We start from the raw sequence: 114312 nt of genomic DNA, 5'->3' as shown, positions 1-114312 counted from the left end.
ACAAGGCCGCCACCTTCGGGTTGCGGCTTTTTTCATGCGCGGACGGTCTTGCAGATGAGTGCCCGGCCCCGTCCTCGCAAGCCCCACCCTGGCCAGTGCAATACTGGCCCAACCGGTTGCCGCCAATCAGCTATGATTGCGCCTTTCCACTGATGATGGCTCGCCATGACCGCTGTAACCGATACCTTGCTCACCGCCCTGCAAGCCTGCGACATGCTGGAGATCGACGGCCTCCACGCCTTCGATTTCAGCCTCGACGAGCAGGGGCTGCTGATCGAATGCATGGACGGCCGCGCCGCCAAGCGCTGGACCTTCAGCCTGGCCCAGGTGCAGGCCGCGAGCTTCGACCCGGCATTGCAAAGCTGGACCCTGGAAGGCGATTCCGGTGAGCACCGCCTGGTGTGCATGAGCGCTTTCAGTGCCCGCGATGAAGAGGAGAGTGAGCATGAAGATGCGTAATTTCTGGCCGCTGCTGATGGCCGGCAGCGTTGGCGCCATGGCGGTGCAGGCCGCGCCGGCGGACACCCATGAAATCCTCGTGGGTTCCTACACCCAGGGCCAGAGCCAGGGCCTGTACCGGTTGCACTTCAACGAGCGCACCGGGCAGATCGACCCCAAGCCGCTGCAGGTGGTGAAAAGCTCCAACCCGTCCTGGCTGACCCTGTCCAAGGACATGAAATTCGTCTTTGCGGTGAACGAGAACAGCCCGGGTCAGAGCGACCCTATCGGCCGCGTCAGCAGCTACAGCCTGGCGCCCAAGACCCACCAGTTGAGCCTGATCAACCAGGTGCAGAGCCTGGGCAACGAGCCGACCCATTCCAGCCTCAGCGCCGATGGCAGCTACCTGTTCGTCAGCAACTACTCGGTGGATGCCGAGCCTGGCGGCAGCCTGGCGGTGTTGCCGGTGAATGCCGACGGGCGCCTGGCGCCGGTGGTGCAGATCAGCAGCCACCCGGGCAGCGGGGCGGATGCCGAGCGGCAGAAATCGTCCCACGTGCATTCCTCGGTGTCGTCGCCGGACGGCCAGTTCCTGTTCGTCAACGACCTGGGGGCGGACAAGATCTTCGTCTACCGCTACGACCCCAAGGCCAGCCCGGAGCGTCCGCTGGTGCCGGCCGATCCAGCCTTCGTCCAGCTGCCGGCAGGTAGCGGCCCGCGCCACCTGCTGTTCAGCGCCGATGGCAAGCACGCCTACCTGACCCTGGAGATGACTGCCCAGGTAGCGGTCTTCGACTACCAGGACGGCAAGTTGACCCAGCGCCAGCTGCTGGACCTGGCGGCCAATGGCGCCAAGGAGAAGAAGGCCGCCGCCGCGCTGCACGCCTCCAAGGACGGCCAGTACCTCTATGTGAGCAACCGTGGCACCGCCAACCAGCTGCTGGTGTACGCCATCGACCCGAGCAATGGCCAGCTCAAGGAGATCCAGCGCCGTTCGGTGGAAGGCGATCACCCGCGGGAGTTCAGCCTGGACCCGAGCAACCGCTATGTGTTGATCGGCAACCAGAAGAGCAACGAGATCGTGGTGATCGAGCGTGACGCTAAGACCGGTTTCCTGGGCAAGACTGTGCAGAAACTGCCCTTCGATGCCCCCAGCGATATCAAGTTCCTGGTGCGTCAATAAGCCACAGGCCCCGTTGTTCGGGGCCTGAGTGGTTGTATTAATCAGGCTGATATTGGCTACTGGTGCAAAGCATTTTTGCCCGCCAACCCTCGGGAGTAAGTTTGCTTCAAGGCCCACACGGGCAAGCAAGCCAACTGAATCCGAGGGTTATACCGATGAACTTCAATCTCTTCTCCGTGATCGCCGCTTCCGCCATTTCCGCCAGTGTGGTACTGCCTGCCAGCGCCCAGGTGGAAATCAGCCAGAAGAAATCCGCCACCAACAGCTACACCGAGAAATACCTGCAGCAAAGCGCCCACTTCTATGCGGTGCTGGATCACAAGAGCCACGGTTGATTGGGTGGGTTTGCGCCTTGGCTGGCTAGCCAGCTGGCGTGTCCCGCGCAAAATCTGGGTTGCCCTTTAGCCACAGAAAGTTGCCCTTCTGTGGCGAGGGAGCTTGCTCCCGCTCGGGCGCGCAGCGGCCGCGAAACCTGAACCGGCAATCCACCTGACAGACCATGGATTCAGGCTTCGGGAAGGCGATGCCTTCCAGCGCGAGCAAGCTCGCTCGCCACTGGGTTTTTATGACCATTTGTGGCTGGCAGCGCTTACCTAGAGCTTTGCACGGTAAAAAGACTCTAGTAGCCTGCTGAACAAACTTCGCGCCTGGCCCTCAACATATGTTCCCTTCCGACATCGAAGAATGGCTCCAATCTAACTCTTCCTCTGGCTATAGAGCACATTTGCTAGCTCACCAAGCTGACGTCTCGTTTTACGTCACCACGTTGGAAATCGAGGGTACTGAGCTAGCCGATCTTTATTTTCGTCACGGCGCAATGCCTGTTCGGGGATGGTATGAGTTGATCGAAATAGATCAGGTTGAGCAGATGACTACCTACGCGATCAACGAGCTTGGAGTACCCGTTGGTTATCTGGCTCTTACCGGAGTAGTAGGGCAAGGCATCGTGCTCTACAACCGCTCATCCCAAGCTGTGTTTGATGTAGAGTTCGGTCAGTTCGACCTTCTTCAAAAGGGCGAATTAGCACCTATCGCAACTACCTTTAGTGGCTACCTCCTGTGGTGTCGTGACCGCGATCAGGACGGCTAAAGCAATGGGGAGCGGAAATAGTTTTTCGTCCGCTTCTGGCCGATAACAGCCACTTATAAAAGATCTATTCCCCTCCATATCCCGCCCCAATAAAACCCTCCGCGCCACCCAGCAGCGCGGAGCGCAAGGCGTCAGGCCTGCAGTCGCCAGCCCATCACACCCAGCAGGTCGCAACTGTCTCGCAACAGAATTGCCGCTACGTTGGAGATAGGTTGCAGGTCGGTATTGTTTGCATTCTTCAGCCCTGCGCGCGCGAGGCTTTCCAGCAGTTGGGTCACTGCCAGCAGCCGAGCGGCTAACCCGGCGTCCTGCCGGGTTAGCCACGGATCAATGCCTGCGTGCGGCCATCGTGGTTGGCGGGGCCTTGAAGATCAAAATCAAAAGCCAGAGCCAGAGCAAACTTTGGTCTGGCGGCCTCGTCCTCCGATGGCCGGGCGGCGTTCCGCTTGCCAGCGAAGGCGTCAGCCGGATCAATGCATGGCTTACGGGCCCCTTCGCTGGCAAGCCAGCTCCTACGCCCCCCGCACTATCAGCGGCGCCATCGATGACGCAAATGGGTGGGGTGTTTGCGACGCAATCCACACCCCAGGCAAATTTTGCTTGGTAGTGTCACATGGCCATGTGTTTAAATTTGACGCTGAATTATTGACTCTTTCCCGAGCAAGGATCGAAAGCATGCTGACGCGTCTGGCTGTGGTTCTGCTGTTGCTCTATTCCAGCCCCATCCTGTCTTCTGCGCCGCCGGTAGACGGCGAGCCGGAGACGTCCCGCGAGCGTCTGACCAGCCTGTTGCAGGACTGATCGACCAACGCCGGAAAGCGGCGGGCCCCATTATTGGGGCCCGCTTGCTTGCGTTCAGTCGCGGGTCGAGCGGCGCTTGACCAGCTTCATCACCACCACAAAGAATACCGGTACAAAGACCACCGCCAGGGTGGCGGTGATCATGCCACCGATCACCCCGGTGCCGATGGCTTGCTGGCTGGCGGAACTGGCGCCGGTGGCGATGGCCAGGGGTACCACGCCGAGGATGAAGGCCAGCGAGGTCATGACGATGGGCCGCAGGCGCAGGCGCGCGGCCTGGACGGTGGCGTCCAGCAGGTCGTGGCCCTCGTCGTACAGGCTCTTGGCGAACTCGATGATCAGGATCGCGTTCTTCGCCGACAGGCCGATGATGGTGATCAACCCCACCTTGAAGAACACGTCGTTGGGCATGCCCCGCAGGCTCACCGCCAGTACCGCACCCAATACCCCCAGCGGCACCACCAGCAGCACCGAGGTGGGAATCGACCAGCTCTCGTAGAGCGCCGCCAGGCACAGGAACACGATCAGCAGCGACAGCACCAGCAGCAGTGGCGCCTGGCTGCCGGACAGGCGTTCCTGCAGCGACAGGCCGGTCCATTCCAGGCCCAGCCCGGCTGGCAGTTGCGCCACCAGGCGTTCGATTTCCTGCATGGCCTCGCCGGTGCTGTGGCCCGGTGCCGGCTCGCCGGAAACCGCGATCGCCGGGTAACCGTTGTAGCGGGTCAGTTGCGCCGGCCCGAGCTTCCAGCTGGCGCGGACAAAGGCCGACAGCGGCACCATCTTGCCTTCGTGGTTGCGCAGGTGCAGGCGCAGCAGGTCCTCGACCTGGCTGCGCTGGCCGCCTTCGGCCTGGATCACCACGCGCTGCATCCGTCCCTGGTTGGGGAAGTCGTTGATATAGGCCGAGCCCAGGGAGGTGGACAGCAGGCTGCTGATATCGGCAAAGGACACGCCCAGGGCATTGGCCTGCTTGCGGTCGATTTCCAGCTGCACCTGCGGCGCTTCGGCCAGGGCGCTTTCCCGCACATTGGCCAGCACCGGGCTCTTTTCCGCGGCCGCAAGCAGCTCGGTGCGGGCTTGCATCAATGCCGCATGGCCGACCCCGCCACGGTCCTGCAGGCGGAATTCGAAACCGCTGGAGGTGCCCAGGCCGTCGATCGGCGGCGGCAGGATGGCGTACGCCACTGCATCCTTGATCGAGCCGAAGGCGCCGTTGGCGCGCTCGGCAATGGCCATGGCCGAGTCCTTGGCACTGCGTTGCGACCAGTCCTTGAGGGTGGTGAAGGCCAGTGCCGCGTTCTGCCCGCTGCCGGAGAAGCTGAAGCCGAGAATCACCGTGCTGTCGCCCACCCCCGGTTCGCTGGCGTTGTGCGCCTCGATCTGCTCCACCACCTTGATCGTGCGATTCTGGCTGGCGCCGGGCGGCAGCTGGATATCGGTGATGGTGTAGCCCTGGTCTTCCACTGGCAGGAAGGAGGAGGGCAGGCGGCTGAACAGCAGCCCCATGATCACCAGCAACGCGGCGTAGATCAGCAAGTAGCGACCACTGCGCTTCAGCGCATAGCTCACACCGTTCTGGTAGCGGTCGCTGAGGCGTTCGAAACGCCGGTTGAACCAGCCGAAGAAACCGCCGCGCTCGTGGTGCTCGCCCTTGGCGATGGGCTTGAGCAGGGTGGCGCACAGGGCCGGGGTCAGGGTCAGGGCAAGGAACGCCGAGAACAGGATCGAGGTGGCCATGGACAGCGAGAACTGCTGGTAGATCACCCCCACGGAGCCGGGCATGAAGGCCATGGGAATGAACACCGCCACCAGCACCAGGGTGATGCCGATGATCGCTCCGGTGATCTGCTGCATCGCCTTGCGCGTGGCTTCCTTGGGCGGCAGGCCTTCCTCGGCCATGATCCGCTCGACGTTCTCCACCACCACGATGGCGTCGTCCACCAGGATGCCGATGGCCAGCACCATGCCGAACATGGTCAGTACGTTGATCGAGAACCCCAGGGCCAGCATGGTGGCGAAGGTGCCCATCAGCGCCACCGGCACCACCAGGGTCGGAATCAGGGTGTAGCGGATGTTCTGCAGGAACAGGAACATCACCAGGAACACCAGCACCATGGCTTCGGCCAGGGTGTAGATCACCTTGGTGATCGACACCTTGACGAAGGGCGAGGTGTCGTAGGGGATCTTGTAGTCCACCCCCGCCGGGAAGTAGCGCGACAGCTCGTCCATCTTGGCGCGGATCAGGGTCGCGGTATTCAGCGCGTTGGCCCCGGGCGACAACTGCACACCCACCGCGGTGGACGGCTTGCCGTTGAGGCGGGTGCCGAACTGGTATTCCTGGCTGCCGACTTCCACCCGCGCCACATCGCCGATGCGCACGGTGGAGCCGTCGGGGTTGGCCCGCAGCACAATGTCGGCGAACTCTTCGGGGCTGCTCAGCTGGCCCTTGACCAGGATGGTCGCGGTGATTTCCTGGCTGCCCGGGTTGGGCAGGTCGCCGATGCTGCCGGCCGGCACCTGGACGTTCTGCGCCGCCACCGCGGCGTTCACATCGGCCGGGGTCAGGTTGAAACCGATCAGCTTCTGCGGGTCGAGCCAGATCCGCATGGCGCGCTCGGCACCATACAGCTGGGCCTTGCCGACGCCGTCCAGGCGGCGGATCTCGTTCATCACGTTGCGCGCCAGGTAGTCGCTCAGCGCCACTTCATTGAGCCGGCCATCGTTGGAGGTCAGGGTGATCAGCAAGAGGAAGCCGGCGGACACTTTCTCCACCTGCAGGCCCTGCTGGGTCACGGCCTGGGGCAGGCGCGGCTCCACCGCCTTGAGGCGGTTCTGCACATCCACCTGGGCCAGCTCCGGGTTGGTGCCCGGCTGGAAGGTGGCGGTGATGGTGGCGCTGCCCAGGCTGCTCTGGGATGAAAAGTACAGCAGGTGGTCGGCGCCGTTGAGCTCCTGCTCGATCAGGCTTACCACCGATTCATCCAGGGTTTGTGCCGAAGCGCCCGGGTACGCCGCGTAGATCTCGATCTGCGGCGGGGCGACGTTGGGGTACTGGGCCACCGGCAACTGGGGAATCGCCAGGGCGCCACCGAGCAGGATGAAGAACGCGACGACCCAGGCAAATACCGGGCGGTCGATAAAGAATTGCGGCATGGCGAACTACCTACTGGCCGGAATGCTGAGCGAGCGGAAGGGGGCTGGTGTCGATGGTCACCGGCTCGCCGGGACGGGCGTGCTGCACGCCTTCGACTATCACCCGATCACCGGGCTTGAGCCCATCGGTGACAATCCAGCGATCGTTTTGCGCCCCGCCCAGTTGTACCGGGTGCTGCACCACGCGGTTCTCGGCGTCCACCAGCAACACCTGGGCGATACCCGCGCCATCACGCTGGATGGCCCGCTGCGGCACGCTGATGCCCTGGCGATTGACCGCCTGCTCCAGGCGCACGCGGACGAAGCTGCCGGGCAGCAAATCGAGGTCGGGGTTGGGGAACTCGCTGCGCAGGATGATCTGCCCGGTGCTCGGGTCGACGCTGATATCGGTGAACAGCAGCTTGCCCGGCAAGGCGTAGGGGCTGCCGTCGTCCTGGATCAGGGTGGCCCGGGCCTGGTCCTTGCCCACCTGCTGCAATTGCCCGGCACGCAGGGCGCGGCGCAGTTCGTTGAGCTCGCGGGTGGACTGGGTGAGGTCGGCGTGGATCGGGTTCAACTGCTGGATCAGCGCCAGCGGCGTGCTTTCGTTCTGCCCCACCAGGGCGCCCTCGGTAACCAGGGCGCGGCCGACCCGGCCGGAAATCGGCGCGGTCACGGTGGCGTAGCCAAGGTTGAGGCGGGCGCGCTGCACCGCCGCCTGGTTGGCGGCCACTTCGGCATCGGCCTGGCGTGTGGCGGCGCGGGCGTTGTCGTACTCCTGGCCGCTGATGGCCTGGTCGGCGATCAGCTTGGCGTAGCGCTGCTCCTGCAGGCGCGCCTGGAAGGCACTGGCCTCGGCCTTGCGCAGGCTGGCCAGGGCGCTGTCCAGATCGGCCTTGAAGGGCGCCGGATCGATGCGGAACAGCACGTCGCCCTGCTTGACGTCGGAGCCTTCGCGGTAGGTGCGCTGCAGCACCACCCCGGCCACCCGCGCCCGCACTTCGGCGACCCGCGGCGCGGCGATGCGCCCGCTCAACTCGCTGGTGATGGACAGGGCCTGGGTCTGCACCGTCTCGATGCGTACCTGGGGGGCCGCGGGTGCCTGTTCGCCTTCGCTCTTGCTGCAGGCGCTCAGTGCCGCCGCCAGGATCGTCAGGCAGAGTGGCGCGAGGAGATTATTCAAAATGCTGATACCTCAATAATGACCCCGGCATGCTAAGGGCATGGTCCAGGGCTCGCTGTGAAGCTGTGTAGGCGCTGTGTGAAAAAGTGTGAAGCGGGCGCGCCGGCGTTGTCAGGGTTGTATATCCTTGGCGGCCTTGCCGGTGTCGACCCCTGTGGTGTTAATAACGCCGGCGCTGGCTATTTCTTCAATAAAGATTGCGTCCCATGCCCAATATTCTCCTTGTCGAAGACGACACCGCGCTTTCCGAGCTGATTGCCAGCTACCTGGAGCGCAACGGCTATCAGGTCAGCGTGATCAGTCGCGGCGACCAGGTGCGGGAGCGGGCCAAGGCCAGCCCGCCGGACCTGGTGATTCTCGACCTGATGCTGCCGGGCCTCGACGGCCTGCAAGTCTGCCGTTTGTTGCGTGCCGATTCGGCGAGTTTGCCGATCCTGATGCTGACCGCCCGCGATGATAGCCACGATCAGGTGCTGGGTCTGGAAATGGGCGCCGACGATTATGTGACAAAACCCTGCGAGCCGCGGGTACTGCTGGCCCGGGTGCGCACCCTGTTGCGCCGCAGCAGCCTCAGCGAACCGCAGAGCGCCAGCGACCAGATCCTCATGGGCAACCTGTGCATCGACCTGTCGGAGCGCACCGTGACCTGGCGCGAGCAGTTGGTGGAGCTCTCCAGTGGCGAATACAACCTGCTGGTGGTGCTGGCCCGGCATGCCGGCGAAGTGCTGAGCCGCGACCAGATCCTGCAGCGCCTGCGGGGCATTGAGTTCAACGGCACCGACCGCTCGGTGGACGTGGCCATCTCCAAGCTGCGGCGCAAGTTCGACGATCACGCCGGCGAGGCGCGCAAGATCAAGACCGTATGGGGCAAGGGCTACCTGTTCAGCCGTTCCGAGTGGGAATGCTGATGCCATGCTGCGGATTCTGCTACGGCTGTACCTGATCACCATCGTTGCCTTCAGCGCCGCGATCTACCTGATTCCGGACCTGGTGATCAAGGTCTTCCACGAGCGTTTCTTCAACTACAACCTGGAGCAGTCCCGAGGCTTGCAAAGCCTGCTGGTCAAGCAGTTCCACGGGGTGCCACAGGCGCAGTGGCCGGCCCTGGCCAAGGAGCTGGACGGTGAATTCCAACCCTTGCAGGTGGCCCTGGTGGCCATCGACGACGGCGAATTCAGCGACTATGAACGCGAGCGCCTGCAGCGCGGCGAGAAGGTGGTGCGGGTCGGCGACTGGGGCTGGCGCACCCTGGCGGTATCGCCGCTGAACCGGCAACTGGCGGTGAAGCTGGTGGTGCCCCCGGACCCGCTGGACGTCAACCTGCTGTACTGGAGCATCAACGTACTGATCGTGGCGGTGCTGCTGGCCTGCCTGCTGCTCTGGGTACGTCCGCACTGGCGTGATCTGGAACGCTTGAAAGGCACCGCCGAGCGCTTCGGCAAGGGCCACCTGGGGGAGCGTACGCAACTGCCTGCTCGTTCCAATATCGGCAGCCTGGCCCATGTCTTCGACACCATGGCCGGGGATATCGAGAAGCTCCTGAACCAGCAGCGCGACCTGCTCAATGCCGTGTCCCATGAATTACGCACGCCCCTGACCCGGCTCGACTTCGGCCTGGCCCTGGTGCTTTCCGACGACTTGCCGGCGGCCAGCCGCGAACGCCTGCAAGGCCTGGTGGCGCATATCCGCGAGCTCGACGAACTGGTGCTGGAGCTGCTGTCCTACAGCCGCCTGCAGAACCCCGCCAGCCTGCCGGAGCAGATCGAAGTGGCCCTGGACGAATTCATCGACAGCATCCTCGGCAGCCTCGATGACGAGCTGGAATCGGAGCTGGTGATCGATGTGCTGCTGCACGGCACCCTGGAGCGCTTCACCCTGGACCCACGGCTGACCGCGCGGGCCCTGCAGAACCTGCTGCGCAACGCCACTCGCTATTGCGAGAAACGCATTCAGGTGGGTGTGCTGGTCAGCGACCAGGGCTGCGAGATCTGGGTCGACGATGACGGCATCGGCATCCCCGACGATGAGCGCGAGCGGGTGTTCGAGCCGTTCTATCGCCTGGACCGCAGCCGCGACCGCGCCACCGGCGGCTTCGGCCTGGGCCTGGCCATCAGCCGTCGGGCCCTGCAAGCCCAGGGCGGCAGCCTGACGGTGGAAGCCTCGCCCCTGGGCGGTGCGCGCTTTCGCCTGAGCTTGCCGGCACCGGCCTGAGCCACCGCGCCTTCGCCCCGTAGGAGCCGGCTTGCCGGCGAAGAGGCCGGCAAACCCGGTACACAACCCTGGGCCCCATACCCTGGCAAACCGGCCCCTGCGGTGCGGTACCGGCCAGTCCCGTTTTTGGCCAATGCGCTGCCTTACGGCGCGGCGTCGGCGCTTGTTATAGTTCGGGCCTTATTTTTTCGCCCAGCCAAGGATCGTTGCCATGTCCGAATACCAAGCCTTTCGCGTCGAACTCGCCGACAACATCGCCCATGTGCAGATCAACCGTCCGGACAAGATCAATGCCATGAACGCCGCGTTCTGGAGCGAGATCGTCGAGATCTTTCGCTGGATCGATGACAACGACGCGGTGCGGGTGGTGGTGCTCAGCGGCGCCGGCAAGCATTTCTCCTCGGGCATCGACCTGATGCTGCTCGCCGGCGTGGCCAACGAACTGGGCAAGGACGTGGGCCGCAACGCGCGCCTGCTGCGACGCAAGATCCTCGAGCTACAAGCCTCGTTCAACGCCGTGGACAACTGCCGCAAGCCGGTGCTGGCGGCGATCCAGGGCTACTGCCTGGGCGGCGCCATCGACCTGATCAGCGCCTGCGACATGCGCTACGCCGCCGAGGACGCGCAATTCTCGATCAAGGAAATCGATATCGGCATGGCCGCGGATGTCGGCACACTGCAACGTTTGCCGCGTATCATCGGCGACGGCATCTTGCGCGAGCTGGCCTACACTGGGCGCACCTTCGGTGCCGAGGAAGCGCGCAGCATCGGCCTGGTCAATCGCACCTACAGCGATGCTTCCAGCCTGCTGGACGGGGTGATGGAGATTGCCCGGGAAATTGCCGCCAAGTCGCCGATCGCGGTCAGCGGTACCAAGGAAATGCTCAGCTACATGCGTGACCATCGGATCGACGATGGCCTGGAATACGTCGCCACCTGGAACGCCTCCATGCTGCAGTGCAACGACCTGCGCGTGGCCATCGCCGCCCACATGAGCAAACAGAAACCCCAATTCCTGGATTGAGTGAAGATGATTGCACGCTGGACCACCGCAGTACTGGATACCGAACTTGCCGGCGGCTGGGCCGTGGCCCGCGGCCCGGACGGTTTTCTCTATGACGACAATGGCGCGCTGTTTCCCCGGCACTGGCTCAAGGGCCAGGACCTGCCGCTGCTGGCCGAGCATGGCATTGGCCACCTCGATGGCGAGCCGGTGTACCTGCTGGAGCTGAGCGGCCGCGCCGAGGTGTCGGGCTGCGGCTGGAAAGGCCTGCGGGCCTTTATGCTGGAAGGCGATCACACCCTGTACAAGGTCCTGGGCTACGCCGCGCAGATCGGCACCTGGGCCCGGGAGCATCGTTTCTGCGGCAGTTGCGGCCGAGCCATGGCCCAGGTGCCGGGGGAACGCGCAATGTACTGCGAGCCCTGCGACCTGCGGGCCTATCCGCGCATCTCACCGAGCATGATCGTGTTGGTGACCCGCGGCGACGAGGTGCTCCTGGCCCGCTCGCCACGCTTTGTCAGCGGGGTCTACAGCACCCTGGCGGGCTTTGCCGAGCCCGGGGAGTCGGCGGAAGATTGCCTGATTCGCGAAGTGCGTGAAGAGGTGAGCATCGAGGTCGGCAATATCCAGTACGTGGGCAGCCAGTGCTGGCCGTTCCCCCATTCGATGATGCTGGGCTTCCACGCCGAGTACGTCGGCGGCGAGATCGTCCCCCAGGAGGACGAGATCGAGGATGCCCAGTGGTTCAACATCCATGCGCTGCCGCCGCTGCCGGCCTCGCGCTCGATCGCCCGTTACCTGATCGACCTCTATGTGGCGCGGCGCTTAGGCCACACTGAACCAGTGCTGCCAGGCTAGGCGCACGGTCAGCCCCAGCACCACGGTGATAAACACCGGGCGAATGAACTTGGCCCCACCGCTGATGGCGGTGCGGGCACCGAAAAAGGCCCCGACCATCACCGACAGGCCCATGCTCAGGCCGATGATCCAGTCCACCTGCCCGGAGAACACGAACACCGACAGCGCCGCGATATTGCTGACGAAGTTCATGCTGCGGGCCACGCCGCTGGCCTTCACCAGGTCGATGGGGTAGAGCAGCAGGCTGCTCACGGTCCAGAACGCCCCGGTGCCCGGCCCGGCCACGCCGTCGTAGAACCCCAGGCTGAAGCCCTGGGTCGATTGCCACTTCTTCTTGATCGGTGCGTCGCTGTCCAGCGGCGCCTTGGGCGTGCCGCCGAACAGCAGGTACAGGCCGCAGGCGAAGACGATCACCGGGAGCATCTTGTTCAGCCATTCCGCCGGCAGGTAATGGGCGACTATGGCGCCGGTCAGGGCCCCCACCAGGGTGCCGACAATGGCGTGCACCCACTGCCGCGGGTGGAACAGCTTGCGTCGGTAGAAGGTGAAGCTGGCGGTGGCCGAACCGAAGGTTGAGCTCAGCTTGTTGGTGCCCAGCACCAGGTGCGGTGGCAGCCCGGCAGTGAGCAGCGCCGGGGTGGTGAGCAGACCGCCACCGCCGGCAATGGCGTCGATGAATCCGGCGATAAAGGCCACGAGGGCGAGAATGGCGAGGGTGGTCAGGTCAACGCTGAGTTCGAAAGGCATGGATTCGGCTTATATCGGCGGGAGGCGAGAAGGGGGCTGCGCGAAAGACCGACATCTTAAAGCTGCAAGCCGCAAGCTCCAAGGGGTAGTGCGGGCGCTTTCGCTGGCAAGCCAGTTCCCAAGGGGCACGGGAGCGCAGATTGCGTAGGAGCCGGCTTGCCGGCGAAGAGGCCCGCAAGCCTTGCGCGGGACTTGCGCACGCCTTCGCTGGCAAGCGGAACGCCGCCCGGCCAGCTCCTACAGGGGCTTACAGGCCCAGATCGCTGAGGCTCGGGTGATCATCCGGGCGGCGGCCCAGGGGCCAATGGAACTTGCGCTCGCTGGCCTGGATCGGCATGTCGTTGATGCAGGCGAAACGTCGGGCCATCAGGCCCTGCTCGTCGAACTCCCAGTTCTCGTTGCCGTAGGAGCGGAACCAGTTGCCCGAGTCGTCGTGCCATTCATAGGCGTAGCGCACGGCGATGCGATTGTCGGTAAAGGCCCAGAGTTCCTTGATCAGGCGGTACTCCAGCTCCCTGGCCCATTTGCGCGCCAGAAAGGCCTTGGCTTCCTGGCGGTTGTGGGCGAACTCGGCGCGGTTGCGCCATTGGGTGTCCAGGGTATAGGCCAGGGAGACCCGCTCCGGGTCCCGGGAGTTCCAGCCGTCTTCGGCCAGGCGGATTTTCTCGATCGCCGACTCACGGGTAAAAGGTGGAAGGGGCGGGCGCAGTTGGGCTTCAGATGACATGTTCTGTCTCCAATGAAAGTTGCTGTTTTAACAATCAAGTTGCGCTTGTTTAAAACAATCAGAGGTCCAATAACTTCCGCGCCATGCATTGCGCATTATCAGCAGCACTGTGATCGCCCATGACAAGGGCAACGGTGATGGCGCCATCGATCAGGATCAGCAGTTGCGCTGCCAATGCCTTCGGGTGTTGCACGCCATGTTCCTGGCAAAGCTCGCACAGGTAGTCGAGCAGTTGCTGTTTATGGTATTTCGCCAGCAGGCGCACCGGGTCTTGCGGGTCGCCGGTTTCGCCGCTGGTGTTGATAAAGGCGCAGCCACGAAAGCCCTCGGAGGCAAACCAGCCCTTGAGCACGCTGAATACCGCCAGCAAGCGCTGGGCCGGGTCGGGGGCGCGGTTCACCTCGCTCTTGAACCAGTGCATCCAGCGCTGGTCGCGGCGTTCCAGGGCCGCCACCACCAACTCGTCCTTGTTATTGAAATAGCGATAGACGCTCTTTCTCGAGACCCCGGCGGTTTTCACCAACAGATCCATGCCGGTGGCGGCAATGCCACTTCGATAGATCAGTTTCTCGGTGACGTCGAGGATGATGTCGCGGGTTTCTGAGTTCATGTTTTCGTTCATGTGGCAAAGAGTAGAACGATCGTTCTCCTTGGTCAAATAAAATCTTCTCTTGGTGGCTTGGCCGACGGTAGGGGGGGATGCCGGGGCGTTATCGGCAGTCGGCTCCTGTGGATTGGCCAGCCGTGACCTTATATACGCCAGACAGGGGACTCGGGCCGGTGCTTGGTGTAAGCTCTTGCGCTCTTTGGATCTGAGCCACCGCGAGCCCTATGCCGTTGCTTTTCAAACGCTCCCTGCTGCCCAAGCTGCGCAGCTTCCCCCTGGCCGCCGAGGCCTTCACCACCCTGTGTGGCGCCGCGCAATTTCGGCGCACCCTGCTGGAGCAGATCGCCCAGGCCACACGGCGCATCTATATCGTTGCGCTGTACCTGCAACAGGATGAAGCCGGCCAGGAAATCCTCGATGCCCTGCATGCCGCCAAGGCCGCGCGCCCGGAGCTGGAAATCGTCGTGGTGGTGGACTGGCTGCGGGCCCAGCGTGGCCTGATTGGCGCCGGCAAGCAGCCGGGCAACTCGGCCTGGTACCAGGCCATGACCCGCAGCCACGCCACCCAGGTGCCGATCTATGGCGTGCCGGTGCAGACCCGGGAGCTGTTCGGGGTGCTGCACCTCAAGGGTTTCATCATCGACGATTGCGTGCTCTACAGCGGCGCCAGCCTGAACAACGTGTACCTGCACAAGTTCGACAAGTACCGCTTCGATCGCTACCACCTGCTGCACAACCGGGCCCTGGCCGACTCCATGCATCACCTGGTGCAACATGGCCTGGTGGAGTCGCGGGCGGTGCACCGCCTGGACCTGCCGAACCTGCCCCGCACCCGCAGCTTGCGCAACGATATCGGCGACCTGCGCAGCCGCCTCAAGCACGCCACCTACGACACCACCGCCGGCAGCCTGGACAAGAGCGGGCTGTCGGTGAGCCCGTTGCTCGGAGTGGGCAAGGGCAACCCACTGAACCGGGTGATCTGCGAGCTGATTGCCGGTGCCCAGCGGCAACTGACCATTTGCACCCCGTATTTCAACCTGCCGCTGGCGGTGACCCGGGAGGTCAACCGGGCCCTGGAGCGCGGGGTGAAGATCGATATCATCGTCGGCGACAAGACCGCCAACGACTTCTATATCCCGCCCAGTGAGCCGTTCAAGGTCATCGCGGCCCTGCCTTACCTGTACGAGATCAGCCTGCGGCGCTTTGCCAAGCGCCATCAGGCGCAGATCGACCGTGGCCTGTTGAACCTGCACCTGTGGCGCGACGGCGACAACAGCTACCACCTCAAGGGCCTGTGGATCGACGAGCGCTACACCTTGCTCACCGGCAACAACCTCAACCCGCGGGCCTTCCGCCTGGACCTGGAGAACGCCCTGTTGCTGGACGATCCCAAGGGCGAGTTGCTGGCGGCGCGAGAGGTCGAGCAGAGCGAGATCTACCGCCATACCCGGCGCATCGAGCACTTCCAGAACCTCGACAGCCTGGTGGACTACCCGGCGGCGGTGGGCAAGTTCCTGCGTCGGGTCAGCCGCGTGCGCATCGAGCGTTTGCTCTACCGCATTCTCTGACGTCGCCCAGCTGCCAGGCCCCAAGGCCTGGCACGGCGCAGGCGGGCTGGGGCTACAGGGCCCGGGGTTTGGGCCAGAGCCCCACCAGTACCAGCAGCAGCGCCGCCAGCACATAGGGCAGGCGCGGTTCCACGGCGTAGATCAGGGTGCTGGCCAGGGGGCCGACCACCACCCCCAGGGCCTGGGCCGCACCCAGGCTGCCTGCCGTGGCACCTTGCTCCGAGGCGTTTACGGCATTCGCCGCCAGGGCCGAGAAGGACGGAAACACCCCACCCATGCCCACCGCCGAGACAAAGTAGCCCAGCCACAGGCTCCAGGTGCTGTCGGCCAGCGCGGCGATGGCAAAGCCCAGGGCCGACAGCAGCGCGCCGTAGCGAATCATGCGCAACGGCGGCCATTCCAGGTGGCGCACCACCAACTGCGCAGCGATCAGCGCCACCCCGACCATGGCCAGGGCCACGCCGGCGGCCTGGGCGGCGTCGGCGCCATTGAGCTGCAGGCGGTCCAGGGCGAAGAAGCTCACGGTGATCTGCGCCAGCGATACGCAGAGCATGGCGACAAAGGCCACCACCATGGGCCGCAGCAAGCGTGGGTCGTCAAGGGCGACTCGGCTTGGGCTGTGGTTCAGGTGCAGTTCTTCCCGCGGCAGCTTATGACGCAGCACCAACAACGCCAGCAATGGCAGCAGCGCCATGGCGTAGAACGGCAGGCTCAGGCTGTAGCGCGCCAGCAGCGCCGCCAGCGCCGGCCCCACCACCAGGCCCACGGCATTGGCCGCGCCGAGGGTGGCCATGGCCCGGGCCCGGTGCTGCGGTTCGACATGGTCGGCGATCAGGGCCGAACCGCCTACCGGTATCGCGGCGTAGAAGGCGCCGATCAGCCCGCGACCCAGTAGCAGGCCGACAAAGGCCAGGGTGACGCTGGGCAGGGTCTGCAGTGACAGGTCGATAAACAAGCACAGGGCCCAGTAGGCCAGGGTGAAGCCGGCGGTGCCCAGCAGCAGGATGCGGCGCCGGCCGAAGCGGTCGCAGGCCCGGCCCCAGGGCCGCGCGAGAAACATCCAGACCACCCCGGACAGGGTCACCGCCACTCCGGCGTGCCAGGTTTCCAGGTGCAGCACCCGGGCAATCGGACCGATCAGTGAAACGAAGGTCATCATCGCCATGGTGCAGGCCACATAGGCGGCCATCAGCGGCAACAGCGAGAAGGGTTTGGCAGCCAGCGGCGTGGCGGCAGCAGTGGGGCGGGACATAAAGGGTCTTCCATGAAAGCGACTGGGCTGTGACGTGTTACCGGGATAACGGGTCACGGCCCAGCAATCGGCCGATCAGTTCAGGCCCAGCTTGCCGCGCAGGGTGGAGAGGTCTTCGGCCAGGGTGTTGACCGGGCCCACCAGGGCCTTGCGGTCGTTGTCCTTGACCTTGTCGTAGGTCACGAAGCCGCCGTCCGCGGTCTTGTACTTGGTGAGGATCTTGTTCACCGAGGCGAAGTTCTTGTCGACCTTGGCGACGAAGGCTTTGTCCTGCTTCTCGAGCTGCGTACGGAACAGGTCGACGATTTTCTTGGCGCCGTCGATATTGCCCTGGAAGTCATAGAGGTCGGTGTGGCTGTAGCGGTCTTCCTCGCCGGAGACCTTGGTCGCGGCCACTTCTTCCAGCAGCGCGGCGGCGCCCCCCACGACTTTTTCCGGGGGGAAGGTCAGGCCGGCAACCCGAGCCTGCAGGTCCTTGACGTCCTTGTTCAGGCCGTCGGCCAGCTCACCCAGGCCCTCGGTGCTGTTTTCCGAGAACAGCGAGTATTCCAGGCGGTGGAAACCGGTGAAGTCTTCGGCCTTGACGCCTTTCTCATGGTCGTTGACCCGTGAGTCGATGGAGGCGTCGAGGTCACTGAAGAGCTCGGCAATCGGCTCGATCGACTCGTAGTAGACCCGGGTCGGCGCGTAGAGCTGCTTGGCGGTGGCCAGGTCACCCTTTTTCACCGCGTCGGTGAACTGCTGGGTGTGGCTGGCCAATTCATCGAGCTGGCCGGTGACGTAGATCTTGTAGTCGGAGATCGGCCCCACCAGTTCCAGGGGCGCGGTGGCGGCCAAGGCCGACAGCGGAGCGTGGAGCAAGCCAAGGGTCAGCAACACAGCGAGAGGCGACTTTTTCATGGGACTTTTCCGTGGGGGTGGTTATGTCTTGGTGGTTAGGCAGTGGTTTTCGCTTGGGTGGCATCGAGCAGCGCGCGGCCGATGAAATCCTGGTCGCCGGTGACTCCCGGCAGGGTGAAGAAGTAACCGCCGCCGGTGGGCTTGAGGTACTCCTCCAGGGGTTCGCCGTTGAGGCGGGTCTGCACCGCGATAAAGCCTTGCTCCAGGTTCGCCTGGTAGCAGATGAACAGCAGGCCCATGTCCAGCTGGCCGTTCTTGTTGACCCCATTGGAGTAGTTGAACGGCCGACGCAGGATCAGGTTCTGCCGAGTCTCAGCAGTACGCGGGTTGGCCAGGCGTATATGCGCGTCTAGCTTGGTCAGCTTGCCGTGTGCGTCCTTGGCGTAGTCGGGCACCTGGGTTTCCTTTTGCCCGTCCATGGGGGCGCCGCTGCTCTTGACCCGGCCGATGATGCTTTCCTGTTCCTGCAGGGGCGTGCGGTCCCAGCGCTCGACGAAGTTGCGGATGATCCGCACCGCCTGGTAGCTGCCATGGGCGGCCCAGGCCGGTTCGTCGCTGCCGGGCTGCACCCAGACGATCTGCCGCATGGCCTGCGGGTCGGTGGAGTCGGGGTTGGCCGAGCCGTCGCGAAAACCCAGGAAGTTGCGCGCGCTCTGCGCCGGCTGGCCGGGCTTGAGCGGGGCCTGGGGCGGTACGCTGCCTTCCTGCTTCCAGCGCACCAGCAGCAGGTCGGGGAGGTTTTTCACGATGTCGCGCAGGGCGTGGATATTGGTGTCGGCGGTGTTGGAGCAGAACTGCAGGCTCAGGTCGCCATGGCAGCAGGCCGGGTCCAGGGCGTCATTGGGAAAGCCCAGCATGCGGATCAGGCGCTTGGGTTTGGCGGCTTCCAGGCCAAAGCGTTCGTCGAACAGCGAGGCCCCCACCGAGACCGTGATGGTCAGGTTGTCCGGGGTTACCACCGGGCCGAGGATGCCCGAATCCAGGGGCGGCAGCTTGGGGTCGACCTGGGCCACCGGGCCACCGCGCATCAGAAAGGCGATGCGCTGGTTCAGGGTGCGAAACAGGCGCTCCAGGTCGTCGCGGTCGCTGGCTAGCACATCGAAGGACACCAGCATGCCCGCGGCCGGGCGCGGGGTGACGATGCCGCTCTGGTGCTGGCCATGGAACTCGTGGTGGTCCTGGGTGCGGTCGCTGCTTGGTGCTTCGGTCACCTGGGCCTGGGCGGCCGCGGCCATTGCCGGGCAGCTCAGGCTGCTGCCGGCCAGGGCCATGCCGGCGGCGCCCATGCCCAGCAATACGCGGCGGCGCTGGGCGGAAAAGGACGGGTTGGACGGATCGGAATCGTTCATTGCAGGCTCGTCTGGTTACAGGCCGGAAAGGCCGAGTGCGGGGTCGATGGCGTCCAGGGCGTCGGCCAGGGCCTTGGCCTGGTCGGCGATGACTTTGCGTTGTGCGGCGCTGACCTGGTCATAGGCGACATAACCGAAGCCATCGCGGCGGTTGTCCAGGGCTGTGCCCAGGGCGCTGGCTGCGCCGTCCACCTGGGCCAGCAAGGGCGCCGCAGACTTGGCCAGTAGAGGGCGCAGCAGGTCGATGACCTTGCGCGTGGCCTCCAGATTGCCGGCAAAACCGTTGAGGTCGCTGTGGCTGTAGCGTTCCTCTTCGCCGCTGCTGGCCCGCAGCTCGGCCAGGCTGCGCATGTTGCGCGCCACCACGGCCACCAGTTGCTCGGGGGGCAGGGTCTGAGCCAGCAGCTGTTCTTTCAGGCGGGTCACATCCTCGGACAGGCGCTGGGCCACCGGGGCCAGGCCGGCCAGGTCGTGCTTCTGGAACAGGCCGTATTCCAGGCGGTGGAAGCCGCTGAAGCCCGGGTCCTGCTCGCGCTGTTCGAAGTAGTCGGCGCGGGCGTTGATCCCGTTGTCCAGTTCGGCCAGGCGCTGGGCCGCCGGGGCCAGGCGCTGGTAGGCGGCGCGGGCCGGCAGGTACAGGGCCTGGGCCTGTTTCAGGTCGCCGGCCTCGATGGCCTGCTGCAAGGCCGCCACGGCCTTGATCAGGGCACTGCCCTGGGTGCTCAGGTAAACCCGGAATTCCGACAGCGGGCCAATAAAGGCCACCAGTGAAGGGCGGGCCTTGGCCTGGGCCTCGGATTCGGCGGTGGGGGTCACGTGCAGCGTGCCGCGGGGGTTGCTCAGCAGCCCGCAGGTGATAGCGTAGTCGCCGGGGGCCAGGTTGGCGTTGATCACCTGACTCAGGCCCGGGGCGATATTTTCCCGTTCCTCGAGCACCAGCACGCCGTCGAGGATTTCCCACTCCACGGCGCGCTCGGAGCGGTTGACGATGCGAAAGCTCGAGCGCCCGGCCGGCACCGTCAGCGCATTGGGCTCACAGTTCTTGGGGTGGATGGTGACGATGATTTCGCCCTGATGGGCCTGGCGCTTGCTGGCGGCCAGTTGCGAGGCGTAGTAGAACAGCCCGCCGGCGGCGATCATCAGGATCACCGAGCCGGCCACCGCCCAGCGCAGTGCGCGGGGCGGGGTAGGGGTCAGGGGAGGGGCTTGCAGGGTCATGGGAAAGCCTTACTGACTGGAAGCGGAAGAGGATGAGGCGGGCGCCTTGGCGGGCGTCGGGCCGGGCAGGAAGAACAGCACCAGGGTCACCGCCAGGTACAGCACATAGGCGCCCAGGGTGCTGATGGTGGGGGCGTCCTGGTAGCCGAACATGCCGGCCAGCACCGAGCCCAGCGGGCTGTCCATGGGCAGGCTGGCGCTGAAATCGAAGAGCACGGTCTGCAGGTGGTTCCAGACCCCGGCCTCATGCAGGGCCTGCACCGAGCTTGCGAGAATGCCGGCGGCCACCACCAGGATGAACAGCCCGGTCCAGCGGAAGAAGGCCCCGAGGTTCAGGCGCATGCTGCCGCTGTAGATCAGGAAACCCACCACTATGGCGCTGATCAGCCCGAGCAGGGCGCCAATCGGCGCACCGGGGCCTTCGCTCTGCTGGAACACCGCCAGCAGGAAAAACACCGTTTCCAGGCCTTCGCGGGCCACGGCGAAGAACACCATGGCGATCAGGGCGATGACTTGGTGCCGAGAGCCGGCCAGGGCGTGGTCCAGGGACACCTGCAGGGAATGCTTGATCGAGCGCGCCACCTTGCGCATCCAGAACACCATGGAACTGAGAATGGCCACGGCCACCAGGCCGACGATGCCTTCGAAGAGTTCCTGCTGCTTCTGCGGGAATTCGGCGCTCATCAACTCCAGCCCGCCACCCACCAGCAGGGCCAGGGCCGCGGCGAGAAACACGCCGATCCAGACCGCCGGCATCCATTGGCCGCGGCCGGTCTGTTTCAGGTAGCTGGCGATGATGCCAACGATAAGCGCGGCTTCAATCCCTTCGCGCAGCATGATCAGAAATGGAACGAGCATTCGGCACCGCGGGGTCAGCAGGGGAGAGAATCAATTTGTAACATAATGATACTCATTGCCAAATGAAGATTATTGACATCTGCTGAACGGAAGCTGAACGAGATTTATTTGCTGACGCGCGCCCTGGGTTAAAGACGAAGCGGCCTGATGCAAGAGGCTGGAATTTCAAGCCGGGTGAACCGCTTTGGCTTAGGCGCCGGCTTGCCGGCGAAAAGGCCCCGGCCTCAGCCGCGGTTCTGTTCAGTCAGGCGCTGTACCGCCAGGCGCCGGTAATGGGAAGGGGTCATGCCCTTGAGTTGCTGGAAGCGCCGGTTGAAGTTGGAAATATTGTTGAAGCCCGACTCGAAGCACACCTCGGTCACCGGTTTGTCGCCGTCGGCCAGCAGCTCGCAGGACTTGCTGATGCGCAAGCGATTGACGAACTCGATGAAACAGCGCCCGGTGGCCTGCTTGAACACTCGGGAGAAGTAGTTGGGCTTCATGCCCAGGTAGTCGGCCACTTCCTCCAGCGGCAGCTCCCGGGCGTAGTGGGCAAAGATGTAGTCCACCGCGCGGTTGGTGCGATCGACGCTGTGCTCATCGGTCATTTGCACCCGGGTGGCGCCGGACAGCAATTGATAGTCGTCACAGGCCGCCAGCAGTTCCATCAGGATCAGGAAGTGGCCGAGGCGGGTGATGCCGCTGGCGTCGGCGATGCGCTGCATCAGCGGCAGGGCCTGGGCGATGGTCTGCGGGCAGCGGAACTCGATGCCGTACTGGGCCCGTTCCAGCAAGGGCGTGAGGTTCTTCAGCTCGGTGAACACCTGGCCGCCCTGTTCGAACAGCTCGTCGGTGAAGTTCACCAGCATGTCGCGCTTGTTCACCACCTCGTCCTCGGCCACCTGGCTGATCCAGTTGTGGGGCAGGTTGGGGCCGGTAAGAAACAGCGTGTGCGGGTGGAAGTTGCCGATGTAGTCGCCAATGAACACCTTGCCGGCGCTGGCGACTATCAGGTGCAGCTCGTACTCCTTGTGGAAGTGCCAGCGCACCAGGGGGCTGGGGAAGCCGTGCTGGCGATAGATGATGGACAGGCCATTGTGGTCGTCCATCAATTCATAGGAAGGGTCGCTGATCTTGCCGGATCGACTCATGGCGCGGGACTGTTCTTGTTGTTGGCCCGGCTGATAATGCCTGCTCAGCGGTTCCCGCAACAAGCACCGCTGGCGCCGCGAACGCCTTGGGTTTACGGGGCCAGGCGGTTCTTCGCTTCGATCCATTGCGCCATGTATTGGGTGCTCTTGTGGTGATGGTGGCGCAGCATGCTGCCGGTGAAATTGTCCCGGCGCAGCTGCTCCAGCTGGCGGCGGCAGTCTTGCAGGCGCTGGATCAGCGCCGGGCCATGCACCTGCTGCCGGTAGCGGGCCTTGAGCAATTGCGCGCCGGCGGCCTGGGCCTGCTGCCACTGCTCCTGGACCTGATACAGGCGCACCGCGGCCGTCGCCAGCTCTGTTGCCGATTCGGCCACCCGCCCCGGCCAGGGCAGGCCGGCCTCGCTCATGGATTCGCTGCCCACCGGGGTGGTGACGCTGGGGGTACCGCAAAGCATGGCGTCCAGCAGCTTGCCCTTGATCCCGGCGCCGAAGCGCAGCGGCGCCAGGCAGATGCGCGCCGCGCTCATCACCTGCAGGGCATCCTCGGCCCAGTTCATGATGTGAAAACCCTGGGCCGGGTTGTGCAGCGCCGCGGCCTTGGGCGGGGTGTAGGCGCCATACAGGTGCAACTGCGCGCCCGGCAGTTGCTGGCGGATCAGCGGCCAGACCTGGCTCTTCATCCACAGCACGGCGTCCCAGTTCGGCGCATGGCGGAAGTTGCCGATGCTGAGAAAGTGCGCGCGCTGCTCGAAGGCCGCAAAGGTCTCGGGCAACTGCTCGAGCATCAGCGGGCACCAGTGCAGCAGCGCCGGCGGCAGGTGGAACTGCTGCACCAGCAACTGGATTTCCACCTCGGAGATCATCAGGCTCAAGTCGCAGCGGTAGATGGCGGCGATCTCGCGCTTGGCCAGGTCGGTCTCGGCCATGTGCTGGAATTCCTCTGCCAGGGCCGGAGCGAACAGCGGGCTGAAGTCGTCTTCGTCACTCGCCTGCTTAAGGTGGGTCTTGAGCCGCTGGTGCCGTGCGTGGCGCAGGCATTGCAGGTCCGAGGTCTCCAGTACCCGCAGGGCATTCGGGCAGTGCTGCTCGACCCGCCAGCCAAATTGCTCCTCGATCATGAACTGGTCGAACAGCACGATGTCCGGCGCCAGCTCGGCGACAAAGCGGTCGAAGCTGCTGTTGTTGAGTTCGATGGGGCATTCGCGGATGCCCAACGCTGCCAGGTCCGCCTTGTGCTCGCCCTCATTGGCCGGGCTGCTGAAGGTCAGCTCCCAGCCCTGTTCGAGAAAGCTCTGGAGGATCTGCATCATGTGCCCGCCGGCGGCGGAAGAGCGGGGTTCGGGCCAGACGTAACCAATGATCAGGACTTTGGTTGCGGCGGTGGGACTCATGAGCGGGCATTCCTGGCGGGCAAGGGCAAAAAAAGGCCGCCATTAAACCACAGCGTGGCTGCCGCCGAGCGCTTCAGCCGAGGATGCTGCGCACCTTGTCGCGCAACTGGTCGATGGAGAACGGCTTGCCGATCACCGCCATGCCGCTGGGCACTTCCATGGCGTCGGCATAGCCGCTGGCGAACAGCACCGGCAATTGCGGGCGGTGCTGGCGGGCGCGTTGAGCCAGCTCCTGGCCATTCATGCCGGGCAGGCCGACATCGGTCATCAACAGGTCGATGGGTTGTTGCCCGTCCTCTAGCAGCTGCAGTGCGGCGTCACTGCCATCGGCCTCCAGGACACAGAATTCCAGCTCCTGGAGCACATCGACAATCAACATACGCACGATGGCATCGTCTTCTACGACTAGGATGGTGGAAGCGCTGGCGGGCATAAGGACACTCTCAAGAAGAAATTCGGCGGGGTGGCGCGACAGGCGGCCTTGTACATCAGTAAGTGCCGACTGCTCACAAGTTCCCGAAGCTGTACAAAAAAATGCAGTTGTACAAGTGCCGGCAAGAATACCCCTATCCATTGTCCCAGGGCAGGGTAAATCGTCCGCAACAGGTTTGTCGGTTATAAAAATATCGCTGTGACAACCGAATGTGGGGCAAACTTCGCCAATTTCACCAACGCTAAGGACCAGCCAATGACCCGTCCCGCCTCGGTTGATGAACAGAGTTTTCGCAAACTGTTGACCCGCAACATCAGCCTGCCCCTGGGCATGGGGGTGCTCAGCGCGGTGTTCTTCGTATCACTGATCACCTATCTGCTGTCGGTGATCCAGTGGGTGCAGCACACCGATCGGGTGATCAACAACTTCAATGAAGCGGCGCGCCTGACCATCGACCTGGAAACCGGCATGCGCGGCTTCCTGATCACCGGCGAAGAGCATTTCCTCGACCCCTATGAAGTGGCCAAGCCGCGCATCCTCAGCGAGCTGGCCAGCCTGCGCGAACTGGCGGTGGACAATCCGCAGCAGGTGGACCGGATCAAGCGCCTGGAAGCCCTGCAAGCGGAGTGGAACAAACATGCCCAGGGCATGATCGAGCTGCGCCGCCAGGGCGGCGACTACCGCGCTGCAGTGCAGGCCGGCCGTGGCAAGCGCCTGACCGACGAGATCCGCAAGGAATACGGCGACGCGGTGGAGATGGAGCAGCAACTGCGGGTGGAGCGCAACTCCAATGTCAGCCGCACCACCATCTATAGCGTGGCCCTCTACCTGCTGTTCGTGGTGGCCGTCAGCGGCCTGCTGGCCTACGTCGGCCGCCGTGACCTGCTGTCGCTGTCGCGCAGCTACAAGGACAACCTCGAGGCCCAGGCCCAGAGCGCCCGGCGCCTGGAACGCCAGGCCTGGCTGCGCAGTGGCCAGACCGAGCTGGCCGAGCAGATGCTCGGCCAACTGAGCCTGAACCTTTTGGGGCGCAATATCCTGCAGTTCTGTTCTCAATACCTGGGTACGCCGGTGGCGGCGCTGTACGTGCGTGAAGAGCACGGCGGCCTGCGGCGCGTGGCTGCCTATGGCTTCTCCCGCGAGCAGGAGCAGCAGGAACAGTCGCTGTACAGCGATGAAGGCCTGGTGGGCCAGGCCGCGCAACAGAAGCGCCTGATTCGCCTCGACGATGTGCCAGTGGACTATTTCAAGGTCAGCTCTGGCCTGGGGGAGGGCGCGCCGCGCAGTGTGCTGGTGGTGCCGACCCGCGACGATGATCGGATCAACGGGGTGATCGAACTGGGTTTCCTGCGGGCCCTGGACGAGCGCGATGTCGAGTTCCTGGAACTGATTGCCGGCAATATCGGCACCTCCATCGAGGCCGCGCGTTATCGCCAGCGCTTGCAGGAAGTGCTGGCCGAGACCCAGCAGCTCAACGAAGAGCTGCAAGTGCAGCAGGAAGAGCTGAAGACCGCCAACGAGGAACTGGAGGAGCAATCGCGGATTCTCAAGGAGTCCCAGGCGCACCTGGAAACCCAGCAAGTGGAGCTGGAGCAGACCAACGAGCAGTTGGCCGAGCAGGCCCAGGTGCTGGCCGAGCAGCGCGACGCCATGGACCGCAAGAACAATCAGCTCAACGACGCCCAGGTCGAGCTGGAACAGCGTGCCGACGAGTTGCAGCGCTCCAGCCGCTACAAATCCGAATTCCTCGCCAACATGTCCCACGAGCTGCGCACGCCGCTCAACAGCTCGCTGATCCTGGCCAAGCTGCTGGCGGAAAACGCCGAGGAAAACCTCACCGAGGAACAGGTCAAGTTCGCCGAATCGATCTACTCCGCCGGCAATGACCTGCTGAACCTGATCAACGACATCCTGGACATTTCCAAGGTCGAGGCGGGCAAGCTTGAAGTGCGCCCGGAAAATGCCAGCGTGCCGCGCCTGGTGGAGGGCCTGAGCAGCCTGTTCGAGCCGCTGACCGCGGACAAGGGCCTGGACTTCAAGGTGGAGCTGCAACCCGGCGTGCCGCAGAGCCTGTTCACCGACCGCCAGCGGGTCGAGCAGATTCTCAAGAACCTGCTGTCCAACGCGATCAAGTTCACCGAACGCGGCCAGGTCGGCCTGAGCGTCTCGGCCCAGGCCGGGGCGGGCATCGCCTTCGCCGTGCAGGATTCGGGCATCGGGATTGCCGCCGACCAGCATGAAAGCATCTTCGAAGCCTTCCGCCAGGCCGACGGCACCACCAACCGGCGCTATGGCGGAACCGGCCTGGGGCTGTCGATTTCCCGTGACCTGGCCACCCTGATGGGCGGCTCCATCAGCGTGGCCAGTGAGCCGGGGCGCGGCAGTGTGTTCACCCTGGTGCTGCCCGAGCACTACAGCGAAGGCGCGCTGCCGCTGCAGGCGCCGGTGCCGCCAGTGCCGATTGCCAGGTTGCCGCAGCCCAGCGCGCCGCAGCCACTGGCCGAGGTGCCGAAGGCGCCGCCAACGCCGAGTTTTGCCGATGACCGCGACAAGGCCCCGTTCAGCGGGCGCTGCATCCTGGTGGTGGAAGACGAGGTGAACTTCGCCCGCATCCTCTACGACCTGGCCCACGAGCTGGGTTATCAGTGCCTGGTGGCCCATGGCGCCGACGAGGGCTACAAGCTGGCCACCCAGTTCATCCCGGATGCCATCCTGCTGGACATGCGCCTGCCCGACCATTCCGGCCTGACCGTGCTGCAGCAGCTCAAGGAGCATGCCCAGACCCGGCACATACCGGTGCACGTGATCTCGGTCGAGGACCGGGTGGAAGCGGCCATGCACATGGGCGCCGTGGGCTATGCGGTTAAGCCCACCAGCCGCGAGGAACTCAAGGAAGTGTTCGCCCGACTCGAAGCCAAGCTGACGCAGAAGGTCAAGCGCGTGCTGCTGGTGGAGGACGACGACCTGCAGCGCGACAGCATCGCCCGGCTGATCGGCGACGACGATATCGAGATCACTGCCGTGGGCCTGGCCCAGGATGCCCTGGAACTGCTGCGCAACAATGTCTACGACTGCATGATCATCGACCTCAAGCTGCCGGACATGCTCGGCAACGACCTGCTCAAGCGCATGTCCAGCGAAGACATCTGCTCCTTTCCGCCAGTGATCGTCTACACCGGGCGCAACCTGACCCGGGACGAAGAGGCCGAGCTGCGCAAGTATTCACGCTCGATCATCATCAAGGGCGCGCGCTCGCCGGAGCGCCTGCTGGATGAAGTGACGCTGTTTCTGCACAAAGTCGAATCCCAGTTGTCCCATGAACGGCAGAAGATGCTCAAGACCGCCCGCAGCCGCGACAAGGTGTTCGAGGGGCGCAAGATCCTCCTGGTGGACGACGACGTGCGCAATATCTTCGCCCTGACCAGCGCCCTGGAACACAAGGGCGCGGTGGTGGTGATCGGCCGTAACGGCCTGGAGGCGATTGCCAAGCTCAACGAAGTGGAGGATATCGACCTGGTGCTGATGGACGTGATGATGCCCGAGATGGACGGTTTCGAAGCCACGGTGCAGATCCGCAAGGACCCGCGCTGGCGCAAGCTGCCGATCATCGCGGTCACCGCCAAGGCCATGAAGGACGATCAGGAGCGCTGCCTGCAAGCCGGCTCCAACGATTACCTGGCCAAGCCCATCGATCTCGACCGGCTGTTTTCCCTTATCCGTGTCTGGCTACCCAAGATGGAAAGAATTTAGTGGAGCGAAATACCGAGATCGAACTGCGTTTGCTGATCGAAGCGATCTATCTGAAATACAGCTATGACTTTCGCGACTACTCCGGCGCTTCGATCAAGCGCCGGGTCAGCCATGCCTTGCGCCAGTTCGAATGCAAGACCATTTCCGCGCTGCAGGAACGGGTGCTGCACGACCCCGCCGCCTTTATGCAGTTGCTGCAATTCCTGACCATTCCGGTGAGCGAGATGTTTCGCGACCCTTCGCACTTCCTGGCGATCCGCCAGGAGGTGGTGCCGCTGCTCAAGACCTATCCGTCGATCAAAATCTGGATCGCCGGCTGCAGCACTGGCGAGGAGGTGTATTCCATGGCCATCCTGCTGCGCGAGGAAGGGCTGCTGGAACGCACCATCATCTATGCCACCGACATCAACCCCAGCTCCCTGGAAAAGGCCAAGCAGGGCATCTTCTCCCTGGAGAACGTGCGCGCCTACACCCACAACTACCAGCAGGCCGGTGGCCAGCGCTCGTTCGCCGACTACTACACCGCGGCCTACGACTACGCGATCTTCGACAAGAGCCTGCGGGAGAACGTGACCTTCGCCGACCACAGCCTGGCGACCGATAGCGTATTCTCTGAAACTCAGTTGATTTCCTGTCGTAACGTATTGATTTACTTCAATAAAAAATTGCAGGATCGAGCCTTTGGGCTGTTCCATGAGTCGCTCTGCCACCGCGGTTTCCTGGTGCTGGGCAGCAAGGAAACCCTGGAGTTCTCCAGCTACGGCAAGCACTTCGAGCCACTGGTCAAACAAGAACGGATCTACCGCAAGACATGAGCCAGGAAATAGCCGGCCAGCACCCCTGGCCGCGGATCGAGGCGATAGTGATCGGGGCCTCCGCCGGTGGCGTGGAGGCGCTGTTGAACCTGTTCAGCGAGCTGCGCCGGGATTTTCGCCTGCCGCTGATCGTGGTGCTGCACATGCCCGACGAGCGCCGCAGCCAGTTGGCCGAGGTGTTCGCCCGGCGCCTGGCGCTGCGGGTCAAGGAGGCCGACGACAAGGAATTGATCGTCCCCGGCACGCTGTACTTCGCCGCCCCCGGCTATCACCTGTCGGTGGAAAAAGACCGCAGCCTGTCCCTGAGCCAGGAAGAGCGCTTGCATCATTCCCGTCCGGCCATCGACTTTCTGTTCGAGTCGGCCGCCGATGCCTATGGCGAACACCTGGCCGCGGTGCTGCTGACCGGGGCCAACCAGGACGGCGCCCGGGGCCTGGCCGAGGTCAAGCGCCAGGGCGGGCTGACCATAGTCCAGGACCCGCGCGACGCCCAGGTGGCGATCATGCCCGAGGCGGCGCTGGCCTTGCAGCAACCGGATTACATCCTTCCCTTGCGCGGCATCAGCCGTCTGCTTGCCGAGCTGGAACCCACCCCATGCTGAGACATATTCAAGCCAAGCTGCTGATCGTCGACGATCTGCCGGAGAACCTGCTGGCCCTGGCCGCGCTGATCAAGCGCCCGGACCTGCTGGTGTACCAGGCGCTGTCGGCCGACCAGGCCCTGTCGCTGTTGCTGCAGCACGAGTTCGCCATGGCCATCCTCGATGTGCAGATGCCGGGCATGAACGGTTTCGAGCTGGCGGAGCTGATGCGCGGCACGGAAAAGACCAAGAACATCCCCATCGTCTTTGTCAGCGCCGCCGGGCGTGAGCGCAACTACGCCTTCAAGGGCTACGAGAGCGGCGCGGTGGATTTCCTGCACAAGCCCCTGGACACCCACGCGGTGAAGAGCAAGGTCAATGTGTTCGTCGACCTGTATCGCCAGAGCAAGGCCATGAAGCAGCAGGTCGAAGCCCTGGAGCAGAGCCGGCGCGAGCAGGAAGCGCTGCTCGAGCAATTGCAGCTGGCGCAGAGCGAGTTGCAGCAGGCGGTGCGCATGCGTGACGACTTCATGTCGATCGTCGCCCACGAAGTGCGCACCCCGCTCAATGGCCTGATCCTCGAGACTCAACTGCGCAAGCTGCACCTGGCGCGGGACAACGCCGCGGCCTTCAGCCTGGACAAGATGCACGCCATGGTCGATCGCGACGAACGCCAGATCAACAGCCTGATCCGCCTGATCGAGGACATGCTGGACATCTCGCGGATTCGCACCGGCAAGCTGTCGATTCGCCCATCACGCTTCGACCTGGTGCAGTTGGTGCGGGGCCTGGTGGAGAACTTCGCGCCCCAGGTACAGGCCGCGCAGTCCTCGCTGACATTGCAGGCCGAGCAGCCGCTGGAGGGCTACTGGGATGAATTCCGCATCGAGCAGGTGGTCTCCAATCTATTGACCAACGCCCTGCGTTACGGCGCCAAGAGCCCGATCGAAGTGCGGGTGCTGGCGCAGGATGGCCAGGCCCGGGTCGAGGTGCGCGATCACGGAATCGGCATCAGCGAAGACAACCAGCAGCGGATTTTCCAGCAGTTCGAGCGGGTCAGCGCCAACCATGCGGTGGCAGGCCTGGGCCTGGGGCTGTTTATTTCCGAGCAGATCGTCAGCGCCCACGGCGGCTCGATCGAGGTCGAAAGCCGCCTCGGCGAAGGCGCGCTGTTTCGCGTATGCCTGCCCCTGGACCCGGCCGCCGCGCCGCGAAATGAGTAAAAGCGTCATGTACACGCAACCTCTGCGTGACCCAATGGTCGTAGAGTGGCTGTCGAGCCCAGCGTTCGTCGTCCAGGCTCCACAGCCCCACGCAGCAATTGACCGAGCAAAGGTTTTCCATGAGTGAAGATGCACAAGACGTGGTACTGATCGTCGAAGATGAACCGGTGATCCTGATGCTGTTGGCCGACTACCTGTCGGGCCTGGGCTACCGGGTGTTGCAGGCCGAGAATGGCGAGCAAGCCTTCGAGATCCTCGCCAGCAAGCCGCACCTGGACCTGATGGTCACCGACTACCGGCTGCCGGGCGGTATCACCGGGGTGATGATTGCCGAGCCGGCGGTGAAACTGCGCCCGGACCTCAAGGTGATTTTCATCAGCGGCTACCCCAACGAGATCCTCGAATGCGGCAGCCCCATCACCCGCAAGGCGCCGATCCTGGCCAAGCCCTTCGACCTCGACAGCCTGCATCAACAGATCCAGCAACTGCTGGCCTGAGCCACCCCTCAGTCGCCAATCATCTCTTGCACCTTGGCGGTGAGCAGGTCGAAGGTGAACGGTTTGGTGATCAGTTGCATGCCCGGCTCGAGAAAGCCGCCCCGGGCGGCTGCATGCTCGGCGTAGCCGGTGATGAACAGGACTTTCAGCCCCGGGCGGATCTGCCGGCCGATCTCCGCCAATTGCCGGCCGTTCATGCCCGGCAGGCCGACATCGCTGATCAGCAAGTCAATCCGCTGCCCTGAATCGAGAAGCGGCATGGCGCTGCGAGCGTCGGTGGCCTCCAGAAAGCTGTAGCCGAGCTCCTCGAGGACCGCGCCGACCAGCACCCGCACCGCCGGATCATCCTCGACGATCAATACCGTTTCGCCCTTTTTCGCGCTGGCCGAGCGCTGCTCCAGAGGCGGCGCGTCCGGCACCAGGTCGCCACGAAAACGCGGCAGGTAGAGGCTGGCTTCGGTGCCCCGGCCCGGGCTGCTGTTGAGGGTCACATGGCCCCGTGATTGCTTGCTGAAGCCATAGATCATCGACAGGCCGAGGCCCGTGCCTTGGCCGATGGGTTTGGTGGTGAAGAAGGGGTCGAACACCCGGTGGATGATGGCCTCGGACATGCCGCAGCCGTTGTCGCTGACCCGCAGCACCACGTAGTCACCGGGTTCGAGGTTGTCATGGGCGGCGCAGAAGTCCCGGTCCAGTGGCTGGTTGAGCGTCTCCACCAGCAACCGGCCGCCATTGGGCATGGCATCGCGGGCATTCAACACCAGGTTGAGCAGGGCGCTTTCCAGTTGGTTGGGGTCGGCTTCTGCCACCCACAGCTTCTGGCTCAGGCGCATCTGCAACTGGATGCTCTCGCTGAGGCTGCGTTGCAGCAGCTCGCCCATGGCGCTCACCAGGTCATTCATGCGCACCGGCTTGGGGTCCAGCGACTGGCGCCGAGAGAAGGCCAGTAGGCGGTGGGTCAGGCCGGCGGCGCGGTTGGCCGACGTCACCCCGAGGTCGATCAAGCTGTCCAGGTCTTCGGTGCGCCCCCGGGCCACGCGCCGCCGCAGCAACTCCAGGCTACCGATAATGCCGGTGAGCATATTGTTGAAGTCATGGGCGATGCCGCCGGTGAGCTGGCCCACGGCTTCCATCTTCTGCGATTGGCGCAGGGCTTCTTCGTTATGCCGCAATTGCGCGGTGCGTTCCTCCACCTGCTGCTCGAGGGTCTCCAGCGTGCGTTGCAGGCGCAGCTCGCTCTGGCTCAGGTCGATCAGGCGGTCCCGGGCTTCGTACTGTCGGCGCCGGCCGCGCAGGGCGGTGCTGACCAGGCTGATCAGGGTGGTGGGGTGAAACGGCCGCTCCAGAAAACTCACATTGCCCAGGGGGGTGCTCAGTCGAGCGCTTGGGTGGGGCTGTTTGGCGCCATGCAGGGTGAGCAGGATGATCGGCAGATCGGACCAGGCCGGTTGCCGCTCCAGATGGCGCAGCAGGGGTTCCGGGTCGATGCCGTGCAGGGCTTCGACCGCAATGATCAGCAGCCCGGCGCCCTGTTCCAGGGTCTCGCAGAGCGCCGCCAGATGGGGGCTGACCTGGCTGTTGAAACCGGCTTCTTCGAGCATCCGGGTGGCCAGTTGGCTGTCGCGTCCATGGGGCGCCAGTACCAGCGCCCGTTCGGAAAACTCCGTGGTGGGGGTCATGGGCCCTCGTCCAGGAGCAGCGGCTTGCTTTCGCCAAGGTAGTTGGGCACGCCGCGCAGCACGCCCTGAAAGGCTTCCAGGGGTTCGCCGATGGTCAGGCCGCGGGCGCTGATGCGGTATTCGCGGATCGTCGACTCGTGGCTGCCGGTGCGTTTCTTGATGACCGAGATGGCCCGGCGCACCTTGCCCAGGGCTTCGAAATAGCGCAGCAGGATCACCGTGTCGGCCAGGTAGGTGATGTCCACGGGAGCCTGCATGTCGCCCACCAGGCCGTGCTGGGCCACGGTCATGAAGGTCGCCGCGCCCTGGCGGTTGAGGTACAGCAGCAGCTCGTGCATGTGCAGCACCAGGGCGTTCTCCTCGGGCATGGCGGCCTGGTAGCCATTGATGCTGTCGATCACCACCGTCTTGATCTGTGCCTGATCGACACAACGACGCACGCGATGGGACAGCTCGCCCGGTGACAGTTCGGCGGCGTCCACCTGTTCGATTACCAGGTTGCCGCTGGCCTGCAAGGCTGCAAGGTCAATGCCCATGGCCAGCATGCGCTGGAACAGCAGCCCCAGTTCTTCGTCGAAGATGAACAGCGCGGCCTTTTCGCCCCGGGCCACGGCGGCGGCGGCGAACAGCAGGGCGATCAGCGATTTGCCGGTGCCGGCAGGGCCCAGGATCAGGGTGCTGGAGCCACTGGCGATGCCGCCGCCGAGCAAGGCGTCCATTTCACGGATGCCGCTGGTCAGGGTCTGGCGCTCGTGGCGATGGCGGTGCTCGGCCGCCACCAGGCGCGGGAATACCTGCACGCCGTCGCCCATGATGCTGAAGTCGTGGAAGCCGCCGCGGTATTTCTGGCCGCGGTACTTGACCACCCGGATGCGCCGGCGTTCGGCGCCGTAGTTGGGGGTCAACGCCTCCAGGCGCACCACCCCGTGAGCCACGCTGTGCACGGTCTTGTCCAGGGCCTCGGTGGTCAGGTCGTCGAGCAGCAGCACGGTGGCGGCATAGCGCACGAAGTAGTGCTTGATCGCCAGGATCTGCCGCCGGTAGCGCAGCGAACTCTGGGCCAGCAGGCGGATTTCCGAGAGGCTGTCGAGCACCACCCGGGTCGGTTTGAGCTGCTCCACCACGTTGAAGATCTGCCGCGTGGCCTCGCCCAGTTCCAGGTCCGAGGAATACAGCAGGCTTTGCTGGTGTTCTTCATTGAGCAGGCTTTCCGGAGGCGTCAGCTCGAAGACCTGGATGCTGTCGTCGAGCTCCCAACCGTGGGAGCGGGCACCCTGGCGCAGCTCATGCTCGGTTTCCGAGAGGGTGATATACAGCCCGCGTTCGCCGGCCATGGCGCCGGCGCGGAGAAAGTGCAGGGCCACGGTGGTTTTGCCGGTGCCGGGTTCGCCCTCCAGCAGGAATACGTGGTTGCGTGACAGCCCGCCGCCAAGAATGTCGTCCAGCCCGTCAACGCCGGTTTCGGCCTTTTCGCTGAGCAACGCAGTTGAGTTCGACAATTATTGCCCTCGCACAATGGGTCCAAGTGATTAGCGATGGCGCCAAGCGCCTGGTTATCGCCGATAAGTCACTTGACCGCTGCTGGCGGCGGCGGTTCAACCTTTTGTCATGGGCGCGCGAGGGCTGGGGGGCTCACAGGCCCTGTTGCAGGGCCGGGTCGTCGGGGTTCTGCTGTTCCAGCTGGGCCAGCAGTACCTGGACGTTCTGCAACTGGCCGCTTTCTTTCCAGTAGCCGATCAGCAACACCCGGGCCTTGCGGTTGTAGGGCTGGCGCTGGACGATTTCCTCCAACTGCTTCTGCGCGGCTGCCAGCTCCTGCTGGCTGTGCAGGGTGGTGGCCAGATCGTAGCGATAGGCGGCGTTATTGGGCTCCAGTTCCACCGCCCGGGACAGGCCCAGCAAGGCGAATTCACCCTGGTCGTGGTGCAGCAGCCAGAGCCCCAGGGCGTGTTGCAGGTAGGCCGAATCCTGTTGCGCCTGCAGTTGCTTGGCCAGCAGTTGACGCGCGGCTTCGCTCTGGCCTTGCTTGTCCAGCACCTCGATCTGCAGCACCACCGCCTGCAGATTGTCGGGGGCCAGGCGCAGCGCCTGTTCCAGGGTCTGCTGGGCCTTCACCAGGTCGGCGTTGTGCAGGTACAGGCGCGCCAGCTGGTACTGCGCTTCGACATTGTCGCCGCGGGTCTTGAGCACCTGGGTGTATTCATCGATCACCTGCTGCAAAGGCCCGAAGTACAGCCCCTGATCGTCCGGCGACAGGCCCAGCAGGGCATCCACCGCGGCAAAGCGCACGCTTTGCTCGGGGTCCTCGAGCAGGGGGCCCAGCAACAGGCTGCGCTGGCCGCTGGGCACCAGGCCGAGCACGGTCTTGATCGCCGCCTTGCGCACCTCGGCGGCCGGGTGGTGCAGGTCGGCGTCCGCCAGTTTCAGGGCCTGGGGGCTGGGGTAGTTGGGCAGTACCGCCAGCAGCTTGATGCGCTGCTGCTCGTCCAGATCGGGCCGGGCCAGTTGTTGGTAGAGCACCCGGGCGGCGCCCGGCTGGCCATTGCGGGCTTTCTCCAGGGCCTGGGTGTAACCGTGGCGGATGGCCTCGGGCACCACCGGCGGCGAGCTGCGCAGAAAACTCCAGGCCAGGGCCAGGAGAATGACGGTGAGCAGGCTGATCAGCAGGTAGCGACGGGGCTGGGTCATGCAGGAATCCGCAAACGGGCGACTTTTCGAAGGCGCAAGCTTCGGTCAGGAACCGGCCTGAGTCAAACCCGGGATCAGCTCAGCACGTATTCCTGCGGCTGCAGGGGCGGCGGCAGCGGCCGATGCCCCAGGGCCGCCAGCACTTCCCGTTCCAGCCCACGTAATAGAGCGCTGCACGGCAGGTCGTTGTCGTCGTAGCCGAAGGGGTCTTCGAGGTCGTCGCCAATCTCGTCGAGGCCGAGAAAGGTGTAGCTGACGATGGCGGTGAAAATCGGTGTCAGCCAGCCCAGGGGCTCGGCCATGGCGAACGGCAGAAGGATGCAGAACAAGTAGATGGTGCGGTGCAGCAGCAAGGTGTAGGGGAAGGGCAGCGGGGTGTTCTGGATACGTTCGCAGGCGGCCTGCACCAGGCTCAGGCTCACCAGCCGGGTTTCCAGCTGGGTGTAGCGCCATTCGCTGATCAGCCCCTGCTGGGCCCACTGCGAACAGCGCTGGCCAATGCGTTGCAGTTGGGCGTCGGTGAGGTTCGGGTGCTGCGGGTCGAGGGGCGCCTGGGCCCAGGGGTGCAGGGCGGCGGCTTCGTCTTCCTGGCGCAGGCGGGCGATCAGGCTGTGGGCGAAGCCGCACAGGTCACGCAGCATCCCCTCGCGCTCAGGGTGGCCGTCGATCACCAGGCTTTCGCGGATCAGCGAGCGCACTTCGATGATCAACTGCCCCAGCTGCTTGCGGCCCTCCCACCAGCGGTCGTAGCAGGCGTTGTTGCGAAAGCTCATGAAGATCGACAGCGACAGCCCCAGCAGGGTGAAGGGCGTGGCATTGACCTTGGAGAAGAAGCTGGGCTGCAGGGTTTCCACCAGCACTATGACCGAGGCCAGCAGGGTGATCAGGGCGCAGCGCAAGGCAATGCGCTTAGCGATCGAGCCCTTGAGGGCGAACAGGATGCTGATCAGGTTGGGCTTGGGGCGGACGATCATGGGGCGAAGGCCAGGGCGATTACGCGGCGAGTGAAGATTAGGAGCGCGCTGGCGGGCTGTCCAATCGCTATGGCCGACTGCATGATCGATGGGCTCTATCGCCGGCCGTGAGCCGTGTAGCGTTGTTGAGGACGCCTTCGCTTTCGTAGGAGCCGGCTTGCCGGCGAAGAGGCCCGGAAGGAAGACAAAAAAAGCCCCGCGACCGAATGATCCACGGGGCAAAAAATTGGTTGGTTGCGGCCAACCAAAGGAGCTCGTTGCAAATGCTTACTGGCTGGCCAGCGTCTCCGGCTGCCAGCCGCCACCCAGGGCCTTGTAGATGGCCACTATGCCGCGGTACTGGTCGACTTCGGCCTGGGCCTGGGCATCCTCGGCGGCCAGGCGTTCACGCTGGGCGTCCAGCAGCACCAGGAAATCCACGGTGCCTTCGCGGTAGCGGATCTCGGCCAGGTCCGCGGCCTTGCGGCTCGACTCGCTCTGGCGGATCAGCGACAGCAGGCGCTGCTGGCGCTTGCCGTAGTCGCTGAAGGCATTCTCCGATTCCTCCAGGGCCAGCAGCACCTGCTGCTCGTAGCTGGCCAGGGCGCCGTCGGCATTGGCGTCGGCCGCCCGCAGCCGGGCGCGTACGCTGCCCAGGTCGAAGGCCGCCCAGGTGATGCTCGGGCCCAGGGCCCAGGCATTGGCCGCCGAGGAGCCGATCTGCGAACCGCGCCCGGCAGTGAAGCCGAGGAAACCGCTGAGGCTGACCTTGGGAAACAGGTCGGCCTTGGCCACGCCGATTCGTGCCGTGGCCGCCGCCAGCTTGCGTTCGGCACTGAGAATGTCCGGGCGCCGTTGCAGCAGCGCACCGGGATCGCCAATGGCCAAAGCCTTGGCGATGGCCGGCAACTGCGCCGGCGCCAGGTCGATGCTCAGCTGTTCCGGACGCTGGCCCAGCAGGGTGGCGATGCGGTTGCGCTGGCGGTTCTGCTCGGCCTGCAGTTGCGGCACGCTGGCTTCCACCGACGCCAGGCGGGCGTCGGCGCGGACCACGTCGAGCTCGTCGCCGACACCGGCCTCGCGCAGGCTTTCGGTGATCTTGCGCGAGGCCTGCTGGTTATCGAGGTTGGCCAGGGCGATCTTTTCCCGCAGCTGCGCGCCGCGCAGTTGACCGTAGGCGTCCACCAGTTCGGCGATCAGGCTCACCTGCAGCTGGTAGAGGTCGGCTTCGGCGGCCTGCTGATCGGCCTCGGTGGCTTCCAGGTTGCGCTGGATGCGGCCGAACAGGTCCAGCTCCCAGGCCATGTCCAGGCCCAGGTCGTAGCGCTCGCTCTTGACCCGGCGGGTGGTCTGGCCAGGGATCTGGCCCTTGGCCTGGTCGCTGCTGGCGCGGCTGGTGATGGTGGGCATGGCGTCATTGCTGGCGTCATCGCGAATGGCCCGGGCGGCCCGCAGGCGGGCGAAGGCCACCCGCAGGTCACGGTTGCCCTGCAGCGACTGGCTCACCAGCTGGTTCAGGGTCGGGTCATCGAACTGCTGCCACCAGATGCCTTCGAAGCGTGCGCGGTCGAAGTTCTTCTGGCTCGTGCCGCCTTCGCTGGCGGCCTTGATCTGCGCCGCCTCGGTGGCTGGGGCCTGGTAGTCCGGGCCCACGGCGCAGGCGCCGAGGGCCAGCACCAGAAGGCTCGGCAGGAGTACTTTGGAACTCATTGTTGCGCCTCCAGTTGCAGAGTGCGGGCGGCCTTGCGGGCCTCGCTGCGCTCCACGTAATTGCGGATCAGGACATAGAACACCGGCGTCAGCAGCAGGCCGAAGAAGGTCACCCCGAGCATCCCGGCGAACACCGCCACACCCATGGCATGGCGCATTTCCGCACCGGCACCGCTGGAGATCACCAGGGGCACCACGCCCATGATGAAGGCGAAGGAGGTCATCAGGATCGGCCGCAGGCGCAGGCGGCAGGCTTCCAGTACTGCTGCCAGCGGGTCGAGGCCTTCCTCTTGCTTGTCCTTGGCGAACTCGACGATCAGGATCGCGTTCTTGCACGCCAGGCCCACCAGTACGATCAGGCCGATCTGGGTGAAGATGTTGTTGTCGCCACCGGAGATGATCACCCCGGTAATCGCCGACAGCAGGGTCATGGGCACAATCAGGATCACCGCCAGGGGCAGGCTCCAGCTCTCGTATTGCGCCGCCAGCACCAGGAACGCCAGCAGTACGCAGAGCGGGAAGACGAACAGTGCAGTGTTGCCGGCGAGGATCTGCTGGTAGGTCAGCTCGGTCCATTCATAGGTCATGCCGTTGGGCAATTCTTCCTTGAGCAGTTTCTCGATCGCCGCTTCTGCCTGCCCGGAGCTGTAGCCCGGGGCCGCTGCGCCGTTGATCTCGGCGGTGACGAAGCCGTTGTAGTGCATCACGCGGTCGGGGCCCGAGGTGTCGCTGACCTTGATAAAGGTCGCCAGGGGGATCATCTCGCCCTTGTTGTTGCGCACCTTGAGCTGGCCGATCTGCTCGGCTTCGAGACGGAACTGCTGCTCGGCCTGGACGTTGACCTGGTAGGTGCGGCCAAAGCGGTTGAAATCGTTGGCATACAGCGAGCCCAGGTAGATCTGCAGGGTGTCGAAGATGTCGGAGATCGCCACGCCGTGGGTCTTGGCCTTTTCCCGGTCGATGGCCGCGTCCACCTGGGGCACATTGACCTGGTAGCTGGTGAACAGCCCGGCCAGTTCCGGCACGCTGCGGCTCTTGGCAATGACGTTTTGCACCTCTTTATACAGCTCCTCGTAACCCAGGCCGCTGCGGTCCTCGACTTGCAGGCGGAAGCCGCCAATGGTGCCCAGGCCCTGTACCGGCGGCGGTGGGAAGATCGCCATGTAGGCGTCCTGGATATCCGCGTACTTCCCGTTCAGGGCACCGGCGATGGCGCCGGCGGACATGCTCGGGTCCTTGCGCTCGTCGAAGGGCTTCAAGGTAACGAAGACGATGCCGTTGTTCGGGCTGTTGGTGAAGCCGTTGATCGACAGGCCAGGGAAGGCCACCGCGCTTTCCACCCCCGGTTGCTTGAGGGCGATGTCGGACATGCGCTTGATCACGTCTTCGGTGCGGTCCAGGCTGGCGGCGTCCGGCAGTTGGGCGAAGGCCACCAGGTACTGCTTGTCCTGGGCCGGTACGAAGCCGGTGGGGGTGTGGGCGAAACCGAACCAGGTCAGCACCATCAGGCCGGCATAGAGGAACAGGGCGATGCCGCTGCCGCGGATGACCCGACGCACGGTGCCGACGTAACCATGGCTTGCACGATCGAAGAAGCGGTTGAACGGCTTGAACAGCCAGCCCCCCAGCAGCTTGTCGAGCACCTTGGAGAAACGGTCCTTGGGCGCATGGTGTTCCTTGAGCAGTACCGCGGCCAGGGCTGGCGACAGGGTCAGGGAGTTGAAGGCCGAGATCACGGTGGAAATGGCGATGGTCAGGGCGAACTGCTTGTAGAACTGCCCGGTCAGGCCGCTGATAAAGGCCGCCGGCACAAACACCGCGCACAGCACCAGGGCGGTGGCGATGATCGGTCCGGTCACTTCACGCATGGCGCGCTTGGTGGCCTCCACCGGATTCAGGCCCAGGCCGATATTACGTTCGACGTTCTCCACCACCACGATGGCGTCGTCCACCACGATACCGATGGCCAGCACCAGGCCGAACAGCGACAGGGCGTTGAGCGAGAAGCCGAACAGGTGCATCACCGCGAAGGTGCCGATCAGCGACACCGGTACCGCCACCAGCGGGATGATCGAGGCACGCCAGGTCTGCAGGAACAGGATCACCACCAGCACCACCAGCACCAGGGCTTCGAACAGGGTGTGCACCACCGCTTCGATGGAGCCACGGACGAAGATGGTCGGGTCGTAGACGATGCTGAAGTCCATGCCCTGGGGGAAGCTCTGCTTCAGTTCGGCCATCTTGGCCCGCACTTCATTGGAGATCTCGATGGCGTTGGAGCCCGGACGCTGGAAGATCGGGATGGCCACCGCCGGCTGGTTGTTGAGCAGGGAACGCAGGGCGTACTGGCTCGACCCCAGCTCGACCCGAGCGATGTCTTTCAGGCGGGTGATCTCACCGTCTTCGCCCGAGCGAATGATGATGTTCTCGAACTCTTCCTCGGTCACCAGGCGACCCTGGGTGTTCACCGACAGCTGGAAGCTGGTGGCGTTGGGGGCGGGCGGCGCGCCCAGGGCACCGGCGGCCACCTGGCGGTTCTGCTCGCGAATGGCGGTGACCACGTCGGTGGCGGTGAGGTTGCGCGAAGCGGTCTTGTTCGGGTCCAGCCATACACGCAGCGAGTAGTCGCCCATGCCGAACAGCTGCACATCGCCCACGCCGCCCAGGCGCGCCAGCTCATCCTTGATATTGAGCAGGGCGTAGTTGGACAGGTAGAGCATGTCGTAGCGTTTGTCCGGCGAGGTCAGGTGCACCACCATGGTCAGGTCGGGGGAGGCCTTGTCCACGGTGATACCGATGCGCGTCACTTCTTCCGGCAGCTTGGGCTGGGTGCGGGTCACGCGGTTCTGCACCTGCACCTGGGCGTTGTCCAGGTCGGTGCCCAGGGCGAAGGTGATGGTCAGGGTGATCTTGCCGTCAGCGGTGGATTGCGAGGACATGTAGAGCATGTTCTCGACCCCGGTGATCGCCTGTTCCAGGGGCGCGGCCACGGTCTCGCCGATGACTTTCGGGTTGGCCCCGGGGAAGTTGGCGCGCACCACCACGGTGGGCGGCACCACTTCCGGGTATTCGCTGATGGGCAGCTGGAACAGCGAGATGGCGCCGGCGATCAGGATCAGCAGCGACAGCACCGCGGCGAAGATCGGCCTGGATATGAAGAACTGGGAAAAATTCATCTTGAGAGTCGTCCCTTAACCGCGCGGTGTCGCAGCGGCGAGTTTCACACCGGGAGCCACCTTGGCAGGGCTGACCTGCGGCAGGTTGCTGGCTTCCAGCGCTTGGCGTTGTTGGGCCAGGGCGGCGAGGGTTTCCTTGCTGGCCATGGGGATCACTTCAGGCGCCACCGGTGCGCCCGGACGGGCCCGCTGCAAGCCCTTGACGATGATGGTGTCGTCCTTGCTCAGGCCATTGCGGACGATGCGCAGGCCTTCGATCTTCGGCCCCAGCTCCACGGCGCGGTAGGCCGGCTTGTTGTCGGCGTCCATCACCAGCACGAACTTCTTGCCCAGGTCGGTGCCCACGGCTTCGTCATTGATCAGCATCGCCGAATAGGTGCCGCTGCCCACCAGTTTCAGGCGCGCATAGAGGCCCGGGGTGTAGCTGCCGTCGCGGTTGTCGAACACCGCGCGGCCGCGGATGGTGCCGGTCTTGGGGTTGACCTGGTTGTCGACGAAGTTCATCTGCCCCAGGTGCGGGTGGCCGTCTTCATTGGACAGGCCCAGGTACACCGGGGTGCTCTGGCCGCGCTGACCCTGGCGGGCCAGTTGGCTGTACTTGAGGAACACTCGCTCGTCGGCGTCGAAGTAGGCGTAGACCTTGTCGGTGGACACCAGGCTGGTGAGCGCGGTGACATCGGCGGTCACCAAGTTGCCGGCGGTGATCTGCGCGCGGCTGACCCGGCCGCTGATGGGCGCCACCACCCGGGTGAAGCTCAGGTTGAGCTTGGCCAGGTCCAACTGGGCCTGGATCGCGTCGACCCCGGCGCGGGCTTCCTGGGCGGCGCTGGTGCGGGTGTCCGCCAGCTCGGCGGAGATCGCGTTGCTGGTCAGCAGGCGCTGGCCGCGCTGGGCTTCATTGGCGCTGCGGGTGGCGGTGGCGCGAGCCTGTTGCAGTTGGGCTTCGAGGCGACGGACTTCAGCCTGGAACGGGCGCGGGTCGATCTGGAACAGCAGGTCGCCTTTCTTCACCAGGGCGCCTTCGGTGAAGGCCACCTGGTCGATCTGGCCGGAAACCCGTGGCCGTACTTCCACGGTTTCCGGGGCTTCCAGGCGGCCGGTGAACTCGTCCCACTCGTTGACTGGCTGCTCCAGCACCTTGGCCACGCTGACTTTGGCGGCGGGGGGCGCGGAGGCGGTGTCCGGGGCTTTGCCGCAGGCGCTCATGACCAGCACGGCAAGGGCGGCTAAGGGGTAACGCAAGAGTTTGACTGACTGGTCCATGGTTCATCCGCCAAGGTAATTTGAGATGGGCGGATGATGCTCGGCAGGCTGGTATCTCACGAATCGAATGAAGCGAAGGTAACTATCATTCGGAATGATATAAGCCGCGAGCAAGCCCTCTAGCCTGCGCCTTTTGTTAGGGGGCTATCAATTCCCTGGCGCGCAAATACTTGTTGCGCCACACGCAATAGTGCCCAGGAACCAGAGTCGTCCCGCCCGGTGCCGGCAGCGAGGGTTTACTTGATTGGCATCAAGCAGGCCGGGCCGCCGCAGCGCTAGGCTGGAATCCATACCGGCCATTGATGAGGGGATGATGATCTATCCCGTGCTGCTGACCCTGCACCTGTTCGCCGCGCTGATCTTTATCGGCACGGTGTTCTTCGAGGTGCTGTTTCTGGAAAGTTTCCGCCGGCAGTTGCCGGCCAGGGTCATGCTGTTGCTCGAGCAGGCCATCGGCCGTCGCGCCCGGCAATTGATGCCCTGGGTCTTGCTGGTGCTGTTCGGTGCCGGCATTGGCATGCTCAAGCTGCGTTACTGGCCGTTGCTGGCGGCGCCGTTGCAGTCAGCGTTCGGCACCTTGCTGATGTTGAAGGTGCTGCTGGCCGCCAGCGTGCTGGTGCATTTTCTCGGCGCCATGCTGCTGTTTCGCACCCAGCGCATGACCGCCCGCTGGGTCAGCTTCATCCACAGCAGCGTATTCATCCACCTGGTGGTCATCGTGCTGTTGGCCAAGGCCATGTTCTATGTCAGTTGGTAGCCACTGCCGCTGAGCGCCACCCCGGTCGGGTTTGATGCAGGTCAAGGCCCCTGGGCGGATGCCGGTCGACACTGGTTTCTTTGCGGCCCGTATCGGAGCTTCTGCCATGTTCGATGTCATTCACTCTCGCAGCGGGCGGGGCTTACAGCCTGATCCAGGGGGGCTCGATGGCGATTGTCATGTCGAGGAAAGTCGGTTCCATGCCGGAGTCGGTTCCCTGGATGTGCTGCGGGCATTGCGCGCCAGCCGGCAGCAGCCCCGGCCCCTGGCGCTGAACCTGCAACTGCCCGCCCTGCTGGCGACCGCCGGCCAGCCGCTCGAGGCGTACCTCGCTGCCCTGTACCGAGAGATCCGCCTGGTGACCTGCCACCTGGGCAATGTGCCGCGGGTGGAGCAGTTCCACTTGGCCGGCGGCCATCTCGACCCCGATCACCTGCAACGCTTGATGAGCCTGTTGCGCAAACGCTTCAACTTCCTCGCTCACGACAGCGGCGACTACAGCGTCGATATCGACCTGCCAGGCGCCGACTGGGCGAGCATGGGGCGCCTGCGTGACCTGGGTTTCAATCATGTGAGCATCGGCGTGTCCGACAGCGGCTGCCAGGGTTTGTCGGCCTGTTATCAGGACCCGGGGCCTATCCAGTCGCTGCTCGACGCGGCGCGCACCTTCGGTTACCGCAAGGTCAGCGTCGACCTGGGTTATGGTCACGCCTGGCAGACCCCGGATAGCTTTGCCCAGAAGCTCTGCTCCCTGGTGGAACTCGAGCCCGATCGGCTGCAGGTGTTCGACTACGCCCTGCCGCCACGACGCTATGCCCAGGGGCCGCGGCAAGCCCCCAGCAGCCCCCGGGACAAGGCGCTGATGCGCCGCCTGTGCTTTGAACGCCTGCCCCAGGCTGGCTACCTGCACATTGGCCTGGGGCTGTTCGTGCGTGCCGATGACGACCTGGCCATGGCCCAGGAGCGCGGCAGCCTGAGTCGCAACTACCAGGGCTTCACCCGGCATGGCTACTGCGACCAGATCGGCCTGGGGCTGGGCGCGGTCAGCCGCTTCGATGGGCTGCATGCGCAGAACAGCCCGGTGCTGGAGGAGTACCTGGAGCAGCTGCAACAGGGCCAGCTGGCTACCTGGCGCGGCTGGCGCTGCGCTGCGGGGGCGCAGGTCCGCCAGCAGGTGGTGGAGCGCCTGGCCTGTGACCTGGAGCTGGATGTACGGGCCATCGAACGGCGCCACGGGCTGATCTTCCAGCAGTTTTTCCCGGGCGCCTGGCGTGGGCTCGAGGCCATGAGTCGCGCCGGGCTGGTGGAATTGCGCGAGGATTTCATCAGCATCCTGCCGGCCGGGCGCCTGGAGGTGGATGTCATCTGCCAGTTGTTCGAGCAACAGGCCCCGGCGCCGGCTTGCGCCCTCGACTGGCGGGACCACGATAGCCGCTGACGCCGGGCGGGGCCGGGTTTGTCGCAGCAGTGCAGGGCGCGCTTGATCGCGATCAAGTTTGCCCGCCGCGCTGCTTGCCGGGTTGCCGGCGGGGCTCTTAGCGTGAATGCCCACCCGTCGCTACCCAGGTATCCCATGGACCTTTCCCAACCCCGCTGTGAACCCTACTACCAGGCCCAGGGCAATGAGCCCGCGCTCTTCGAACAGGCCTGGCGCCACGGCATGCCGGTGCTGATCAAGGGCCCCACCGGCTGCGGCAAGACACGCTTGGTCCAGCACATGGCGCAGCGCCTGGGCCTGCCGCTGCACACCGTCGCCTGCCACGACGATTTGAGCGCCGCCGACCTGGTGGGGCGCCACCTGATAGGGGCCGAGGGCACCTGGTGGCAGGACGGGCCCCTGACCCGGGCGGTGCGCGAGGGCGGTATCTGCTACCTCGACGAAGTGCTGGAAGCGCGCCAGGACACCGTGGTGGTGCTGCACCCTCTGGCCGACGATCGCCGCGAACTGTTCCTGGAACGCACCGGCGAAGTGCTCAAGGCGCCGCCTTCGTTCATGCTGGTGGTGTCCTATAACCCCGGTTACCAGAACCTGCTCAAGGGCCTGAAGCCCAGCACTCGGCAGCGTTTCGTGGCCCTGCGCCTAGGCTACCCGGAGGCGGCGCAAGAGGAACTGATCGTGCGCCGCGAGGCCGGGGTCGATGGCGCCCTGGCCAGCCAGCTGGTCAAGCTCGGCCAGGCCCTGCGCCGGCTCGACCAGCAGGACCTGGAGGAGGTGGCCTCGACCCGCCTGCTGATCTTCGCCGCGCGCCTGATCGGCGCCGGCATGGACCCGCGGCAGGCCTGCCTGGCCTGTCTGGCCGAACCCTTGAGCGATGACCCGCTGACCGTCGCCGCGCTGATGGACCTGGTCGATGTGCATTTCCCCTGATGCGGGCGTGGCGCCCGCCAGCCAATACCCGAGTAAAACTATCGGTCTTTCTTGATCGCCATCAAGCGGTTTCCAGCCCCGCGCTTTCTATCATGGCCACGCCAAGCAACGAGGACGCGACCATGCCAGAGACCTTCACCAAGGGCATGGCCAGGAACATCTATTTCGGGGGGAGCGTGTTTTTCTTCCTGATTTTCCTGGCCTTGACCTATCACACCGAACAGACCTTTCCCAAACGCAGCAACCAGGCACTTTTGACCGAGGCGGTAGTGCGCGGCAAGACGGTCTGGGAGCAGAACAACTGCGTCGGCTGCCACACCCTGCTGGGCGAGGGCGCCTACTTCGCGCCGGAGCTGGGCAACGTGTTCAAGCGCCGTGGCGGCGAGGAGGGCTTCAAGCCCTTCATGCAGGCCTGGATGAAGATGCAGCCGTTGGGCGTGCCCGGGCGCCGGGCCATGCCGCAGTTCAACCTGAGCGAGCAAGAGGTCGACGACATCGCCGAATTCCTCAAGTGGAGCTCGAATATCGACACCAATGGCTGGCCGCCCAACAAGGAGGGCTGAGTGATGAGCAGTGCCAATCCCCATCTGAAATTCGCCTCGCAGGCCGTGGCCAAACCCTACTTCGTGTTTGCCCTGATGCTGTTCCTCGGCCAGGTGCTGTTCGGCCTGATCATGGGCCTGCAATACGTGGTCGGCGACTTCCTGTTCCCGACCATTCCGTTCAACGTGGCGCGCATGGTGCACACCAACCTGCTGATCGTCTGGCTGCTGTTCGGCTTCATGGGCGCGGCCTACTACCTGGTTCCGGAGGAGGCCGACCGCGAGCTGCACAGCCCGAAACTGGCGATCCTGCTGTTCTGGGTGTTCGCCGTGGCCGGGGTGTTGACCATCCTCGGCTACCTGCTGGTGCCCTATGCGGGCCTGGCCCGGCTGACCCACAACGAGCTGCTGCCCACCATGGGCCGCGAGTTCCTGGAACAGCCGACCATCACCAAGCTGGGCATTGTGCTGGTGTGCCTGGGGTTTCTCTACAACATCGGCATGACCCTGCTCAAGGGCCGCAAGACCACGGTCAGCATGGTGATGATGACTGGCCTGATCGGCCTGGCGGTGTTCTTCCTGTTCTCCTTCTACAACCCCGGCAACCTGGCCCGCGACAAGTTCTACTGGTGGTGGGTGGTGCATCTCTGGGTGGAAGGGGTGTGGGAGCTGATCATGGGCTCGATGCTGGCCTTCGTGCTGATCAAGATCACCGGCGTCGACCGTGAGGTGGTGGAGAAATGGCTGTATGTGATTGTCGCCATGGCGCTGATCAGCGGGATCATCGGCACCGGCCACCATTTCTTCTGGATTGGCGCGCCACAGGTCTGGCTGTGGCTCGGCTCGATCTTCTCGGTGCTGGAGCCGCTGCCGTTCCTGGCCATGGTGCTGTTTGCCTTCAGCATGGTGCGCAACCGCCGGCGCCAGCACCCCAACCGCGCGGCCACGCTGTGGGCCAAGGGCACCACGGTCACCGCATTCTTCGGCGCCGGGGTCTGGGGCTTCCTGCACACCCTGGCACCGGTGAACTACTACACCCACGGCACGCAACTCACCGCGGCCCATGGCCACCTGTCGTTCTACGGGGCCTACGCGATGATCGTCATGACCCTGATCAGCTACGCCATGCCACGCTTGCGCGGCCTGGGCGAGGCGCCCGATGAGCGGGCGCAGACCCTCGAGGTCTGGGGCTTCTGGCTGATGACCCTGTCGATGGTGATGATCACCCTGTTGCTCACCGCCGCCGGGGTGGTGCAGATCCTCCTGCAACGCTGGGCCGAGGACGGCAGCGCCTTGCCCTTTATGTCCACCGTCGAACACCTGCGCGGGTTGTTCTGGGCGCGCCTGGTCAGTGGCCTGGGCTTTATGGCTGGGCTGCTGTGCTACCTGGCGAGCTTCCGCCAGCGTGGCCGCGCGGCCCTGGGCGCACCGGCCAGGGTGGTGCCTTCCTGAACCTGTGGTGCTGACACAACGCGGCCCGGCGCTCACCGCGGGCCGCTTTCCGCGCGTTACTGGGGAGGCCTCCGAATGGCTTTTACGCTTGAACTGGAAGAGTGGGTCGGCAGCCTCTGGCATCGTTTCATCACCCGTCGCGCCAGCACTGATTTTCCCGCGGCGCGGGTCGAACTGGCGCCACGCCAGCGGGCCCTGGCGGTGCTGTATCGAGCCATGGGCGGTGCCGCCGGCAGCCTCGAGGCGGCCAGCGAGCGCGACCTGCTGCTGCGGCGCAACCTGCTGCAGCAAATCGCCGGCACTTGCCGGCACGCGCCGCTGGCCTGGTGCGACGCACAACACCTGCATTTGCCGGCGAGCCTGGCGGTGTTTGCCGAGCGGCAGTTGAACGAGGAACTCTATCGCTGGCTGGCGCTGCTGGCCGCCCGGGCCGGCCCGATGCGCCACTGGGGGCGGGACAACCAGCGCTGGACCCAGGCGCTGTTGCGCGATTATCCGGCGCTGGCCGGGCGCTACCGGCGCCTGGTGGATGCCCACCTGCAACTGCGCCCCGATCCGGCTTCGCTGAACCCGGCCGAGGCGGCCCTGGAGCGTGCTCTGCGCCAGGCCTTGCGGGAGCCGGGCAGTGTCCGCCAGTTTCCCCGCAGCGAGCGGGCTGCCTGGCCGTTGCCGCTGTGGCTGTACCCGCCGCAGCACCTGGCCAACCCGCAGGCGGCGGACCTGCAAGAGGCCGACGGCGAGCTGCTGGCCAGCAGCGGCGAACAGCAGGGTGGGCGCAAGCGCGCTACCCGCATCGACGACGCAGCGGCCAAGGGTGGCCTGCTGATCGTGCGCCTGGAAAACCTCTTCAGCTGGACCGAGCACGTCGAGCTCGACCGCTGGCAAGACCACAGCCAGGACCCGGACGCCGCCCGGGTGGCCGAGGACCTCGACCAACTGACCCTGTCCCGCACCCGCGTGCGCAAGGGCGGCGGCCTCAAGCTGCACCTCGACCTGCCGCCAGCGGACCTCGACGACTTGCCCCTGGGCGAGGGCATCAAGCTGCCGGAGTGGGACTATCGCCAGGGCCGCTTGCAGGACAATTTCGTCAACCTGCAGTTGTTCGAACCCAGGGATTGCCAGCCCCGACCCCTGCCGGAGCATCTGCAGGCTGCGGCACGCCGCCTGCGCCGGCAATTCGAGCAACTGCGCGACCAGCGCCAGTGGTTGCGCCGCCAGCCCCAGGGCAGCGAGCTGGACCTGCAAGCCTGGCTGGATTTCCAGGTCGAGCGCCAACAGGGCCGCAGCGTCGAGCGCGGTCTGTACCTGGAGCGACGCCCGACCCAGCGTGACCTGGCCTGCCTGTTGCTGGCGGATGTGTCGATGTCCACCGATGCGCACCTGAACGATGAACACCGGGTGATCGAGGTGATCCGCGACAGCCTGCTGCTGTTCGGCGAGAGCCTGTCGCTGCTCGGCGACGATTTCGCCTTGTACGGCTTTTCCTCGTTGCGTCGGCAGCAGGTGCGGATGACCGCGCTCAAGCGCTTCGAGCAGGCCTATGACGATCGTACCCGTGGCCAGATCCTCGGGCTCAAGCCCGGCTACTACACCCGCATGGGCGCGGCGATCCGCCACGCCACGCACTTGCTCAAGGGGCGCAAGCGGCGACGCAAGCTGCTGTTGCTGCTCACCGACGGCAAGCCCAACGACCTGGACCTGTACGAGGGCCGCTACGGGGTCGAGGACACCCGCGAGGCGCTGCGTGAAGCCCGGAGCCAGGGGCTGACGCCGTTCTGCATCACCATCGATCGCGAGGCCGGCGCCTACCTGCCGTACCTGTTCGGCAGCCACGGCTACAGCCTGATCCGCCAGCCCGAGCAATTGCCCCTGCGCCTGCCCCAACTGTATCGCCAGCTGACCCGGCCCTGAGGCCGGGCCAGTGGCGCCCGTCTAGCGTGGCAACCACAGCGCCATGGCCAGGCAGAACAGCGTCAGGCCGATGCAGAACCACAAGAAGCCTCGTTGCCGGCGGGCCCCGATCAGGGCCGTCGCGGTCGGCAGTGGCATGCCGCAGTGCCGGCAGTGGCCGGCCTGGGGCGAATTGTCCTGCTGGCAATACAGGCAGGGGCACCGGGCGCTCATTCGAATTGCTCCAGCCGGGGGCGATCGAGGATCACGATCAGCCGGCCATCCTGGCTGATGATCTTGTCGTCGATCAGGCGGCGGATGATCCGCGAGAAGGTTTCCGGCTGGATCGCCAGGTGCCCGGCGATCAGCTGCTTGGCCATCGGCAGCTCGAACTGGCGTTCCACCGGTTGCGCCTGCATCAACTGCGTGAGCAGGTAGCGCACCACCCGGTGGGTGGCGTTCTTCAGCGACAACGTCTCGATCTCGTTGACCCGCTGATGCAGGCGCATGCACAGCTTGCCCAGCAGGGCGAAGGTCAGGCGGCTGTTGCGTTGCAGCAGGCGCAGGTAGGTGGCGTTCGCCAGCCGGTAGAGCTGGGACGGGCCCACCGCTTCGGCCGAGGCCACGTAGTTGGGGGTGTCCATCAGCATCATGGCTTCGGCAAAGGTCTGCCGTGGGCCTATCACCTCGAAGACCTTTTCCTGGCCGTCCGGGGTCAGCCGGTAGATCTTCACCGCGCCGGCAATCACGAAATAGAAGGCCTCGGCCGGCTCTCCCTGGTGGAACAGCGGTTCGCCCTTATCGATGTTCAGCAGTTGGCTGCTGGTCAACAGTTCGTCGAGCTGCTCGTCGTCCAAGGGCTCGAACAGGTGATGGCTGCGCAGGATCTGGTGATGGACTCGGTGAAACACCATGGCTACTTGTCCTTGTGCGGGAAAGGGAAGGGCGCGAACTCAGATCAGGCTCAACGAGAGGCCGCTGGCGGTGGCCAGCAGGGCGCCGAGAATGCAGAACCAGGCCAGGGGCTGGATAAGGTTTTTCATGATGACTCCAGGAACGGTGGGCAAGGCTGCCGAGCAAGACCCGGACCAGACCGTGGCCTGCGCCATTCCTGGGGTGTGGCGATTGCAGGGTATAAATGACCCTGGCAATCAGGGTTGAAATAACCATTGATGGGTTGTTTTTACCCTGCGTCGCGTGTCGAGCCGCCCGCCGGCCGTTGCCCGGGACAGGGCACGACCCTTGCACAGCATGTTGCGACCGCCATGCCGGTGGTTGTCGCCGACGCGCTTATCCAGTGCTTGATTGATGTGCCGCAGCGACGGCCGCCGGCAAATGGCAGAAGGTAGCGCCGGGGGCCGTACAGGGCCCCGGCAACAAGGTAAGGAGTGGCTTCATGCAAGTACTTGATCGCCGTAAGGCCCTGGCCCTGGTGCCGTTGCTGCGCCTGGCGTTCCGTCCGCTGTTCCTCGCCGGCGTTGTCCTGGCGCTGCTGGCGGTGCCGCTGTGGCTGGCGGCGCTGCAGGGCTCGCTGGGCAGCTGGCAGCCGGCCGGCGGCTGGCTGGCCTGGCACCGGCATGAGCTGGTGTTCGGCTTTGGCTTGGCGATCATCGCCGGCTTCATGCTCACTGCCGTGCAGACCTGGACCGGCCAGCCTGGGCTGTCCGGCAAACCCTTGGCGGGGCTGGCGCTATTGTGGTTGGCGGCACGCCTGGCCTGGCTGGCGAACCTGCCCTGGCCGCTGCTGGCCGTCCTTGAGCTGGGCTTTCCGTTACTGGTGGCGGCTGTCATGGGTCGGACCCTGTGGCGGGTGCGCCAGCAACGCAATTACCCCCTGGTGGTGGTCTTGGTGCTGCTGACGGTGGTCGATGGCCTGGCGCTGTACGGCCTGGTACGAGGCGACGAAGGCTGGCAGCGCCAGGCGGTGCTTGCGGCCATCTGGTTGGTGGCGGCGATCATGGGCCTGATCGGTGGGCGGGTGATTCCCTTCTTCACCCAGCGCGGCCTGGGGCGCAGCGAGGCGGTGGCGCCCTGGCCGTGGCTCGACTGGCTGCTGCTGGTGGGCTCGGCGCTGGTGGCCCTGCTGTATGCCAGCGGCCTGGCGCTGACCCCGAGCCCCTGGCTGGGGCTGCTGTTCGCTGCCCTGGCGGGCGGGCACTTGCTGCGCCTGTGGCGCTGGCATGACCGCGGCCTGTGGCGGGTGCCGCTGCTGTGGTCGCTGCACCTGGCCTATGCCTGGCTGGCGCTGGCGTGCCTGGGCATGGCCCTGTGGCATGCCGGGGTGGCGTTGAACCCGAGCCTGGCGGTGCACTGCCTGACCATCGGCGCCATGGCCGGGTTGATCCTGGCGATGATCGCCCGGGTCAGCCTGGGCCATACCGGGCGGCCGTTGCAGCCGCCAGCGGGCATGACCCTGGCGTTTATCCTGATCAACCTGGCCGCGGTCTGCCGGGTGCTGCTGGTGCCCTGGCTGCCGTTGGCCGGGCTGTGGCTGGCGGGTCTGTGCTGGGCCCTGGCGTTCGCCCTGTACGCCTGGCGCTACGGGCCGATGCTGCTGCAACCACGGGTCGACGGCCACCCAGGTTAAAGGCCAGGAGGCCTGCCCATGTTCTATCCCTACCTGTTGCTGATTCACCTGCTGGCGGCCATTGCCTTTATCGGCACGCTGTTCTTCGAGCTGGCCATCTGGCCGGTGGTGCGCCGACAGATACCGGCCAGCGCCCAGGCCGGGGTCGACCAGGCCTTGTCGGTGCGTTCGCGCAAGGTCCTGCATGGGGTGGTGCTGCTGCTCTATGGCGCCGGGCTGGGCCTGGCCTGGCACCATCGTCTGGCCCTGGCGCAGCCCCTGGCCAGCTCTTTCGCCAGCCTGCTGGGGCTGAAGATCCTGCTGGCCCTGAGCATCATCGGCCATTACCTGCTGCTGGCGTACTGGCTGCTTGGCGGGCGCTTGAGCCCAGGCCGGGCGCTGGGCATTCGCCGCAGCATCCTGGGCCATATGCTGTTGATCGTGATCCTGGCCAAGGCCATGTTCTATTGGCACTGACCGATAAGGGCCGGCCCGATCGCCAAAGGCTCGGGCCAGTGTGGGAGGGTGGTTGCGGGGTTATTGCAGGGCTTGGGTGAACAGCACGTCGTTTTCCAGCTGGATATGTTCCAGCAGGTCGTCGCGAAACTCTTGCAGGCCGCTGTACAGGGTACGCCAGGTGTTGCACGCACCCGCCGGGGTAGTGATCTGGTCGGTGAGTTGCAGCAGTCGCTCCAGGGCGTCGCCGTGCTGGTCATGTTCCAGGCGCATCACCTGGATCGGTGCCGTGGCCTGGCGGCCCATGCCCCGCTGCAGCATGGGGAACAGCACCTGTTCCTCCTTGAGCATGTGTCCTTCCAGTTCCTGCTGCATGCCCTGCAAGTGATCGGCCAGGCCGCTGGGGCAGTGGCCATCGCCGGCATGCACCTGCTCCACCCGGCGCGCCAGCTGAATCAGCTCCGGCAACTGCTGGCGGTGGCGCTGGTGATAACGGGCGAGAATGTGCTCGATGAGTTCGCTCGGGGATGGGTTTGGGTTCATCAGGGAATTCCTGGTCTGTGGTAGGGATTTCCCGGGTGGTTGCATCAGCCATGCCAGCTTTGCTTGCGCGAAATCAAGGGCCGATTCACGGAGTATGGTGAAATCCACCCCGATACTTGCGGGTAGATATGACCACAGAGGGTGAGGACTACCATGTTGCGAGAAAGCCTGGCCGCCGACCTGATTGTCGAGTTGCCCAATGCCGTGCGGTTGCAACGCCTGGTGCAGACCCTGCGGGAATACTTCAATTGCGGCGCGGTCGGCCTGCTGCGCCTGGAAGGCGACAGCCTGCGGCCGCTGGCCACCGTGGGCCTGGTGCATGAAGCCCTCGGCCGGCGTTTCGTGATTGCCCAGCACCCGCGCCTGGCGGCGATCATGGCATCCCGCGAGCCCACCTGGTTCGAGCCCGACAGCCGTCTGCCGGACCCCTACGACGGCTTGCTCGACAGCGCCCTCAGCGAGCCGCTGGCGGTGCATGACTGCATGGGCGTGAGCCTGTATGTGGAGGGCCGCATCTGGGGTGCCATTACCCTGGATGCCTTGCAGCCCGGCACCTTCGACGCCGATGCCCGGGATGAACTCAAGCGCTGCACCCTGCAGATCGAGGCCGCGTTGCGGGTCACCCGCCTGGAGCAGGAGAACCGCAGCCTGCGCCTGTCCCGCAGCGAGCCTGCGGACATGCGCCGGCCCCAGGACGAGAGCGAGATCCTCGGCCAGAGCGATGTACTGCATCAGTTGCTCAATGAGCTGGATGTGCTGGCCGATTCCGAACTGCCGGTGTTGCTGCTGGGGGAAACCGGGGTGGGCAAGGAACTCTTCGCCCGGCGCCTGCATCGCCTGTCTCGGCGCAGCCACAAGCCGTTGGTCCAGGTCAATTGCGCGGCCCTGCCCGAGTCGCTGGCCGAGAGCGAGCTGTTCGGCCATGTCAGGGGCGCGTTTTCCGGCGCCACCAGCGATCGCGCCGGGCGTTTCGATGCGGCCAATGGCGGCACGCTGTTTCTCGACGAAGTGGGCGAACTGCCCCTGAGCGTCCAGGCCAAGCTGCTGCGCACCTTGCAGAATGGCGAGATCCAGCGGCTGGGGGCGGACCAGCCGCTGCACGTCAATGTACGGATCATCGCCGCCACCAACCGCCACTTGCCCGACAGCATCCGCGAGGGCCAGTTTCGCGCCGACCTCTACCACCGGTTATCGGTGTACCCGGTGCCGATCCCGCCGCTGCGCGAGCGCGGCAACGATGTGCTGATGATTGCCGGGCACTTTCTCGAACTCAATCGCAGCCGCCTGGGGCTGCGCGGCCTGCGCCTGTCGGCGGCGGCCGAGCGGGCGCTGCTGGGCTACCGCTGGCCGGGCAACGTGCGCGAGCTGGAGCATGTGATCGGCCGCGCCGCGCTCAAGCAGCTGAGTCGCGATGGCAGCCGCAGCCTGATCATCACCCTGGAACCGGAAGTGCTGGACCTGGACAGCACGGCGCTGTTGCCGGAGCAGCCGCAGCCAGCGGCCGACCCCGGGCTGGCCTTCAGCTCCCTGGTGGATGCGGTGGACGCCTGCCAACGCCAGTGCATCGTTCAAGCCTTGCGCCTGAGCGGCGACAACTGGGCCGCCGCTGCGCGCCTGCTGGCAGTGGACCCGAGCAACCTGCACAAGCTGGCCAGGCGCTTGCGGCTGAAATAGCTCAGGCGGCGTTGATGGCGGTCAAGGTGCGCAGGGGGCGGCCCTTACAGACTGCGGGTCAGTTTCCAGGAGATCACCGCCATGCCGCTGTCCCTTGCCCAGATGCGTCGTAACTACACCCTAGGTGGCCTGCACGAAGAGCAGGCGCCGGACGATCCGCTGCTGATGTTCGGCCAATGGCTGGAACAGGCGCGGCAAACCGAAAGCCCCCCGGTGGAGGCCAACAGCATGCACCTGGCGACCGTGGATGCCGAAGGCCAACCCCACTGCCGGGTGCTGCTGCTCAAGGGGGTGAGCCAGGAGGGTTTCACCTTCTTCGGCAATTACCAGAGCGCCAAGGGCCAGGAACTGGCCGTCAACCCCCGGGCCGCCATGACCTTCTTCTGGCCGGGGCTGGAACGCCAGGTGCGGGTGGAGGGCAGGGTGGTGCGCCTGGCGGCGCAGCTCTCTGATGCCTATTTCGACTCCCGGCCCCTGGCCAGCCGCCTGGGTGCCTGGGCCTCGCCACAGAGCCGGCCGCTGGCCGATCGCGAGGAACTCCAGGCTCTGCTGGCGCAGACCATCCGGCGGTTTGTCGACGAGCCCCTACGGCGTCCCGAGCACTGGGGCGGCTATTGCCTGGAGCCCGAACGCCTGGAGTTCTGGCAGGGGCGCGCCGACCGCCTGCACGACCGTCTCGACTACCGCCGCCAGAACGGCCAGTGGCGGCGCCAGCGCCTGGCGCCCTGAGTCGCACCCTGCGGAGGTACCTCCAAGGAGGGATGGGTTCGCCGGGATTTTGGGTCCAGGCTTGGGCCCATTCCCAACTCCCCCCGCTAGAGGAAACCCTGGCCATGGCCCATTTATCGCAACGCAGCTTCCAGCCCCTGAACATCGCGGTGCTGACCATCAGCGATACCCGCACCTTCGACACCGACAGTTCCGGCCAGACCCTGGTCGACCTGTTGCAGGCCGCCGGCCATGCGCTGGTGGACCGCGATCTGGTCAAGGACGACATCTACCAGATTCGCGCCACGCTCTCGCGCTGGATCGCCGACCCCCAAGTGCAGGTGGTGCTGACCACCGGCGGCACCGGCTTCACCGCCCGGGACAACACGCCGCAAGCGGTGCTGCCGCTGCTGGACAAGCATGTGGAGGGCTTCGGCGAACTGTTCCGCCAGGTGTCCCTGGCGGAGATCGGCATGTCGACCCTGCAGTCCCGGGCCCTGGCGGGTATCAGCAACGCGGTGCTGGTGTGCTGCGTACCCGGTTCGCCCGGGGCCTGCCGCACTGCCTGGACGCAAATCCTGCACAACCAGCTGGACAGCCGCACCGGCCCCTGCAACTTCGCCCCCCATCTCAAGCCCCAGCCCGGCGCGGCGCTCGAGGCCTGCGAGGCGCGGCCATGAGCGCAAGCCCTTGCAACAGCGGCAGCCTGATGCCGGTGGACCTGGCCATCGCGCATTTGCTTGAGCGTGCGCCCCCTCCGCCAGCGCTGCAGTGCCTGGCCCTGGATCAGGTCCTGGGCCGGGTCCTGGGGGCGGACATCCATGCGCCGCGCCATCTGCCGGGCTGGGACAACAGCGCCATGGACGGTTACGCCCTGCGCGCGGCCGACCTGCCGGCCAGCGGCGGCTGCCTGACCCTGGCCGGGCGCATCGCCGCGGGCCAGGCGCCGAGCAGCCCCTTGTTGCCCGGGCAGGCGCTGCGCATCTTTACCGGCGCGCCGCTGCCAGAGGGTGCCGACGCGGTGGTGCCCCAGGAGCTGTGCCGGGTCGAGGGCGGGCACGTCTGGCTGCCGCCGGTGCGCGTCGGCGAGCACGTGCGCAAGGCCGGCGAAGAGGTGCGCCAAGGGCATCTGCTGCTGCCGGCCGGCAAGCGTCTGCGGGCCCAGGAACTGGGTCTGCTGGCGGCCTGTGGGGTCAGTGGGGTCGAGGTCTACCGACCGCTGCGGGTTGGCCTGTTGAGCAGCGGCGACGAGTTGCGTGAGCCCGGTGAGCCCTTGGCCCCGGGGCAGATCTACAACAGCAACCGCTATTGCCTGGCAGCGCTGCTCCAGGGCTGGGGCGTCGAGGTGCACGACTACGGCGCCATGGCCGACGAACTGCAGGCCAGCCAGCAGGCGCTGCATCTGGCGGCGCAGGAATGCGACCTGCTGTTGACCTCAGGCGGGGTCTCGGTGGGCGAAGAGGATCATCTCAAGCAGGCGATCGAGGCGCTGGGCCAGGTGGACTTCTGGCGCCTGGCGATCCAGCCGGGCAAGCCCCTGGCCTTTGGCGAGGTGGCGGGCAAGCCCTGGTTCGGCCTGCCGGGCAATCCGGCGGCGGCACTGATCACCGCGCTGGTGGTGCTGCGCCCATTCCTCCTGCGCAGCCAGGGCCGGCGCGATGCAGTGCCGCAGCCGCTGGGCCTGCCGGCGGGTTTCGACTGGTTGCAAGCCAACCGCCGCCGGCAGTACCTGCGCGCCCGGCTGGTGCCTGATGGCGCCGGCGGGTGCAGTGTGCAACTGCACCCGCAGCAAAGCTCGGCGATGCTCAGCGCCGCCTGCTGGGCCGATGGCCTGGCGCTGGTGGAGTGCGAGCAGTTGGTGCACCGGCACGACAAGGTGCAGTTCCTGTCGTTTGCCGAACTGATGCAGTGAGCGCTGTTGATTATGGTCAAGGTTCCCCCGGGGGCCCTGGCTAGACTGGCAGCGCTTTCTCCAGCACGCCGGGCCTGCTCGCGCTCTGCAGCACAGGCGGGCGCAGCAGGTTCTTTGAAGAGGAATGCCCATGCAACTGGTCTGTCCGGCAGGCAACCTGCCTGCACTCAAGGCCGCGGTGCGCCAAGGCGCCGATGCGGTCTACGTCGGTTTTCGCGATGACACCAATGCCCGGCACTTCGCCGGGCTGAATATGGACGACAAGCAGTTCGACGCCGCCGTCGCCCATATTCGCCAGCACCAGCGCCAGCTCTATGTGGCGGTCAACACCTATCCCCAGCCCCAGGGTTGGGAGCGCTGGCAGCGGGCGGTGGACCGCGCCGCCGACCATGGCGTGGATGCGCTGATCGCCGCCGACCCCGGCGTGCTGGGGTATGCCACCCAGCGCCATCCGCACCTGAGCCTGCACCTGTCGGTGCAGGGCTCGGCGACCAACGCCAGCGCCCTGGCGTTCTACTCCCAGCACTACAACATTCGCCGCGCCGTGCTGCCGCGGGTGCTGTCCCTGGCCCAGGTGCGCCAGGTGGCGGTCAACAGCGCGGTGCCCATCGAGGTGTTCGCCTTCGGCAGCCTGTGCATCATGGCCGAGGGCCGTTGCCACCTGTCTTCCTATATCACCGGCGAGTCGCCGAACCTCTGTGGCGTCTGCTCGCCGGCCAAGGCGGTGCGCTGGAGCGAGGATGCCGAGGGCCTCAGCGCGCGCCTGAGCGAGGTGCTGATCGACCGCTACGGCGCCGACGAACCGGCGGGCTACCCGACCCTGTGCAAGGGCCGCTTCATGGTCGGTGGCAAGCGCTTCCATGCCCTGGAAGAACCCACCAGCCTGGACACCCTCGACCTGCTGCCGGAGCTGGCGGCGATGGGGGTGCAGGCGGTGAAGATCGAAGGGCGCCAACGCAGCCCGGCCTATGTCGAGCAAGTTACCCAGGTCTGGCGCGCGGCGCTGGATGCCCACCGCCTGGCGCCCGAGCGCTTCGCGGTCAAGGACCAGTGGCGGCGGGTGCTGGCCGGTCTTTCCGAAGGCAGCCAGACCACTCTGGGCGCCTATCACCGTTCATGGCAGTGAGGGATATGCAATGAAGCTCAGCCTGGGCCCCGTGCTCTTCTACTGGGACAAGCAACGACTGACCCAATTCTATGGCCAGATGGCCAGCCTGCCGCTGCAGGTGATCTACCTGGGGGAGACGGTGTGCTCCAAGCGCCGGACACTGAACCTGGATCAATGGCTGGGCCTGGGCCGCGAGCTGGCGCAGGCCAGTTCAGCGCAGATCGTGCTGTCGAGCCTGACCCTGATCGAGGCCGCCTCCGAGCTGTCGAGCCTGCGCCGCCTGTGCGACAACGGCCAGTGCCTGGTGGAGGCCAACGATATGGGCGCGGTGCAGTTCCTCGCCGAGCGCCAGCTGCCGTTCGTCGCTGGCCCGGCGCTGAACCTGTACAACGGCCATGCCCTGGCCAAGTTGCAAGACTGCGGGATGATCCGCTGGGTGCCCCCCGTGGAGTGTTCGGCGACGCTGATCCGCGCGGTGCTCGAGCAGTTTGCCGGGCTGGGCCGGACGCTGCCCGAAGTCGAGGTGTTCGCCTATGGCCACCTGCCGCTGGCCTATTCGGCGCGCTGCTTTACCGCCCGGGCGGAAAACCGCCCCAAGGACGATTGCCAGTTCTGCTGCATCAAGCACCCCGACGGCCTGGCCCTGAGCAGCCAGGAGGGCCAGGCGCTGTTCACCCTCAATGGCATCCAGACCCTGTCGGCCGAGGTCAGCAACCTGCTGGCCGACTACCCGGGGCTGGTGGCCTGCGGTGCCGACCTGTTGCGCCTGAGCCCCCGCGCCGAGGGCATGGGCGAGGTGGTCGAGGCCTTCGCCCGGGTCTGCCAGGGCGCCGCGCCGCCGTTGTACGTCGATGGCTGCAACGGCTACTGGCATGGCCAGGCGGGCATGCTGCGGGTAGAGGAGGCGGGGCTGTGCTGAAGCATCAACCTTTGCAGCATCAACCCTGGCTGCTGCAGGGCGCCGAGCGCCTGTTGCCATTGCTGCGCCGGGTGCCGTTCGGCGTGCAGCGCCTGGCCCTGGAACAGACGCTCAAGCGCTGCCTGGCCGAGCCCCTGGCAGACGGCGAGTTCGAGCTGTTGCGCGGACGCTGGCTGTGCCTGCGGATCGTCGACCTGGACTTGACCTGGTACCTGACCCGGCACCGCGACGGCCTGCAGATCGCCCAGCGGGCCAGGGCCGATGTCAGCATCCGCGGCAACTGGCGCGAGTTCCTGTTGCTGGCCAGCCGCCAGGAAGACCCGGACACCCTGTTCTTCCGTCGGCGCCTGGTGATCGAGGGCGATACCGAACTGGGGCTGGCCCTGAAGAACCTGATCGACAGCCTCGACTCCGAGGTACTGCCGGGGTGGTTGTGGCGCGCCCTGGAGCGCGCCGGCAAGGGCCTGGCCAGCGCACCCGGCGCCCAGCCCGGTTAGTCGCCCAGGGGTTTTGCTCGGGGCGCCGGGCAAGGGGCACCGTCAGGCGTTGTGGCGCAAATGCTCCATGGCCCAGACGGCGGCCTCGACCCGCGAGCGCAGGCCCAGCTTGTGCAGCAGGTTCTTCACATGCACCTTGACCGTGCCTTCGGTGATGCCCAGCTTGTGGCCGATGACCTTGTTGCTGTAGCCGCCGGCGATGCTGCGCAGCACCTGGCGTTCGCGCTCGGTGAGCTCGACCTCGTTCTGCCGTGGTGGCGAGCGCAGGGCCTGGGCCATGACCCGGGTCAGCCCCGGGCTGATCACCAGGGCACCGCCCAGGGCATCGCGCAGGTACTGGATCAGCAGTTCCGGCTCCATGTCCTTGAGCAGGTAGCCATCGGCGTCCAGGCGCAGGGCATCGCGAATGTCATCCTCGGCATCGGACACGGTGAACAGCAATACCTTGCCGGCAAACCCGCTGGCGCGCAGGTGGCGCAGGGTCTCGATGCCGTTCATCTGCGGCATGTTGTTGTCCAGCAGGATCAGCTCCGGTTGCAGCGACTGCACCAGCTCCAGGGCCTCGGCGCCATGGTTGGCTTCGCCGACTATGGCGAAATCCTCTTCCAGTTCGAGCATCTGGCGGATGCCGCGACGCATCATCGGGTGGTCGTCCACCAGCAAGATCCGGTGGCACGGGGAGGGGGTCATAGGGGATTACCTTCTGTCAGGCGCCCGAGGAACTCCGGGCGAAACTCCATCTTGACCAGGGTGCCCTGGGGCTCCCGGGAGAAAATCTGTAGCTGGCCGCGCAGGCTGCGGGCCCGCTCGTCCATGATGTTCAAACCGTGGTGCTCGCGCTGGTCGTGGCTGGCGGTGAAGCCCCGGCCATCGTCCTCGATCGACAGGCACAGCAGCTCGCCGTGCTGGCGCAACTGCAGCCAGGCGTTTTCCGCGTGGGCATGGCGCAGGCAGTTGGACAGCGCTTCGCGGGTGATCTGCAGGAGATGGATCTGCTCGCTGGCCGAGAGCTCGAAGGCCAGGCTGTCGATGTGCAAGTGCACCTGGAATTCGCCGCGGCGGGAGAACTCGCCGGCGGTGTCCTTGAGTTCCTGCACCAGCCCGGCGTCGTGGATGCGCAGGCGAAAGGTGGTGAGCAGTTCGCGCAACTGGCGGTAGGCGGTGTTCAGCCCTTCGCGCAGTTCGCTGGTGACGTTCTCCAGGGTCGCCACCGGCTCGCCGCGGCGCATCAGGGTCTGCATGCGGCTGACCTGCAGCTTCATGTAGGACAAGGCCTGGGCCAGGGAATCGTGCAGTTCCCGGGCGATGATCGCGCGCTCTTCCAGCAGCACCAGGCGGTGATCCTGCTCGCGCTGGCGCTTGAGCTGCAGGGCAGTGCCAATCAGGTTGGCCAGGGCCTGGATCAGTTCGATTTCCCAGGGCTGGGGCTTGAGGCCATTGCTGAAATGCGCCTTGAGCTCGCCGAAGCTGCCGCCCTGGTTGCTGATGTCGAAGGCCAGGCTGTCACTGCGCTGCTGGCAACCGGCGCAATCGCTGCTGGCGCAGATTTGCCGGCTGTCACTGCCATGCAACGCTAGCCGTTGCTGGGCCGGGGCCTGGCCTTGCAGGCACAGCGACAGGCTCAGGCCCGGCAGGCGTTCCTGGAAGCGCCGGATCAGTTCGTCCAGGCCCTCGGCGTTGGCCTGGCGCGTGGCCAGGCTGCGGCTGCTCTGGTACAGCAGCTGCAGGGCGGCATTGGCCTGCTGCAGGTGCAGGGTCTTCTGCCGCACCTGGATTTCCAGGGTGCGGTGGGACTGTTCGATGGTTTCCGCCATGGCATTGAAGCTGGTGGCCAGCTGGCCCAGTTCGTCCTCGGACTGGTGGTTGACCCGGGCCTGGAAGTCGCCGCAGCGAAAGCGCTGGGTGGCGTCCACCAGTTCCTTGAGGGGGCTGATCACGTTGGCTTGCAGCTCATACAAACCGAACAGCAGGATGATCATGGTGGTGAACAGGGCGATGCCCTGGATCAACTGCTGCCAGCCCTGTTTGCGCTCGTTTTCGTGCTGCAACAGGCTGACGAACTGGTTGAGCCGCTCGACGAAGGCCGGGGTGCTGGCCTGGAACGCCAAGGCGTCGCCGCGCTGCAGGGCCGGTTGCAGGATGAGCCGCCAATCGTCCTGCAACTGCCGGTAGCTGCTCTGCAACTGCGGGTTGTTGCCGTCTTCCAGCACGGCCTTGAGCGCCTGGCTGCCGAGGCGTTGCTGCAAGCTCTGGCTGATGCCCTCGAGCTCGGCGGCGTCGGCCCCGGCGGCCAGCTTCCAGCTCAGGTGGTAGGTCTCCATGCGCACTGAGCCGGCGGTATTGATCGCCGCGGCGTCGCCCTGGCTGAACCAGGCGATCAGCCCGGCGCTGAGGGAACTGGCCAGGGCCAGTACGCTGATCAGGATCACCGCCACGCCGGCGCGCGCCGGCAGCGAACTGCGCAGCCAGGCGATCATCGACGGCCGCCGCAGGCGAGAAGGAAAGAGGGGGGCATGCAGCGCTCCGGGATGGCTATAAGTCGTTTCGCAGCCGTTCCCTGGCGCTCTACCTCTAAAGAGTTGGTTCTTGCCGATTGCCGCGCAGGGTGCGTGGGGAAACCGGCAAGGCCCTTGTAAACAAGGACTTCAGAGGTTGTTCGGCGCTACCTCCTTGGAGGTAGGCGGCGCAAGCATAGACATTTCGGCACCTGGGCTTCTTTGATCGGAGTCAATTTTTCCTGGGGTTTGCCTCCCTAGTCTGCGGCCATGGATCAATGGCTGGAGACTTGAAGATGACTCAACCGCGAATACGCCAGGGCCTGGTGCTGGGCATGAGCACACTGGCCTTCACCGTCTGCTTTATGGTCTGGATGATGTTTGCCGTGCTCGGCGTGCCGATCAAGGAGCTGTTGCAACTCAACGAAACCCAGTTTGGCCTGCTGACCGCCACCCCGGTGCTCACCGGCTCCCTGGTACGCCTGCCACTGGGCATGCTCGCCGACCGCTTCGGCGGGCGCAGCGTGTTCTTCCTGCTGATGCTGGCCTGCGTGCTGCCGCTGTACCTGGTCAGCCACGCCACCGCCTATTGGCAGTTCCTGGTGCTGGGGTTGTTCGTGGGCCTGGCCGGGGGCTCGTTCTCGGTGGGCATCGCCTATGTCGCCAAGTGGTTCGACCAGGACAACCAGGGCCTGGCCATGGGCATCTTCGGCGCCGGCAACGCCGGTTCTGCGCTCACCAAGTTCCTCGCCCCGGCGCTGATTGCCGCCGGCAGCTGGCAACTGGTGCCCAAGGTGTTCAGCGCCATCCTGTTTATCACCGCGCTGCTGTTCTGGTTCTTCAGCGCCGACAACAAGGCCCATCGCCAAGTGTCGTCGGTCGGCCTGGGCGAGCAGCTCAAGGCCCTGGCCGAACCCGCCGTGTGGCGCTACTGCCAGTACTACTCGATCGTTTTCGGCGGCTACGTGGCCCTGGCCTTGTGGATGACCAAGTACTACGTGCAGGAGTACGGCTTCAACCTGCAGAGCGCTGCGCTGCTGGCCGCCTGTTTCTCCCTGCCGGGCGGGGTGCTGCGCGCCGTCGGTGGCTGGATGGCCGACCGCTGGGGCGCCCAGAGCGTGACCTGGTGGGTGCTGTGGGTCAGCTGGATCTGCCTGTTCCTGCTGTCGTACCCGCAAACCCAGTTGCAGGTGCAGACCGTCAACGGCCCCTTGGACTTGCACATCGGCCTGAGCCCGGCGCTGTTCACCGTGCTGCTGTTCGTCATGGGCATCGCCTTCGCCTTCGGCAAGGCCTCGGTGTTCAAGTACATCGCCAACGACTACCCACAGAACATGGGCGCGGTATCGGGCATCGTCGGCCTGGCCGGGGGCCTGGGCGGCTTCGTCCTGCCGATCCTGTTCGGCGCCCTGGTGGACCTCACCGGCGTGCGCTCTTCCTGCTTCATGTTGATGTACGGCGTGGTCTGGGTGTCGCTGATCTGGATGTACCTCAGCGAGATCCGCCAGCGCCCGCTGCTGGGCAAGCAGCCATCCGCCGTCCAGGCACCGTTTTCGAGCATTTCCCAAGGAGAAGAACATGTCGGTTCTTAATACCCCCGGCCGTGGCCCGGTGATTCATGACTGGCGCCCGGAGGACCCGTCCTTCTGGGGCCAGAGCGGCAAGCGCACGGCCACCCGCAACCTGTGGATCTCGATTCCCGCGCTGTTGCTGGCCTTTGCCGTATGGATGGTGTGGAGCACGGTGATCGTGCGCCTGAATGCCATCGGCTTCACGTTCAGCACCGACCAGCTGTTCTGGCTGGCGGCCTTGCCGGGGCTCTCGGGCGCGGCGTTGCGGGTGTTCTACTCGTTCATGGTGCCGATCTTCGGTGGTCGGCGCTGGACCGCCCTGAGCACCGCCTCGCTGTTGGCGCCGTCGCTGTGGATGGGCTTTGCCGTGCAAGACCCGGCCACGCCCTACAGCGTGTTCGTGCTGATTGCCCTGCTGTGCGGTTTTGGCGGTGGCAACTTCGCCTCCAGCATGTCCAACATCAGTTTCTTCTACCCTAAGTCGCAGCAGGGCACCGCCCTGGGCCTGAACGCCGGCCTGGGCAACCTCGGCGTGTCGGTGATGCAGTTCTGCGTGCCGCTGGTGATCACCTTCGGCCTGTTCGGGGTGCTGGGCGGTGAGCCCCAGGTGCTGGCCGACGGTGGCCGCTTGTGGCTGCAGAATGCCGGGTTCATCTGGGTGCCGTTCATTCTCCTGGTAACCCTGGCGGCCTGGTTCGGGATGAACGACCTGTCCAGCGCCCGGGCCTCGTTCCGCGAGCAGGCAGTGATTTTCAAGCGCAAGCACAACTGGCTGATGTGCTGGCTGTACCTGGCCACCTTCGGCTCGTTCATCGGCTTCTCGGCAGCCTTTCCACTGTTGATCAAGACCGCCTTTCCCCAGGTCAATGCCTTGACCTTCGCCTTTCTCGGCCCGCTGGTGGGGGCCCTGGTGCGGCCGCTGGGGGGCTGGCTGGCAGACAAGCTGGGTGGCGCGCGGGTGACCCTGTGGAACTTCGTGCTGATGATCCTGATGGTCTTCGGCGTGCTGGCGTTCATTCCCGAGCCTGGCCAGGGCGGCAATTTCTACGGCTTCCTCGGCCTGTTCATGCTGCTGTTCATCACCACCGGCATTGGCAACGGTTCGACCTTTCGCATGATCCCGGTGATTTTCCGCACCCTCCATGAACGGGCCGCCAGCGGCCAGGGCAGCGCCGCCCGGGAGCAGGCACTGAAGGACGCCGGCAAGGAGTCGGCGGCGGTGCTGGGCTTCAGCTCGGCCATGGGGGCCTTCGGCGCCTTCTTCATTCCCAAGACCTTCGGCACCTCGATGACCCTGACCGGCAGCCCGGCCCTGGCCTTCTACATGTTCGTGGTGTTCTACCTGAGCTGCATCGTCGTGACCTGGTGGTGGTACGCCCGCAAGGGCGCCGAGACCCCTTGCTGACACGCCCCCGAATTCAACCTTTGCCGAGTCGGGGCGCAGAACCCCACGGCACGCCCGAGAGGACAGCATCATGAGTCATCTGCTGGATCAACTGCGGTTTTTCAACCGCAAGCAAGGCGAGTTTTCCGCCGGTCACGGGGAAACGCGCAAGGAATCCCGCGACTGGGAGAACCTCTACCGTTCGCGCTGGCAGTACGACAAGATCGTGCGTTCCACCCATGGGGTGAACTGCACCGGTTCGTGCTCCTGGAAGATCTACGTGAAAAACGGCCTGATCACCTGGGAAACCCAGCAGACCGACTACCCGCGCACCCGCACCGACCTGCCCAACCACGAGCCCCGCGGTTGCCCTCGGGGCGCCAGCTACAGCTGGTACATCTACAGCGCCAACCGCCTGAAGTACCCCAAGGTGCGCAAGGCGCTGCTCAAGCTGTGGCGCGAGGCGCGCCAGAGCCTGGCGCCGGTGGAGGCCTGGGCCAGCATCGTCGAGGACCGGGCCAAGGCCGAGTCCTACAAGAGCAAGCGCGGCATGGGCGGTTTCATCCGTTCCAGCTGGGAGGAGGTGACCCAGATCATCGCCGCGGCCAACGTCTATACGGTGAAGCAGTACGGCCCCGACCGGGTGGTGGGTTTCTCGCCGATTCCCGCCATGTCGATGATCAGCTACGCCGCCGGCGCCCGTTACCTGTCGCTGATCGGCGGCACCTGCCTGAGCTTCTATGACTGGTACTGCGACCTGCCGCCGGCCTCGCCGATGGTCTGGGGCGAGCAGACCGACGTGCCGGAATCGGCCGACTGGTACAACTCCAACTACATCATCGCCTGGGGTTCCAACGTTCCGCAGACCCGCACCCCCGATGCGCATTTCTTCACCGAGGTGCGCTACAAGGGCACCAAGACCGTGGCCATCACCCCCGACTATTCGGAGGTGGCCAAGCTCACCGATCTGTGGCTCAACCCCAAGCAGGGCACCGACGCGGCCCTGGCCCAGGCGTTCAACCATGTGATCTTCAAGGAATTCCACCTGGAGCGGCCGAGCGCCTATTTCACCGAATACGCCAAGCGCTACACCGACCTGCCGGTGCTGGTGCTGCTCAAGCCCATGCTCGGCACCGCGCCGGGCGCCGGCTACCAGCCGGATCGCTTCCTGCGCGCCTCGGACCTTGCCGACAACCTGGGCCAGGACAACAACCCCGAGTGGAAGACCATCGCCCAGGACGCCGATGGCCAGCTGGTATCGCCCCAGGGTTCGATCGGCTATCGCTGGGGCGAGCAGGGCAAGTGGAACATCCTGCCTCGCGAAGGCGGCGCCGGGCGCGAGATCGACCTGAGCCTGAGCCTGATCGGTGGCGATGTCGCCGAAGTGGCCTTCCCCTATTTTGCCGGGGCCGGCCATGAACACTTCCAGCATGTGGCCGGCGCTGCCGTGCAGTTTCGCCGGGTGCCAGTGCGCAGACTGACCCTGGCCGACGGCAGCCAGGTCAAGGTGGCCACGGTGTTCGACCTGTCGGCGGCCAACCTGGCCATCGACCGTGGCCTGGGCGGCGCCAACGTGGCCCGTGACTACGACGACGCCAGCGTGCCCGGCACCCCGGCCTGGCAGGAGCAGATCACCGGCGTCAGCCGCGAGAAGGCGATCCAGATCGCCCGGGAGTTCGCCGACAACGCCGACAAGACCCGTGGGCGCTCGATGATCATCCTCGGCGCGGCGCTCAACCACTGGTACCACATGGACATGAGCTACCGCGGGCTGATCAACATGCTCATGCTCTGCGGCTGCATCGGCCAGAGCGGCGGCGGCTGGGCCCATTACGTGGGCCAGGAGAAGCTGCGCCCGCAATGCGGCTGGCTGCCGCTGGCCTTTGGCCTGGACTGGAGCCGGCCACCCCGGCAGATGAACGGCACCAGCTTCTTCTATGCCCACAGCTCCCAGTGGCGCCACGAGAAGATGAACATGCACGACGTGCTGTCGCCCCTGGCCGACAAGAGCCAGTTCCCCGAGCACGCCCTGGACTACAACATCCGCGCCGAACGCGCCGGCTGGTTGCCCAGCTCGCCGCAGTTCAGCGTCAACCCGCTGCACCTGTGCCGCGACGCCGCGGCGGCCGGCATGGCGCCCAAGGACTATGTGGTCAAGGGCTGGCAAGACGGCAGCCTGCGCTTTGCCTGCGAACAGCCGGACAACCCGGCCAACTTCCCGCGCAACATGTTCATCTGGCGTTCCAACCTGCTGGGCTCTTCCGGCAAGGGCCACGAGTACATGCTCAAGTACCTGCTGGGCACCCGCAACGGCGTGATGAACGAGGACATCGGCCACTCCGGCGAGTGCAAGCCCGGGGAAGCCGAATGGGTCGAGCAGGGGCCGGTGGGCAAGCTGGACCTGGTCACCACCCTGGATTTCCGCATGTCCTCCACCTGCGTCTATTCCGACATCGTCCTGCCGACCGCTACCTGGTACGAGAAGGACGATATGAACACCTCGGACATGCACCCCTTCATCCACCCGTTGTCGGCGGCCATCGACCCGGCCTGGGAGTCGCGCAGCGATTGGGAGATCTACAAGAGCATCGCCAAGGCCTTCTCGGAAATGAGCGAGGGGCACCTGGGGGTGGAGCAAGACCTGGTCAGCGTGCCGCTGCTGCATGACAGCGTTGGCGAACTGGCCCAGCCGTTCGGCGGCAGCGACTGGAAAACCGCCGGGGTGGCGCCGCAGCCAGGCAAGAACGCGCCGAACCTGCAAGTGGTGGAGCGCAACTACCCGAACATCTACAAGCAGTTCACTTCCCTGGGCCCATTGCTGGAAAAGCTCGGCAACGGCGGCAAGGGCATCAACTGGAACACCGAAGAGGAAGTGCAACTGCTGGGCGAGCTGAACCATTGCGAGCAGGACGCGGGCATCAGCCAGGGCCGGCCGAAGATCGACACGGCCATCGACGCCGCCGAAGTGGTGCTGTCCCTGGCTCCGGAAACCAACGGCCGGGTGGCGCTCAAGGCCTGGGAGGCGCTGTCGCGCTTCACCGGCATCGACCACAGCCACCTGGCGCAATCCAAGGCCCATGAAGCGATCCGCTTTCGCGACATCCAGGCCCAGCCGCGCAAGATCATTTCCAGCCCGACCTGGTCGGGGCTGGAAGACGACCATGTCAGCTACAACGCCGGCTACACCAACGTCCACGAGAACATCCCGTGGCGCACCATCACCGGGCGCCAGCAGTTCTACCAGGACCACCCGTGGATGCAGGCCTTCGGCGAGCAGCTGATGAACTACCGGCCACCGGTGGACACCCGGACCATCGAGGCGGTGAAGGGCAAGCGCGCCAACGGTAATACGGAAATCGTCCTCAACTGGATCACCCCGCACCAGAAATGGGGCATCCACAGCACCTACAGCGACAACCTGCTGATGCTCACCCTGAGTCGCGGCGGGCCGATTGTCTGGCTCTCGGAAATCGACGCCAAGCGTGCCGGGATCGAGGACAACGACTGGATCGAATGCTTCAACGCCAACGGTGCGGCGACCGCCCGGGCGGTGGTCAGCCAGCGGGTCAAGGAGGGCATGGTGATGATGTACCACGCCCAGGAACGGATAGTGAACGTGCCCGGTTCCGAGACCACCGGCACCCGTGGCGGCCACCACAACTCGGTGACCCGGGTGGTGCTCAAGCCCACCCATATGATCGGCGGCTATGCCCAGCAGGCCTACGGTTTCAACTATTACGGCACGGTCGGTTGCAACCGCGACGAGTTCGTCGTGGTGCGCAAGATGGCCGAGGTCGACTGGCTCGACGGCTCCCGTGGCGACGAACTGCCACGGCCGTTGCCCAGCGAGATGGAATAAGGAGTGCAGTGATGAAGATCCGTTCGCAAATCGGCATGGTCCTCAACCTGGACAAATGCATCGGCTGCCACACCTGCTCGGTCACCTGCAAGAACGTCTGGACCAGCCGCGAGGGCATGGAGTACGCCTGGTTCAACAACGTCGAGACCAAGCCCGGGATCGGCTACCCCAAGGAGTGGGAGAACCAGGAAAAATGGAAGGGCGGCTGGGTGCGCAATGCCAATGGCTCGATCAACCCGCGCATCGGCGGCAAGTTCCGGGTGCTGGCGAATATCTTCGCCAACCCCGAGCTGCCCGGCCTGGACGACTACTACGAGCCGTTCGACTTCGACTACCAGCACCTGCACACCGCTCCCTCGGGCGCGCACCAGCCCACCGCGCGGCCGCGCTCGCTGGTGTCGGGCAAGCGCATGGAGAAGATCGAGTGGGGGCCAAACTGGGAGGAGATCCTCGGCAGCGAGTTCGCCAAGCGGCGCAAGGACCAGAACTTCGAGCAGATCCAGGCGGACATCTACGGCGAGTACGAAAACACCTTCATGATGTACCTGCCGCGCCTGTGCGAGCACTGCCTGAACCCGGCGTGCGCGGCGTCCTGCCCGAGCGGGGCGATCTACAAGCGCGAGGAGGACGGGATCGTCCTGATCGACCAGGAAAAATGCCGCGGCTGGCGCATGTGCATCAGCGGCTGCCCGTACAAGAAGATCTATTTCAACTGGAAGAGCGGCAAGTCCGAGAAGTGCATCTTCTGCTACCCGCGGATCGAGGCCGGCATGCCCACCGTCTGCGCCGAGACCTGTGTCGGGCGTATCCGTTACCTCGGCGTGCTGCTGTACGACGCCGACCGCATCAGCGAAGTGGCCAGCACCGCCAATGAGCAGGACCTGTACCAGAAGCAGCTGGAGATCTTCCTCGACCCCCATGACCCGGCGGTGATCCGCCAGGCCCTGGCTGATGGCGTGGCGCAATCGGTGATCGATGCCGCGCAGCGTTCGCCGGTCTACAAGATGGCCGTGGACTGGCAGCTGGCGCTGCCCCTGCACCCGGAATACCGCACCTTGCCGATGGTCTGGTACGTGCCGCCGCTGTCGCCGATCCAGAACGCCGCGGCGGCGGGCACCCTGGGCATGAATGGGGTGATTCCGGATGTCGACAGCCTGCGCATTCCGCTGCGCTACCTGGCCAACCTGCTGACTGCCGGCGATGAGCAACCGGTTCGGCGCGCGCTCAAGCGCCTGCTGGCGATGCGTGCCTACAAGCGCTCGGAGCAGGTGGAGGGCAACCCGGATTTGCAGGTGCTGGCCGATGTCGGCCTCAGCGTGGCCCAGGTGGAGGAGATGTACCGCTACCTGGCCATCGCCAACTACGAGGACCGCTATGTGGTGCCCAGCGCCCACCGCGAGGAGGCCATGAGCGATGCCTTTGCCGAGCGCTCGGGCTGCGGCTTCAGCTTCGGCAGCGGTTGCAGCGGCAGTTCCGACACCAACCTGTTCGGCGCGAAAAAGGCCAACCGCCGCGACATCATCAAGACCGTACAGCTGTGGGAGGACTGAGCATGCGCATTCTCAAGGTGATTTCACTGTTGCTCGACTACCCGACCCAGGAACTGGTGGACGGCCGCGACGAACTGGAACAGGCGATCATCCAGGCCCGGGAAATCAGCCCGCGCCAGCGTGGCGCCCTGTTCGAGCTGCTGGAACTGATCAGCAACGACGACCTGATGGACCGCCAGGAGCACTACGGGGCGCTGTTCGGCCGCGGTCGCTCGCTGTCGCTGCTGCTGTTCGAGCATGTGCATGGCGAGTCTCGCGATCGTGGCCAGGCCATGGTCGACCTGCTGGCCCAGTACCAGGCGGCGGGCTTCGCCCTCGGCGTCAAGGAGCTGCCGGACTACATCCCGCTGTACCTGGAATACCTCTCGACCCGCGACGACCTGGAGGCCCGCGAGGGCCTGGCCGATGTCGCCCATCTGCTGGCGCTGCTGGCCGCCCGCCTGGCGGAGCGCGAAAGCCTCTATGCCGGCTGCTTCCGCGCGCTGTTGCAGATCGCCGGCGCCGAGCCGCACCAGGCCGTGGCCGACCTGCGCGAGCAGGTGGCGGCGGAGCACCGCGACGACTCCCTGGAGGCCCTGGACAAGATCTGGGAGGAAGAGGCGGTGGACTTTCTTCAGGCCGAACAGCAGGAGCGTTGCGCCGGGCAAGCCAGCGCCCAGGGTAAGCCCCGGGAGGAAAGCCCGGTGCCGCTGCACTGGGTGGATTTTCAGGATCAAGGGCCGGCGCGCACGCCGGCCGGGGAGGTGGACAATGTCTAAGTGGAATCTGTTGCTGTTCGGGGTGTACCCCTATGTGGCCCTGGCGATCTGCCTGGTGGGCAGTTGGGCGCGATTCGACCTGTCGCAGTACAGCTGGAAGGCCGGCTCCAGCCAGATGCTCTCCAGCCGTGGCATGCGCCTGGCGAGCAACCTGTTTCATATCGGCGTGCTGTTCGTCCTGGCCGGGCATTTCGTTGGCCTGCTGACCCCGGCCGCGATCTATCACCAGGTGATCAGCACCGAGCACAAGCAACTGCTGGCCATGGTGTCCGGCGGCTTCTTCGGCCTGCTGTGCCTGCTGGGCCTGGTGTTGCTGATCAAGCGCCGCCTGAGCGACCCGCGGGTGCGCGCCACTTCCAGCCCCTCGGACATCATGATCCTGCTGGTGCTGCTGGCCCAACTGCTGCTGGGCTTGCTGACCATAGTCGCCTCCACCGCGCATATGGACGGCTCGGTGATGGTTCGGCTGGCCGACTGGGCGCAGTACTGCGTGCTGCTGCGGCCCATGGACGCGGCGGCGGCGATCGCCCCGGTGAGCCTGGTGTACAAGCTGCATGTGCTGCTGGGCCTGACCCTGTTCGTGCTGTTCCCCTTCACCCGCCTGGTGCACATCGTCAGCGCGCCGGTGTGGTACCTGGGGCGGCGTTATCAAATCGTGCGGCAGAAAGGTTGAGGAGGTGAGCATGAGCGGTGGATGCGGATGTGGTGGCAAGGGTGGTGGCGGCGGCGGGTGTTCCTCGTCCGCGGTGCACCAGCATCAGGACCAGGCGTCGGAATTGGCGGTGGAGATAGCGCCGCAACTGATTGCCAGCAGCGAGCAGGAATGGCCTGTGGTGAGTGTCAATGGCATGCCGATCGAGCCCCAGGCCATGGCCCAGGAGCTGCAGTACCACCCGGCCGCCGATCGGCAGGAGGCGCTGTTCATGGCCACCCGGGCCCTGGTGATTCGCGAGCTGTTGCAACAACGGATCGCCGAGCTGGGGTTGCAGGCGCAACTGGGGGCCGGGGAAAACCAGGAGGAGGCGGCCACCCGCCTGCTGCTCGAACATGAGGTGCAGGTGCCCGAGTGCGACGAGGCCAGCTGCCTGCGTTACTACACCAGCAACCGTGGGCGCTTCCACAGCGCGCCGTTGCTGGCGGTGCGGCACATCCTGCTGGAGTGCGCCCCGGATGACGCCGAGGGGCGCAGCCAGGCCCTGACCCAGGGGCAGATCCTCTGCGAGCGCCTGGCGCAATTCCCCCAGCAGTTCGCCGAACTGGCGCGCAAGTACTCGGCCTGCCCGTCTCGCGAGCAGGGCGGGGAGCTGGGGCAGATCAGCAAGGGCCAGACCGTGCCCGAGCTGGAGCGCCAGTTGTTCACCCTGGCTCCGGGGCTGGCGCCCAAACCGCTGGAAAGCCGCTATGGCTGGCATGTGCTGCAGGTCGACCAGCGCATCGAGGGCCAGCCCTTGCCGTACGAGGCGGTGGCCACATCGATTCGCACCCAGCTGCAGCAGGGGGTGTGGCAGAAGGCGGTGGTGCAGTACCTGCAAACCCTGGTTGGCGCTGCGGATATCCGTGGCATCCGCCTGCAGGGTGCCGATTCGCCGCTGGTGCAGTAGGAGCAAGAACATGGGCAACCTGATGCAGGACGGCTTCGGGCGGCAGATCGATTATTTGCGCCTGTCGGTGACCGATCGCTGCGATTTCCGCTGTGTCTACTGCATGGCCAGCGATATGACATTCCTGCCGCGCCAGCAGGTGCTGACCCTGGAGGAGTTGCTGCGCCTGGCGAGGCTGTTCGTTGGCCAGGGCGTACGCAAGATTCGCCTCACCGGCGGCGAGCCGCTGGTGCGCCCGGGCATTGTCGGGCTGTGCCGGCAGATCGCCGCCTTGCCCGGGCTGCGGGAACTGGTGATGACCACCAACGGTTCGCAGTTGCAGCGCCTGGCCCGGCCCCTGGCCGATGCTGGGGTGCGGCGCTTGAACATCAGCCTGGACAGCCTCGATCCCCAGCGCTTTCGCGCGATCACCCGCAACGGCGACCTGCCGCAGGTGCTGCGGGGCATCGAGGCGGCGCGCCAGGCGGGGTTCGCCGGGATCAAGCTCAATTGCGTGGTGATGCAGGGGCGCAACTTCGACGAGGTGCCGGCGTTGCTGCAGTACGCCATCGACCAGGGCATCGATATCACCTTTATCGAGGAAATGCCCCTGGGGGAGGTGGGGCGCTCGCGGGGCGAGTCGTTCTGCTCCAGCGACCAGGTACGTGAAGTGATCGCCAGCCGCCATGCCTTGCTCGACAGTGCCGAGCACAGCGGCGGACCGGCACGCTACATGCGCCTGGCGGCGCATCCGCAGACCCGCATTGGTTTCATTTCACCCAACAGCCACAACTTCTGCGCCAGCTGCAACCGCCTGCGGCTGACCGTGGAAGGGCGCTTGCTGCTGTGCCTGGGCCAGGAGGACTCGGTGGACCTGCGCGGCCTGCTGCGGCGCTATCCGCTGGACGACGAGCCGTTGCTGGTGGCCTTGCAGCAAGCGTTGCGGCGCAAACCCCTGCGCCATGACTTCGACCCGGCGGGCCAGGTGCAGATCCTGCGGTTCATGAACCTGAGTGGCGGTTGAGCGCTGGCCGCTGGCTTGCGCAAACCTTGATATCAGTCAATTTTATCTCCGGCGTTTATCCGTAGCCTGTACTGCATATTGTGTTTTTATTGTTTTAAACATCTATATGTAGTGTTCGGAGGATGAATGCACAGCACCTTGATCGAAGTGGGGCACAACCGGCTGCACAAGCGCGATGGCAGCCAGGTGGCCTTTGATGCGGACAAGATCCGCCAGGCGCTGATCGCCGCGGGCAAGGCCACCGGCGAGTACGCCGAAGCCGAGAGCGAGGGCTTGCTGGCGGCGGTGCTGGCCCACCTGGAAGGCTGCCCGCAACTGCATGTGGAGCAGATCCAGGACCGGGTCGAACGGGTGCTGATGGATGCCGGGCACTTTCTGTCGCTGCGGGCCTATATCGTCTACCGCGAACAGCACGGGCGCCTGCGGCGTGACCGCAAGACCCTGGTGCAGGTGGCGGCGTCGATGAACGAATACCTCGATCGCCAGGACTGGCGGGTACAGGCCAATGCCAACCAGGGCTATTCCCTGGGGGGGCTGGTGCTCAATGTGTCCGGCAAGGTGACGGCCAACTACTGGCTTGACGAGGTCTACAGCGAAGCCATCGGCCGTGCCCATCGCGAGGCCGACCTGCATATCCACGACCTGGACATGCTCGCCGGCTACTGTGCCGGTTGGTCCCTGCGCACGCTGCTGCACGAGGGCCTCAATGGCGTGCCGGGGCGGGTCGAGGCCGGCCCGCCGAAGCACCTGGGCAGCGCCCTGGGGCAGATGGTCAACTTCCTCGGCACCCTGCAGAACGAATGGGCCGGGGCCCAGGCCTTCAGTTCCTTCGACACGTACCTGGCGCCCTATGTGCGCAAGGACCGCCTGGGTTTCGACGAGGTACGCCAGGCCATCCAGGAGTTCATCTACAACCTCAATGTGCCGTCGCGCTGGGGCACCCAGACGCCGTTCACCAACCTGACCTTCGACTGGGTATGCCCGCAGGACCTGCGCGAGCAGATCCCGGTGATCGGCGGCGAGGAAATGCCCTTCGCCTATGGCGAGCTGCAAGCGGAGATGGACCTGATCAACCGCGCCTATATCGAGGTGATGCAGGCCGGCGACGCCAAGGGCCGGGTGTTCACCTTCCCGATCCCCACCTACAACATCACCCATGATTTTCCCTGGGACAGCGACAACGCCGAGCGCCTGTTCCAGATGACCGCCCGCTATGGCCTGCCGTACTTCCAGAACTTCCTCAATTCGGACATGCAGCCCAACCAGGTGCGCTCCATGTGCTGCCGCCTGCAACTGGACGTGCGCGAGCTGCTCAAGCGCGGTGGCGGCCTGTTCGGCTCGGCGGAGCAGACCGGTTCCCTGGGGGTGGTGACCATCAACTGCACGCGCCTGGGCTACCGCTACAAGGGCAACGTGGGCGGCCTGCTGCAGCGCCTGGACGCGCTGATGGAGCTGGCGATGGAAAGCCTGGAGGTCAAGCGCAAGGTGATCCAGCACCATATGGACGCCGGCCTGTACCCCTACACCAAGCGTTACCTGGGCACTCTGCGCAATCATTTCTCGACCATCGGGGTCAACGGCCTGCACGAGATGCTGCGCAACTTCAGCGATGACCAGATGGGCCTGCACACCGCCGAGGGCCGGCGTTTCGCCCTCAACCTGCTGGACCATGTGCGGGCCACCCTGGTGCGTTTCCAGGAAGATACCGGGCACCTGTACAACCTCGAGGCCACGCCGGCGGAAGGCACCACCTACCGTTTCGCCAAGGAAGACCGCAAGCGCTTTCCCGGCATTCTCCAGGCCGGCTGCAACGAGGCGCCGTACTACACCAACTCCTCCCAGCTGCCGGTGGGTTATACCGATGACCCCTTCGAGGCCCTGGAGCTTCAGGACGAGCTGCAGTGCAAGTACACCGGCGGCACCGTGCTGCACCTGTACATGGCCGAGCGCATTTCCTCGGCCCAGGCCTGCAAGCAGCTGGTCCGCCGCGCCCTGGAACGCTTCCGCCTGCCGTACCTGACCGTGACCCCGACCTTCTCCATCTGCCCGGTGCACGGCTACCTGGATGGCGAGCATGAATTCTGCCCGAAATGCGACGAGGCCCTGTTGCAGGCCCAGCAGCAGGGCAGCCTGCACTGATCCTGTTTCCCTAAACCAAGGAGTTTTCCCATGACTGCACACGCCAATTTGCCCATTGCCCAACGCCAGCGCTGCGAGGTCTGGACCCGCGTGATGGGCTATCACCGCCCGGTCGCGGCATTCAACCCCGGTAAACAGTCCGAGCATCGCGAGCGCCTGCACTTCAACGAGCGCGTGGCCACGGCCGGGCATTCGTGAGCCGAGCCCTGCGGGTCGGGGGCCTGGTGCCCCTGACCACCCTCGACTACCCGGGACGGCTGGCCTGCGTGCTGTTCTGCCAGGGCTGCGCCTGGCGCTGCCGCTACTGCCACAACCCGCAGCTGATTGCGCCGCGGGGGGCCGGTGAGCGCTCCTGGGACGAAATCCTGGCGTTTCTCCAGCGGCGCCAGGGGCTGCTGGAAGCGGTGGTGTTCAGCGGCGGCGAACCGACCCTGCAGGAGAGCCTGCCGGCGGCCATGGCCCAGGTGCGGCAGATGGGCTTCAAGGTGGGCCTGCACTCCGCCGGGATCAAGCCCGAGGCCCTGGCCCGCGCCTTGCCCCAGGCCGATTGGGTGGGTTTCGACGTCAAGTCCCTGGCCGAGGATTGCCAGGCCATCACCGGGGTGCGGGGCAGCGGCGCGGCCAACTGGCGCAGCCTGGAATACCTGCTGGCCAGCGGTGTCGAGCATGAATGCCGGACCACGGTGCACTGGCACCTGATCGACCTGCCACGGCTGATGACCCTGGGCCGGCGCTTGCAGGCCCAGGGCGTACGGCGTTTCGTGGTGCAGCTGGTGCGCACTACGCAGATGCTCGATGCCGATTTACCGCTGGCCATGCCCCAGGCTGCGCTGGGGGAATTGTGGGCTGGCCTGGGGGCGTTGTTTGCCGATTTCGAGTTGCGCAGCTAGCCGGTGCTGAAGCGCTCGACCAGGGCGCAACCAGGCTTCAGGCCAGGGCCTGCAGGGATTCCGGGAGAATCTGCCCGCCATCGATGATCAGGCTCTGCCCGGTGATATAGCCGGCTTCGCGGGAGGCGAAGAACAGCGCGGCGCTGGCGATGTCCTCGACGCTGCCCAGGCGCCGCAGCGGCACCGAAGCGGCCATACTGGCGACGTATTCCTGGCCCATGCCCTGCAGGCCTTCGGTGAGGATATTGCCCGGCAGCACGGCGTTGATGGTGATGCCATCACGCGCCAGTTCGATGGCTGCGGTGCGCATGAAGCCCAGTTGCGCGGCCTTGCTGGCGCCGTAGTGGGCCCAGCCGGGAAAGCCGGTGACGGGACCGGTGATCGACGAGGTGAGGATCACCCGGCCGTATTCGGCCTGGCGCAGGTAGGGCAGGGCCGCCTGCACGCAGAGGAAGCTGCCCTTGGCGTTGGTAGCCAGTACCGCGTCCCAGTCGGCTTCGCTCATCTGTTCCAGGCTGGCTGAGGGAAATACCCCGGCATTGCAGCACAGCACGTCCAGGCCACCCTGGGCACCGGCAACGTCGGCCAGCAGTTGTCGCACCGCGGCGCCCTGGGCCACGTCGGCAACAAAGCCTTGGACCTGCAAGCCTTCATCGCGCATGCGCCGGGCCACGGCCTCGACCTTGTCGGCATGGCGCGCAGTGATGGCCACCTGGGCGCCCTGGCGGGCAAAGCCATAGGCGATACCCAGGCCGATACCGCTGGTGGCGCCGGTGACCAGAACGCTTTTGCCTTTAAGTGATGTGAGCATGGTTAAGTCCTTTTAGTGGGGGGGAAGGCCATCTGCGGCCGAGTATCCAGGGTTTTTGGGGGCCTTGCGGCGAGCTCCTACAACGGACAGGTAAGCCGCGCATCCTCGCGTAGGAGCCGGCTTGCCGGCGAAGAGGCCCTCGAGCCTTGCGCCGATCTTGGGGGTTGCGGATTGGCGTTTACCCTTTGTCCCGAGACTCCGGGGCCTTGTTGTCGGCTTGTTCTTCAAGCATCACCAGGGCGCCGACGATCAGCGCCTGCATGCCCTGCATCAGCTCGAGCTCCATCTCTTCTTCCTCCGCCGCGCGATCGGCCTCCAGCAGCGGCTCGCGGCCGGTCACCGAATACACGGTGTCGGCCACGGCGATGCCATGGAAGGCCACGGTGGCCAGCAGCCAGCGCGCCTGGTCCTTGGGGATGCCATAGGCCTGGGCGATATGGCTCTGGTGTTCGTCGATCTTGGCCAGCATCGGCTGGGTCGCCGCCAGGCGGCGGATGACGTAGGGCGTGAGCCCCGGATGGGCTTTGACGAACACCCGCACCGAGGTGGCGAACAGGGTCATGTATTCACGCAAGCCGTCACGCGGGTCGGCCTCGGCCCGGGGAATCTGCCAGCGGCTGAAAATTTCCTCGGCCACCAGGCTTTTCAGCGCCTCCAGGCTCGCCACGTGCTTGTACAGCGCCATATGGCTGACCCCCAGCGCGGCGGCGAGGCCAACGAAGGTGATGTTCGGCAAGCCGATCTCGATACCGGCATCGACGATGCGTTCCCGGGTGATGGTGCGAGGGCGCCCGCGGGTGGCGGGCTTGGCTGGCGATTGCATGACTGTTCCTTGAGCGGTGGTGACAGCCTTTTAGCTGTCTTGTCAGCATTTCGCAAATTAGTTTATAGTCATGCAACTAATTATGGTTCTTATTTGCAAAGACCTTCGGCGGGGCGGCGTCATGCACCTGCAACGGCTGCGCAGAAGGATCCATTCCGGCACCGCCAGGACGGCAGGCCGTTAGTGACTGCACCCGGCGCTGCCGCACCTCGGCAGGCTTTCGCCATCCACGCCGAGGCGAGCGCTGTTCCATTTCCTGAATGTTTGGATGCTCTGTTTCCATGGACCCTCAACACAAGGCTTCGGCCGAACCCCAGGCGTCCGGCCCGATCGGCCGGCTACTGAACCCTGTTCGTGGGCGGCTGCTGGTCGCTGCCTTGCTGGCTGCGGTTGGCGCCATGCTGACCCTGGTGCCACTGGCCGCCATCGCCCAGATCGCCCGGCTGGCCCTGGGCGCCGGTGGCATTGCCGCGCAACCGCTGTGGCAACTGGTGGCGCTCAGCCTGGCCAGCCTGTTTGTCGGGATGCTGCTGATTTCCGCCGGCGAATTGCTGGCGCACCTGGCCGACAATCGCATCACCCACCACTTGCGCCTGGCGCTGGTACGACGCTTGAGCCGGGTACCGCTGGGCTGGTTCAGCGAACGTGCCTCGGGGGAGGTGAAGCAGGCGCTGCAGGACGACATCAACACCCTGCATAACCTCACCGCGCATTTCTATACGACGGTGGGGCGTGCGGGCGGGGCCATCCTGATTTCACTGCTGTACCTGTTCTGGGTCGACTGGCGCCTGGCGATCATCGCGCTGCTGCCATTTCCCGGGTTCTTTTTGTTCTTCGCCCGGGCGATGCGCGCCAGCGGGGCGAACATGCAGGCCTTCGCGGCGAAGATGGCGGGCATCGACAGCGCCGTGGCGGAGTTCGTCAACGGCATCGCGGTGGTCAAGTCCTTTGGCACCAGTGGCCGGGCCCACAGCCGTTACCGCGAAGCCGTTGATGAATTCGCCGAGGCCTTTATCGGCTTCACCCGCCCGTTGGTGGCCTCGATGGCCAATGCCAATGCGCTGATCGCACCGGTGGCAGTGCTCGGGGTGGTGTTGCTGGCGGGCAGCCTGTTTGTCGCCCAGGGCTGGATCGCCGCTGCCGACCTGCTGCCGTTCGTGCTGGTGACCCCGGGGCTGTGCGGGCCCTTGCTGTTGCTGCACTACATCACCCACGACCTGAACCACGCCAGCGGCGCCGCCCAGCGGGTCCAGGCGCTGCTGGAAACCCCGGTGCTGGCGCCTGCGCCGGCGGGCCTGGAGCGGGTGCCCCAGGGCTGCGAGATTCGCTTCGAGGGCGTCGGCTATGCCTATGACGCTGAGCGCCAGGTGCTGGCGGATATCAGCTTTAACCTGGAACCGGGCACCACCACGGCGATTGTCGGCCGCTCCGGTGCCGGCAAGTCGACCCTGGCCCGGCTGCTGCTGCGCTTCTTCGACCCGAGCCAGGGGCGCATCACCCTGGGCGGCGTCGACCTGCGGCAGCTGGACAGCGCCAGCCTGTACCGGCACATCGGCTTTGTGTTGCAGGACGTGCGCCTGATCCACGCTACGGTGCGCGACAACATCGCCCTGGGCAGGCCCTCGGCCAGCCAGCAGCAGATCGAGGAGGCGGCGCGCACGGCGAATATTCACCAGCGGATTCTCGACCTGCCTCGCGGCTATGACTCGGTGGTGGGCGAGGATGGGCAGTTCTCCGGCGGGGAACAGCAGCAACTGAGCATCGCCCGCGCCGTGTTGCTGGACCCACCGGTGCTGGTGCTCGACGAAGCCACCGCGGCCGCCGATGCCGACCGCGAAGTGGCGATCCAGGATGCGCTGTCGCGCTTTGCCCAGGGCCGCACCTTGCTGGTGATCGCCCATCGGCTGGACACCGTGATGCAGGCCGAGCGGATCATCGTCATCGACAACGGGCGCATTGCCGAACAGGGCCGTCACGCCGAATTGCTGGCCCAGCGCGGGCTCTATGCGCGGCTATGGAATCAGGGCGGCTACGCCCACACCACGGAACAGGCGGTACCCGCATGCTGAAGTCCTTTATCCAACTGCTGGGCGCCGATGCCCCGGTGCTGCGTCGCTATCTTTGGCTGACCCTGGATTATGGCCTGCTCAGCGGCCTGACCCTGATCACCCTGGTGCCGGTGTTGAGCCGCCTGCTGGCGGCCGATGTGGGCGCTGCGTGGCCCTGGCTGCTGGCCACCCTGGGCGGCATGTTCGCTTGCTGGCTGGCCCGGCGGCGGGTGGAGCGGGCTGGCGTGGCGGTGGGCGTGGCGCTGCTGCGGGGCGCGCGGCAGCGTATCGGCGACCAGGTGGCGAGCCTGCCCCTGGGCTGGTTCAGCACAGACAACAGCAGCCGCCTTGGGCATGTGATCACCCAGGGCATGATGGCGCTGGCGCAACTGCCGGCCCATGTCTTCACCCCGTTGATCACCGCCATGGTCACGCCGCTGGTGATGGTCGTGGCGCTGTGGTTGCTCAATCCAACCCTGGGCCTGATCGCGCTGCTGGCGCTGCCGCTGCTGGCGGGCGGCCTGTGGCTGACCGCGCGTCTGGGACGGCGTGCCGACCAGGCCTTCCAGCAGCACTTCGCCGACGCCAGCCAGCGCATGCTCGAATTCGCCCAGGCGCAGTCGGTGCTGCGGGCCTTCAATGGCGAGGGTGGCGCGACCCACTTGCTGGAGCAGGCGATCGATCGTCAGCGCCAGTCCGGCCGTCGCTTGATCTATCAGACCTCGGCCTCGGTGGTGCTCAATGCCTGGCTGGTGCAGGCGATCTTCGCCGCCTTGCTGGTCGCTGCGGCGCTATGGCTCAACAGCCAATTGAGCCAAATCCAGGAGCCGGCTGCCGTGATCGCGGTGATAGTCGCGCTGGCCTTGACCAGCCGCTATATCGAGCCGCTGCTGGAGGTGGCCAGCTACGCCGAGATCGTGCGTGGCGCCTGTGCCCAGCTGGAGACGGTGCAGCGCATTTTCGCCGTGCAGCCGTTGCCGCAAGCCGCGCAGCCCCAGGCCCCGGCCGACGCCTCGATCGAATTGCGTGAGGCGAGCCTGCGCTATGGGCCGCAGCAGCCCGAGGTGTTGCGCGAGATCAGCCTGCGCATCGCCCCCGGCAGCATGACCGCCCTGGTGGGGGCTTCCGGCTCGGGCAAGACCAGCCTGCTGCGGCTGATCGCGCGGTTCTTCGACGCCAGCCAGGGCAGCGTATGGGTGGGCGGGGTGGATGTGCGGCAGATGTCCAGCGCCCAGCTGGCGGGGCAGATCAGCCAGATCTTCCAGGGCAGCTACCTGTTCCAGGGCAGCATTGCCGACAACATCCGCATTGGCCGGCCCGAGGCCAGCGACGCCCAGGTGCTGCAAGCGGCGCAACAGGCGGGCGTCGGTGAACTGCTGGAACGCTTGCCCCAGGGCTTGCAGACGGCGGTGGGCGAGGGCGGTACGCGGCTCTCGGGGGGCGAGCGGCAACGCATCGCCATTGCCCGGGCGCTGATCAAGGACGCGCCGATTCTGCTGGTGGACGAAGCCACCGCGGCGCTGGATGCGGAGAACCAGCAGATCATCGCCCAGACCCTGGCGCGGCTGCGTGGTCGGCGCACCCTGGTGGTGATTGCCCACCAGTTGTCCACGGTGGCCATGGCCGACCAGATACTGGTGCTGGAGAACGGCCAGATTGTCGAGCAAGGCACCCCGGCGACCCTGCGCGCCAGTGGCGGGCGCTATGCCCATTTCCTTGAGCAGCGCCGCGCTGCCAAGGGCTGGCGCATCGCCGCCGCAGCCGGCAGTGAGGGCAACTGATGCGCGGATCCTGGTGGCTGTTGCTGGTGATGCTCTGTGTGGTGTCGCTGCTGGTGGGGGCTCGGCAACTGCAGTGGTCGCAGTTGCTGTCGCTGTCCGGCGATGCCTGGCTGACCCTGACCGCCAGCCGCCTGCCACGTTTGGCAGCGCTGGTGTTGTGCGGGGTGGGCCTGGCGGTGTGCGGGGTGATTCTGCAGCACATTGTCGGCAACCGGTTCGTCGAGCCCGGCACCAGTGGCGGGCTGGATGCGGCCCGGCTGGGCATCCTGGTGTCGCTGGTGCTGCTGCCCGGCGCCGGCGGCCTGGGGCGCATGCTGTTCGCCCTGGCGTTCTGCTTCGCTGCGGGGCTGATCTTCGTGCTGATCATCCGCCGCATTCGCTTCAAGAGCTCGGTGCTGGTGCCGGTCATCGGCCTGATGTACGGCGGGGTGCTGAGCGCGGCCGCCGAGTTCTACGCCTACAGCAACAACCTGATGCAGAGCATGCAGGGCTGGCTGCTGGGGGATTTTTCCCGGGTGGTGCAGGGCCACTACGAAATCATCTACCTGATTCTGCCGATCGTCGCGCTCACCTACCTCTATGCCCAGCGTTTCACCCTGGTGGGCATGGGCGAGGGCATGGCCAGCAGCCTCGGCCTGAACTACCCGGCGACCGTGGCCCTGGGCCTGCTGCTGGTGGCGGTGACCGTGGCCACCACGGTGATCACCGTGGGCTCGATTCCCTTTGTCGGGCTGGTGATCCCCAATCTGGTGGCGCTGCGCTATGGCGATCAGTTGAGCCGTACCTTGCCCCTGGTGGCCATGGGCGGCGCGGCGTTCCTGCTGTTCTGCGACATCTGCGGGCGCCTGCTGATCCATCCCTTCGAGGTGCCCATCGGCCTTACCGCCGGCAGCCTGGGCGGCCTGCTGTTCCTCGGGCTGATCTGCTGGAGGCAGCGCTGATGCGTCGGCATTCGGCTTACCTGGCCTGGGGCGTGGTGCTGCTGTTGGCGCTGGTGTTTGTGTGCGCCGGCTCGGGGCTGGATTTCACCTATGTGATTCCCAAGCGCCTGGGTCGGCTGGCGGCGATGCTGATGGGCGGGCTGTGCATCGCCTGGTCGTCGATCGCCTTCCAGACCCTGACCGGCAATCGCATCCTGACCCCGGCGATCATGGGCTACGAGGCGGTCTACCTGTTGTTGCAGGCCCTGCTGGTGCTGTTCCTGGGCAGCGCCAGCCTGGTGCTGCTGGGCAGCAACGGCAACTTCCTGCTCTCGCTGCTGGTGCTCTGCGGCTATTCCTGGGGCCTGCATCGCTGGTTGTTCCACAGCGGCAAGAGCAACCTGTATTTCCTCCTGCTGCTCGGCCTGGTGCTGAGCATGGTGATCGGCACCTTCACCCAGTTTGTCCAGCTCAAGGTCAGCCCTGGCGAGTTCTCGATCCTGCTGGGCTTTGCCCAGGCCTCGTTGCACCGCGCGCAACCGCAGCAGTTGCTGCTGGCCGCGCTGCTGGTGAGTGCGGTGGGCCTGGTGGGGCGCAAGAGCCTGGCGACCCTGGACGTGCTGTCTTTGGGCCGCGACCAGGCGATATCACTGGGGGTCGACTACCACCGCAGCGTGCGCCTGTACCTGGCGCTGATCGCGCTGCTGGTGGCGGTGTCCACCAGCCTGGTGGGGCCCACGGCCTTTATGGGGGTGTTCGTGGCCAATATCAGCTATGCCCTGGCCGGCACCCTGCGCCATCGGGCCACGCTGCCCCTGGCCAGCGCGGTGGCGGTGGGCATCTTTATCCTCGGCCAACTGCTGGTCGAGCATGTTTTCAACTACAAGACCACCGTCGGCATCCTGGTCAACCTGGTGTGCGGCGGGTACTTCCTGATGCTGATGGTGCGTACCCGAGGAGCTCCATGATCACTGTCCATGACCTGCACAAGGCCTATGGCGCCAAGACCGTAGTGGATGGCGTCGACCTGTGTTTTCCGGCCCGCCAACTGACCTCGCTGATCGGCCCCAATGGCGCCGGCAAGAGCAGCCTGCTGATGATGATGGCGCGGCTGCTGGAGCCGAGCCGCGGCGAAGTGCGCATCGAGGGCCGGGCGGTGGCCGGCATGTCGGTGGCGGAATACGCCAAGCGCGTCGCCACCCTGCGCCAGGCCCCGGAGTTCAACCTGCGGCTGACGGTGGATGAGCTGGTGGCCTTCGGCCGTTTCCCCTACAGCCGTGGTGCCCTGACCCGGGAGGACCGGCGGGTGATCGACGAGGCCCTGACCTTTCTGTCCCTGGAGGGGCTGCGCCAGGCCTACCTCGACGAGCTCAGCGGCGGCCAGCGGCAGATGGCCTTCCTGGCTATGACCATCGCCCAGCAGACCGACTGCCTGTTGCTCGACGAGCCGCTGAACAACCTGGATATCAAGCACGGGGTGCAGATCATGCGCGCGCTGCGCCGGCTGTGCGACGAGCAGGCGCGCACGGTGATCCTGGTGGTGCACGACATCAATTTCGCCGCTAGCTACTCCGACCACATTGTGGCGATGAAGGGCGGGGCGCTGCACTGCGCCGGGAGCGTCGCCGAGGTGGTGACCGAGGCTCGGCTGGGCGAGCTGTACGACCTGGACTTCGAGATCACCCAGGGCCCGCGCGGGCGCCTGTGCAACTACTTCAATCCATAAAGAGAACTGTCATGACCCTCAATCACTCCCTTCGGCGCTGGCCCCTGGCCCTGCTGATCGCCGCGCTGGCCACGGTGCAGGGCTGCAACGAGCAAGCCGCGCATAGCCCAGCGCCCGCTGCGGCCGTGCACGCCGCGCCGGGGGCCTTCAGCCCGGTCAGCGTGCAGCATCAGCTGGGCACCACGCTGATCCAGCAGGTTCCGCAGCGGGTGGTGGCGCTGGACATGAATGAGGTGGATTTCCTCGACCAGCTGGGTGTTTCAGTGCAGGGCATGCCCAAGGATTTCATCCCGGACTTTCTCGCCCGCTACCGCGAGGCGCCCGGCGTCGCGGACCTGGGGGCGATAGTGCAGCCCAACCTGGAACGGGTGCATGGGCTCAAGCCGGATCTGATCCTGATCACTTCGCTGCAGGCCAATCACTACCAGGAACTGAGCGAGATGGCGCCTACGGTGCATTTCGATGTCGACTACCGCGACAGCGCCAACCGGCACATCGAGATCATTCGCGAGCACCTGCTGACCCTGGGGCAGATCTTCGACAAGCAGGCGCTGGCCCAAGACAAAGCCAAGATGCTGGATGCCCAGGTGGAAGAGGCCAGGCGAGTGACCCAGGGGCGCCCCGAGAAGGCCTTGGTGGTGCTGCACAACAACGGCGCCTTCAGCTCCTTCGGCGTGCAGTCGCGCTACGGCTTCATCTTCAACGCCCTGGGGGTGAAGCCCGCCAGCCCGATCGCCGAGACCGGCCTGCATGGCCAGCCGATTTCCAGCGAATTCATCCAGCAGGCCAACCCCGACATTCTCTATGTGGTGGACCGCACGGCGGTGATGGAGCGGCGCCCGGTGCTGGACGCCCAGCGCCTGGACAACCCTTTGCTGCGCCAGACCAACGCCTGGAAGAACGGCCGGGTGATCTTTGTCGATGCCCAGGCCTGGTACGTCACCGGGGCCAGCCCGACCGCGCTGAAATTGATTATCGACGACGTGCTCAAGGGCTATCGCAGCTGAAGGCAGCGGGGCTTGCCCCGGCCTGTTCTGCTTGATTAGTGATTCTCATTAAATCCATTTCTTAGATTCATATTAAAAACATAACAACCACTGCCCACTTACCCGCAAGGAGTTCAAGCGTGAGTAAACGCCAGTACCACACCCGCAATACGCCATCTTCTGTCGCTGCCTTCGCCCTCAAGCCCAGCGCTGCCGCCGTGCAGCGCGTGCTGCTGGGCCTTGGCCTGGCGGTGATCGGCTTGCCGGCACAGGCCGAGGAGCAGAAAACCCTGGAGCAGCAGCGCGCCTTGACCCTGCCGGTGGCCACGGTGCAAGGGGAGCTGCAAGCGCCGGCCGAGCTGCCGCCGAGCTACGCCGGGGGGCAGGTGGCCACGGGCAGCCGGGTTGGCCTGCTGGGCAACAAGGACTTTATGGAAACCCCGTTCAGCACCATCAGCTACACGGAAAAGTACATTGCCGATCGCCAGGCCAAGACCGTCACCCAGGTGATTGCCGCCACCGACCCGGCGGTATTCAGCAACGGCCTGACCGGCACCTTCAGCGAGAACTACTCGATCCGCGGTTTTTCCAGCAGCATCAGCGACGTCACCGTTGGCGGCCTGTACGGCATGGCGCCGTTCTATCGGATCTCGCCGGAAATGTACGAGCGCATCGAAGTGCTCAAGGGCCCGTCGGCGCTGCTCAACGGCATGCCGCCGGGGGGCACCGTGGGCGGCACCGTCAACCTGGTGCCCAAGCGTGCGGGGGAGGAGCCCTTGACCCGGCTGACCGGCACTTATATGTCGGATGCGCAGTTTGGCGGGCACCTGGACCTGGGGCGGCGCTTTGGCGAGGAGCGCCAGTTCGGCGTGCGCTTCAATAGCGTCTATCGCGATGGCGACAGTGCGATCAACCATCAGCAGCAGAAGGCCCAGCTCAATGCCCTGGGCCTGGACTGGCGTGGCGAGCGGCTGCGGCTCTCGGCCGATCTGTACCAGAGCGAGGACCGGGTGCGTGGGCAGAACCGCGGGATCAGCCTGGCCTCCGGGGTGGCGGTGCCCAAGCCGCCCAAGGCCGACACCTTGCTCAACCCCGGCTGGGGCCATGTGCAAACCAAGGACCAGGGGGCGATCCTGCGGGGTGAGTTCGACCTCAACGACAGCCTGACGGCCTATGCCGCCTATGGCGTGAGCCAGACCCGCTACACCTACAACGGCACCATGATGGCCTACGTGTTCAACGATGCCGGCGACTTCCGGACCAGCATGGGGCAACTCAAGCAGGACCTGGACAAGACCTCTGGCGAGGCGGGCCTGAGGGGCGAGTTCCAGACTGCGGCGATCCGCCATAAATGGACCCTGAACGGCACCCACTACGGCGACAAGGAAAAGGACTACGGGCGCCGCTCGGTGCCCGGGGCGGATTGGGTCACCAATATCTACCACCCGGTCTGGGGCCCGGCCGCCCCCACCAGTTGGCCGCTGATTTCCCACGTGGAAAACCGCATCAGCAGCTATGGCCTGGCCGATACCCTGTCGATCCTCGATGAGCGGGTGCAACTGACCCTGGGTGTACGCCGCCAACAGGTGATCACCAACCCCTTCGATGTCGCCACCGGAGAGCGTGGCCAGGGCTACAACGAAAGCGCCACCACCCCGGCGGCGGCCTTGCTGGTCAAGGTGACTGACGATGTGTCGCTGTACGCCAACTACATCGAGGGCCTGAGCAAGGGCGCCACCGCGCCGGCCGACTCGAGCAACCCGAACGATGTGTTCGCACCTTACAAGTCCAAGCAGAAGGAAGTGGGGGTCAAGCTCGACCTTGGCGATTTCACCCACACCCTGAGCCTGTACGAGATCACCCGGCCCAGCAGCTACCTCGACCCGGATACCCGGATCTTTTCCTTTGGTGGCGAGCAGCGCAACCGTGGCATCGAATGGGGCTTCTTCGGCGCGCCACTGGCCAATGTGCGGCTGATGGGCGGCGTGGCCCATGTCGACCCGAAGATCACCAAGACCGATGAAGCCGGCATCGAGGGCAAGACCGCCACCGGCCTGCCCAAGCTGCAAGGCAAGCTGGGGGTGGAGTGGGACACGCCGCTGGTGGAAGGCCTGACCCTGAGCGCCAATGCCACCTCGATGTCCAAGCAGTACATCAGCGAAGACAACTCGCAGTCGATTCCCGGCCACACCATCTTCGACGTGGGCAGCCGCTACGCCCTGCAGGTGGCCAGCCGCCCGGTGACCTTGCGCGGCAGCGTCAGCAACCTGACCAACAAGGCCTACTGGGGCACGCCGTTGCTGTCCAGCCTGGGGCTGGGGGCGCCGCGGACCTTCGAGTTGTCGGCTTCGGTGGATTTCTAAGGGCCGAATCGGGTTCTGGCGGCGGATACCGGCAGAACCCGGGCTGCCCACTTCTACCCTTAGCCGCCGCTCAATTCGCCTGTTGGCGCCGATACAGCGTCAGCCCCAGCGCCAGCAGGACCAGCATCGAGGCGCAACTGCGGTTGATCCACTGCATGACCCGAGCGGAAAAGCGGCGCATGGCCAGTTGTCCACCCAAGGCATAGGCCAGCATCATCAGGCAATCGACCAGGGCGCTGACAATGGCCAGCAGCACATATTGCGTGGCGACAGGTTCGCTGGGTTGAATGAACTGCGGCAGGAAGGCGGCGAAAAACAGCAGCCCCTTGGGGTTGGACAAGCCCACCAGCAACGCCCGCACAAAGGCCGACTTGCCGCTGCTCTCTGTGGGTTTGCAGGCTTGGCTGAGCATGCGGGTCGGCGCCCGCCACAGCACCCAGGCAAGGTAGAGCAGGTACACCGCCCCCAGCCATTTCACCAGGCTGAACAACTGTTCCGAAGCCTGCAGCAGGGCACCCAGCCCGCAGCCGACGGCAGCAATCAACAGCAGGTCCGACAAGGCCGCACCGGCGATACCGAAGGAGGCCACTCGCATACCGCCAGAGGCGCCATTGCTCAGCGCCAGCAGCATCGAGGGCCCTGGGGTCATCATGACTGCGCTCACCGCGATGATGTAGAGAAACAGCGTTGCAGCATCCATGGTTTAGAGGTCCTGTGTTGGGCGCTGGGTTGGGCTGAAGCGGATGATGCCATGGGCAGCAAACGCGGTGGCTTTTCAGTTGTAGGCTGACTCGGCCTTGAGCTCGGCCTGGGGAAATATCGTGTTTCTGCTCAGCAGGAACAGCATCGCCCCGAGCATGAGAAACCCCCACAGCGAGGTGCTCACCGCACTCTGCAACCCCTGGGCGTCAACCAGTAGCCCCAGGGGAATGGGAACGCCGTTGAACAGGTAGACCGTCGTATAAAAGTAGGCGATCAGTTTGGCTTGGTTGGCCCGCGGCACCATCTGGTTGACCAGCCTGGCACTGGCGACAAAGACCGCGCCATAGGCAACGCCACCGATTATCAGGCCGAGGCTCGCCAGCACCAGCGAACGTGCCTGCAACCCCACCAGCAGCATCAGCAGCGCCAGGCCTTGCAGCAACAGGCCGACGAGCAGGGCACGCCGCGCCGCAAGACGTTGGCAGAGAATCTGGCTGGCTCCGGCGATCAGCAAGTACAGCGAGATGGCGTAGCCAAAGGCACCTGGCTGGCTCAGACCCAATAGCCGCTCTGCCGCGCCGGGACCGATCACAAACACACAGGCGGCAAAGGACCAGCAGAACAGCACCGACCCGGCGCACAGGTGAAAGGGCCGCCCGATGCCCCGCAACCCTGCGCGCACCCCGCCCTTGGCGGCGGCCGGCGCGGGGCAAGGCCGGGCTTCTGTGCGGGGCCACAAAAGCAGGACCCCGGACATTGCCAGCAGGGCGAGGCCGATGATCAGCCAGAAGGGCAAGGCCAGGGGGGCGAGGTCGGCGCGCAAGGCACTGCCACTCAGCACCGGGCCCAGCGCCAGGCCCAGGACCATGGCCAGGCTGCCGAGCAATGCCGCCAGCTTGCCTTCGTCGGCCGGACACAAACGCACCAGCGCAAGGTTCACCGCCGAGGTCATGGCCCCCGCGCCGAGCCCCGCCAGCCCCCGCGCCAGGCACAGGGACCAGAGGTTGGTGCCCTGGGAGAACAGCCAGGCGCCGAGCATCACCAGGAGGGTCGCCGGTACCATCAGGCGGCGCGGGTCCTGAATCTGTCCTGCCAGGCTGGCCAGGCTGATCAATGACGCCAAGACCCCCAGGCCGTAGGCCCCGAACACCAGGCTCAGCTCGGTCGAGCTGAAGCCCAAGCGCTGCTGGTAGAGCGGGTACAGTGGGGTCGGTGCGCTGCTGTTCATCAGGGGGACGAGAAGGGCGAACGCCAGGAACACCAGGATTGGCCAAGGTGTTTTTCTGCAATAACCGTGATCAGCTGACACCGCAGGTCCTCTATGGCCGTAATGGAAAAACCGCACGCCGCGCTCAGCCAGGCGTTCAGGGGCCATTCTACGGTTCGCCGGTGCGTGCTCCATTGGCGGGCGTCCATAAAGCTTGCGCGATCGTCCAGCCTGGGCGCCACGGGCGCAATTGCCTGGATTGCATCAGCGACAGGGCCAGGAACAACGGGTTAGGCTGCGCCAGGGAGCGACCTTGAAGGCGCGCGCCCAGACCTGATTGCCATGCCCCAACGCGCAAGGAGTCGTACCCGTGGACCCTCTGTCCGACGTGATTTCAAAACTCAAGCCGCGCAGTCATCGCACCGTGCATTTCCAGATGCGGGAAAAGATTGCCGTGAGCTTTCCCGGCTACGAGGGGCTGAAAATCTACTCGATCACCCAAGGCCGCTGCTACTTGAGCATCGAGGGCATCGAAGGGGTCCAGGTGATTGAAGCAGGGGACTGTTTGCTCTTGGCCAATGGCCAGCCTTTTATCATCGCCGATGACCTGCAAAGCCCGCTTATCGAGTCGAGCCAGCTCTATACCCTGGTCACCGAGAATGCCTCGGTGTTCAGCAATGGCGGGGATGATGTTTCCTTCACCGGATGCCGCTTCGACTTTCATCAGAACCAGGCCAAGGGCTTTCTCAAGGCGCTGCCGGCATTCATCATCATTCGCCGCGAGGATGAGGGGCTGTCGACGCTGAAGTGGTCACTGCAGATGCTCAACAGCGAGATCGGCAAGGGGGCTCCAGGCGCCAGCCTGATCATCGAGCATGTCACCCATATCATTCTCACCGAGATCTTGCGCAGCCACCTGGCGGCGCAACAGACGGTGCGGGGCATGGGTTGGTTGTACGCGATCACCGACAAGCACTTGGGCCTGGCCCTGAACGCCATTCATTGCGCGCCGCAACGGAAATGGAACCTGGAGGAACTGGCGAAGCTGGCGGGCATGTCGCGCTCGGCCTTCGCCTACCAGTTCAAGCACGTCACCGGCTACACGCCGATCGAATACATCCGGGTGTGGAAGATCCAGCTGGCCATGGAGCGCCTGTCCAACACCCGTGAGAGCATTTCCACCATCGCCTTTGCCCTGGGCTACGAATCGGAGAGTGCCTTCAGCACCGCTTTCAAAGGGGTGACGGGGTATGCGCCGAGCAAGCACCTTGCCCGCTGCGAACAAGCCGCCAGCGAGGCCAGCGCCCGGGGCAGGCGCTGACCGAGGCTGGCGATCAGGCCAGGGGGGAGAACCAGGGCGCGGGCACTTCGCTCTGCAGGGTGATGGTTTTGATCTGGGTGTAGGCGTTCAAGGTTTCACGGCAGAATTCCCGGCCGATACCGCTGTGCTTGTAGCCGCCGAAGGCCGTGCCATCGGTGATGTTGGAGTAGCGGTTGATCCATACGCTGCCCGCGTCCAGGCGGTCGGCGGTGGCCAGCGCATGTTTCAGGCTTGCGGTGTAGATGCCGGCGGCCAGGCCATAGTCGGTAGCATTGGCCTGTTCGATCATCTGCTCGTAGTCGTCCCAGCGGATCAGGCACAGCACCGGCCCGAAGATTTCCTCCTGGGCGATGCGCTGGGCGTTGTTGGCCAAAAACACCGTGGGTTCGATGAAGTAACCGTGCTCGCACCCGGGAATGACCTTGCGCTGGCCGCCGGTGAGCAGTTGCGCACCTTCCTCAAGGCCGATGCGGATGTACTCAAGCACCCGTTCGCCCTGGCGGGCGTTCACCAGGCAACTGACCCGGCTGTTTTCCTCCAGGGGCGAACCGACCTGCACCCGCTTGAAGGATTGCACCAGCTTCTCGGTGAACACCTCGAAGATATCGGCGTGCACAAACAGCCGGGTGCCGGCCAGGCAGGATTGGCCGTTGTTGTGGATCGCGGCGAAGGTGGCGTTGTCCACCACGGCGTCCAGGTCCTGCACGTCGGGGAAGACGATATTGGCGCTTTTTCCACCCAGCTCCAGGGTCACCGGCACCAGGCGTTCGGCGCCAACCCCGGCGACGGTCTGGCCCACTTGGGTGCTGCCGGTAAAGGACAGCTTCCTGACCTTCTTGTGCCGGGTCAGCGCCGCGCCCACTTCACCGCCAAACCCGGGGACTATGTTGACCACCCCGGCAGGCAGGAGGCGGGCGATGTGCTTGCCCAGTTCCAGGGTCGACAGGGAGGCGTTCTCGTCCGGTTTGAGCACCACGGTATTGCCGGCCACCAGGGCTGGAGCCAGCTTGAAAGCGGCCATGATCGCCGGCGCATTCCACGGAATGATCTGCCCGCAGACCCCCAAAGGCTCTCTTTTGGCCATGCTGTAGCCGCCGTCGATGGAGCGGCCGCTGTCTTCGTGGGCGAGGATGATCGAGGCGAAATAGCGGTAGTGGCGCACTGCGGTGGCGTAGTCCTTTCTCACCTCGCTGATGCAGCGCCCGACATCCCGGGCATCGATCTGCGCCAGGCGCTCGGCGTCGGCTTCGATACTGTCGGCCAGGCGCTGGATCAGTAGCGCCCGGGCTTGTTGGCCCAGGTCGCGCCAGTGAGCAAAGGCCTGGTGCGCTGCGTCCACTGCTCGCTCTACATCCTGGTCGTTGCAGCGTGATACCTGGGCCAGCAAGGCGCCGGTGGCGGCATCCAGTGCGTCAAAACGCTCAGGGCCACAGGCTTCCATTACACCGTTGATCAACGGGCCGTATGCGGTTTGCAATAAAGTGTTCATGGGTTTCTCCGGGCAAGGGCAGGCCCGGGCAGGGATCGCTGGATGATCCCCGCCTGCGGGACTAGAAAAGAGGGAGGAGGGGGCGGCTCGGTTCGGCCTCAGTGCAGGCCGCCGCCGATAATCAGGGTTTCGCCGGTGATCCAGCTGGCTTCGTTGGAGGCCAGGAAGGCCACGGCCGGGGCGATGTCCTGTGGCTTGCCGATACGCCCCAACGGGGTGATGGCTTCGATTTGCTGACGGAATTCATCCTGGAAAAAGCCGCTGGCATGCACGCCTTCGGTTTCGATCAGGCCCGGGTTGACCGAGTTGACGCGGATATTTCGCGCCCCCAGTTCATTGGCCAGGGTGCGGGTAACGGCGTCCACCGCACCCTTGGAGGCGGTGTAGACCGTGGAGTTGGCCGGGGTGAAAGAGGTGACGCTGGAGCTGACGTTGATGATGCTGCCGCCCTTGGGGTTGAAGTGCTTGAGCGCTTCCTGGGTGCAGAGAATCAGCCCCAGCACATTCAGGTCGAAATGCCGGTGAAACTGCTGTTCGGTGATCGCTTCCAGGGCACCAGTGGAATAGACGCCGGCATTGTTGACCAGGATATCCAGCAGGCCATGCTCGCCTTTGATGGTCTTGAACATCCGCTGGATATCCGCCTGCTGCGACACATCGCCCTGGATCGCGAAGGCCTTGCCGCCATCGGCGTTGATCTGCGCCACCAGCCGTTCGGCTTCCCGTTCGCTGCGGCTGTAGTTGACGCCAACGGTGGCGCCTTCCATGGCCAACTGCTTGGCGATGGCTGCGCCAATGCCCTTGGACGAGCCGGTCACCAGGGCGATGCGGTTCTGTAGCTTGTGCATGGTTCCTCCAGTCAAATCCGCTGCCGATGGATGTCGGCAGTGGTGATGGAGAAATGCTAACGGCCGGCAGGGCGATGGATAATCGGCCTGAGTCCATAAAGGCTTGGCGATCGTCCAATACTGCCCGTTGGCCGTTCAGCCTGGGGTTGTGCAGCGGTGTTGCAAGGCTTAAAGCGCGACTCGCTGGAGAAACCGGCTGATCTCTTGCGAGTAGGCCGCCGGGTGCGAGAAACGGAACATATGGCCGGTGCGCGGCATGATCACTTCCTGTGAGCCACTGATGCCCTTGAGCAGGATGCCTGCGGCGTGCTGGCCGATCAGCCGGTCTTCTTCGGGGGTGAGGATCAACGTCGGCACCGCGATGTTTTTCAGCCTGGGCGTAAAGTCCACCTTCTCGATCGAGCTGATGCGGTTGACGTAGGCCCGGTGCGGCGTGTGCTTGACGAAGAAGGCGCGGCTCTTGGCGGTTGACCAGGGAATCTCGCCCGCTTTGTCGAAGGATGAAGCCAGTTGCGCGGCGTGGAACCTGAGGGTGGTCTGGCGGTACAGCGCTCCGGGAAACCAGGGCGCAAGCCTGGCCAGGGCCTTGAGCAGGGGCGAGGTGATCGGGCTCTTGGCAAAACCGCCGGACAGCACCAATGCCTTGAGGCCCTTGGGCTGGCGGATGGCAATCGCGATGGCGGCGAGCGCACCGTAGGAGTCGCCCACCAGCACATAGCTTTCGAGGTCTTGCACCTGCCCAAGAATAAAGTCGGCGAGGGTTTCCAGGTCGTTCACCTGGTCCGGCAAGCGCAGGGTGCGCATGGCGCGGTCTTGCAAGTGGGACAACTGCTCAAGCTGCCAGGGGGCCCCGGCGAAGCAAGGGATCATGAGCAAAGTGGGGGAGCTTTTCATCAGGTATTCCTGGAGGGCTGGACAGACACCGGCACTCTAGGAGAACCGCAGCGCTGCAATCCAATGGCATTGGTGCAGCCTGTCGATGCACGAGATTCATCGTCCTGCCGCGGCTCAGCCGGCGCTCAACTGGTTGCTGAGCCACTCCAGGGCGGGCTCGTCTGCGCGCCCCCGTGCCCGAATAATCAACACCTCCCAGGCCGGTAGCGCCACCGGCAGCTCGAAGAGGCTCAGGTGCGCGGTGGCCTGCAACTGCAAGGCAACGCGCTCGGCCAGCACGGCAATCGATTGCGAAGCACCCACCATAAAGGGCACCGCGAGAAAGCCGGGGCAGGTGACACTGACCCTGCGGCTGCGACCGAGCAGTTCCAGGGCCTCGTCGACGGCGCCGCGGGTATCGCCGCGGGGCGACACCAGGATGTGCGGCAGGGAGGTGAAGGCATCCAGTGGCATGTGCAGCTTGCTGCCGCGCTTGACCAGCGCCGGGTGGCCCTGGCGCGCGATGCCGACGAAACGCTCCTGGTGCATCCGCTGGCAATCGAAGCGCTGCGGCACCTGGGCAAAGGAACCGGAGCCCAGCACCAGGTCGACCTCGCCGGCGTCCAGCAGGCGCAGTGCGGATTCGACATCCGCCGATCGCAGCTTCAGCACGGCATTTGGCGCTGCGGCCTGGATGCTGGCCAATGCCGGGGCGATAACGCTCAAGACGGCGTGATCGGTGGTCGCCACCGAGAATGTCGCGTGCAAACGACTGGGGTCCAACGGCCCCCGTGGGCTGGCAACCAGCCGCACCGACTCCAGCGCCGCCGCCACCCTGGGCATCAACTCGATGGCCAGCGGTGTCGGCGCCATCCCGCGGGGGTGGCGAATGAACAGCTGATCGGCAAAGGCGCTGCGCAACCGCGACAAGGCATGGCTGGTGGCCGACTGGGACAAGTGCAGGCGCTGCGCCGCACGACCGACGTGCCGTTCCGCCCACAGGGCTTCCAGCACCACTAGCAGATTGAGGTCGAAGCGGGTCAGGTCCAGGGGTTTCATGGGCTATTGGCCTTTTCGTCGATGGTTTGCAGCACGGCGCTGTGCATTTTTCAAATCAGATTCGCATTCCTGGCAGGAATGCAGCGTATGAAATTTATCCATTTTTCTAATCGCTTTCCCCGGCGTAGTTTGCTCCGACGATCAGGAGAATCGCCATGCCTTCATCCTCGCCCAACCCGGTAGAAAAATTCGACAGCTCCCGCGCCAATGAATACGCCAGGCAAAGCCGCATCGCCTTGGCCGGTTACGACGCCTGTCACGATCTGGCCGCGTGCATGCTGGCCGCCAAGCTCGGCCCTTCATGCCCGGCCAAGGTGCTGGTGGTAGGGGCGGGTGGTACGGCCCAGGAAATCATCGCCATGGCAGCCTTGGAGCCAGGTTGGCGATTCACCGCCGTCGACCCTTCGGCCCCGATGCTGGAAGCCGCGACGCAGCAGCTGCAGGCCAGCCAATTGCTGCACCGGACAGAGGTGCACTTGGGGCATGTCGACGACTTGCCGGCTGCCCCGTCCTTCGATGCGGCAACCCTGATCGGCGTGCTCCATCACCTGAATGGCGATGAACCCAAGCGGCAGATCCTGCGCGCGATTCAGGCGCGCCTGAAACCGGGCGCGCCGCTGGTTGTGGCGGGCAATCACTATGCCTATGCCAGCCAACCACTATTGCTGCAAGCTTGGGGGCAGCGCTGGCGGCAGCAGGGCGCAAGTGCCGAAGAGGTACAGGCCAAGCTGGGGAAAATTCTCCAGGGCGCCGACCCGCCGCATTCCGAGGCGGCGGTTCAGGCCTTGTTGCATGACGCCGGATTTGGCCAGGCCACGCGGTTTTTCAGCAGTTTGTTCTGGGGGGCGTGGATGGCGTGCCGACGCTAGCTGGACCTTTTCCGGTTTCAACGGGCTTGATTCGCTGATTGCGTTTCAATATTTGGCACCTGTGGTGCAGAAGGGCTTTTACATCCCGCCGGCGATGGTGTGCATTTCTCCACTTCAGTAGGGCCCGGACAGATGAATGGCGCGTTCGGGACACTGCGCAGGTGAATCAAGGAATCCGGATTCCCAATGCGTTCAATGTTGCAGTATCCATACGGCCATTCACTGCCAGCGTGCTGTCCATCTGGAATGCCATTAGCGCTCCCCGGGTGGCATTCCCCATCACACCATCGATGGCGCCTTGGTAATACCTGCGCACTGTCAGGGCTGTTTGAACCCGTACAACCAGGTTGCTTTTCTGTTCGTTGCTCGGACGCGTTCGGGAGGTTCCGCCTGTCCCTGTGGTCGAACCAGAGGGTTGGTACAAGGAGTTGCCGCTCGAGGAGCCGGAAGCATTACCAGCGCCATAGCTTGAAGTGCTCGGCGCTGTGTCACTGCGTGTGCTGGTGGCCGGTGGGCTGTAGTAACGCGGCGCGCTATAGCTACTTGAACCGCTGTAATGGGAGCTGTGTGAGCTATGGGATCGGTGTGAGCTATGGGAGCGGTGCGCGGCATAGATATTCACCGCATCAGGGGCATTAAGCGTATCCGCAAAGACTGGGGGCTGTACCCTGTCGTTCGGTTGCCAGTTGGCATCGGCGAGTGGCATTTGATTGGCCTGCGCCAAGGGGACGCTGGCGAGCGGCAAAAGAGTGATGCCGCCAATCAGGACTTTCCAGCGATCAAGTAGGTTCAACATGCGCTCCTTGCATAGGCACTAAAGGCCTTGGTGGACATTGGTTGGATGCCGCGGCTTTGCCAGCGGTCGGTATGGGATTTGAAGAAACCCGAGCAATGCTCAATGGCTGCGCATTGCTGGCAGGCATCGATAAACAGATTCTTCCAATCGGAAATGCTCTGGCGGGCGAAGTGCGACAGGTGCGCGGGGACCAGGCACAACGGTAGGTTGTAGATCGAAACCGGCATACCTCGGTTGAACAGGAAATAGACGGCTTGGCTCAACGGCTCCTGATAGTCCAATGGGTCGATCCATAGCGCTTCGTGGTGCTTTCTGGCCAGGCCTGTGCTCTCGATGCCCATCAGTGCAACATGCCGAACGAAAGGCAGGTTTCTGAACAGGTAGTGTGCAAGTTCCGGTAGCCGTGGCGTGGTCTGGAGGCTGAGGACCACGCGAATCTCGATGATTTGCTTTGCTCGGGCGAGGTTGTAGAGCCCCTGAAGGGTTTCGCTGAATGCTCCGGATGCCTGGACTACATGATCGTGATCGGTTGCGTTGTCGGCGTACAGCGGGATGCCCCAGCTCAGTTGCGGGTGATTAAGGGTTGTCAGCGCTTCAATCCAGGCAGGGTCCTTGAATAGCCTGCCGTTGCTGAGTACGTGAATGGACTTCCGAGGCAGAACGGCTTTGCATTTTGCCAGAATCTCCAACAGGCCATCGCGATAGAGCGTCGGCTCGCCGCCACTGATGCCCAGGTTTTCCTCGCCCGCGTCCATCAGGTCGATCAGGCGAAGGTTCTCTTCGATATGCCAATGATCGTCGATGTCTTTTGGGGGCTGGGAGCACATCAGGCACAGGCTGTTGCAACGGTCTGTCATGAACAGCAGGTTGCTGTCCGAGCCGCGTCGGTACAGGACGCGCACCAAGCTGCTGTCGGGCGTCATGGCAACCACATCTCCCGGCTGAACAACGTCGGCTTCCTTTGGTGAATGTAGGTGTAGATGCGTGCCTTGGATTTGAGCCGTCAATCTTTCTGGCGTCAGGAAGCCGCCTACGGGCAGCGACAGCAAGTTGGGGTCGTGTTGCAGCGCTGCATCTGGCAGCCATAGCAGGAGGTCGCTGAAGGCCACGTCGCCTGCGCAGACGGCAAGGCCTTGCTCGATGAATTCGTCGAGGGATATGACCTTGAGCAGTCTTGGCTGCGCCAGGTTGAGGATTTCGAAATGGGTGTCCTTGCGTAGCATCGTCATCAGCCCCGGTAACCAGGGACGCGAACGTCGCTGAAGGCGCGTCGGTTCAACCAGGACAGCAGCACCCTTTGAATACTGTCGTCGCTCTCGCGCAGCAGGCCAAACAGATGCTTGAGCAATCCCATGTTCTTTTTGCAGAAGCTACTAAAGGCCCGGTGCCCGATCGGATCGCCTTGACGCGCATATTGCTCTATCGGGTCTGCGCCGCAGTAGGCTACCAAGGCGCAGTCTGAGCAACCTGGCAGGGCCTCTGCCACGCCGCTGGCCAACAATGCCGCCATGACGGGGGACGCTAGCAGCTCGGGCAACGGTTGATGGACTGTTCCCAGACGCAGGCCATCCTCGCCCATCTCCAGCAGCATCCGCGCTTCGTCCGATGGATAGACATGGCCGTCGTAGTTGTACACCAGGGCTGCGGTACCGGCGCCGGCGGGGGAGCGTAGGTCGACGTAGCCGGAGGAGAATGGCGTCAGGATGTTCTTGAGTAAAAGGCTCGAATAGCTTTCGGCCAGATAGATGCCTTGTCGGTTGATCTCCAGCAGGTAGGCCAGCGCTTCTTTATAGAACTCGAGATAGCGCTCCATGGGGTAATCGAGGCGGTGCGCGCCTTTCGAGGCAAAGCCATAGGGGCTCAATGGACGAAGTGAGATGCTGGAGAACCCAAGGTTCACATACTCATCGATGATTGCCTGGGGCTGCTCCAGGCTTCTGCTGGTCAATGTCGTTAGTGCAGCAACGCTATCGTGCCCCAGGCGTTCACGAACCCATTGAATCCCTCTGACGGTTTTCTCATAAGAGTCACGGGACGGGGTGGGGCGATTGGCGTTGTGTAATGAGGCCGGCCCATCGAGCGATGTCGAGAACTGGATACGATGCAGCAGGGCGAAATCAAGTATCTCGTTTGTCAGGTGGTGGAGCGTGGTGGTGATAACGAACTGGATATCCCGTTGTTCGATGATATTGCGTTCAACCACCCACTCGACAATCTGCCGCACCCGTTCGAACGCCAGGAGCGGCTCGCCTCCCTGGAACTCTACCGTGAGGGCGGGGGCGTTCGACTCGAATAGGCGCTCAACCGCTGCCCTTGCATCGTGCTCTGACAAATCATGCCCTGAGCCGCCAAGTGGAGCGCGGGACACCTGACAGTACTGGCACGTGTGGTTGCAGCGTAGCGTCACCACGAACAGGTGCAGCGCCGGGCCCTGGAACAGAAAATCCTTGCGACTGCGCAGCTGCGCTGCCATTTCTGGAAATGGGTCGTGACGGCCAGGCTCGTAGATGAAATGACGGGCGAGTAGATCCTTGTAGAGCGGTGTATCTGGGCGCAGTTGGTAATGGCTGAGGGCTTGCAGTTGCGCATCGCTGACATGCAGATATTCACCCGTGTCAGAGGTAAGCAATATGTCATGCTCACTTTCCGAGTTCATGCGCATGAAACGCAACGGCAGCAGGCGATAGGTCCTGGCATCGGTAGTAATCAGTGTCACTGGGCGATCTCGCACCCGGTGAGCGCTGCACGTATCAGTACTTCGCGTAGTCCGGCAGTTTCGTGGTTGATTCGATCCCGCAGCGCGAAGTCGTTTAGATGCTGGAGCACCAACGCACGCGCCTGGTCTTCGGATGGTGGCAGGTGCGTCTGCGCTGGGAAAATCACGAGATTGATTTGGTCGGGTTCGGCGTTGACCTGAATCGCTAGCGTATCGGCCAGGCTATAAGCGGTACGTTGCACCACGCCAAGGGGGTAGGCGGTATTGCTGAGGCTCAGCGTGACTGGCCATGCCATCGGGATCTGTCCTTGAAACCTTGATAGTTGTGGGGATTTTGCCGGCTTTCAAGGCATTTTGCTATCACTGGTTGTTACATGTCGTCGACCTTTGTCATGAATCGTTTGAGTTGCCAAGGGGCGTCCGCGAATGCGTGAGCTCATGTGCAGTCTCAACCGATCAGTTGCATGTCCTCGACAAAGTCAGGTGTCGAAAAGGCAAGCTGCGGGCCAGGGCGAAGGCGTCGTCTTCATCACCGACTACCTGGAACACTTCATGCTCCGGGGGGAGGAGGAAGGCGAAGACCTGGCCCCAGTTATCGCACTTCCAGCAGCCCGCCCCTGATTCGGCGATGTAGTAGAAGGGCGAGTGGATCTGGTACTCGGGCAGGTGTTCCAGTGCCGGCTCCGGTGGGCAGGGCAACCAGCGTGCGAGCAAGCCGATTTCCGGCAGGTACTAGGTTTTTTGCTGCGGATCCCAGCAGGTACCGAGGCCTTGGCCTGATCCTTAAATTTCCTTGGTATGCGCTCGGTGCCGGGCGCGGCGGGGGTCATGCTCAGGCGGCTTTCACAGGCTGTCCGGATCACCAAAAAACATCTGAATCCGCGAACGCAACCAGCGTTCCCCCGGGTCATTGTCCTGTGAGCCGCGCCAGGCCATATGCAACTCGAAGGCGCGCACCGGCAGCGGTGGCTCTTCGGCGCGTACGCCGCCGGCGGCGGTCAGGGCTTCGGCGGTGTAGTCGGGCACCGTGGCGAGAATATCGGTGCCGGCCAGCAGGGTGCTCAGGCCGTTGAATTGCGGCACGGCCAGTACTACATGGCGCTTGCGTCCGAGTTTCTCCAGTTCCTCATCGATAAAGCCGCTCAGGTCGCCGGCGAACGACACCAGGGCGTGGGGCCGGGCGCAGAAGTCGTCGAGGCTCAGGGGGCCTGGCACGGTGTCGGCCCGCAGCAGCTTGGGCAGGCTGCGGCGTAGCACCTTGCGCTTGGCATTGGCCGGCAGGTCGGCGGTGTAGCTGACGCCGATGGAGATCTCGCCGGAGGCCAGCAGCGCCGGCATCAACAGGTAGTTGGCGCGGCGCACCACCAGGACGATGCCCGGGGCTTCGGCGCGCAGGCGCTTGAGCAGCATCGGCAGCAGGGCGAATTCCACATCGTCGGAAAGCCCGATGCGAAACACCGCGGTGCTGGTGGCCGGGTCGAACTCGGCGGCACGGCTGACGGCGGTGGAGATCGAGTCCAGGGCCGGCGACAGCAGGGCGAAGATCTCCACCGCCCGGGCCGAGGGTTCCATGCTGCGGCCGGTGCGTACGAACAGCGGGTCGTCGAACAGGTTGCGCAGGCGCGACAGTGCCGCACTGATGGCCGGCTGGCCGAGGAACAGCTTCTCGGCGGCGCGGGTCACACTGCGTTCGTGCATCAGGGTTTCGAACACGATCAACAGGTTCAGGTCGACACGACGCAGGTCATTACGATTCATCTGGAGTCCTGGCAGAGTCAGCGAACTTGACGGGGGCGGCCATATCGGAACAATGGCCGGCGTGAATCTTACGGGGAAAGGCTGGTACTCTGCATCGGCTAAATGTTGTTTGTTTGTAGTCCGGCACGGCAGCAGCAGGGCGCTACGCCCCGATTTCCAAGGGCATGGAATCAATGACAGGCATGTCGACTATTAATAGGCGCTGATAGTCTTGCTTGCAAAGCCCGGATAGAGTTCGTGGCATTAGAGGTTAATTTGACGAGGTTTGCGATGTCCCGCACGATTCGTTTTCACAAGTTTGGACCGGCCGAGGTGCTCAAGTGCGAAGAGCATGCGGCGTCGTTGCCTGCGCCAGGCGAAGTGCAGGTACGAGTCGAAGCCATTGGTATCAGCTGGTACGACGTGCTCTGGCGGCAGAACCTGGCATCGTCCCATGCCCGCCTGCCTTCGGGCCTGGGGCATGAAATGGCCGGGGTGGTCACCGCCGTGGGCGAGGGCGTCGAGGACTTGGCGGTTGGCGACAAGGTCGCCAGCTTTCCTGCGCAGAGCCCCAACGATTACCCGGTGTATGGCGAGCTGATCGTGCTGCCACGCTCGGCCCTGACCCGTTACCCGGATGTGCTGAGCGCCACTGACGCCGCTGTGCACTACACGCCGCTGCTGATCGCCTATTTCGCCTACGCCGACCTGGCTCGGGTCAAGCCTGGGCAGTTCGCCCTGGTCACCGATGCCAGCCACTGCGCCGGCCCGGCCTTCGTGCAGTTGGGCAAGGCCCTGGGCGTGCGGGTGATTGCCGCCACCAAGACCGCGGAGGAACGTGAGTACCTGCTGTCGCTGGGGGCCGAGAAGGTGATAGTCACCGAAGAGCAGGACCTGCTGATGCAGATCAACAAGCTCACCGACAATCGCGGCGTCGACGTGGTCTTCGATGGCCTGGGCGGGCCGCAGATGTCGATGCTCGGCGATGTCCTGGCGCCTCGCGGCAGCCTGGTGCTGTACGGCCTGCAGGGCGGCAACCAGACGCCGTTCCCGGCTTGCGCGGCGTTCCAGAAGAACATCCAGTTCTTCGTCCATTGCATCGGCAACTTCACCGGCAAGCCGGAGCTGGGCATCCTTCAGGACCAGGTGGCGCTGCAGCGGGCGCTGCGGGATATCAACCAGCTCACCGCGGACCGGGTGCTGGTGCCGCTGAAGACCCGGGTCTTTCCCTTCAGCGAGTTTGTCGAGGCGCACCGTTACATGGACGAATGTCCGTGCCGCGAACGGGTCGCGCTGCAGGTCGAACCGGCCTGATTTTCCCTCCTCCCAACGTCAGGCCAAGCCTGGCGTTTTTTTGTGCGCTTGCCGGCGAATGGGGCTTGAGGGGGATGGTGTTCCTGCAGGCGCTTTCGCTGGCAAGCCAGCTCCTACGGGCCGGAGGCGCGCAGATTTTTGTAGGAGCCAGCGCTGATGAAAAAGTGCGGGTGGCGTCGGGATAGATTCCATCGCGCTACGGTCAAACTGCCAGTAAACTGCGCGGCATTCCCGAACCATCCTTTTTCCAGAGGTTTTGCATGAGTCTCAGTCCTTTTGCGGGCAAACCGGCACCCGTTGAGTTGCTGGTCGATATTCCGCGACTGGTTACGGCGTACTACACCGGTCAGCCCGATGCATCGGTGCCTACCCAGCGTGTGGCCTTCGGTACGTCCGGGCACCGTGGCAGCTCGTTCGACCTGAGTTTCAATGAATGGCACGTCCTGGCCATCAGCCAGGCCATCTGCCTGTATCGCGAAGCCCAGGGCATCGATGGCCCGCTGTTCGTCGGCATCGATACCCATGCCCTGTCGACCCCGGCCGGGGCCAGCGCCCTGGAAGTGCTGGCCGCCAACGGCGTCACCGTGATGATTGCCGCCAATGACGAATACACCCCGACGCCGGCGGTGTCCCACGCCATTCTCTGCTACAACCGCGGGCGCACCTCGGGCCTGGCGGACGGTATTGTCATCACCCCCTCGCACAACCCGCCACAAAGCGGTGGCTACAAATACAACCCCACCAATGGCGGCCCGGCCGACACCCATATCACCAAGTGGATCGAGGCCAAGGCCAACGAACTGCTGGCGGCCAAGCTGGCCGGGGTCAAGCGCATCAGCTACGAGCAGGCGCTGAAGGCTGACACCACCCATCGCCACGACTACCTCAATACCTATGTCGCCGACCTGATCAACGTCATCGACCTGGACGCCATCCGCAACGCCAAGCTGCGCCTGGGCGTGGACCCGTTGGGCGGAGCAGGGGTGCGCTACTGGTCGGCAATCGCCGAGCACTATCGCCTGGACCTGGATGTGGTGAACCGCCAGGTTGACGCCACCTTCCGTTTCATGTCGGTGGACTGGGACGGGCAGATCCGCATGGACCCATCCTCCAGCCACGCGATGCAGGGCCTGATTGGCCTGAAGGAGCGTTTCGACGTGGCCTTCGCCTGCGACCCCGACCACGACCGCCACGGCATCGTCACCCCCAGCGGTGGCCTGCTGGCGCCGAACAACTACCTGGCGGTGGCCATCGACTACCTGTTCCAGAACCGCGAGCAATGGCGCGCCGATGCCGCGGTGGGCAAGACCGTGGTCAGCAGCGGCCTGATCGATCGCGTGGCGGCGCGCCTGGGCCGGCGCCTGTACGAAGTGCCGGTGGGCTTCAAGTGGTTCGCCGACGGCCTGTTCGACGGCTCCCTGGGCTTTGGCGGCGAAGAGAGTGCCGGCGCCTCCTTCCTGCGCCGTGATGGCGGGGTCTGGTGCACCGACAAGGACGGCCTGATCCCATCCCTGCTGGCAGCGGAAATGACTGCCCGTACCGGCCGCGATCCGAGCCAGGCCTACCGCGCCCTGTGCGATGAACTGGGCGAGCCGTTCTCGGTGCGGGTCGATGCCAAGGCCAATCCGCAGCAGAAAGCCCTGCTCAGCAAGCTGTCGCCGCAACAGGTGACCTCGACCCAGCTGGCCGGTGAGCCGATCCGCCAGATCCTCAGCCAGGCCCCGGGCAACGACCAGGCCATCGGTGGCCTCAAGGTCATGACCGAAAACGGCTGGTTCGCCGCGCGGCCCTCCGGCACCGAGGACATCTACAAGATCTACGCCGAAAGCTTTATCGGTGACGATCACCTCAAGCAGTTGGTGCAGGAAGCCCAGGCCCTGGTGGACGGCGCCATCAGCGGCAACTGACCCTCGATCGGCGGGCAAAAAAAGGGCGACCATCAGGGTCGCCCTTTTTCTTTGCGCTGGCTCAGGCCAGGTCCACCAGTACGATCTCGCTGTCTTGCAGGGCGGTGACCCGCAGCACCCGCTCATCCTCCACGGCCACGCCGTCCCGGGCCTCGGCGCGCAGGCCGTTGACCTCGATCGCACCGGTGGCCGGCACCAGGTAGGCCCGGCGGCCGCTGTCCAGCGCGTATTCAGCGGTTTCACCGGCTTTCAGGTTGGCCGCCACCAGCCGCGCATCGGCACGAATCCGCAGGCTTTCTTCGTCGCCCTGCTTGCCGCTGGCCAGGGTCACGAAACCCTCGCGCTGGCCCTGGGGGAAAGGCTTGGCGCCCCAGGACGGTGCCGAGCCGGCCTGGTTGGGAATGATCCAGATCTGGAAGATCTTGGTCGGCACGGCTTCCAGGTTGTACTCGCTATGGGCGATCCCGGTGCCAGCGCTCATCACCTGCACATCACCGGCTTCGGTACGGCCCTTGTTGCCCAGGTTGTCCTGGTGGCTGATGGCGCCTTCGCGAACGTAGGTGATGATTTCCATGTCCCGGTGCGGGTGCTGCGGAAAGCCGCTGCCGGGTGCGATCACATCGTCGTTCCAGACCCGCAGGTTGCCCCAGTGCATGCGCTTGGGGTCATGGTATTCGGCAAAGGAAAAATGGTGATGGGCATCGAGCCAGCCGTGGTTGGCACTGCCCAGGGAGTTGAAGGGTCTGAGTTCAAGCATGATTCTCTCCTCGAAAGGCTTCGTCATGGCAGGTTCTGCACCCGGCCCAGGAACGATAACCGTTGGTTGATGGCGCTCATGATCCATCAGTCATAGATCGATAAAAAGCGCAAAAAATGCTGAAAACATATCGTAAAATTAGATGTTTATTTTGCCGTGAAGCTGCTGTCCAACCTTCGATTCATCGCTTAAGTTAATGACCTGCAAGCAATTGCCTCGATGCCGTGAAAGAATCCCCCGATCCTGATCCATCTGCCTTACCCCTGGAGTCCGCGTGCCGCAACACAGCCCCGATTTGCCCCCCGAGCTTCTACCCCTGGCCCAGATGCCTCTGCTTAAACGCCTGGCAGCACGCTTCTTCGGCCACGGCCTGAACCGCCTGCGGGCCCAGCATCGGGCTTCCTGGCTGCACGGCCAGGCCGACGGCTTTCGTAGCGGGCACAACGCCGGGGTCGAGTACGGCTACGAGGAAGGCCGGCGCGAGGGGCTAGAGGAAGGCCGTCAGGTGCTGCTGATTCGCGACAGCCGCAATACCGAACACCGGCCACCCGGGGTGGATGACCGGCTGTTCGACGATTGGCGCCTGCCATTGAGCGCCGAGCTGAAAAAGCGCTTCAAGGCCGATGTCGCCCGGCTGCTGGCGCCCCAGGCCCAGCCCAGCGCGGCGCAGTGGAAGATGATCTTCAGCGACACCCCGGCCACAGCGGTGATCGCCGGGGCCGGTGCCGGCAAGTCGACCTCGCTGGTGTTGCGCCTGCTGCTGCTCAGCCACTACCTGGGCTTCGAGCTGGACTCCATGACCGTGGTGACCTTCACCCGGGAGTCGCGCAAGGACTTCATCAACAAGCTGCTGCAAGTCTTTGCCCTGTGGGGCCGGGTGCTCAGCCCCAGGGAAGCCCGGGAACTGGTGCGCACCTTCCACTCGCGGATTTTGCCCATGGTCCGCAGCCTGCCGGGGTTCGAGCGCCTGCAGGCCTTCGAGAACCTCAGCGAACGCGCGCCGAGCGCCGATGAGGAGGTGGACAGCAACCCCTTCGACCTGCGCATCAACGATGCCCAGCGCCAGCACCTGAATGCCTGCTACCAGGCGCTGTATCGCAGCGACGAACGCTTTCGCCAGGCCCTGCAGCCGCTGCTGCGCCACGCCTTGCAGCTCAAGGAGCTGGAGCGCGATCACCCGGATGTGCAGAAGCGCGTGGCGGTTACCGAACTGGCGGCCAAGCGCGATGAAGAGCTGTGCGACATGGTCGAGGACCTGTGGTTTCGCGCCGGCGCCTGGCCGATCAAGGGCATCGAGCCGCAGCGCCAGTCGTTCGAGATCAATGGCGCGCAGTTCCACTGCCATGGCTATGCCCCTGAGTTGGATGCCTGGGTGATGCTGGGCTTCGACCCTCGGGAAAACCCTCAGGCCAGCCGTCCGGGAGCCAAGCTCAGTGTGCGTGCAGAGTGGGCAGTGAAGCGCACCCTGTTTCAAGCTTTCTGTCGTAAGCCATTGATTTGGCTGGATAGTTACGATGCATCAAAGCGCGCTTCAGGGGCTTTTTCGGCGACCCCGAGTGGCGGGCCAGGCTTCGACTACAAGGTCAAGGGCGAGCTGGCCTCGGCGCCCTTGCTCGACTGTTTTGTCGCCGCCGCCGGCTTTATCGAGAACCTGGGGCTGGATGTCGGCGATGCCGTGGCCGGCATGAGCTTTGCCGCGGACGATCCGGACCGTCACTTCTTCGAGGCCCTGAGCCTGTTCTGGCGTGCCCTGGAAGATCACCTGCTGGATCAGTCGCCGCCGATCATGAGCTACAACCGGATGTTTGCCTTGTTCAGCGAGCGTTCGCCGGAAAACCTCAAGCTGCTGAGCGACGCCTGCCTGCGGCCGCTGTCGCACCTGATGATCGATGAGTTCCAGGACGTGTCGCCGCAGATCGTTTCCTGGCTCAAGGCCTGCCTCAAGGAAATCCGCAGTCGCAGCTCGGCCCTGCACCTGGGGCGAGGGGCGCAGCATTCCTCCTTGCTCTGCGTCGGCGACGACTGGCAGTCGATCTATGGCTGGCGCGGCAGTTCGCCCAAGTACTTCATCGATTTCAACAAGGAGTTCCCGTCCCCGGGCACCACCCGGGTGATGCTCGGCGAGAACTACCGCAGCCACCAGCATGTGATCGATGCGGCGGAACATATCGTCCGGGCAGTGCCGGCGATTCCCGGGAAAAAGGCCAAGGCGGTGGGCGAGCCTCGGCAGCTGTGGCCGGTGCAGGTGCTGGATCGCGACGATCAGGACCTGGCCCAGCGTCTGGCCGAGCACTATGGGCAGGGTGATTCAATCTTGATGTTGTTTCGAAAAAGCAGTGATAAGTTCTTGATAGAAGAGCATATTTCACAAATAGTTAATGTAGATTCTAGATTGCCTCCAGCGGCTCGCCGGCTGAAATTGCTGACCTATCACAGTGCCAAGGGCTTGCAGGCGGATGTGGTGTTCCTGCTCGGCGATTGCCAGCACTTGGGCGGCTCGCCCTACAAGAACCAGCTCTATCGCCAGGCCGGGCTGGGCAAGGACGGCGACACTGACGCCTACGACAACGCACAGAAGGACGAGGCCCTGCGCCTGGCCTATGTTGGCATTACCCGGGCGGTGAGGCATTGCTACTGGTATGTCGAACGCCAGGAAAACATGCCGGGCAATGCGCCCAAGGCCTCGGACCGAGTGCCTCGCGACAAGCCGTATTTTGAGGACTTGCGCCAGGGCCAATGAAAAATCCCGCTGTGCAAGCGAATGCTGTTCACTTAAGCGGCTGAACGAAGAATGTGGCGAGGGAGCTTGCTCCCGTTCGATCGGCCGGCGGCCGGTGCCCCGGGGCGCAGCCTTCGCAAAGCCTGTTGGTACGGCTCGCAGGATGTAGATTGAGGGCGCTGCGCACCCCAGCGGGAGCAAGCTCCCTCGCCACAAGGTCGAGTTGGCGAACGGACCCAAGAAAAACGGCGCTTGCCCATTCAAGGGAAGCGCCGCTTTTTGTTAAGTGAACAGCATTACGCTGTGCAAGCGAGCTTGAGGGGTGATTGGCTTGTTTCAGGCTTTGAGCGCCAGGGACGGGGAAAAGGCTTCCAGCTCATCCTCCACCGCTTCGATTATTCGTTCCACATCGGCGGCGTTCATCACCGTGGCGCAGGGAATGCCGGCGATGGCGATCAGGGTTTCGCCACTGGCCCGATCGAAGAGCCGGGCGATCATGCTGCCGGGCGCATCCATGCTGGCCTCGAAGCCCAGGGGATGAAAATGCCAGCGCATCAGCTGGCAGGCATTTGGAAAGGTGACTTTGCTGGCCCAGACACTATTCATCATTGGCCCACCTTGTTTCATTGAGCGCTTCCTTGTGCTCGCGGTAGGAGCGACCGGCGCGTCAATGTGCCGATCGATTGAGGGTTTAAAAATAGCACCGGCGTATGACGGTCTGCGGTTTTTTTGCTCACCGTCCGGCAGTTCATGACAGATGTATGATCCCGGTCACGTCCTTGAGCAGGTGCGAGGTTGCAGCGGGCAGTCGACGGCCGTGCGTTGAAGCCTCGACCTCAATTCGGCAAGCTGGGCGCTTTTGCGTGCGAGATACCTATGTCCGCCCCTGACGATGGTCCACTGCAAACCCGGGCCACTGGCGAAACCGTGATGCGCTATCACCTGTGCTGGAAGCATCGCGACCTCGATGGGGTGATGGCGTTGTATCACCCCGAGATCCAGTACCACGACTTCTTCCAGAACCGCACCCTGGGGCTCGACGAGTTGCGCGAGTACGTCCAGGCCAGCATGCCCCGCGCGCCCGACGAAGCCCTGGAGCACAGCGACCGCATCCGCCTGGACGGCAACACTGCCTTTATCCAGTACCAAGTGACCCTGCGCGGCGGCCAGGGGCTGGTGTCGTTCCGCGCCAGCGAAGCCATCACCGTGCGCGACGGGCTGATCTGGCGGGTCAATGAATACGCTTCCCTGGTGCGCGAGCCGGCACCGAGCAAGGCCACCGGCGGCGGGCGTGCGGCGGCCAGTCGCCTGGGCCTGTCGCCACGCCAGTTGAGCTTCATGGCCGAAGACCTGCAGCAGTACTTCCAGCGTCAGCAGCCGTACCTCGACCCCGAGTTGGACCTGCAACGGGTGGCCCGGGAGTGCGGCTACAGCCGCAACCAGATTTCCTACCTGCTCAACCAGGTGTTGGGGCAAAGCTTCTACCGCTATGTCAACCAGGCGCGCCTGCAGCATCTGCTGGGCGCCCTGGACCAGGCCGTGCTGCCACTGCGCATCGATGAGCTGGCGTTCGCTGCGGGCTTCAATTCTCTGTCGGCGTTCTACAGCTGTTTTCGCCAGCACACCGGGCAGTCGCCCAAGGCCTACGCCAAGCAAATTTCTTTGCGGGCACGCGCGCAAGACAACCCCTGAAGGCAGGCACTAGGATCGCCGCATTCGAGGTTCGGGTTGCGGAGTTCAGGCATGTCAGCGTGGCGCAGTATCAGTTTGTGGATGGATCAGCTCGACGAGCCGCTGCTGCCGCGGCCGCCCCTGGAGCAGGACCTGGACCTGGATGTGGCGATTATCGGCGCCGGCTACACCGGCCTGTGGACCGCCTATTACCTCAAGCGCCAGGCGCCGCAGCTGAAGATCGCCGTGCTCGAGGCGCAGACCGCTGGCTTTGGCGCTTCCGGGCGCAACGGCGGCTGGCTGATGGGCAACCTGCTGGGGGAAGACCGGCTGCTGGCCGGGTTGTCGCCCGAGCAGCGCCGGGAATCCTTCGCGCTGTTGCACGGCATTCCCGATGAAGTGGCCAATGTCATCGAACGTGAAGGCATCGCCTGCGATTACCGCAAGGGCGGGGTGCTGTACTGCGCCGCGCGCTATCCCGAGCAGGAAACCAGCCTGCGCCAGTACCTGCGCAAACTGCAGGCCCAGGGCCTGAGCGAAGAAGATTACCGCTGGTTGAGCCCCGACCAGCTCGCCGAGCAGATCCGCCTGGCCAAGCCCTATGGCGGTATCTACACGCCGCATTGCGCCACCATCCAGCCCGCCAAGCTGGTGCGTGGCCTGGCCCGGGCGGTGGAGCGCATGGGGGTGAGCCTCTTTGAAAACAGCCCGGTGACCCACTGGCAGTCCGGCAGCCTGCAAACGGCCCGGGCCGCTGTGCGCAGCCGCTGGATAGTGCCGGCGGTGGAAGGCTATTCGGTGACCCTGCCGCCCCTGGGCCGCTATCAACTGCCGGTGCAGAGCCTGCTGGTGGCCACCGAGCCGCTACCGCAATCGACCTGGGACGAGATCGGCCTGAGCCGCGGCCAGGCCTTCAGCGAAAGCAGTCGCCAGGTCACTTACGGCCAGCGCTCCATGGATAACCGCCTGGTGTTCGGCGCCCGCGGCGGCTACCGGTTCGCCAGCCAGTTGCGCCATGACTTCGACCTGAGTCGGGATGAAGTGGAACTGCGCCGCTATCTGTTCGGCGAGCTGTTCCCCCAGCTCAAGCAGGTGCGCATCACCCATTCCTGGGGCGGCAACCTGGGCATGTCCCGGCGCTTCAAGCCGCACATGTTCTGCGACCGGCGCAAGGGCATCGCCCTGGCCGGTGGCTATGGCGGCGAAGGGGTGGGGGCCAGCAACCTCGGCGGGCGCACCCTGGCCGACCTGATTCTGGAACGCGACACGCCACTGGTGCAGCAACCCTGGGTATTGCCCGAGGGCGGCCTGGAGGCCCTGCGCGCCTGGGAGCCGGAGCCCTGCCGTTGGCTCGGTTACAACGCCATCATCCGCAGTTTTGTCCACGAAGATCAGACCCTGGCCAATCCGGCCTCGGCCCCATGGCGGCGCAGGATGGCCAGCCGCATCGCCGGTTTCATGGAAGGTTTCATGCATTGAGCCGGCGTTACCCAGCGAACGCCCAGCGTTCGGATTATCCGCCTGATAGGTAGAACCATGAGCATCACCCAATTCAAGCAAACCGCCAGCGTCAGCCTGGCTGAATCGGCACCGGTGGCGGTGCCCCTGGGCACTCCCGTGGCCGTGACCTCGGTGACCGCCGTCGAGCGCAGCGACGGGGTCGAGACCGGCATCTGGGAGTGCACCCCGGGGCGCTGGCGGCGGCAGATCGTCGCCCAGGAGTTCTGTCACTTCATCCAGGGCCGTTGCACCTTCACCCCCGATGATGGCGAAACCCTGCAAATAGAAGCCGGCGATGCCCTGATGCTGCCGGCCAACAGCAGCGGAATCTGGGATATCCAGGAAACCGTGCGCAAGACCTATGTCCTGATTTTCTGATCCCTTGATTGCCTGCCAATAACAAAACCAGCCACAGGTAACGACTCATGACTCCCAAGACCCGCGCTTTGCTGTTGTTCAGCCCGCTGTTGCTCGCCACCTCCCTGGCCCAGGCCGCCGGCACGGTGAAAATCTACAACTGGTCGGACTACATTGCCCCGGACACCACCAAGGATTTCCAGAAGGCCACCGGCATCGGTTTCACCTATGACGTTTACGACAGCAACGAGACCCTGGACGGCAAGCTGATGACCGGCAAATCCGGTTATGACGTGGTGTTTCCCTCCAACCACTTCATGGCCCGGCAGATCCAGGGCGGGGCGCTGAAAAAGCTCGACAAGAGCCAGCTGCCCAACTGGCAGAACCTCAACCCGGTGCTGCTCAAGGCCCTGGAGGTCAATGACCCGGGCAACCAGTACGGCTTCCCCTATCTGTGGGGCAGCACCGGCATCGGCTACAACCAGGCCAAGATCAAGGAAGTGCTGGGCAGTGACGCACCGCTGGATTCCTGGGACCTGATCTTCAAGCCCGAGTACATGCAGAAGTTGCAGAAGTGCGGGGTGGCGATCCTCGACAATGGCCCGGAATTGATCCCCACGGCCCTGAACTACCTGGGCTTGGCGCATCACAGCAAGAACCCGGCGGACTACAAGAAGGCCGAGGCGCTGCTGATGCAGGTGCGGCCTTATGTCAGCTACTTCCACTCGTCCAAGTACGTGTCGGACCTGGCCAACGGCAATATCTGCGTGGCGGTGGGCTTCTCCGGCGACATCCTGCAAGCGGAAAGCCGGGCCCGGGAGGCGAAGAACGGGGTGCAGGTGGGGTATTCGATTCCCAAGGAAGGCTCGCCGATCTGGTTCGACATGGTGTCGATGCCGGTGGATGCGCCAGACGAAAAGGCCGGTTATGCCTTTATGAACTACCTGCTGCAGCCCGAGGTGATGGCCGGCGTCAGCAACTATGTGCATTACGCCAATGGCAACCAGCAGGCCGACGGCCTGATCGATCCGGCGATCAAGAACGACAGCAAGATCTACCCAAGCCCGGCAATGATGGACAAGCTGTTCGCCTTGGAGGCCATGCCGCTGGATATCGACCGCATCCGCACCCGCCTGTGGAGCAAGGTGCGTAGCGGCAACTAAGCGCCGCTTGCTGCCTGGCACTTCCTGTAGGGGCCGGCTTGCCGACGAATAGGCCCACAGGCCTTGCGCCGGTCATGCGGGCGCCTTCGCGGGCAAGCGGGTGTTGGCGGGTGCCTACAGCTGGCTGTTTTCCGCAAGCAGCGCGCCGCCATCCACCACCAGGGTCTGGCCGGTGATATAGCCGGCCTGCCGCGAGGCGAGGAACAGCATGGCGTGGGCTATGTCCTGCGGCGTGCCCAGGCGCTGGAGGGGAATGCCCCGAGACAGTTGCGCGGCATCGCCAAGGTTGTCCGTGGCCTGGGTGGCGATCAGCCCCGGTTCCACGCCATTGACCGTGATGCCATGCTCCGCCAACTCCAGCGCCGCGGCGCGGATAAAACCATTGACCCCCGCCTTGGACGCCGCGTAATGGGCCAGCCCGGGTATCGCCGTGCGTGGTCCGGTCACCGATGAGGTGATGACGATCCGCGGCTCACTGGCACGACGCAGCGCCGGCAGGGCGGCCCGGGTCAGCCAGAAGCAACTTTTCAGGTTCACCGCCAGGGTGCTGTCGAGGGTCTGGTCCTGCAGCTCGGCGAGCTTTTGCAGGGGGAAGATCCCGGCGTTGTGCAGCAGCAGGTCCAGCCCGCCAAAGGTTTCCAGGGTGGCCGCTACGGCCTGGTCGGCCGCCGCCCGAGTGCCCAGGTCCAGGCTCAGCAGCTCGGCGCAGCCACCGGCGGCGCGGATCAGGCGCAGGGTTTCGGCGCCGTTGGCGGCGCTGCGGGTGGCCAGCATCACCTTGGCGCCCCGGGCG

At 64.8% G+C, this 114312-nt stretch carries 97 protein-coding genes and 2 pseudogenes (1 of these 99 running past the window's edge); 56 read left to right on the top strand and 43 right to left on the bottom strand.

Going from position 1 to position 114312, the window contains the following annotated elements; genetic code table 11:
* Nucleotides 1-165: 165 nt before the first annotated feature.
* The 4 genes from J4P02_RS02490 (at nt 166) to J4P02_RS02475 (ending at nt 2711) form a co-directional block, all read left to right on the top strand.
* Entirely contained in the window at nt 166-459 is a 294-nt protein-coding gene (locus J4P02_RS02490) for a DUF5629 family protein (protein ID WP_426187429.1), read from the top strand.
* Nucleotides 446-1621 (top strand): lactonase family protein, encoded by a 1176-nt coding sequence (locus J4P02_RS02485; protein ID WP_426187427.1) that lies wholly within the window; start codon nt 446-448, stop codon nt 1619-1621. Before J4P02_RS02490 ends, J4P02_RS02485 begins: the two co-directional genes overlap by 14 nt.
* A gap of 155 nt (nt 1622-1776) precedes the next feature.
* A complete protein-coding gene (locus J4P02_RS02480; protein ID WP_426187425.1) occupies nt 1777-1956 on the top strand; it encodes a hypothetical protein in 180 nt (59 codons plus the stop codon).
* Between the two features lie 326 nt (nt 1957-2282).
* Nucleotides 2283-2711: a hypothetical protein gene (locus tag J4P02_RS02475; RefSeq protein ID WP_426187423.1), complete on the top strand. Its 429-nt coding sequence runs from the start codon at nt 2283-2285 to the stop codon at nt 2709-2711.
* A 131-nt stretch (nt 2712-2842) separates the two neighbouring features.
* Here the strand turns inward: J4P02_RS02475 and J4P02_RS02470 are convergent, their stop codons facing one another.
* The gene (locus J4P02_RS02470; RefSeq protein ID WP_426187421.1) at nt 2843-2989 is read right to left on the bottom strand and encodes a hypothetical protein; all 147 of its coding nucleotides are present in this window, start codon (nt 2987-2989) and stop codon (nt 2843-2845) included.
* Nucleotides 2990-3386: 397 nt separating this feature from the next.
* Between J4P02_RS02470 and J4P02_RS02465 the strand changes: the two genes are divergently transcribed.
* On the top strand, nt 3387-3512 hold the full coding sequence (locus J4P02_RS02465) for a hypothetical protein (protein WP_426187419.1): 126 nt from the start codon (nt 3387-3389) through the stop codon (nt 3510-3512).
* Nucleotides 3513-3566: 54 nt separating this feature from the next.
* On the opposite strand, the gene J4P02_RS02460 is transcribed toward J4P02_RS02465, so the two are convergent.
* Both J4P02_RS02460 and J4P02_RS02455 read right to left on the bottom strand, forming a co-directional pair.
* Complete coding sequence (locus tag J4P02_RS02460; protein ID WP_426187417.1) at nt 3567-6665, bottom strand: multidrug efflux RND transporter permease subunit; 3099 nt, start codon at nt 6663-6665, stop codon at nt 3567-3569.
* A gap of 10 nt (nt 6666-6675) precedes the next feature.
* Nucleotides 6676-7830 carry an efflux RND transporter periplasmic adaptor subunit gene (locus J4P02_RS02455; protein ID WP_426187711.1) on the bottom strand — a complete coding sequence of 385 codons (1155 nt, stop codon included), beginning with the start codon at nt 7828-7830 and terminating at the stop codon, nt 6676-6678.
* Between the two features lie 203 nt (nt 7831-8033).
* Between J4P02_RS02455 and J4P02_RS02450 the strand changes: the two genes are divergently transcribed.
* The 4 genes from J4P02_RS02450 to nudC all read left to right on the top strand — a co-directional run bounded on the left by J4P02_RS02450 (nt 8034) and on the right by nudC (nt 11899).
* Nucleotides 8034-8735: a response regulator gene (locus J4P02_RS02450; RefSeq protein WP_426187415.1), complete on the top strand. Its 702-nt coding sequence runs from the start codon at nt 8034-8036 to the stop codon at nt 8733-8735.
* Nucleotides 8736-8739: 4 nt separating this feature from the next.
* Nucleotides 8740-10038 carry an ATP-binding protein gene (locus J4P02_RS02445; RefSeq protein WP_426187413.1) on the top strand — a complete coding sequence of 433 codons (1299 nt, stop codon included), beginning with the start codon at nt 8740-8742 and terminating at the stop codon, nt 10036-10038.
* Nucleotides 10039-10249: 211 nt separating this feature from the next.
* Nucleotides 10250-11062: a crotonase/enoyl-CoA hydratase family protein gene (locus J4P02_RS02440; RefSeq protein ID WP_426187411.1), complete on the top strand. Its 813-nt coding sequence runs from the start codon at nt 10250-10252 to the stop codon at nt 11060-11062.
* A 6-nt stretch (nt 11063-11068) separates the two neighbouring features.
* Entirely contained in the window at nt 11069-11899 is an 831-nt protein-coding gene (gene nudC / locus J4P02_RS02435) for an NAD(+) diphosphatase (protein ID WP_426187409.1), read from the top strand.
* Here nudC and J4P02_RS02430 read toward each other — a convergent pair.
* From J4P02_RS02430 to J4P02_RS02420, 3 genes are all read right to left on the bottom strand, one after another.
* Nucleotides 11867-12646, bottom strand: coding sequence for a TSUP family transporter (locus J4P02_RS02430; RefSeq protein ID WP_103302453.1), 780 nt, complete (start codon nt 12644-12646; stop codon nt 11867-11869). The genes nudC and J4P02_RS02430 overlap by 33 nt on opposite strands.
* Before the next feature lie 247 nt (nt 12647-12893).
* Nucleotides 12894-13373: a DUF1348 family protein gene (locus J4P02_RS02425; protein ID WP_426187407.1), complete on the bottom strand. Its 480-nt coding sequence runs from the start codon at nt 13371-13373 to the stop codon at nt 12894-12896.
* Between the two features lie 58 nt (nt 13374-13431).
* Nucleotides 13432-13995, bottom strand: a complete 564-nt coding sequence (locus tag J4P02_RS02420) for a TetR/AcrR family transcriptional regulator (RefSeq protein ID WP_426187405.1) — start codon at nt 13993-13995, stop codon at nt 13432-13434.
* Nucleotides 13996-14204: 209 nt separating this feature from the next.
* Here J4P02_RS02420 and pssA point away from each other — a divergent pair, with 209 nt between their 5' ends.
* Entirely contained in the window at nt 14205-15548 is a 1344-nt protein-coding gene (pssA, locus tag J4P02_RS02415) for a CDP-diacylglycerol--serine O-phosphatidyltransferase (RefSeq protein ID WP_426187403.1), read from the top strand.
* A gap of 52 nt (nt 15549-15600) precedes the next feature.
* Here pssA and J4P02_RS02410 read toward each other — a convergent pair whose 3' ends face one another.
* The 8 genes from J4P02_RS02410 to J4P02_RS02375 form a co-directional block, all read right to left on the bottom strand.
* Nucleotides 15601-16800, bottom strand: a complete 1200-nt coding sequence (locus tag J4P02_RS02410) for an MFS transporter (protein ID WP_426187401.1) — start codon at nt 16798-16800, stop codon at nt 15601-15603.
* A gap of 75 nt (nt 16801-16875) precedes the next feature.
* Entirely contained in the window at nt 16876-17700 is an 825-nt protein-coding gene (efeO, locus tag J4P02_RS02405; protein WP_426187399.1) for an iron uptake system protein EfeO, read from the bottom strand.
* A gap of 35 nt (nt 17701-17735) precedes the next feature.
* On the bottom strand, nt 17736-19049 hold the full coding sequence (gene efeB / locus J4P02_RS02400) for an iron uptake transporter deferrochelatase/peroxidase subunit (protein ID WP_426187397.1): 1314 nt from the start codon (nt 19047-19049) through the stop codon (nt 17736-17738).
* Nucleotides 19050-19064: 15 nt separating this feature from the next.
* Nucleotides 19065-20267, bottom strand: a complete 1203-nt coding sequence (gene efeO, locus J4P02_RS02395; RefSeq protein WP_426187395.1) for an iron uptake system protein EfeO — start codon at nt 20265-20267, stop codon at nt 19065-19067.
* A 9-nt stretch (nt 20268-20276) separates the two neighbouring features.
* A complete protein-coding gene (gene efeU / locus J4P02_RS02390; protein WP_426187393.1) occupies nt 20277-21125 on the bottom strand; it encodes an iron uptake transporter permease EfeU in 849 nt (282 codons plus the stop codon).
* Nucleotides 21126-21349: 224 nt separating this feature from the next.
* Nucleotides 21350-22255, bottom strand: a complete 906-nt coding sequence (locus J4P02_RS02385) for an AraC family transcriptional regulator (RefSeq protein ID WP_426187391.1) — start codon at nt 22253-22255, stop codon at nt 21350-21352.
* 92 nt (nt 22256-22347) lie between these two features.
* A complete protein-coding gene (locus J4P02_RS02380; protein ID WP_426187389.1) occupies nt 22348-23646 on the bottom strand; it encodes a glycosyltransferase in 1299 nt (432 codons plus the stop codon).
* Nucleotides 23647-23719: 73 nt separating this feature from the next.
* Nucleotides 23720-24079, bottom strand: coding sequence for a response regulator (locus J4P02_RS02375; RefSeq protein WP_426187387.1), 360 nt, complete (start codon nt 24077-24079; stop codon nt 23720-23722).
* Nucleotides 24080-24334: 255 nt separating this feature from the next.
* Here J4P02_RS02375 and J4P02_RS02370 point away from each other — a divergent pair, with 255 nt between their 5' ends.
* The 5 genes from J4P02_RS02370 (at nt 24335) to J4P02_RS02350 (ending at nt 30945) form a co-directional block, all read left to right on the top strand.
* Nucleotides 24335-27829 (top strand): response regulator, encoded by a 3495-nt coding sequence (locus J4P02_RS02370; RefSeq protein WP_426187385.1) that lies wholly within the window; start codon nt 24335-24337, stop codon nt 27827-27829.
* Nucleotides 27829-28644: a CheR family methyltransferase gene (locus J4P02_RS02365; protein WP_426187383.1), complete on the top strand. Its 816-nt coding sequence runs from the start codon at nt 27829-27831 to the stop codon at nt 28642-28644. The genes J4P02_RS02370 and J4P02_RS02365 overlap by 1 nt, the downstream gene beginning before the upstream one ends.
* Nucleotides 28641-29246: a chemotaxis protein CheB gene (locus tag J4P02_RS02360; protein WP_426187381.1), complete on the top strand. Its 606-nt coding sequence runs from the start codon at nt 28641-28643 to the stop codon at nt 29244-29246. The genes J4P02_RS02365 and J4P02_RS02360 overlap by 4 nt, the downstream gene beginning before the upstream one ends.
* A complete protein-coding gene (locus J4P02_RS02355) occupies nt 29240-30448 on the top strand; it encodes a hybrid sensor histidine kinase/response regulator (protein ID WP_426187379.1) in 1209 nt (402 codons plus the stop codon). Before J4P02_RS02360 ends, J4P02_RS02355 begins: the two co-directional genes overlap by 7 nt.
* A 119-nt stretch (nt 30449-30567) precedes the next feature.
* Complete coding sequence (locus tag J4P02_RS02350) at nt 30568-30945, top strand: response regulator (RefSeq protein ID WP_426187377.1); 378 nt, start codon at nt 30568-30570, stop codon at nt 30943-30945.
* 8 nt (nt 30946-30953) lie between these two features.
* Here J4P02_RS02350 and J4P02_RS02345 read toward each other — a convergent pair whose 3' ends face one another.
* The 7 genes from J4P02_RS02345 to mexE form a co-directional block, all read right to left on the bottom strand.
* Nucleotides 30954-32624 carry a response regulator gene (locus J4P02_RS02345; protein ID WP_426187375.1) on the bottom strand — a complete coding sequence of 557 codons (1671 nt, stop codon included), beginning with the start codon at nt 32622-32624 and terminating at the stop codon, nt 30954-30956.
* On the bottom strand, nt 32621-34123 hold the full coding sequence (locus J4P02_RS02340; RefSeq protein ID WP_426187373.1) for an ATPase domain-containing protein: 1503 nt from the start codon (nt 34121-34123) through the stop codon (nt 32621-32623). The genes J4P02_RS02345 and J4P02_RS02340 overlap by 4 nt, the downstream gene beginning before the upstream one ends.
* 133 nt (nt 34124-34256) lie before the next feature.
* Nucleotides 34257-35312 carry a tetratricopeptide repeat protein gene (locus J4P02_RS02335; RefSeq protein ID WP_426187371.1) on the bottom strand — a complete coding sequence of 352 codons (1056 nt, stop codon included), beginning with the start codon at nt 35310-35312 and terminating at the stop codon, nt 34257-34259.
* Nucleotides 35313-35386: 74 nt separating this feature from the next.
* Nucleotides 35387-36286, bottom strand: coding sequence for a bestrophin family protein (locus J4P02_RS02330; protein ID WP_426187369.1), 900 nt, complete (start codon nt 36284-36286; stop codon nt 35387-35389).
* A gap of 267 nt (nt 36287-36553) precedes the next feature.
* Nucleotides 36554-37975, bottom strand: a complete 1422-nt coding sequence (locus J4P02_RS02325; RefSeq protein WP_426187367.1) for an efflux transporter outer membrane subunit — start codon at nt 37973-37975, stop codon at nt 36554-36556.
* Nucleotides 37972-41151, bottom strand: a complete 3180-nt coding sequence (locus tag J4P02_RS02320; RefSeq protein ID WP_426187365.1) for an efflux RND transporter permease subunit — start codon at nt 41149-41151, stop codon at nt 37972-37974. Before J4P02_RS02320 ends, J4P02_RS02325 begins: the two co-directional genes overlap by 4 nt.
* Nucleotides 41152-41166: 15 nt before the next feature.
* Nucleotides 41167-42414: a multidrug efflux RND transporter periplasmic adaptor subunit MexE gene (gene mexE / locus J4P02_RS02315; RefSeq protein WP_426187363.1), complete on the bottom strand. Its 1248-nt coding sequence runs from the start codon at nt 42412-42414 to the stop codon at nt 41167-41169.
* Nucleotides 42415-42727: 313 nt separating this feature from the next.
* Here mexE and J4P02_RS02310 point away from each other — a divergent pair, with 313 nt between their 5' ends.
* The 6 genes from J4P02_RS02310 (at nt 42728) to J4P02_RS02285 (ending at nt 49444) form a co-directional block, all read left to right on the top strand.
* Nucleotides 42728-43171, top strand: coding sequence for a CopD family copper resistance protein (locus J4P02_RS02310; protein ID WP_426187361.1), 444 nt, complete (start codon nt 42728-42730; stop codon nt 43169-43171).
* A 106-nt stretch (nt 43172-43277) separates the two neighbouring features.
* Nucleotides 43278-44609 (top strand): coproporphyrinogen III oxidase, encoded by a 1332-nt coding sequence (locus J4P02_RS02305; RefSeq protein WP_426187359.1) that lies wholly within the window; start codon nt 43278-43280, stop codon nt 44607-44609.
* A 135-nt stretch (nt 44610-44744) separates the two neighbouring features.
* Nucleotides 44745-45539 carry a CbbQ/NirQ/NorQ/GpvN family protein gene (locus J4P02_RS02300; protein ID WP_426187357.1) on the top strand — a complete coding sequence of 265 codons (795 nt, stop codon included), beginning with the start codon at nt 44745-44747 and terminating at the stop codon, nt 45537-45539.
* Nucleotides 45540-45661: 122 nt separating this feature from the next.
* Nucleotides 45662-46102: a c-type cytochrome gene (locus J4P02_RS02295; protein WP_426187355.1), complete on the top strand. Its 441-nt coding sequence runs from the start codon at nt 45662-45664 to the stop codon at nt 46100-46102.
* 3 nt (nt 46103-46105) lie between these two features.
* Nucleotides 46106-47533 carry a cbb3-type cytochrome c oxidase subunit I gene (locus J4P02_RS02290; RefSeq protein ID WP_426187353.1) on the top strand — a complete coding sequence of 476 codons (1428 nt, stop codon included), beginning with the start codon at nt 46106-46108 and terminating at the stop codon, nt 47531-47533.
* Nucleotides 47534-47608: 75 nt separating this feature from the next.
* Nucleotides 47609-49444, top strand: a complete 1836-nt coding sequence (locus J4P02_RS02285) for a nitric oxide reductase activation protein NorD (RefSeq protein ID WP_426187351.1) — start codon at nt 47609-47611, stop codon at nt 49442-49444.
* A 21-nt stretch (nt 49445-49465) separates the two neighbouring features.
* On the opposite strand, the gene J4P02_RS02280 is transcribed toward J4P02_RS02285, so the two are convergent.
* Together J4P02_RS02280 and J4P02_RS02275 are read right to left on the bottom strand one after the other, a co-directional pair.
* Complete coding sequence (locus J4P02_RS02280; RefSeq protein ID WP_426187349.1) at nt 49466-49657, bottom strand: protein DnrP; 192 nt, start codon at nt 49655-49657, stop codon at nt 49466-49468.
* On the bottom strand, nt 49654-50337 hold the full coding sequence (locus tag J4P02_RS02275) for a Crp/Fnr family transcriptional regulator (protein WP_426187347.1): 684 nt from the start codon (nt 50335-50337) through the stop codon (nt 49654-49656). The genes J4P02_RS02280 and J4P02_RS02275 overlap by 4 nt, the downstream gene beginning before the upstream one ends.
* A 482-nt stretch (nt 50338-50819) precedes the next feature.
* On the opposite strand from J4P02_RS02275, the gene J4P02_RS02270 reads away from it, so the two are divergent.
* Nucleotides 50820-52010: an NnrS family protein gene (locus J4P02_RS02270; RefSeq protein ID WP_426187345.1), complete on the top strand. Its 1191-nt coding sequence runs from the start codon at nt 50820-50822 to the stop codon at nt 52008-52010.
* An 18-nt stretch (nt 52011-52028) separates the two neighbouring features.
* Nucleotides 52029-52466: a hypothetical protein gene (locus tag J4P02_RS02265; protein WP_426187343.1), complete on the top strand. Its 438-nt coding sequence runs from the start codon at nt 52029-52031 to the stop codon at nt 52464-52466.
* Nucleotides 52467-52526: 60 nt separating this feature from the next.
* Here the strand turns inward: J4P02_RS02265 and J4P02_RS02260 are convergent.
* Nucleotides 52527-52961 (bottom strand): annotated as a pseudogene (locus J4P02_RS02260) (hemerythrin domain-containing protein); the annotation flags it as partial.
* A gap of 180 nt (nt 52962-53141) precedes the next feature.
* On the opposite strand from J4P02_RS02260, the gene norR reads away from it, so the two are divergent.
* The 7 genes from norR to ubiT all read left to right on the top strand — a co-directional run bounded on the left by norR (nt 53142) and on the right by ubiT (nt 59806).
* Nucleotides 53142-54662, top strand: coding sequence for a nitric oxide reductase transcriptional regulator NorR (gene norR, locus J4P02_RS02255; RefSeq protein ID WP_426187341.1), 1521 nt, complete (start codon nt 53142-53144; stop codon nt 54660-54662).
* 81 nt (nt 54663-54743) lie between these two features.
* A complete protein-coding gene (gene pdxH / locus J4P02_RS02250) occupies nt 54744-55391 on the top strand; it encodes a pyridoxamine 5'-phosphate oxidase (RefSeq protein WP_426187339.1) in 648 nt (215 codons plus the stop codon).
* A 104-nt stretch (nt 55392-55495) separates the two neighbouring features.
* The gene (gene moaB / locus J4P02_RS02245; RefSeq protein ID WP_426187337.1) at nt 55496-56050 is read left to right on the top strand and encodes a molybdenum cofactor biosynthesis protein B; all 555 of its coding nucleotides are present in this window, start codon (nt 55496-55498) and stop codon (nt 56048-56050) included.
* Nucleotides 56047-57282 carry a gephyrin-like molybdotransferase Glp gene (gene glp, locus J4P02_RS02240; RefSeq protein ID WP_426187335.1) on the top strand — a complete coding sequence of 412 codons (1236 nt, stop codon included), beginning with the start codon at nt 56047-56049 and terminating at the stop codon, nt 57280-57282. The genes moaB and glp overlap by 4 nt, the downstream gene beginning before the upstream one ends.
* A gap of 130 nt (nt 57283-57412) precedes the next feature.
* Complete coding sequence (ubiU, locus tag J4P02_RS02235; protein ID WP_426187333.1) at nt 57413-58408, top strand: ubiquinone anaerobic biosynthesis protein UbiU; 996 nt, start codon at nt 57413-57415, stop codon at nt 58406-58408.
* A gap of 10 nt (nt 58409-58418) precedes the next feature.
* Nucleotides 58419-59309: a U32 family peptidase gene (locus tag J4P02_RS02230; protein WP_426187331.1), complete on the top strand. Its 891-nt coding sequence runs from the start codon at nt 58419-58421 to the stop codon at nt 59307-59309.
* Complete coding sequence (ubiT, locus tag J4P02_RS02225) at nt 59306-59806, top strand: ubiquinone anaerobic biosynthesis accessory factor UbiT (protein WP_426187709.1); 501 nt, start codon at nt 59306-59308, stop codon at nt 59804-59806. The genes J4P02_RS02230 and ubiT overlap by 4 nt, the downstream gene beginning before the upstream one ends.
* 42 nt (nt 59807-59848) lie before the next feature.
* On the opposite strand, the gene narL is transcribed toward ubiT, so the two are convergent.
* Both narL and J4P02_RS02215 read right to left on the bottom strand, forming a co-directional pair.
* Nucleotides 59849-60496, bottom strand: a complete 648-nt coding sequence (narL, locus tag J4P02_RS02220; RefSeq protein ID WP_426187329.1) for a two-component system response regulator NarL — start codon at nt 60494-60496, stop codon at nt 59849-59851.
* Nucleotides 60493-62283 (bottom strand): HAMP domain-containing protein, encoded by a 1791-nt coding sequence (locus J4P02_RS02215; protein WP_426187327.1) that lies wholly within the window; start codon nt 62281-62283, stop codon nt 60493-60495. Before J4P02_RS02215 ends, narL begins: the two co-directional genes overlap by 4 nt.
* A 314-nt stretch (nt 62284-62597) precedes the next feature.
* Between J4P02_RS02215 and J4P02_RS02210 the strand changes: the two genes are divergently transcribed.
* The 10 genes and pseudogenes from J4P02_RS02210 to J4P02_RS02165 all read left to right on the top strand — a co-directional run bounded on the left by J4P02_RS02210 (nt 62598) and on the right by J4P02_RS02165 (nt 77056).
* Nucleotides 62598-63893 (top strand): MFS transporter, encoded by a 1296-nt coding sequence (locus J4P02_RS02210; protein ID WP_426187325.1) that lies wholly within the window; start codon nt 62598-62600, stop codon nt 63891-63893.
* Nucleotides 63880-65277 (top strand): NarK family nitrate/nitrite MFS transporter, encoded by a 1398-nt coding sequence (locus J4P02_RS02205; RefSeq protein WP_426187323.1) that lies wholly within the window; start codon nt 63880-63882, stop codon nt 65275-65277. The genes J4P02_RS02210 and J4P02_RS02205 overlap by 14 nt, the downstream gene beginning before the upstream one ends.
* 70 nt (nt 65278-65347) lie before the next feature.
* Nucleotides 65348-69115 carry a nitrate reductase subunit alpha gene (locus tag J4P02_RS02200; RefSeq protein WP_426187321.1) on the top strand — a complete coding sequence of 1256 codons (3768 nt, stop codon included), beginning with the start codon at nt 65348-65350 and terminating at the stop codon, nt 69113-69115.
* An 11-nt stretch (nt 69116-69126) separates the two neighbouring features.
* Nucleotides 69127-70665, top strand: coding sequence for a nitrate reductase subunit beta (gene narH, locus J4P02_RS02195; protein WP_426187319.1), 1539 nt, complete (start codon nt 69127-69129; stop codon nt 70663-70665).
* A gap of 2 nt (nt 70666-70667) precedes the next feature.
* Entirely contained in the window at nt 70668-71423 is a 756-nt protein-coding gene (narJ, locus tag J4P02_RS02190; protein WP_426187317.1) for a nitrate reductase molybdenum cofactor assembly chaperone, read from the top strand.
* Nucleotides 71416-72096, top strand: coding sequence for a respiratory nitrate reductase subunit gamma (narI, locus tag J4P02_RS02185; RefSeq protein WP_426187315.1), 681 nt, complete (start codon nt 71416-71418; stop codon nt 72094-72096). Before narJ ends, narI begins: the two co-directional genes overlap by 8 nt.
* Nucleotides 72097-72106: 10 nt before the next feature.
* On the top strand, nt 72107-73024 hold the full coding sequence (locus J4P02_RS02180; protein WP_426187313.1) for a peptidylprolyl isomerase: 918 nt from the start codon (nt 72107-72109) through the stop codon (nt 73022-73024).
* A gap of 10 nt (nt 73025-73034) precedes the next feature.
* On the top strand, nt 73035-74027 hold the full coding sequence (gene moaA / locus J4P02_RS02175) for a GTP 3',8-cyclase MoaA (RefSeq protein ID WP_426187311.1): 993 nt from the start codon (nt 73035-73037) through the stop codon (nt 74025-74027).
* Nucleotides 74028-74153: 126 nt separating this feature from the next.
* Nucleotides 74154-76364: pseudogene (locus J4P02_RS02170) on the top strand (ribonucleoside triphosphate reductase).
* Nucleotides 76361-77056 carry an anaerobic ribonucleoside-triphosphate reductase activating protein gene (locus tag J4P02_RS02165; RefSeq protein ID WP_426187309.1) on the top strand — a complete coding sequence of 232 codons (696 nt, stop codon included), beginning with the start codon at nt 76361-76363 and terminating at the stop codon, nt 77054-77056. The pseudogene J4P02_RS02170 and the gene J4P02_RS02165 overlap by 4 nt, the downstream one beginning before the upstream one ends.
* A 37-nt stretch (nt 77057-77093) precedes the next feature.
* On the opposite strand, the gene fabG is transcribed toward J4P02_RS02165, so the two are convergent.
* Nucleotides 77094-77867, bottom strand: a complete 774-nt coding sequence (gene fabG, locus J4P02_RS02160; RefSeq protein ID WP_426187307.1) for a 3-oxoacyl-ACP reductase FabG — start codon at nt 77865-77867, stop codon at nt 77094-77096.
* A 178-nt stretch (nt 77868-78045) separates the two neighbouring features.
* Entirely contained in the window at nt 78046-78690 is a 645-nt protein-coding gene (locus J4P02_RS02155) for a TetR/AcrR family transcriptional regulator (RefSeq protein ID WP_426187305.1), read from the bottom strand.
* Between the two features lie 281 nt (nt 78691-78971).
* Between J4P02_RS02155 and J4P02_RS02150 the strand changes: the two genes are divergently transcribed.
* The 7 genes from J4P02_RS02150 (at nt 78972) to J4P02_RS02120 (ending at nt 88514) form a co-directional block, all read left to right on the top strand.
* Entirely contained in the window at nt 78972-80759 is a 1788-nt protein-coding gene (locus J4P02_RS02150) for an ABC transporter ATP-binding protein (RefSeq protein ID WP_426187303.1), read from the top strand.
* A complete protein-coding gene (locus tag J4P02_RS02145) occupies nt 80753-82519 on the top strand; it encodes an ABC transporter ATP-binding protein (protein ID WP_426187301.1) in 1767 nt (588 codons plus the stop codon). Before J4P02_RS02150 ends, J4P02_RS02145 begins: the two co-directional genes overlap by 7 nt.
* A complete protein-coding gene (locus tag J4P02_RS02140) occupies nt 82519-83460 on the top strand; it encodes an ABC transporter permease (RefSeq protein ID WP_426187299.1) in 942 nt (313 codons plus the stop codon). Before J4P02_RS02145 ends, J4P02_RS02140 begins: the two co-directional genes overlap by 1 nt.
* The gene (locus tag J4P02_RS02135) at nt 83460-84407 is read left to right on the top strand and encodes an iron chelate uptake ABC transporter family permease subunit (protein ID WP_426187297.1); all 948 of its coding nucleotides are present in this window, start codon (nt 83460-83462) and stop codon (nt 84405-84407) included. Before J4P02_RS02140 ends, J4P02_RS02135 begins: the two co-directional genes overlap by 1 nt.
* Nucleotides 84404-85165, top strand: a complete 762-nt coding sequence (locus J4P02_RS02130; RefSeq protein ID WP_426187295.1) for an ABC transporter ATP-binding protein — start codon at nt 84404-84406, stop codon at nt 85163-85165. Before J4P02_RS02135 ends, J4P02_RS02130 begins: the two co-directional genes overlap by 4 nt.
* Before the next feature lie 11 nt (nt 85166-85176).
* Nucleotides 85177-86172 carry a siderophore ABC transporter substrate-binding protein gene (locus J4P02_RS02125; RefSeq protein ID WP_426187293.1) on the top strand — a complete coding sequence of 332 codons (996 nt, stop codon included), beginning with the start codon at nt 85177-85179 and terminating at the stop codon, nt 86170-86172.
* A gap of 119 nt (nt 86173-86291) precedes the next feature.
* A complete protein-coding gene (locus J4P02_RS02120; protein ID WP_426187291.1) occupies nt 86292-88514 on the top strand; it encodes a TonB-dependent receptor in 2223 nt (740 codons plus the stop codon).
* Between the two features lie 70 nt (nt 88515-88584).
* Here the strand turns inward: J4P02_RS02120 and J4P02_RS02115 are convergent, their stop codons facing one another.
* Complete coding sequence (locus J4P02_RS02115; RefSeq protein ID WP_426187289.1) at nt 88585-89214, bottom strand: LysE family translocator; 630 nt, start codon at nt 89212-89214, stop codon at nt 88585-88587.
* Between the two features lie 75 nt (nt 89215-89289).
* Entirely contained in the window at nt 89290-90477 is a 1188-nt protein-coding gene (locus J4P02_RS02110; RefSeq protein WP_426187707.1) for an MFS transporter, read from the bottom strand.
* Between the two features lie 316 nt (nt 90478-90793).
* Here J4P02_RS02110 and J4P02_RS02105 point away from each other — a divergent pair, with 316 nt between their 5' ends.
* Nucleotides 90794-91744: an AraC family transcriptional regulator gene (locus J4P02_RS02105; RefSeq protein ID WP_426187287.1), complete on the top strand. Its 951-nt coding sequence runs from the start codon at nt 90794-90796 to the stop codon at nt 91742-91744.
* A gap of 13 nt (nt 91745-91757) precedes the next feature.
* Here the strand turns inward: J4P02_RS02105 and J4P02_RS02100 are convergent, their stop codons facing one another.
* From J4P02_RS02100 to J4P02_RS02085, 4 genes are all read right to left on the bottom strand, one after another.
* Nucleotides 91758-93233 (bottom strand): aldehyde dehydrogenase family protein, encoded by a 1476-nt coding sequence (locus J4P02_RS02100; RefSeq protein ID WP_426187285.1) that lies wholly within the window; start codon nt 93231-93233, stop codon nt 91758-91760.
* A gap of 98 nt (nt 93234-93331) precedes the next feature.
* Entirely contained in the window at nt 93332-94081 is a 750-nt protein-coding gene (locus tag J4P02_RS02095) for an SDR family NAD(P)-dependent oxidoreductase (RefSeq protein ID WP_426187283.1), read from the bottom strand.
* 168 nt (nt 94082-94249) lie between these two features.
* Complete coding sequence (locus tag J4P02_RS02090) at nt 94250-94975, bottom strand: alpha/beta fold hydrolase (protein ID WP_426187281.1); 726 nt, start codon at nt 94973-94975, stop codon at nt 94250-94252.
* Between the two features lie 114 nt (nt 94976-95089).
* On the bottom strand, nt 95090-96013 hold the full coding sequence (locus tag J4P02_RS02085) for a LysR substrate-binding domain-containing protein (protein WP_426187279.1): 924 nt from the start codon (nt 96011-96013) through the stop codon (nt 95090-95092).
* Nucleotides 96014-96168: 155 nt separating this feature from the next.
* Between J4P02_RS02085 and J4P02_RS02080 the strand changes: the two genes are divergently transcribed.
* Nucleotides 96169-96882: a class I SAM-dependent methyltransferase gene (locus J4P02_RS02080; protein WP_426187277.1), complete on the top strand. Its 714-nt coding sequence runs from the start codon at nt 96169-96171 to the stop codon at nt 96880-96882.
* A 166-nt stretch (nt 96883-97048) separates the two neighbouring features.
* Here the strand turns inward: J4P02_RS02080 and hxsA are convergent, their stop codons facing one another.
* From hxsA to J4P02_RS02050, 6 genes are all read right to left on the bottom strand, one after another.
* Nucleotides 97049-97675, bottom strand: a complete 627-nt coding sequence (gene hxsA, locus J4P02_RS02075) for a His-Xaa-Ser repeat protein HxsA (protein WP_426187275.1) — start codon at nt 97673-97675, stop codon at nt 97049-97051.
* A complete protein-coding gene (gene hxsC / locus J4P02_RS02070) occupies nt 97672-98907 on the bottom strand; it encodes a His-Xaa-Ser system radical SAM maturase HxsC (RefSeq protein ID WP_426187273.1) in 1236 nt (411 codons plus the stop codon). Before hxsC ends, hxsA begins: the two co-directional genes overlap by 4 nt.
* Nucleotides 98907-100394 (bottom strand): His-Xaa-Ser system radical SAM maturase HxsB, encoded by a 1488-nt coding sequence (gene hxsB / locus J4P02_RS02065; protein ID WP_426187271.1) that lies wholly within the window; start codon nt 100392-100394, stop codon nt 98907-98909. Before hxsB ends, hxsC begins: the two co-directional genes overlap by 1 nt.
* Nucleotides 100391-100690 carry a His-Xaa-Ser system protein HxsD gene (gene hxsD / locus J4P02_RS02060; RefSeq protein ID WP_426187269.1) on the bottom strand — a complete coding sequence of 100 codons (300 nt, stop codon included), beginning with the start codon at nt 100688-100690 and terminating at the stop codon, nt 100391-100393. Before hxsD ends, hxsB begins: the two co-directional genes overlap by 4 nt.
* A 160-nt stretch (nt 100691-100850) precedes the next feature.
* Nucleotides 100851-101108 carry a hypothetical protein gene (locus J4P02_RS02055; protein ID WP_426187267.1) on the bottom strand — a complete coding sequence of 86 codons (258 nt, stop codon included), beginning with the start codon at nt 101106-101108 and terminating at the stop codon, nt 100851-100853.
* A 129-nt stretch (nt 101109-101237) separates the two neighbouring features.
* Complete coding sequence (locus J4P02_RS02050) at nt 101238-102152, bottom strand: LysR substrate-binding domain-containing protein (protein WP_426187265.1); 915 nt, start codon at nt 102150-102152, stop codon at nt 101238-101240.
* Nucleotides 102153-102422: 270 nt separating this feature from the next.
* Between J4P02_RS02050 and J4P02_RS02045 the strand changes: the two genes are divergently transcribed.
* Entirely contained in the window at nt 102423-103445 is a 1023-nt protein-coding gene (locus tag J4P02_RS02045) for a zinc-dependent alcohol dehydrogenase family protein (protein ID WP_426187263.1), read from the top strand.
* 260 nt (nt 103446-103705) lie between these two features.
* Nucleotides 103706-105352: a phosphoglucomutase (alpha-D-glucose-1,6-bisphosphate-dependent) gene (gene pgm / locus J4P02_RS02040; RefSeq protein ID WP_426187261.1), complete on the top strand. Its 1647-nt coding sequence runs from the start codon at nt 103706-103708 to the stop codon at nt 105350-105352.
* A gap of 61 nt (nt 105353-105413) precedes the next feature.
* Here pgm and J4P02_RS02035 read toward each other — a convergent pair whose 3' ends face one another.
* Complete coding sequence (locus J4P02_RS02035; RefSeq protein ID WP_426187259.1) at nt 105414-106109, bottom strand: pirin family protein; 696 nt, start codon at nt 106107-106109, stop codon at nt 105414-105416.
* Nucleotides 106110-106383: 274 nt separating this feature from the next.
* On the opposite strand from J4P02_RS02035, the gene J4P02_RS02030 reads away from it, so the two are divergent.
* Nucleotides 106384-108849 carry a UvrD-helicase domain-containing protein gene (locus J4P02_RS02030; RefSeq protein WP_426187257.1) on the top strand — a complete coding sequence of 822 codons (2466 nt, stop codon included), beginning with the start codon at nt 106384-106386 and terminating at the stop codon, nt 108847-108849.
* 315 nt (nt 108850-109164) lie between these two features.
* On the opposite strand, the gene J4P02_RS02025 is transcribed toward J4P02_RS02030, so the two are convergent.
* Nucleotides 109165-109434, bottom strand: coding sequence for a DUF1652 domain-containing protein (locus J4P02_RS02025; protein WP_426187255.1), 270 nt, complete (start codon nt 109432-109434; stop codon nt 109165-109167).
* 270 nt (nt 109435-109704) lie between these two features.
* On the opposite strand from J4P02_RS02025, the gene J4P02_RS02020 reads away from it, so the two are divergent.
* From J4P02_RS02020 to J4P02_RS02005, 4 genes are read left to right on the top strand one after another with little or no spacing between them, the layout of a single operon-like run.
* Nucleotides 109705-110520, top strand: a complete 816-nt coding sequence (locus J4P02_RS02020) for a helix-turn-helix domain-containing protein (RefSeq protein ID WP_426187253.1) — start codon at nt 109705-109707, stop codon at nt 110518-110520.
* Between the two features lie 51 nt (nt 110521-110571).
* Complete coding sequence (locus J4P02_RS02015) at nt 110572-111978, top strand: NAD(P)/FAD-dependent oxidoreductase (protein WP_426187251.1); 1407 nt, start codon at nt 110572-110574, stop codon at nt 111976-111978.
* 57 nt (nt 111979-112035) lie between these two features.
* The gene (locus J4P02_RS02010) at nt 112036-112377 is read left to right on the top strand and encodes a cupin domain-containing protein (protein ID WP_426187249.1); all 342 of its coding nucleotides are present in this window, start codon (nt 112036-112038) and stop codon (nt 112375-112377) included.
* Between the two features lie 47 nt (nt 112378-112424).
* On the top strand, nt 112425-113519 hold the full coding sequence (locus J4P02_RS02005) for a polyamine ABC transporter substrate-binding protein (RefSeq protein ID WP_426187247.1): 1095 nt from the start codon (nt 112425-112427) through the stop codon (nt 113517-113519).
* Between the two features lie 114 nt (nt 113520-113633).
* Here the strand turns inward: J4P02_RS02005 and J4P02_RS02000 are convergent, their stop codons facing one another.
* Nucleotides 113634-114312: the 3' portion of an SDR family oxidoreductase gene (locus J4P02_RS02000; RefSeq protein ID WP_426187245.1), read on the bottom strand. It continues 83 nt past the right edge of the window; only the last 679 of its 762 coding nucleotides appear in the window; the start codon falls outside the window, past its right edge; the stop codon is at nt 113634-113636.

Source organism: Pseudomonas sp. NFXW11, assembly GCF_049887815.1.
Lineage (GTDB): Bacteria > Pseudomonadota > Gammaproteobacteria > Pseudomonadales > Pseudomonadaceae > Aquipseudomonas.
The sequence above is the reverse complement of the archived record's forward strand: the minus strand, read 5'-3'. Positions and strand labels throughout refer to the sequence as shown.

Bases quoted from the DNA above. Each gene is read 5' to 3' on its own strand.
- J4P02_RS02490 (WP_426187429.1), top strand. From the start codon at position 166: ATGACCGCTGTAACCGATACCTTGCTCACCGCCCTGCAAGCCTGCGAC.
- pdxH (WP_426187339.1), top strand. From the start codon at position 54,744: ATGCCGCTGTCCCTTGCCCAGATGCGTCGTAACTACACCCTAGGTGGC.
- J4P02_RS02305 (WP_426187359.1), top strand. From the start codon at position 43,278: ATGTTCGATGTCATTCACTCTCGCAGCGGGCGGGGCTTACAGCCTGAT.
- J4P02_RS02140 (WP_426187299.1), top strand. From the start codon at position 82,519: ATGCGCGGATCCTGGTGGCTGTTGCTGGTGATGCTCTGTGTGGTGTCG.
- J4P02_RS02370 (WP_426187385.1), top strand. From the start codon at position 24,335: ATGACCCGTCCCGCCTCGGTTGATGAACAGAGTTTTCGCAAACTGTTG.
- J4P02_RS02100 (WP_426187285.1), bottom strand. From the start codon at position 93,233: ATGAACACTTTATTGCAAACCGCATACGGCCCGTTGATCAACGGTGTA.
- J4P02_RS02200 (WP_426187321.1), top strand. From the start codon at position 65,348: ATGAGTCATCTGCTGGATCAACTGCGGTTTTTCAACCGCAAGCAAGGC.
- J4P02_RS02005 (WP_426187247.1), top strand. From the start codon at position 112,425: ATGACTCCCAAGACCCGCGCTTTGCTGTTGTTCAGCCCGCTGTTGCTC.
- J4P02_RS02080 (WP_426187277.1), top strand. From the start codon at position 96,169: ATGCCTTCATCCTCGCCCAACCCGGTAGAAAAATTCGACAGCTCCCGC.
- J4P02_RS02015 (WP_426187251.1), top strand. From the start codon at position 110,572: ATGTCAGCGTGGCGCAGTATCAGTTTGTGGATGGATCAGCTCGACGAG.
- J4P02_RS02380 (WP_426187389.1), bottom strand. From the start codon at position 23,646: ATGAGTCCCACCGCCGCAACCAAAGTCCTGATCATTGGTTACGTCTGG.
- J4P02_RS02485 (WP_426187427.1), top strand. From the start codon at position 446: ATGAAGATGCGTAATTTCTGGCCGCTGCTGATGGCCGGCAGCGTTGGC.
- J4P02_RS02025 (WP_426187255.1), bottom strand. From the start codon at position 109,434: ATGAATAGTGTCTGGGCCAGCAAAGTCACCTTTCCAAATGCCTGCCAG.
- J4P02_RS02425 (WP_426187407.1), bottom strand. From the start codon at position 13,373: ATGTCATCTGAAGCCCAACTGCGCCCGCCCCTTCCACCTTTTACCCGT.
- J4P02_RS02350 (WP_426187377.1), top strand. From the start codon at position 30,568: ATGAGTGAAGATGCACAAGACGTGGTACTGATCGTCGAAGATGAACCG.
- J4P02_RS02480 (WP_426187425.1), top strand. From the start codon at position 1,777: ATGAACTTCAATCTCTTCTCCGTGATCGCCGCTTCCGCCATTTCCGCC.
- moaB (WP_426187337.1), top strand. From the start codon at position 55,496: ATGGCCCATTTATCGCAACGCAGCTTCCAGCCCCTGAACATCGCGGTG.
- J4P02_RS02450 (WP_426187415.1), top strand. From the start codon at position 8,034: ATGCCCAATATTCTCCTTGTCGAAGACGACACCGCGCTTTCCGAGCTG.
- J4P02_RS02020 (WP_426187253.1), top strand. From the start codon at position 109,705: ATGTCCGCCCCTGACGATGGTCCACTGCAAACCCGGGCCACTGGCGAA.
- narL (WP_426187329.1), bottom strand. From the start codon at position 60,496: ATGACCCCCTCCCCGTGCCACCGGATCTTGCTGGTGGACGACCACCCG.
- J4P02_RS02385 (WP_426187391.1), bottom strand. From the start codon at position 22,255: ATGAGTCGATCCGGCAAGATCAGCGACCCTTCCTATGAATTGATGGAC.
- efeO (WP_426187395.1), bottom strand. From the start codon at position 20,267: ATGACCCTGCAAGCCCCTCCCCTGACCCCTACCCCGCCCCGCGCACTG.
- J4P02_RS02420 (WP_426187405.1), bottom strand. From the start codon at position 13,995: ATGAACGAAAACATGAACTCAGAAACCCGCGACATCATCCTCGACGTC.
- efeB (WP_426187397.1), bottom strand. From the start codon at position 19,049: ATGAACGATTCCGATCCGTCCAACCCGTCCTTTTCCGCCCAGCGCCGC.
- J4P02_RS02010 (WP_426187249.1), top strand. From the start codon at position 112,036: ATGAGCATCACCCAATTCAAGCAAACCGCCAGCGTCAGCCTGGCTGAA.
- narJ (WP_426187317.1), top strand. From the start codon at position 70,668: ATGCGCATTCTCAAGGTGATTTCACTGTTGCTCGACTACCCGACCCAG.
- efeO (WP_426187399.1), bottom strand. From the start codon at position 17,700: ATGAAAAAGTCGCCTCTCGCTGTGTTGCTGACCCTTGGCTTGCTCCAC.
- J4P02_RS02465 (WP_426187419.1), top strand. From the start codon at position 3,387: ATGCTGACGCGTCTGGCTGTGGTTCTGCTGTTGCTCTATTCCAGCCCC.
- pgm (WP_426187261.1), top strand. From the start codon at position 103,706: ATGAGTCTCAGTCCTTTTGCGGGCAAACCGGCACCCGTTGAGTTGCTG.
- hxsD (WP_426187269.1), bottom strand. From the start codon at position 100,690: ATGGCATGGCCAGTCACGCTGAGCCTCAGCAATACCGCCTACCCCCTT.
- J4P02_RS02135 (WP_426187297.1), top strand. From the start codon at position 83,460: ATGCGTCGGCATTCGGCTTACCTGGCCTGGGGCGTGGTGCTGCTGTTG.
- J4P02_RS02090 (WP_426187281.1), bottom strand. From the start codon at position 94,975: ATGAAAAGCTCCCCCACTTTGCTCATGATCCCTTGCTTCGCCGGGGCC.
- moaA (WP_426187311.1), top strand. From the start codon at position 73,035: ATGGGCAACCTGATGCAGGACGGCTTCGGGCGGCAGATCGATTATTTG.
- J4P02_RS02125 (WP_426187293.1), top strand. From the start codon at position 85,177: ATGACCCTCAATCACTCCCTTCGGCGCTGGCCCCTGGCCCTGCTGATC.
- J4P02_RS02145 (WP_426187301.1), top strand. From the start codon at position 80,753: ATGCTGAAGTCCTTTATCCAACTGCTGGGCGCCGATGCCCCGGTGCTG.
- nudC (WP_426187409.1), top strand. From the start codon at position 11,069: ATGATTGCACGCTGGACCACCGCAGTACTGGATACCGAACTTGCCGGC.
- J4P02_RS02335 (WP_426187371.1), bottom strand. From the start codon at position 35,312: ATGACCCAGCCCCGTCGCTACCTGCTGATCAGCCTGCTCACCGTCATT.
- pssA (WP_426187403.1), top strand. From the start codon at position 14,205: ATGCCGTTGCTTTTCAAACGCTCCCTGCTGCCCAAGCTGCGCAGCTTC.
- J4P02_RS02280 (WP_426187349.1), bottom strand. From the start codon at position 49,657: ATGAGCGCCCGGTGCCCCTGCCTGTATTGCCAGCAGGACAATTCGCCC.
- narI (WP_426187315.1), top strand. From the start codon at position 71,416: ATGTCTAAGTGGAATCTGTTGCTGTTCGGGGTGTACCCCTATGTGGCC.
- J4P02_RS02150 (WP_426187303.1), top strand. From the start codon at position 78,972: ATGGACCCTCAACACAAGGCTTCGGCCGAACCCCAGGCGTCCGGCCCG.
- J4P02_RS02285 (WP_426187351.1), top strand. From the start codon at position 47,609: ATGGCTTTTACGCTTGAACTGGAAGAGTGGGTCGGCAGCCTCTGGCAT.
- J4P02_RS02180 (WP_426187313.1), top strand. From the start codon at position 72,107: ATGAGCGGTGGATGCGGATGTGGTGGCAAGGGTGGTGGCGGCGGCGGG.
- J4P02_RS02050 (WP_426187265.1), bottom strand. From the start codon at position 102,152: ATGAATCGTAATGACCTGCGTCGTGTCGACCTGAACCTGTTGATCGTG.
- J4P02_RS02310 (WP_426187361.1), top strand. From the start codon at position 42,728: ATGATCTATCCCGTGCTGCTGACCCTGCACCTGTTCGCCGCGCTGATC.
- J4P02_RS02430 (WP_103302453.1), bottom strand. From the start codon at position 12,646: ATGCCTTTCGAACTCAGCGTTGACCTGACCACCCTCGCCATTCTCGCC.
- J4P02_RS02115 (WP_426187289.1), bottom strand. From the start codon at position 89,214: ATGGATGCTGCAACGCTGTTTCTCTACATCATCGCGGTGAGCGCAGTC.
- J4P02_RS02445 (WP_426187413.1), top strand. From the start codon at position 8,740: ATGCTGCGGATTCTGCTACGGCTGTACCTGATCACCATCGTTGCCTTC.
- glp (WP_426187335.1), top strand. From the start codon at position 56,047: ATGAGCGCAAGCCCTTGCAACAGCGGCAGCCTGATGCCGGTGGACCTG.
- ubiU (WP_426187333.1), top strand. From the start codon at position 57,413: ATGCAACTGGTCTGTCCGGCAGGCAACCTGCCTGCACTCAAGGCCGCG.
- J4P02_RS02130 (WP_426187295.1), top strand. From the start codon at position 84,404: ATGATCACTGTCCATGACCTGCACAAGGCCTATGGCGCCAAGACCGTA.
- J4P02_RS02215 (WP_426187327.1), bottom strand. From the start codon at position 62,283: ATGATCGCCTGGCTGCGCAGTTCGCTGCCGGCGCGCGCCGGCGTGGCG.
- J4P02_RS02295 (WP_426187355.1), top strand. From the start codon at position 45,662: ATGCCAGAGACCTTCACCAAGGGCATGGCCAGGAACATCTATTTCGGG.
- mexE (WP_426187363.1), bottom strand. From the start codon at position 42,414: ATGGACCAGTCAGTCAAACTCTTGCGTTACCCCTTAGCCGCCCTTGCC.
- J4P02_RS02300 (WP_426187357.1), top strand. From the start codon at position 44,745: ATGGACCTTTCCCAACCCCGCTGTGAACCCTACTACCAGGCCCAGGGC.
- J4P02_RS02460 (WP_426187417.1), bottom strand. From the start codon at position 6,665: ATGCCGCAATTCTTTATCGACCGCCCGGTATTTGCCTGGGTCGTCGCG.
- narH (WP_426187319.1), top strand. From the start codon at position 69,127: ATGAAGATCCGTTCGCAAATCGGCATGGTCCTCAACCTGGACAAATGC.
- J4P02_RS02410 (WP_426187401.1), bottom strand. From the start codon at position 16,800: ATGTCCCGCCCCACTGCTGCCGCCACGCCGCTGGCTGCCAAACCCTTC.
- J4P02_RS02330 (WP_426187369.1), bottom strand. From the start codon at position 36,286: ATGATCGTCCGCCCCAAGCCCAACCTGATCAGCATCCTGTTCGCCCTC.
- J4P02_RS02095 (WP_426187283.1), bottom strand. From the start codon at position 94,081: ATGCACAAGCTACAGAACCGCATCGCCCTGGTGACCGGCTCGTCCAAG.
- J4P02_RS02265 (WP_426187343.1), top strand. From the start codon at position 52,029: ATGTTCTATCCCTACCTGTTGCTGATTCACCTGCTGGCGGCCATTGCC.
- J4P02_RS02475 (WP_426187423.1), top strand. From the start codon at position 2,283: ATGTTCCCTTCCGACATCGAAGAATGGCTCCAATCTAACTCTTCCTCT.
- J4P02_RS02320 (WP_426187365.1), bottom strand. From the start codon at position 41,151: ATGAATTTTTCCCAGTTCTTCATATCCAGGCCGATCTTCGCCGCGGTG.
- J4P02_RS02275 (WP_426187347.1), bottom strand. From the start codon at position 50,337: ATGGTGTTTCACCGAGTCCATCACCAGATCCTGCGCAGCCATCACCTG.
- J4P02_RS02440 (WP_426187411.1), top strand. From the start codon at position 10,250: ATGTCCGAATACCAAGCCTTTCGCGTCGAACTCGCCGACAACATCGCC.
- J4P02_RS02205 (WP_426187323.1), top strand. From the start codon at position 63,880: ATGTCGGTTCTTAATACCCCCGGCCGTGGCCCGGTGATTCATGACTGG.
- hxsC (WP_426187273.1), bottom strand. From the start codon at position 98,907: ATGACGATGCTACGCAAGGACACCCATTTCGAAATCCTCAACCTGGCG.
- J4P02_RS02355 (WP_426187379.1), top strand. From the start codon at position 29,240: ATGCTGAGACATATTCAAGCCAAGCTGCTGATCGTCGACGATCTGCCG.
- J4P02_RS02155 (WP_426187305.1), bottom strand. From the start codon at position 78,690: ATGCAATCGCCAGCCAAGCCCGCCACCCGCGGGCGCCCTCGCACCATC.
- J4P02_RS02290 (WP_426187353.1), top strand. From the start codon at position 46,106: ATGAGCAGTGCCAATCCCCATCTGAAATTCGCCTCGCAGGCCGTGGCC.
- fabG (WP_426187307.1), bottom strand. From the start codon at position 77,867: ATGCTCACATCACTTAAAGGCAAAAGCGTTCTGGTCACCGGCGCCACC.
- norR (WP_426187341.1), top strand. From the start codon at position 53,142: ATGTTGCGAGAAAGCCTGGCCGCCGACCTGATTGTCGAGTTGCCCAAT.
- J4P02_RS02085 (WP_426187279.1), bottom strand. From the start codon at position 96,013: ATGAAACCCCTGGACCTGACCCGCTTCGACCTCAATCTGCTAGTGGTG.
- J4P02_RS02325 (WP_426187367.1), bottom strand. From the start codon at position 37,975: ATGAGTTCCAAAGTACTCCTGCCGAGCCTTCTGGTGCTGGCCCTCGGC.
- J4P02_RS02210 (WP_426187325.1), top strand. From the start codon at position 62,598: ATGACTCAACCGCGAATACGCCAGGGCCTGGTGCTGGGCATGAGCACA.
- J4P02_RS02345 (WP_426187375.1), bottom strand. From the start codon at position 32,624: ATGACCCCCACCACGGAGTTTTCCGAACGGGCGCTGGTACTGGCGCCC.
- J4P02_RS02035 (WP_426187259.1), bottom strand. From the start codon at position 106,109: ATGCTTGAACTCAGACCCTTCAACTCCCTGGGCAGTGCCAACCACGGC.
- efeU (WP_426187393.1), bottom strand. From the start codon at position 21,125: ATGCTCGTTCCATTTCTGATCATGCTGCGCGAAGGGATTGAAGCCGCG.
- J4P02_RS02270 (WP_426187345.1), top strand. From the start codon at position 50,820: ATGCAAGTACTTGATCGCCGTAAGGCCCTGGCCCTGGTGCCGTTGCTG.
- J4P02_RS02360 (WP_426187381.1), top strand. From the start codon at position 28,641: ATGAGCCAGGAAATAGCCGGCCAGCACCCCTGGCCGCGGATCGAGGCG.
- J4P02_RS02230 (WP_426187331.1), top strand. From the start codon at position 58,419: ATGAAGCTCAGCCTGGGCCCCGTGCTCTTCTACTGGGACAAGCAACGA.
- J4P02_RS02045 (WP_426187263.1), top strand. From the start codon at position 102,423: ATGTCCCGCACGATTCGTTTTCACAAGTTTGGACCGGCCGAGGTGCTC.
- J4P02_RS02375 (WP_426187387.1), bottom strand. From the start codon at position 24,079: ATGCCCGCCAGCGCTTCCACCATCCTAGTCGTAGAAGACGATGCCATC.